The organism is Arenicella sp. 4NH20-0111 (genome assembly GCF_040366405.1).
GTDB lineage: Bacteria > Pseudomonadota > Gammaproteobacteria > Arenicellales > Arenicellaceae > Arenicella.
The window spans coordinates 1-115,343 of sequence record NZ_BAABWF010000003.1; the positions used below are offsets into that span (position 1 = coordinate 1).

Consider the following 115,343-nt stretch of genomic DNA (forward strand, 5'->3'; position numbering starts at 1 on the left):
CTTAAATATCTGGATCGTTCGGTTGTTCCAAGTGAATTAGAAATTTTTGCTAATGATCATGGAAGCCTTTTGAAAGGAGATTTGATCTCTATTTATCTTCCTGCAGGTGACCTTTCCCCCAATATTAACACCATGACAAGGATGAGATTTCCAATTAATCTAGTATTTAGGAGATTTCAATATGAAGAAAAAACGATATACCGAAGAGCAAATCATCGGCGCAATTAAGCAACACGAGTCGGGCGTTAAGGTTGATGATATCTGTCGGCAGTTAAATATTTCAAATGGCACGTTCTATAATTGGCGAAGTAAATTCGCTGGCATGGAAGTCTCTGAAGCGAAGCGTCTCAGAGAACTTGAAAGTGAGAATAACAAGCTGAAGAAGCTGCTGGCTGAGAAGTTACTCGAAAACGAAGCGATGAAGGATGTGCTCTCAAAAAAGTGGTGACGCCTGCGAGCCGTAAACAAATCGTCGTACACTTGAAAGAGCAATATCGATTGAGTGAACGACGAGCTTGTGAGTTAGCAGGCGCAAGTCGAACTGGGTTTAGATACATGGCGAAGCCAAGTAACGATGACGTTTTGCGTCATCGCTTAAAAGAGCTAGCCACGAAACATGCTAGTTATGGTTATTTATTTTTACACAGTCTTCTTCGAACAGAAGGCTTGGTTAAGAATAAGAAGCGAACATATCGAGTGTATACAGCTGAAGGCCTACAGGTACGAACCAAGAAGAGGAAAAAGCTCAAACGAGCTCGGACTCCTATGGTTGTGCCGAGTAAACCCAATATGCGTTGGTCGATGGATTTCGTGAGCGATCAATTGGCAAACGGAAGGCGATTCAGAACATTGAATGTTATTGATGATTGTTCACGTGAAATGGTTGGTCAGTTAACAGCGATATCGATTAGCGGGAAACAAGTCTCTCGATTCTTAGATCAACTGATTGAATTACGAGCTAAACCGATTCAAATTGTTTGTGACAACGGCACTGAATTTACCAGCAAGGCGATGTTTTTCTGGCAACAGACAAGCGGAGTCAGACTTGGATTTATTCAACCTGGGAAGCCAACACAGAATGCGTTCGTTGAAAGCCTTAATGGTAAATTTAGGAACGAATGCTTGAATCAGCATTGGTTCAAAACCATTGAGCATGCGGAACAGGAAATAACGAAATGGCGAGTGCACTACAACAATGTTCGACCACATAGTTCATTGCAATATATGACTCCAGTAGCGTTCGCTAAAAAAGCAGCATAGAATGAATCATCTCATCCAAGAAATGGTACTAAGTTTGGGGAAAGGTCAGTCGTACTCTCTGTATGGGCATATTTAAGTTGATATTATTGGTACAGATCGAGTTTTTCCGTCACTGACTTTAAAAATTCCAGCGCCTCGTCGAGGTTCATATTATCTTGCGAGTAAATGGCCGCTAGCTCATTTAATTTTAAATTGGTTGAGTCCATTTGTAGCAAGGCCAATTGGTTTTGTTCGTATTTTTGACGAAGTAAGCTTTGTTGTTCATCGATAAAACGAGTGCTTTCATCGCGCACATGTGAACTCATACCAAGGGCATCAGGCGCATTGTTCAGCCTGTTCATTTCTATTTGAGACTCTAAAACTTGAATGATCGTAATAGACCTAGAAACATTGATCAGAAACTTTTCGACAAGCGACTTGAAGGCATTGGCGTAGCGAGAATAGGTTAATTCAGTTCGATTAAAACATTGGCTAATCAAGTCTTCAAATTGTTGATACTTTTTAATTAGTAAAATTAGTTGGTACGATAGTCCCTGTTCCTCCAATTCGGATAATTTTTGATACAGGCCTGATACCGATAGGTAAAAATTATCTATGTAGTATTGCTCGTATTGCGCAATTACCATTGAGTCATCTTGGCTCCCCGTCATCTGGGCACTAAAGCCCAACTGATTCGATATTGCTTGGCACACGTCTGAACGTCGTTCGACCCATTCAGTATGAGGAAGCAGAAACGACTTTAAACCTGCTCTTCTCAGTCGTTGGAATTGATTTAAGGATAGCGCACCGTGTAAGTCACCTTCAAAACCAACCAAGTCGATAGCCATGAATTCGTGGTCATGACACGCAACAATATCTATTGCTATACCCGCTAAAAGGTAGTTTTTGTATACCTTCACATTTTGCGTTTCTAACCAAAGGCAAACCTGGTCTTGAAATTGATCTCGGATGGGCAGTTGCTTGCTTTTAATTTCATCGCCCTGGCTTACATGTCGAAGATAATGATGCAGCTTACTGCTTGCTTTTACTTCTTCTATGGCGCATGACAAAAAGAGGGTTTGGGTGCTTTTAGCGCGTGTAACGGCGACGTTGAACACATCATCTCGGTTCAGATAAGTGTAAACAGACGCCTTTGAAGCACCATCAACCGCGCATGAAATCAACATATGCTCGCGCTCTTCACCTTGAAATGAAAATGGTGTGCCACAGCGAATATTGTGTTTTCGTAGTTCGTGCAGCGTGAATTCTTCGAACACTTTCTGTTCGAGATAGTCTGCTTGCGCCGTGAAAAAAGACAGTACACCCAAATCATGCGCGAGGGTTTCACAGAGTTCATTTTGTTCGTCGACGATAGCACGCAGCGTTTTGATTATTTCTTCAGCTTCTCGTTTATTGATTTTGTTTGCGCTTCTTTCTCCTTCGCAGTGGACTATTTTTACTATCTGGCGTGACCTCACAGGCCGCTGGGTCATGACCTTTAGATTGCCATCATAGAAATGCTGATTACTGAAATCGATGATTTCGGGCTCACTTCTGTAGTGTTCATCTAGCGTGTTTAATTGGTGCGCGCTGCCGATTGCATCAAGCGCGTAGTGAATTAAACTTTTAGTTCGATAGTCGTGGCTGAGCGCACTTGATTCGAGTTTGTAGTGTTCAAATAGTTTGCGTTGTTCCTCGAAAGAAACGAAAGACATGTGACCAATTTGTTTGGTGTCTCCAACGACGACTGCCCTTTTTGCTCGTTGCAACGCTGGTAAACAGCTTGCCATATTGCATTGAGTTGCCTCATCAAAAATAACCAGATCAAACAATTCGTGCTGAAGCGGCAACAAGCGATGCAAATTTCTGAGCGAACCAAACCAAAGTGGCAATGCGTCTAAGACCAGCGAGTAGTCTACTTTTTTACTGTAGTTCTTTTGCGTGTACTCTGTTTTGGCGGAGAGCATGGCAATCAAGTTGGTCAAGGTGCTTCGCAAACTGGTCGATTCGAGAACCGCATTTGCGATACTCTCGTAGCCGGTTTTCACCAATTCCTTAGTAATGGCGTGAGAAAGCTCTGTTTTGGCCTCCACTTTTTGATAGATCTCGTTAAACAAAGGCTCTTGTTCGCCTTCATCTAATTTGGGCCTGAAGCGTTGATTAATTGTCCAAAACAGTTTGAGTAAAACAGAATAAAAACTCCGGGTCCGTTCTTGTTCTATGCCTAGGTGTTTATTACATTCCTCTTGAAACCACAGTCGTGTTTTGTGCTGATCATTCAGAACTTTTGATAGTCGATTGTGTAATGCCTTTATTTGAGCGTCATCATAGCTTGAGCTTGATTGCAGCAAGTCTTTCAGCTGGTCGATCAATTCTCTCGAATTGCCTTTGTCGCTGCCCAGCACCGTGAGTCGTTGATCAACACCAAAGTCAGCTAATAATTTCTGCCGAACCACATCGGCTGCGTGTTGGTTTTGAGAGACCACTAACACTGATTCGCCGCGCAAAAAAGCATCAAGAGCAATGCTTGCGATTGTGTAGCTTTTACCAGTTCCAGGAGGGCCCATCAATACGCTTAGTCGATTTTGATTGCTCGATTGTATGGCCTTCTTTTGCCTGTCATTTAAGACCACTGGCAGCGGTAGGTCGGAGTAAATGAAACGGTTGCCCGTATCTGAGCGTTTTACTGAGGGCTTTCTGCTGTCACTGGGTTCTTGTTCAATGTCATCAAAAGGTTCGTGAACAATGGCGCGAAGCGGTGAGGAGTGTTGTGATGATTGACTTAAGAGTTGCAGCTCATGTTGGGCACCTTGGGCGCTTTCTTGCTTATTAACGACGCACAACCAAGATTCTCTAGCAAAAAATATTTCATTTTCTGTGATTTCTGCCAGCGCGTTCTTCGCTGACGTCTTATTCAGTGAGCCGTTTTTGCCAGAGCCAGTTTTATCTCTGTTTTCTTTCCGATAAAACGACTTGTTGTGGTTCTTTATCAGTACGTCGAACAGCTCTTGTGTTCCGTTTACGTAGTTTTCGGGGATTTCAACAACACTGCTCGCCCATTGGTCTAGCTTCTCCATGGTCTTAGGGCTGTACAATTCCAGCAATTCCTTCGCAGAGGGATTAATCTGTGCCGACTCGATGTCGAGAACCGCTTTACCTTCGATCACACTGCAGCGGTAGTAAATTAGTGGGCAGCAGGTTTTGCGTAATCGTTTTTTACCGCGGACGGATCGAGTTTCGTGATAGGTGATGATGAAATCAGAACAGAGCAGCAACTCTTTCTCGCGACTGTATCGGTCTAGTGTTTTTTCAAGTTTTGCAAGATACAGTGGTTCAAGATCAATGGGGCTTAAGGGCGGTCGATGACTGCTGTCGACAAAAGCTTGGAATTGCACTTGCGATGAAAAAATATTCCACAGCGATTTCGCTTGCGTGTCAGCAGCTAGGCACTCTCGGAAAAAATGTATTTTGTTACTGATTTGATCGGACACCGCGTGAAAACACCTTTGGAGAAGCAGAAATGAATAAAGTACTAGGTCGCAGACGAGGGTCTAGTACAGCCACAAAAAAGCTTCATTATGAGAGGCCTTTTCATAATGAAGCTTTCAACTAGAATGGTTAACGCTAATTGAGATAGACTTCCAAACATCAATATATATAAATATCAGCCATTTAAAGAGTAGAAAAACCGTACATCACTCAGTAAAATTAATAGCGTTATTTTTTATTCTTCGAAAGTTAGTATATAGACAACGTTCGGAATTCTCTAACTTATCTAATCGACCTTTGAAATCAATGGCTTTTGGCGAAGTTGGCCCGATTTGGGTTTTGGGAAATGAAGATTTTCATGATAGCGTTACACGTAACAGTTTAAGGAGAAAGTTATGAATAAGAACAGTCTGAAGAACGTTGGCTTGGCGATGCTGACGTCGGTATTAGGCGTTTATTGCTATCTGCTATTTGTCGCGAATTCCTCGTTGGGTGTAGCGAAATCTGCGTTTCTTTTGATTCTTGGTGTGCTCGCTACCTTGTTAATCATTAAGGGATTCATTTTTGAAACAGCTAACACTGAGACCGATTCGGAGTAACGTGTTTAGTGGCGTCAATCACGAGGACGCTGCACAGCTTATGCGTATTTTTTTCAGTCAAACAATTTCAATAGTGTCGCTTGGAGGTAGAGGCTTATGAAGTTAACAAATCCGTCTCCACCCAAGGATCAAGAATTTGACGCCTTGAAAAATGGTTTGAATGGTTTTAACGAGTCGTTTACCGGCAACGTTTACTCGGAAACTGTATCGTCTTTCGTGAAAAGCGATTCCGGGTTGATTGTTGGAGGCATTCTCGGGGAAATTAATTGGAATTGGATGCACGTCCGTGGGCTTTGGGTGGACGACAGTATTCGTAAAAACGGTTGGGGCGCAAAACTGTTAGAGTGCCTGGAAAAGTACGCTGTATCAAAAGGGGTTCCGAATATACGTTTGGAAACAACCACCTTTCAAGCCTTGGATTTCTACCTTAAGTCGGGCTATTCGGTGTTTGGAGAGCTGCCTAACATGCCGCAAGGCCATACCAGTTATTTTTTAAAAAAACAGATTGGCGTTTAATATCAACTACCTTGTTTGCTTTTTGAGCGTGGTTAAACCAGCTGTTCGCCGTCAGCCCTTTTCTGGTATGGAAGGATTAATGTAGCATGTCTGTATTCTTTTCTGGTTTCTCGTTGAGCCTTTCTTTGATTTTAGCCATCGGGTCGCAAAATGCGTTCGTTTTGAAGCAAGGAATTAGAAAACAACACGTTTTTGCAGTTTGCGCGGTGTGTGCAATCTCGGACGCGCTATTAATCGCATTGGGCGTTGCTGGCTTCGGTGCGATGGTAACTCAGTTCCAGGAATTAGAGCGGTTTGCTCGATACGGCGGGGCGATATTTTTGAGTATATATTCTCTATTGAGCTTTAAATCGGCGTTTACCGTTAGCCACGCATTAGACTCAACGGTTAAGTCCAATAGGTCAGTGTGTAACGCAATTGCCATGTGTTTGGCGTTCACATGGTTGAACCCTCATGTCTATCTCGACACAGTAATATTGTTGGGTTCAATTTCCACTCAATATCAGCCCAATGAGTTGATGTTTGCTGTTGGAGCCATGACGGCGTCGTTCGTATTTTTCTTTTCGCTAGGTTACGGTTCACGGTTTCTGGCCCCGTTTTTTGAGAGCCCCAAAGCATGGAAGGTGTTGGAGTTTTTTGTGGGCATCGTCATGGCGTCAATTGCAATATCGTTGGTTTTTTGATGCTGTACGGCGAGAGTGCATTGTGTCAGGGGCCATGTAAATCGATATGACTCAAGCACTGACAATAGTGATGATGAGGCACGGTAAGCCACTGTTGGACCTTGAAGCGGGCGATGGAGTGCGTATGACGGCTGCTCAGGTTGGGCAGGTAGTGTCTGAATATGAAAAGACGGAATTGGACGCTTTGAGTGTGCCCCCTAAAGCTTCAATGGACGCTGCAAATGGTTGCTCCTGGTCGATATGCAGTGATTTGCCAAGAGCGGTAAGCTCCATTGAGGCTCTTGGCTTGAGGAACATAAGCACGATCGATCCGCTTTACCGAGAGTCCGCTATGCCGTTCATCAAGAGTCGTTTTCCAAGGATGACCTTCTTCAGTTGGGCCGTTCTTTTTAGGATCGCTTGGCTGGTTGGTTTTTCTAGACATGGTGAGTCAATTCGTGAGGCTAAAATTCGAGCTAAAAGAGCCGCTGATAAGCTCGAAAGCCTATCAGAGGCGCACGGTTCTGTGCTAAATCTTGGTCACGGAATAATGAATAGACTTATTATTAAAGAGCTCAAATTGCGCGGTTGGCAGGTTCGAGTGCGTACTGGTGAAAAATACTGGTCATATACGGTGTTAGAAAACTGAATTAAAACGGACAACAGGCCAGCGTGATTCCGAGGAATTATTTAATTACGCGTACCATTGCCAATTGGTGCGAGGCACACTGTAACGAGAGTGGTGAAACTGGGATGTCTTGCTGACGCTCAATTCAACATGATCTAAATTAACAACATAACCGCTCTTTTGCGATTAGGAAAATAGAGAAATGGTTTTATGACGTCACCTGAACTAATAATTATCGGAATTAACCTTGCTTTCATAATTCCAGCGTATTTTTACTTTTACCCAAAATACGCTGGCTCGAATGGAAATAAGATTGCTGGGTATGATTTGCTTATTAATATTGTCGTTCTATGCATTGCCTTCTTTATTTTCGGCGGGCAAGGGATAATGTTTAGTATTATTTTCACAAGCATAAATTGGTTTTGGTTTACATTAATCGCCTATGCGGCGCTTGAAATCCCGTTGATGCTTTGGTATTTCAAGAAAAACGACGTTTGGGCTTCCTTTGCAGAATAAGGATGCTTGAGTTTGTGCCCCCATATGCCAGCTTAGATCTGGCTTTGCTAAAACGAGAAAGTTGATGGAAGGGAAATTGGACGTGTCGGTAAGTCACAAAGTGGATCTCTATTCGGCGAAGGCGAAGGCCAAGTTTTTTGAGCTGCGATCGTTGGTGTATGCGGTTGCGAGGGATAATGATCTAGGTACGATTGTCGAAACGGTAAAGTGGGGACAACCGTCCTACCTGAGTAAACACGGAAGTACTGTTCGCATAGACTGGCTGAGTGAAGACCCAGAAAACCTCGGTGTATTTTTTAATTGCAATACTAGTTTAGTTGAAACGTTCAAAGAGGTTTTTGGAAACCAGTTAGTTTATAGCGGTAACAGAGTCGTGGTCGTTGCAATAGACAAGCCCGTTCCGCCGGAGTTGTCAGCGTGTTTTTTCATGGCACTGAATTACCACAAATTAAAACGACAACCCTTGTTGGGCGCATGACTCAATCATGAAAGAGCATGACCGGTGACTGTTTTTCGCGATATCATTTTCTGGCAACTTGATGCACGATCGATGGTGCCTTTATGATGAGGGCGTCGTCTATTTTTATCGTGTTCATGCTGGGAGTTGTGCTGGTGATTTACGGTGCGATTGTTGATCCCTTTAGTATACCGTTTCAAGATTATGAGCAATTGCCAGAGCAGGTACGACTAGAGTATGAATTGCGTTCGAGCGAGGCAAAAATATTTCAAGCTTTTGGAGCGATTGTCTGTGCGCTGTCACTGACGGTGTTGCTGTTCAAAAAGTTCAAAAGCGAGGACTGAGCAGACTTGTTCTTGGCTGCTATTCAGAAAAGTGGAATTGGTATTATGAAAGTATGTGGCTCATGTAATTGCGGCAATGTGGCGTTCGAAGTTTTTACTGACTTGTCTGATGTCTATGTTTGTCACTGTTCGCTTTGTCGTAAATCCACCGGCGGTTCAGGTATTGCGGTGTCGGTGATCAGTAGTGATCATTTTAAATGGCTTAAAGGGGAACGGTTTGTCAGTCACTGGAGAAAGCCGAATCACGATTGGGAGACGAGTTTTTGCTCCGTTTGCGGCTCTCCATTGCCCGGAAAAAATGACGATGAGCATGTATATTTACCGGTCAGCTTACTGGATTCTGGCGATACTGAATTAACCGTTAAGCATCATCTTTTTGTTGCCTCAAAGGCACCTTGGGAAGAAATTGGGGATGACGGAGTGCAACATGACGCAGGGTATGGCACGTCGAACGTTTAAACACTCACTGCAAGTTGTCAGGGCCTTGTGAGTCAAACATCAGGGAAAGAATATGTTTAAGTCAATCAATCACGTGGCGATTATTTGTTCTGATTATGATCGCTCTAAGCATTTTTATACCACTGTATTGGGGCTGGAGATCATCGCGGAAAACTATCGTAAAGAGAGAAAGTCTTATAAGCTCGATTTAAAGTTGCCTGAGGGCGGGCAGATTGAGTTGTTTTCCTTTTCTGATGCTCCGCCTCGCCCTAGTTACCCAGAAGCGTTAGGGTTACGGCATTTGGCGTTTAATGTTGAGCGGGTTGAGCACGTCATAGAGTATCTAAATTCTAATGGTATTCAGACTGAGCCAATTCGAGTGGACGAATACACTGGCAGAAAGTTTACGTTTTTCTCTGACCCTGACGGATTGCCGTTAGAGTTGTACGAAATCTAGTGATTTTCAATTAATCTAGAGCGCTTAGACGAGGGCGGTAAAGAATGAAAGGTATTACGTTAGGCGGAGTTATTTTTTTAGTATTGCTTGGACCCGTGTTTGGTGTCGTGCATGCTAGTGAATTGTCGCAAAATGCATTTAGCACTTCTGGCTTTGAATTTAAAGTGGATGGCCAGCGGCTCGACGGAATACTCGATACGCCCGCAGATCAAAAAGCAACGGCGACAATCATCCTTGTTCACGGTTATGGCAAAACTAACGTGGTCGAGCAAAACTGGTTTTACGATTTACGGTCTCAGTTTGCCAGCATTGGCATAAACACCGTGGTATGGGATAAGCCTGGCTGTGGGCGCAGCGAGGGAGTGTTTGATGCAAATCAGCCCGTACAGAGCAGTGCGAAGGAAGTTGTATTGGCCGTTGAAGCATTGCAAGCGAGTGGGCTAGCGGGCACAGAGAAAATTGGCCTTTGGGGAATCAGCCGCGCAGGTTGGATAGCTCCGTTGGCCATGGCAGCAGACCCTTCGATTGCATTTTGGATATCAGTGAGCGGAACGGATGATAAGGAAAATTTTCGCTACTTGCTTGAATCCAATTTACCACTAGAGGGGCGAAGCAAAGAGCAAACTCTCCGTTTGGTTAATGAGTGGCAAGCTAGATTTAATATCGCTTGGCAGGGCGGAACATTCGAAGAGAGTAAAAAGGCGGGTACTAATTTAGACGAGGACCCATTCATGAAGTATTTGCTTGGCGATTCCGGTCGGCCTGATGATGAGGTCGCTAAACGAACATTTGAAGACTACCAACAAAAATTCAGATCCAAAGAGTTGCTTGTTGATGAAGAAGCTGAGCTTATGGTTTACGTTCCTGAGTTCAAAAAACTGCTTAGTAATATTGATCGACCGGTGTTGGCTATTTTTGGAGAGAAAGATACGATTGTGGACTGGCGAAAGACTCAAACCTTGTATCAAGAAACAATTGGAGTGAACCCTAAGGCTTCATTAGCTGTAAAGACGTTTGTCGATGCCAATCATAATCTTCAACAAAGTAAGACAGGGGCTTTACGAGAATTTGAAAATGTGACAGATGGTGTACCCATTGTTCAAGGGTATTATGAGGCTATGCGCGGCTGGCTTATTGAGTTAGGTTTCGGTAAAGAGCTGTAACACTCATTTGAAAAGTCATCGTTTCAACAACTAGAAGATATAACGAGTAGATCATGAAGCTAGAATCAATTGCATTACATCAAGGGTACACATCGGAGGAAACCACTAAAGCTGCTGCGGTCCCAATTTATCAGACAACCTCATTTACCTTCGATGACACTCAACATGGAGCGGATCTGTTTGATCTGAAAGTGCCGGGGAACATTTACACTCGTATTATGAATCCGACCAACGATGTCTTAGAGCAGCGTATTGCCGCGATGGAAGGCGGTATTGGTGCGCTCTGTGTGGCTTCAGGCATGGCTGCGATTACCTATGCTATTCAATGTATTTGTGGTGTGGGTGATAATATCGTTAGTACGAGCCAGCTATACGGTGGTACGTATAACTTCTTTGCTCACTCGCTGCCGCGGCAAGGGGTAGAAGCAAGGATGTTGTCACATGATGACTTTGAAGGGTTTAGAAATGCAATCGATGAAAACACCAAGGCGGTGTTTTGTGAGTCGATAGGCAACCCGGCGGGTAATGTTGTAGACATTGCAAAGCTTGCAGAAATAGCTCACGGCAAAGGTGTGCCGCTCATTGTCGACAATACCGTTGCAACGCCTTATTTGTGTCGTCCTTTTGAATTGGGTGCTGATATCGTGATTCACTCGTTGACTAAATACATAGGCGGACATGGCACCTCGATTGGAGGCGTTATCGTCGACTCAGGAAAATTTGATTGGGTGGCAAACAAAGCCCGATTTCCTGTTTTAAATGAACCAGACCCGTCGTATCACGATGTCATCTATACCGAGGCACTGGGTGATGCTGCCTATATTGGACGTTGTAGAGTAGTACCACTTCGAAACACGGGTGCAGCGTTGTCGCCGATGAACGCGTTTCAGATTCTTCAAGGTCTGGAAACGCTGGGTTTGCGTATGGAACGCCATTGTGAAAATGCCGAGAAGCTAGCCGTCTATTTGCAGCAGCATGACAAAGTGGCATGGGTGAATTACGCGGCGCTGCCTGACAGCCCGCATTACCAAAACTGTAAAGCCATTACTAACGGTAAGGCTTCTGGAATATTGAGCTTTGGAATTAAGGGGGGAATTGAACCCTGCTCACGGTTTATAGATTCCCTTGAAATGATATTGCGGTTGGTCAATATTGGCGATGCGAAATCATTAGCTTGTCATCCTGCATCCACTACCCACCGTCAGTTAAACAATCAAGAATTGGAGGCGGCGGGCGTGAGTGCAGACCTAATACGAATTTCCGTTGGAATTGAGCACATAGATGACATCATTGCGGATGTCTCGCAGGCGTTAGAACAGGCGTAAAACTGATCCGATATAACAGCGTATATCCGCGCCTGGATTAACCTAAAGATAAACCAGTAGGAACCGAAAATGATATTTTACGATTGCTTGACTGCACCCAGTCCGCGCCGAGCGCGAATACTGTTGCATGAGAAACAAGTGCCCCATGATGTGGTCAACATAGACCTGAGAAAGGGTGAACAACTTTCTGATGAGTACAAAGCGATAAGTCCTTCGTGTACGGTACCAGCCTTGAAGCTTGATGACGGGACGGTGTTAACTGAAAACGCCGGAATTGCCGCCTATTTAGAAAGTGCATTCCCAACCCCTCCGATGTTAGGAGTGACAGACAGTGAAAAAGGGCTTATTGCTAATTGGAATGCTCGAATCGAGTTTGAGGGCTTGTATGCCATTGCCGAAGCATTACGAAACTCATCGCCCATGATGAAAGGGCGAGCAATGACAGGGGCTAATAATTATGATCAGATCCCAGAGCTTGCTAAGCGCGGATTGCAACGGGTGAACGTATTTTTTGATGCTCTTAATGAGCGGCTCGAAGGTAGGGACTTTGTTGCAATTGATCAGTTTTCTAACGCGGATGTCACCGCAGTTGTGGCGGTCGACTTCGCTCATATTATTAAGATCGACCCTCAGCCACACCATGAAAACGTCATTCGTTGGCGCAAGAATTTAGCCAGTAGACCCAGTCTGTCGGTTTAATAAGAGAGGATACTATGATCGATTTATATACGGCGCCCACTCCAAATGGGCATAAGGTGTCTTGTACTTTAGAAGCGTTAGAAATGGACTATGAAGTTCATTTTGTGAACATCAGCGAAGGCGAGCAACATCGTCCTGAATTCCTAGAAAAGAGCCCGAATGGCAGAATTCCTGCCATTGTTGATCGCGATTTTCTTGATTCCAATGGTGAACCTCTGGCGATTTTCGAATCCGGCGCAATTATGATTCACTTGGCCGAAAAAGCGGGGCAACTCCTGCCTAGTGATGTCACTGGGCGAGCGAAGGTAATCCAGTGGTTGATGTTCCAAATGGGGGGTATTGGACCAATGATGGGGCAGGCGAATGTGTTTTTTCGCTATTTTCCAGAAAAGATACCGGCTGTCATAGACCGTTATCAAAATGAAACGCGGCGTTTGTTTACGGTGTTAGACACACACTTAGAAAAACACGAGTGGTTAGCTGACGATTATTCTATTGCCGATATTGCCAATTGGTGCTGGGTAAGAACCTATAAATGGTCGGGGGCCTCTGTTGATGGCTTAGAGCACTTAGATCGATGGATGATGGCGATGCGTGATCAACCTGGAATGCAAAAAGGAATCGTGGTTCCATTTGATCTTGCTAAGCAACTTAAAGACAAAGAAGAACAGAAAAAATTTACAGACAGAGCTGGTACATTATTGCAAAAGTGAACGCTCGTTTCGAATCGCTTGTCGTAGAGCTGTGAGTGAGATTGTGGTAGATATGAAGAGTGCCTTAAGCACCATAATGTTGGCCGTTGTGAGTATTTTATGTGTCTCAGGCTGTGCGCCGACGAAGAAGCATTTTCCGAATTTTCCGGAGACGGTGGTTAACAACCCGCGTGTGAATGTTATCTTGGATGCGATTGTCTTTTCAGATATTCAAGGATCGGACTTGGGATTTAATGAAGCTAAAAACGATGAAATTGTTTCAGACGTTAAAAGTGAACTTCAGAGAATTCTGAGGATTAGGGGCTTCGAGCCGGTGTTTTTAACGACCATGAATGGTTTGTTCTTTGAGCCCGACCCTAAAGTTAACTATGTGATGTCCGATGATTGGGAGTCCCTAAATAAGCCGTTCATTAACGCGCTGGATAGGAAACATGATTCACCATGGTATACAAAAGATATTAAGTTGTTTTTCGATGATGTGATATCCAGAAACCTCATTACTAAGAGGCAGCCTATTGACGCCGTTAGCCGGGATTTGCCATCAATACCTCTAGTATTAAAGGGCTTTGATAAGGCTCTTGTCCTTTATGTGCGAGTTAAAGAAATATCACAAACTCTCGGTAAAAAAGTTGGAGTGGGGCTACTGAGTGGAGGAATAAGTTCTGCCCTGACAGGGGGGGCTTTAGCGTATATAGCTTCTGGGCCAGCTACGGAAGTACATGTAGTAGCAATGGAATTGAAAAAGCGACGTGTCGTTTGGTTTAACCATTTAAGGCAGGCAGAGTATCGGACGGTAAAACAGGTCACTGCGGCTGCATTTATGGCATACCCTGATGTGGATGGCTTGTATTGGAGCCGAAGTGAGCGTCGAAAAAAAATTGAACGCGAAAATAAAAGGCAGTCAAGTTAGGTATTTATTGCTGGGCACAAACAATAAAGTAACGACTCAAAGCGTTTAAAACGTCGAGTGAATAACAAACGTTACCACACCGAAGATTTCGAACTCATCGTTGTCGCTGATTTCGATGTTGTCATAGTCCTGATTTCTGGGTTCCAAAATGAGTTCGGGAGATGTTTTAAGTACCTTTACCGTGAAGTCACCATTTAACGCGGCTACCACAATGTTGCCGTCGATGGCGCGTAATGATCTATCCACCACTAAAATGTCCTGATTATGAATGCCGGCCTCTTTCATCGAGTCGCCGGAAGCTCTGACATAGTAAGTTGCCGTTGGGTGTTGTACGCAAAGTTCGTTTAAATCCAATGTCTCTTCCTTAAAATCTAATGCTGGTGATGGAAACCCAGCAGGTACGTAACTGCCAAATAAAGGAGCACTAAACGCCTGCAACTCATCCGCCTTGATCGGTTGAACCCGGTCAAAGGTGGAGAAATTCATTTGACGTTGAGGTGACTGCATGTTGGTTGTAATAGTTTAGCAACTTGAATTATGTACAAATATACCACAAAGCCGAATTAAATTAATAGACTTGTAAATTAGGAAGTATGAGCGGGCACAGAGTTGTCGATCTCAGAAGGCTTGACGCGTAATATTTTGATGTTCAAAAACGCGAATAGTAGCGCGACGACTGGGTTGATGAGGTTAAAAAAGCAATAGGGAAGATAAGCAATTGTTGAGACGGCTAGCGTGCCAGCCATAAATACACCACAGGCATTCCATGGAATCAGGGGGGATAGTAGGGTGCCGGCATCTTCGAGTGTTCTGGATAAATTGAGCGTGTCTAGATTGCGGCGCTCAAATTCATGTTTCCACATTTGGCCAGGTAATACGATGGACATATATTGATCACCAGTGAGCACATTAACCCCAAAACACGTTGCCATTGTTGTGGCTATTAGCGAACCGGTGGATTTTACAAACCCCAGCATTTTGCTCAGTAAGATTTCAATAAAGCCAACCCTCTCTAAAACACCAGCCATCATCATCGATGCAATTACCAACCAAACCATTGGCATCATGCCGCTCATTCCTCCGCGAGAAAGTAAGTTGTTGACGCTGTCGTTGCTTGTATCCACTTGGTAGCCGCCGTAAAGGAGTTGCCAAAAGGCCTTGGCAATTTGCGATGCGTGTGAAGAGCTGTCGTGGATGGCAAACGTACGCAGAGCTTCGTTTTGGAATATGAGGGTAAAGACGCAGGCAATAATAGTTACGCCCATAATGGCTAAAAAGGCAGGAACTTTTTTAACCGCCAAAAATAAGAGCAAAGCAACGGGTAGTAAATTGGTCCAGCTGATGGAAAAGTGCCCATCGATAGCGAGCAAAAATGCGGTGATTCCTTCCTCGCTGTTTATCTTGTTTGTGGCGTTTAGGCCAATGATAAAAAAAAGAGCCAGGGTTAGAACAAAACTCGGGAAGGAGACCCAGGCCATATGTCGGATATGAGAAAACAGCTCGCTACCAGCAATCGAAGGGGCTAAGTTTGTGGTTTCCGAAAGTGGTGACATCTTATCTCCGAAGTAAGCACCCGACACGACGGCACCTGCCGTTACTTCTGGGGACAAGGAAAACCCAATTGATACCCCTAAAAGAGCGACACCAACGGTTGCTGCCGTTGTCCACGAGCTGCCGATACATATCGCGACCAATGCACATATGACACAAGCCAGCGCATAAAAATAGCGCGGAGACAAAATATGTAATCCGTAATACAGAAGCGTTGGAACCGCACCAGAAAGCATCAGGCTGCCGATTAACGCGCCAACGGCTAGAAATATTAGTATTGGACCGGCGGTTTTGGATAATGCATTAATAATGCTTTGTTCAATCTGACGCCATGAAATTCCATTTTTCATGCCAATTAAGGCCGACAAGAACCCTATCATCATCATGGCGACTTGCGTTGCACCTGATAGTGAGTCGCTGCCAAACAGAAAAATGACGCCACCCATAAGTAGTAGCAATATGAATCCGATAAGTAAGGCGTCAAACCGGCCTAAGGGCTGAAGAGTGCTTTGTTTTGTCGATGCGGTGAGCATAGCTCAAGACTACCCTATTCGTATCTTAGAGGGTACCGCAATCAATAATTGGCGCCGAAGGTTTCGACAGTGTGACCTTAGTCGAGGCTTTATTGTACGCACCTTATCTGACTGGTTGGTGGCGGCGACTCGAGCCGTAAATTGAATAACACGTCGAAGACCTGCATTAGCTGTCTCGTATGATTTCGTTAGCACAATTGTGGCCTGGTGCGCCAGTAACACCGCCACCCGGGTGTGTCCCTGCACCACACATGTAAAGGCCTTTGATCGGAGAGCGATAGTTGCCGTGACCCAACATAGGGCGCGTGCTGAACATTTGATCTAGGCTCATATTGCCGTGCATTATGTCGCCTTTGGTTAAGCCAAATTTGCGCTCAAGGTCGAGTGGACTGAGTACTTGTTGGCCTAGAATGGACGCTTTAAATCCAGGCGCGTATTTTTCAACTTGTTCTATGATGGTGCTTGCCGCTTTTTCACGATGTTGGTCCCAATCGAGGTCGGGATCAAACTGTTGGCAGAATAGACTGGCCACGTGCTGACCTGGAGGGGCTAAGGTGTCGTCTAGGGTCGAGGGAATCAGCATTTCGACTATGGGTTCGTTAGACCATCCGTGCCGTAATGAATCATAATAGGCTTGATCGATGTACCTTTCTGTCGCGCCGATTATGATGCCCCCCGTCAGGTGGTCTGACGACGCTCTTTCCTGTTGAGCTAAGCAAGTAAATTGAGGTAGCTCACTTAGCGCGAGATTCATGCGGAAAGTTCCTGAACCGTTTTTGTAATGTTTGATGCGGCGTGCAAAGTCGATAGGCAGTTTGTCAGCGGCTATGAGTTGATTAAACAAAAGGCTGGGATTTAGATTGGATGCCACAACATTCGCGAGAATGTTTTCGCCGCTCTCAAGCTTTACTCCATAGGCGCTGCCGTTTTTGATCAGCACCTCGCTGACTGAGCATTCAGTTTGAATAGTAACGCCCTTTTTAGCAGCCGATTTGGCCATTGCTTGAGTGATCGATCCCATGCCACCCATCGCGTGCCCCCACACCCCTTTTTCGCCGTTCACCTCTCCAAAAGCATGGTGCATTAGAACATAGGCCGACCCCGGCGTTTTGGTGTTGGCGTAATTCCCAACAATTCCATCAAACGCAAAAGCGCCTTTCACGAATTCATTTTCAAAATACAGATCCAGAAAATCACTGACACTTTTGGTAAAGATATCCAGGACTATGCGTTCATCTTCTATGGATAGTTTTCTAAGACGGTTGCCAAACTTCGCTGTCTTTATAAGGTCTTTGAGTCCGCCCCCTGCGTTGGGTGGGGTTTCCAGCAGATGGTCGCGTATCAGGTTTGCAACCATGTCAATATCACGAAAGTACCGGTCTAGCGACGCCGAGTCGGAAACTGAAAATTCGGCTATTTCAGTCTTCAGGGCTTCGGTGCCAACGACGAATGCCAGAAAGTTATCGTTGTCGTGTGGCCAAAAATTATTTACTTTCCTGTGCACTATTTTCAGGCCATTAGCGTGCAGCTCTAAGTCTTTTATGATTTTTGGGTTAAGTAAGCTGACGGTGTACGATGCCACTGAATTTTTAAAGCCTGGGTGAAACTCTTCGGTGACCGCGGCTCCTCCAACAACTTTTCGCCGCTCTAAGACCGTTACCTTTTTACCGGCCATGGCCAAGTAGTTCGCGCAGACAAGGCCGTTGTGGCCTCCTCCAATAATGATTACGTCGGTCATGATGCTTTTAATTACCCTATTAAGCTTTGACTGTAGAGTATTAGACTGTGTGGCTACCCTGTCAATATGAATGGTGTGAAGCGATTTTGAACGTTGAGATTAGTGGTGTTTGGATAGCGTGTGCTTACTCAGGCCGTTCGTTAGTTCAGAGGCCAGTCTTAATGTTTGCGACGTGGGTTCATCTTAGGGAGAACGAGGCGCCGCCAAACTGCTTGGTAAATACGATTGGCAAGGGCGTTGCTTGTGGGTGTTGGCGGTTCAATCAACGGGTATTTATACGGTAGTTCGCTTACGTCCTTTACAGTTTCAGGTTTGAAGTAAAATCTATTGGATGCGCTCTCACTTGGACGCCAAGCTTTAGGTTTGCCAATGTAAAAATGAGTAACCTGAGAGTATCTAGTCAAACTTTTGTCTTTTACCTGAGAGCCGCCGTGCAGTAGATTGGCTGACCAAATAAGCGATTGGCCCTTTTTGATTGTGCCGTACTCCGGTTGAAAATCGTGTTCAACGATGAGTTTCTCTAGCTGGTTCAAGTAATGCTTGTACGAACATGAGCTGGCGGGCAAACCGAAATCCGGGTAGTTCATTTCAGGTAGTTTATGACTGCCAGGATAGTAAATTAATGGTCCTTGATCCTCGCCGATATCTTCCAATGCAGTCCACACTCCACACATTGAGCCGAAAGGTTCACTGTTAAAGTGAATGGTGTCAGAGTGCACAGGTTGTTTAGTGCCCCGTTCAAAATTCAGTGTTTGAAAAGCAACAGCTGGTTTTTTATAAAGCGCTAAAAGTGTTTGGCTGATGGTCTCGGACAGCGCTATGTTGAGAACGTTTTGGCTGATATGCCAAGCATCCTGGATGCGGCCATAATCAGAAAAAGGAACGTGTTCGGGTATTTTTCGGTCTTTGCCAAAAAAGCCGTCAAGGTCTTTAATTGCCGCGTCAAGCAGCGAATCGTCTAACCCTGAGTCGACGACGACGAAGCCGTTTTTCCGATAGTGATCCCTAAGCTTTGAAACGTCCATTGTCTACTCATTGATTCAAATTCAAGTCAATAAGATACTCCAGTTTGTAAAAACATCATAAACGTTTTTAGACAGGCGGCTTATTTGAGAGTATGAAGTCATTTCACCTTTTTCTGAGCAGACTTGATTTCTTTGATGAGAGCCTTACTATTGGTGTTCTGACGTGCTTTGTTGTAGGCCTCGTTTGCCAACTCGTTTTCACCCAAGCTCGCGTAGCTCAAGCCCAAAAAGTAGATCGCCCAATTTTTGGTCACTAAGCGGTAAGTGTCGGGTGCATTAGCAAGATAGCGCTTGAATGACTCAGCCCCTTGAATCGCATGGGCGTCGTCACGCAGTCCAATAAATCCAGATTGAAGCATGGCCTTGTAAGGAATTAGTTTTGTGTCTTCAGTTACGAACTGCGCCGGATCAGTATTCGCAAGTTCCGTCAATATGATTAGTGCGTCATCCACTTGGTCAGTTTGAGCTAAATAATTTGCTTTGGCGAGTTTGATTTCCGGGTGATTGCTTTGTTCCTTAGGAAGTTCTGAGTACAAGCGTTTAAGTGCATCAGCGTCTTCTTTGCTTAGATAGAGGAGGGTTTTTGCGATGGTTCCTTGAATTGAGTCCAGCGTTTCAATTGCTTTTACTTGGTCGGCGCCTAGTTTTTTGTCGCCACCGACAATGCCTGGAGCCATAAGGTAGTATTGCATTAGGCTCTTTCTGTAGCGGGTATTGTCGGGAGCGAGTTTGACGGCCTGCTTATAAGATTTCAACGACTTTTTCGCTAACCCAGGTGCCGAAAAAATGCTGGCGCTCTGCGCGCGTGAGGCGTAGATATCCCCGGCAAGTTTGTATAGGTCTGCTTGGGTTGGTGACTCTTCAATGGCCTGTTCGATTGCATCGCTGGCGTCGTCCAAATTCTCATTCAAGATGGCCGATTTCGCTTTTTCTGCTAGATTACTGTTTGCATTGGCTGTGTTTGTAAAAAGACAGCTTGCCATGGCTACGATCAATAGAGCAGTGACGATGTGGTTCATAAGAAGTCTTATTGAGGCTAATAATGGATTCTGTATGGTATCTCGAGTCAGTGAGCGAACCTTGACCTTAAACACATGTTAAGAAACGAGATCAGTATCTTAGCGATGAGGTTATCGTCGTAAGCATTCGCTAGTCCATGGCGTTGTTGAAAGCGGTAGGTCAAAGGGTTGACCTTCTAATGTATTTCCTCGAGCGACGCCGGTTGATTCTCTGATGCGGTAATTCCAACAGTAGCGTGGGGTACCTGGAGGGCCATAGGTAACGTGATTGTTGTTCACCGTCGCATTTTGGACGTTAGCAAGCGCTAAGAAATACCCGCGAAGTTGATTGCGCTGAATGTCGACGTCGCCGGCGTCGTACATATACATGCCGCATCCGTTGCACACGTTGTCGTGAACGTAGGTGACGCTCGGATTGTTGTCTCTATTGCCTGAATATTGAATGAAACCCAAAAGGCCGTTGACCGACCGGTCCAGCATGGTGATTGTATTGTGTGCTATTACGTTATCGGTTCGCTCCCAAGTGACTAGTGGACCATCAATGTAACGATTGTCAAAACCAGCCGTACCCTGGTGAAGCGTGTTTTCGAGAATAAACACATTTTTGCCACTGGTGTTAACAATGTCTCCACCTCGATTATGATGAAAACGATTTCTCTTAATTAATATGTCGCGGTCTAGACGTCCAGCCCCTTCTATGTCGACACCAAATTGAGGTGACGTCCCTCGTATGTGGTGAATCTCGTTGTTTGTTATGGCAATTCGTTGCCCACCAACAATGGAAACTCCCTGTCTACGATTATTGAAAATCTCATTTTCACGTATCGTCACATCAGTGATATCAGTGACCAGTAACAGTCCATCACCCGTAACACTGTGTATCCGTGTGCCTTCTACTAATACCTTATTGGTGCCACTCTGTAGACAGATGGCGTGACCTTCATCGTGGGCGGTAGCGCCATCACTAGCCCTAGGAGTAAACACATGGGTGTCTCGGTCACCTTTAATAGTGCCTCCGCGGATGATGACATTCGACTTTCCTGTCACCGAAATGATGCAGTAGTTCCATTTGTCGTTAGTCGCCATTTCCAGCAATGTATTTGAACTCAAAATCAGTTCAATATTGCTAGGCAAAGAGATGCCTGCTTGATAGATGGCATTGCCGTATTTTCCAATTAGGAAGTGCCCATTTGGGATTACGATTTTATTGGCGCCCTGCTCCGATGCCCAATTAATGGCAGCCTGTAGCTGATCAGTTGTTTTGATGGGTTGTGATCCATTACTTGGAATATCCCAGCGCGAAAGTTCAATTTCATAGGTGGTTCCGGTGGGGATGCTGGGGCGCGCAACAGAGAAGTCTAGTGGCCGAGGGAGCTTTTTGAAGCCAGACATTATGGCCGGCAAAAAATCCAATATTTCTTGCTCTTCGGTTTGAGACTGCGTGGGCGTGTTGAAAATCAGCGCACAGGCAATCAGAGTTGCCTGCCATCGACTTACGTTAGAACCAGCGTAAGAGGCTGGCGCGCCTGACACAATAATGGATTGAACTTTTGAAACAAAAGCTCGGCAAATCACCCAACCCCTTGGTAATGAAGTGCGCATGGTAAAAACACAGTTAGAACAATAATGAATAGAACTATATCAACCTCGACCAGTAAACCCAATTTTGTCATTACTGACAAAGATTGTTGGCGCCGCAATCTACCTTAAGTCGAACTCGATGAGGATACTTGAACTAATTTGAAGGCAATTGAGCTGCTAATAGATCATGCATATTTTGCCCCATTATTTTACGGATTTGGGTGTCGGAGAAGCCCTGCTTCAACATCTCGTGTGTTAGCGCTGATAATTCACTTGTGTCGAAGCCCGTGGTAACCGTGCCATCGAAATCCGAGCCTAATGAAATGTGGTCTTCGCCAACAAGCGATAAGCCGTACTTCATTGCTCCCACTACATCGGACGGGGTGTCGCCGCAAATCGCGCCATCCCAATACCCAACGGCGATTAATCCTCCTCGAGACGCTATCTGCTTCATCAAATCGTCGGATATGTTTCGTGCTGTATCGCAATGGCCTTTAAAGCCAGTGTGGCTTACAACCAGCGCGCGATTTGTTAAAGCGAGAACGTCGCGCACTGTGTTTTCCGAAGAATGAGAAACATCTAACACAATGTCTAACTCTTCCATTTTTTCGATGACTGAGCGCCCAAATTCACTGAGCCCTGCTTGGCTAGTGCCATGCAGTGAGCCGCCTAACTTATTGTCGAAAAAATGCTGGAGGCTCATCATGCGAAACCCAGCGTCGAACAGTTGTTGTACATTTTCGATCTTTCCGTCAAGGGCATGAGATCCTTCAGTACCGAGGAGTCCGCCTATCAGTTTAGGGTTGGATTTTCGATGTTCTGCCCAAGACGCTAGATCAGACTTAGTTTTGATAATGACTAACTTTTGAGGGCTGGCTTCGGCAAATTGGTGCAGTTTGTCAGCTTGATGCAGTGCCCGAGCAGTGAGGCTGTTCCAGGTGGCAATTGGCCAACGTTGAGCCAGGGCTAACTTGGTTATGTCATCGGGAGCATTGGTACTGTTTGAGTCGTAATTTAGCCCACTTGGAGACTTGGTAACTGTCGTAAACATCTGTAAGCCGACGTTACCTTTCTGCAAGCGAGGAATGTCTATGTGACTGTAGTCATGTTGTTTCGCAATGTCTCGATTCCACAGTAAGGTGTCGGCATGCCAGTCACCGACGATGAGGCTATTGTGGAGTTTCTGAGCTTCTGCGGAAACTGGGTAAGGTTGATGGGTGGTCACGGGGTTTAAGTTCCCATCGACTCGACTCGGTGCGACTGTGAGAAAGCCTACTAGCAAAAGCGCGAATAAGATGACGATAATGAGTATTATTTTTTTCATGTTTGTTCAGCCGTTTGCTTTGTGTCTAAATGCTTAGTCGATGCCGCGGTTTTTATCGTCTTGCTCGGTGTTACTTTCTGGGAGTAACTCAACTTCGAGGCGATTTGTTTCAAACTCGTGATGTTTGTGCTCTAGTTCTGGCATATCTTTGCTGGCTTTACTGGATAAGTCTGCAAAGCGTTTTATCTTCCCTTGCAAGCCTTGTTTGCCAGAGATTGCTGTGACCGTTTTGTTATAGTGATTACTCACCGTGCCGAGCGCTCTTCCAAGTGATTCTAGCCGTTCGCTCACGGTTGCCACCGAATTGAAAATGTCGTTGGCAGAATCACCCAATAAACGCGCCTCTTTATTGCTGCGATCTAACATCCACAGGTTTGCAACAGTGCGCAAAATTGGGATTAAGGTTGTATGAGAAACCAAGATCACGTTACGTTGATAACCGTATGCAAATAGCTGAGTATCGTGTTTCATTGCTTCGATGTACGCTGGTTCAATTGGCATGAACATTAAAACAAAGTCAGGACTGTGAATAGCGGACAGGTTTACGTAGTCTTTACTGGCTAAATCGTCGATGTGCTTTCTGACCGCGGCAACGTGCAGCCGCATCGCAGCGTGCTGTTGTTCAACTTCTCCAGAACAGGCTTTTTCATAGGCGTTTAGAGAGACTTTGCTGTCTATGATGATGCACTTTTCACCGGGCAACTTAACGAGGTAGTCAGTTTGTTTGCGTTTTCCTTCATCGTCAATGAACGCGCTTTGTTTCACATAGTGGTCGTTGGGTATTAGACCACTAAGTTCTAGTGTTCGCTCTAACTGAGCTTCTCCCCAAGCGCCTCTCTGTTGTGAGTCCCCTTTGAGAGCTGTGGTGAGATTGCTAGCCTCTTCCTGCATTTGCAGCCCCATGCGTCTTACATTCTCGATCTCGGACTTGAGGGTGCTGTTGTCCTTAATATTTTCGCTATGCACTTCGTTAACGCGTTTTTGAAAGCCCTGAATTTGATCTTGCAGGGGCTTAAGGAGTGCGCTGACGCCTTCTTTGTTTTGGTCAGCCAGAATCTTCTGGCGCTCTTTCATTATTTCTTCTGAAACCGACTTGAACTCAGTTTTCAATTCCGTTTTTTGACGATCAAACTCCGATTTCAGTTCAATGAGCTTATCGCGTTCGGCAGTTAGGTGTGCGGCTTGTTCGCGAATGTCACTCTCGAGTCGGCTTGTTTTGCGTTGGTAGTTTTCTTGAATTTCTCGTAAGCCGGCTCGTTCATTTTCCAGGCTTTGCACTTGAGAGAGTTTTTCATCTCGGCTGGCTTTTAGTTCAGCAGTTTGTGCTATGAGTTGTTGGATCTGTATCGAATTGCCTTTTACTTGTTCTTCAGACGACGAATAATCTCGCTCCAGTTGTGTTATTCGTTGTTCATTGCTGGCCCTTGCAATGGCAAGTTGTTCCCGCTCTTCATTTAGGTCACGCAGTTTTTTGCGTGCTCTAATGCCGTTGATAACTAGCGTGAGGATGAGTATGAAGGAGCAGCCTACCAGCCAGTATCTCGGCAAAGGTACGGTTAGCCATACAGTTAATTGATCTATTAAGGCTTGCATCAAGCTACCACGTTAAGTCGTCTGGAATTTGATAGTCTGCGTACGGATCATCTTCCGCCGGTGATTCAGTCTTTTGTTCGTTTTTTACCACCATAGTTTCATCGCGTTCGGCTATCTTTGAAGCAACGACTTTGGGAACAACTTCAAAAATCTCGTCGCCAACCGAAATGATGACCAGTTGATCTTTAGATAGCTGTTTGTGTTGATCCTCAGTAACGTAGATAGATTTAACCTTTTTACCAAACGTGAAGTTATAGATTTTTTCGCCATCTTTTCGATCCACTTTGCTGCCGTGAACCAATTGTTTTATTTGCGCTACCAGTGCTTTTCGTTCGGCTTCAGCGCGTCGTTTTTCATTGAGCTTTTTATCTTTTTTGGCCTTATCGAGCATGGCGCGTTGGGTGCGCAGTGTGTTTTCACTGGGCTTTTTGCGATTCTTTTTCGCGACGGTCGCTTTTTTCTTCTTAGGCTGTTTTTTTGCGTCTTGCTTTTTGACCAAGCCGGCTTTAAGTAATTGATCTTTCAGTGAGTTACTCATGATAATTGATGGTTTATTTAAAGGTCGCGTACTGGTTGAATTAAGAGATTCTGTAAAGAGAGTTGATGACTCTAGTTTAGTCGAATAATTTCTTTACTTTGCTAAATTCGTATTCATAGCGTTGAAAACAAAAATGACAGTCAATGGTCAGCATTTCTTCCCCTTGAGATCGCCGTTCTGCAATGAGTTCGTCAACGTCTTCTTTCCCCAATGCTTGAACAGCATCCAACGATTTCTCAGCTGAACACACACAACCAAATTCTACTGCGTGAGCGTCGAACAGGCGGCATGACTCTTCGTGGAAGAGGCGAGTCAGTATTTCAGGGGCATTGAGTTGCGTGGCTTCTTCAGCAGACAGTGTATTAAGAAGTACGTTAAGGCGCTGAAAATGATGTTTAGTTTGCTCTGGGTCTGTCACTTTTTCGTAAGGCAGAGCGTGCAGTGCAATTCCTACCGCATTTTTCCGTTCGCCAGTGCCGCCACTGTGAAAAGAGAATAAGCTGGGGAGTTGCTCTGAGCGTTGAAAATAGTCGGCTAAGCACTCTGAAAGAGTTGCGTTTTCAATTGGCACGATACTTTGGTAGCGTTCACCATCTTCGGGGCTAATAGTGATTGCGAGCATGGCGCCTTCACCTAAAGAATTGAGGAATATAGACTCGCTCGAGGGCAGTTCATCGTTCGCGTATTCGGCGATGGCTCTAACTCGTCGGTCAGCCATGCAGTCAGCCATGACTAAACTGATGGACCCTTGTGTTCGAAGTTGGATCGTCAGTCCCCCTTCGATCTTTATCGAATCTCTTAGTAATACGGCTGCAAGAGAAAATTCATTGAGCAGTCGGGCTAAGTTCTCAGGATAATGATGAGTCGACTGTATCGTTTGGCAAGTTTCCTCGAGCCTAACGATGCACCCTCTAACGTCGAGTTCGTCAAATACAAAGCGTTGTCTAAAATCGGTGGTCATTTTTCTGTGTTTTATGTCAGTAAGACAAAGATGGCGATACTAAGCAGTATGCGATATATAACAAAAGGCATCATGCCGACTCGGTCGACAAAACGCATAAATAAATTCATACATAGAAAAGCTACTAGAGCGGAGACCGAGGCCCCTGTTAGCAGAATGGGCCATTGGGTTTGAGTGGATGCCTCAATCAATTCTTTGCCTTTAAGTAATCCGGGTAGGGCAATCGCGGGAACCGCCATTAAAAAAGAAAATCGGGCCGCCGCCGTGCGCGTATACCCCAGCGCAAGCAATGCTGTCATTGTTATGCCAGAGCGTGAGGTTCCAGGAATCAAGGCCAGAGCTTGAGCGCAGCCTACTATCACGGTCTGTTTCCAATCTAGGCTGTCGATGGTTTTCCTGTTGCGTTTAGCATTCACATCGGCCCAGCCGAGTAAAAGTCCAAAAACCAAGGTTGAACCTGCGATAACCAAGCCAGAACGAAGGTTGAGTTCTATGTAGTCTTTGAAAGCCAGCCCCACCAGACCAACGGGAATGGTGGCTATGATGATTAGCCAACCAATTTGACCGTTTGCGTCCCATTTTTGATTTGTCCAGCCAGTAAGCCACGCTGGAACTATGAGTGAAATTTCTTTGCGTAAGAACGCGACAACGGCCACTAAGGTTCCCACGTGCACGGCCACATCAAAGGCCAGCCCTTGGTCGTCCCAACCGAGTAGTTCGGGCACCAAAATCAGATGGGCAGAGCTCGATATTGGCAGGAATTCAACGATGCCCTGAACGATGGCAAGCACAATTGCTTGGAAATAATCCATAAACTACGATTCGTAAAAAGGTAATGCGTTATAGTAAGTTTTTAGCTGATTGTTTGCACCTCAAAATGACTGCTTCTAATAAAACTATTTTAATTACTGGTGGCGCTAAACGTATTGGTCGCCAAATGGCTCTTACTCTGCATGCTAAGGGTCATAATATCGTGGTTCACTTCCGATCCTCCGCGAATGCGGCAAACCAGTTGGTTGACGAATTGGCGGAGCGAAGACCGAATTCTGCAATCGCGGTTCAGGGTGATCTGTTGGATATCGCCTGTATACCTAGATTGATTGATGCGTGTATTTCCGAGTTCGGTAGGCTCGATGGCCTGATTAATAATGCGTCAAGCTTTTACCCAACGCCTATCGAATTGTTGGAAAATGATTTTTGGAATGATCTTGTAGGCAGCAACCTCAAAGCACCCGCATTTTTGGCTAAGTACGCCACCAAGCACCTGCGTGAAACGGGAGGCACGATTGTAAATATTGTGGATATCCACGCACGAAACCCGATGGCCAATCATCCGATTTACTGTTCCGCTAAAGCCGGATTAGAGATGCTGACCAAGGCGTTAGCGAGAGATTTAGCGCCTCATGTGCGTGTAAATGCGGTTTCTCCGGGCGCAATATTGTGGCCCGAACAAAATTCCAGTGAGCTCGATAAGGAAGTCGTTCTGAAAAAGATCCCATTGCAGCGCATGGGAAGTCCAGAAGATATTGCCAGTTTAGTGGCGTTCTTAATCGATGAAGGAAACTATATTACAGGGCAAGTGATAGCCGTAGATGGTGGTCGATCGGTGATGATTTGAGGTGCTAGGTAGCCGCGGGTGTGCTAGGTCAGCAGCATTGAGACGATTGTGTCTTCGAATGTGAAAAAGATAACCCATTGATAAGTTTGAGCTTTAGAGATAGAGTGTTGCCGCGTCAGGTGAGTTTTACCTAAACTGGCGATAAAGAAGAGCAGAACACAATGCTTGCATACCCCCTGTGCGCGGCGTAAATGTTGTTTGCGGCAAACTTGAACAATCTCCCTACACGATTGGGTATAAAAATAGTTAGCAAGCTGAGTTCTGTTAATTAGAACTACAGAGGATATTGTTATGCCCCCATCCCACGAAAAAAACACCCCTTTTAAAAAGGGGTCTGTCGCGGCGTTTATTAGTGCCGCAATCGCATTACCGCTAGTCACTGTGATTAGCGCTCCCGTTTTGGCCCAAGCTGAGGCCACCCAGGCGTTAGAAGAGGTTGTTGTGACTGGTTCCCGCATTCGCAGAAACCCGTTAGCTGAGGCTTCGCCCGTCATTAATGTTGACTTAGAGCAGTTAGACCAATCCGGTTTGACGAATATTGGACAGGCTCTGCAGCAATTGCCAATCACTGGATCTGCGGTAAATTCACGCTTTAATGTACCCGGTAACTCCGGGTTTCCTCAAGATGGTTCCGGTATTGGAGCCGGAGCGACTCAGCTGGCGCTTCGTAACGTGAACGCTAAGCGCACGTTGGTGTTGGTTGACGGTCGACGGTGGGTCGCAGGAGCGTCTGCATCCGGTGTGCCTAGTACGGTCGACCTAAATACCATTCCAGCTAATATGGTTGAGAGAATCGAAATACTTCAAGGTGGTGCTTCAGCGGTATATGGGTCTGACGCCATCAGTGGTGTTGTCAACATCATCACCAACTCAAAATTTGAAGGACTTTCCTTTGACGCTCAGATTGGTCAATACTTGAGTGAAGGCGACGGCGAAGATAAAGAATTTTCGGTTCTTTGGGGTGGTGGAAATGACCGCACTCACGTTGTTGTCAGTGCCAGCTACAATGAAGAGGGTGGCGTTTTTACCGCTGATAGAGCGGTGTCTGCATTTCCTGTGGCTAATACCACCAGTTGCGATGTTTCTGGAACTCGATGTTCGTCATTTACGCCTCAAGGGCGATTTATTCTAGGTCCGAATTTTGGATTTCAGGACATGACGCTTAATACTGGGGCACTCAATGATGGAGCTGGTAATGTGCCGACGTTTGTTGCTGGCGATCCGAACGGAGGGGATTTTCACTCGTTCTCGGCTGCAGATCGGTTTAACTATAATGGCCAGGAGTTCAATTATTTGCGAACGCCAAACGAGCGCATTAACTTGTACACCCATATTGAGCATCAACTAAGCGATACTTTGGATGCCTTTGTTAAGGTTTCTTATACCAAACGAGAGTCTGATACGCGTGGTGCGCCTGAACCGTTGTGCTTAGGGAATGAGTGCGGTACTGATATTACCAACAATTTCTTTATATCTAGGTTAAACCCGTTTAATCCATTTGGTGTTGATCTGTCTGTGGCAAACGGTAATCTGGAATTTTTCGGTCGCAGACCGATTGAGTCTGGTCCGCGCCTATTTTCCCAAGAAGCCGAGACGTTGTTTTTGAGTGCCGGTCTTGAGGGAGAGTTCGAATTAAGCGATCGAACGCTATATTGGGATGCCACGTTGAGCTATGGAGATAATCAAGGCGAACAGTCGAAGCAAAATTCACATAATGCGGCAAATCTACAGATAGCATTGGGCGACCCTGCGGTTTGTGCCGCGACTCCGGGATGCGTTCCATTTAACTTTTTTGGCGGACAGGGGCCAGATGGTAGTGGTTCGTTTACGCAGGAAATGTTGGATTTTGTGACCTACACTCAGCGTGATTCGAGTGAGCAAACCTTGTTGGACTTCGCGTTTAATATAACGGGCGACTTAGCAACCTTACCAGCAGGAAGTTTGGGCTTTGCGGCTGGCTTAGAATACCGTGATCAAGAAGGTCGTTTTAACGCCGATCCAATTGCCGAACGGGCGGAAACAGCCGGTATTCCTGCTGGGTCCACAGTGGGCGAATTCGATGTTACCGAGGTTTATGGAGAACTTAATATTCCGTTGGTTGCGGAAGCGAGTTTTGCGAAGCTATTGGAGGCTAACATCGCGGTGAGATATTCCGACTACAGTACTTCGGGTGATGAAAGCACCTACAAAGCTGGCTTGCTTTGGCAAGTGTCTGACAGCGTTTCGGTACGAAGCACCTTATCTACGGGGTTTCGTGCTCCTGGTATAGGAGAGTTGTTTGGAGGCGCTGCTCGCGAAGATTTTACGTTCACCGACCCATGTTCGGATTATCTTGGTCAACTTGGGTCTTCTAACGGAGGGAGAGACTCAGCTCAAACACAAAGCGTTATTGATGCGTGTCGATCGCTTGGGGTGCCTGAAGGCCTCGCTCAAACCAACCCCCAGTTGTCGGCCAGATCGGCTGGAAACTCAAGCTTGAAAGCCGAAACGTCCGACAGTCTGACGTTTGGTGTTGTTTTTAGTCCCGATGTTGAGTGGGCAAGTAGTTTGACGTTTACGGCTGACTATTACGATCTTGAAATCGAGGACGCGGTGCAAGGTAGGAGTCCGGGTGATTTAATCACCGCTTGCGTAAATACTGGGTCGCCGGAATTTTGTAATGCGGTACAGAGAACCTCCTCTGGACGCATTAGTTTGGTTGACAACCAGCTACAAAATATCGGTGCCATTGAGTCATCTGGTTATGATTTGGGAATTAATTACGCGTCAAACGACACGTCTCTCGGTCTTTTCAATGCGCGTGTTAATGCAACATTGCTAGACGAATACGTCGAGCGTATTCCTAATCCAGATGGCAGCGAAACGGTGAATGACAGAACTGGGACGCACACGAGTGAAACATTTGAGCGAGCTTTTCCAGAGTTGCGATTAACCTCAACGCTTGGCTGGCGATCTACCAGTGATCGTTGGAACGGGTCTCTTACCTTTCGTTACGTCGATGAAATGGAAACCTCAAACAATGAGACACTTGATTCGGCTTTGTTTACGGACTTGCAAGTCAGTTATGTGCCTCCGATTGCCGATGATGCATTGACAGTGACATTGGGGTTTAACAACGTGTTCGATGAGGAGCCTCCTGTTTTGAACACCAGTTTAGTTGGTGTTAGTCTGGTTTCTCATGATATTCCTGGAACGGTTGGCTATTTACGGTTTCGATACCAGCCTAAGTAACGGTTAGTTGGCGTTGTAAGGTAGGGAGCTTTTCGCTTTGCAAAGCGAAAAGCTCCCAAGGCGACGTGTTGGAGTGAATCTCTAGGATCCGCATCCACCACCGCATCCCCCTCCACACCCTGAGTCATTAGAGGATGATGAGCCCGAAGCGCACCCTCCTCCACAGCCAGAATTACTGGCAGCAATGTGAGAGGCGCAGAAGTTTTGAGTGCCTGATTTTGTGCAATCCAATTGGTAGGAAAACCCACCTTCGATAGCGAGGGATGTATCCAAGGAAAATAGCAAAGGCAGACTGTGGGGAGAGCGAGGATTGATTCCGGCTCGTGAACAACTTATGCGCCAAGCTGTTTGAATTCCTTTTTGTGCTGCTTGAGGTTTACTCATTGCCTCCGCGGGCGTGTGATGGAGGAATTTCCCAAATGCCAGAGTGCAGAAACGACTGTATTCTCGAGTAAATAAGATCAGTTGATGCCACGCAGTGTCCACTGCTTGGGAAGGCATTGATACAAAACGGTGTCCTGCTTGATGACAGACATGAAAGTACTCTCTTAGACCATCTAATACTTCCTCGGCTTGCGCGTTGTTTAGCTGAGGGTACTGTTTGATGAGTTCAGTCTTTATCTTCCTTGGAAACCGGTAGGTGCTAATATAGTTGGCTCTACTGGCCGTTCTTTGCCTCCTTTTCCAGAATATTGCGCAACAGGTTATGAGCAGGGCGGCCATGCATAATGATAATAAATCCATAGGTAATAATTAGTCTTCTTGACTGTTGATTTAGTGACTTATCATCGCTGCCAGGTATGGTAAGTAGGTGGTTAAATCATGGTGTTTCTGGCCGAAAAGGCGTCGAATTTATGGTCATGGATCTTAGTGGCCCGGTATTGTCATGGAGGGTGTCTTGGACGCCGCGCTTTGATTTTTACTCCTGTTTACTGCGTTCGATAACAATGCCTACGTTCTTCACATCTTTGACGGCGGGGCCTTTGTCTAATTTGATTCGAACCCATGATGTGCCGAATTCCGAAAGTATCAATTGAGCAATTTTTTCGGCCAATGTCTCGATGAGTTCGAATCGGCTTCCATTGGCAAAATCTTGAACTTGAGACGCAACTGCCTGGTAGTCCAGAGCGTCTTTCAAGTCGTCATTTTGCGCTGCCCGCTTGACGTTTGCGGCAATGTCGATATCTAACGTTAGTGTTTGGGTTATGTGTTTTTCCCATTCCCAGACGCCAATCTTGGGAGTGCAGCGTAGGCCATGGAGGTAAACTATATCGGTCATTTTGTTCTATTTAGTGCAAACTTTGTTAACGTAGTCATAGTAAACTATCGCCTCCTAAGTGATAAATGGTTTTTTATAACTATCGCCATGTCTGAGTTTCTATCTCAAATCCCTGCGTTCTTGTGGCCTGTTATGGGCTATTTGTTTGGTTCAATTTCCAGTGCCGTGATCGTTTCTAAGTTGTTTAGATTGGATGATCCTAGAAACGTTGGTAGCGGCAACCCTGGTGCAACCAACGTGCTTCGATCTGGCAATAAATTCGCCGCGGCACTGACCTTGTTGGGTGATGTGCTGAAAGGGGTTTTGCCCATATTGCTGGCTAAATACGTCGGGGTCAGTAATGGTGTGCTGGCGTGCGTTGCTATTGGTGCCTTTATGGGGCACTTGTATCCGCTCTTTTTTGGTTTTAAAGGTGGTAAAGGAGTAGCAACGGCCATCGGCGTTTACATGGCCTTAAGTTGGAAGTTGTTTTTAGTTTTTGGTGTTGTTTGGGTATTGACGGCGGCAATAAGTCGCTATTCATCTCTGGCTTCGTTGATTGCCAGTGGTGTCACGGGTTTGGCTGCGTTTGCGGTGTTTAATCAGCAAGTTGAACTGCAGTTGATCGGGGGTGTATTTTGGATCGTGGCGTTTACATTTCAGCGCCACCGAGAAAACATCGATCGACTGCGTGCCGGGCAGGAGCCAAAGATTGGTAAAAAGTAGCAAGGGAAAGCTTGTTGTTAGCCTTCTTGGCCATCTAAATTGATGCTAAATCTTCCAGAGACCATCTTGCCTTGACTTGAAATGATAGGTCCGTAGTAGATTGATGGAGTCTTTGGGCCCCAGCGTACGCGATCATGGCACCATTATCTGTACAGAACTCTATTCTTGGATAGAACACATTTCGTTTGAGTTCGTGTGTCATTAGCCGCAACTGTTCTCTGAGACGCAGATTAGCACCTACCCCACCGGCCACGACTAAACTTTTGCAGCCTGTTTCGATCAGTGCGCGCTTACTTTTTATCAACAATGTGTCGACAGCTGCATCTTGAAACGCGTACGCGATATCTGAGATGGTTTGCTCATCAATAAGTTCTTTTTCAACCGTATTTAAGGCAAACGTTTTTAGTCCCGAAAAACTGAAGTCCATGCCTGGACGATCAATCATTGGGCGAGGAAATCGGAATCTATCTTGGTTGCCGTTTTCGGCGGCTTTCGATATTAATGGTCCTCCAGGATAGCCAAGGCCAAGTATTTTTGCGGTTTTGTCGAATGCCTCGCCAACTGCGTCATCAAGCGTTTGGCCAAGAATACTGTAGTCTCCTACTCCTTTTACATGAGCTAGGAGAGTGTGGCCCCCAGAAACGAGTAAAGCAACAAATGGAAACTCAGGCTTTTCGTCCTCAAGCATCGGAGCAAGCATATGGCCTTCCATGTGGTGCACGCCAATCGTTGGCACGTCCCAAGAGAAAGCAAGCCCTTTTGCCACTGCGCTTCCAGCCAGCAGCGCGCCAGCAAGCCCTGGACCAGAAGTGTAGGCTACTGCGTCGATTGTTTCAGAGCGGCACTGTGCCTTACTCAATACAGCGTCGACTAAGGGAATGACTTTCCTGATATGATCTCTGGCGGCCAACTCTGGTACGACGCCACCATAGGCTTGGTGCGTTTCTATTTGAGAATAGAGTGCATGAGCTAGTAGGCCTTTTTCAGTGTCGTATATTGCCACGCCGGTATCGTCGCATGATGTTTCAATGCCAAGTACGCGATTTGCCATTCTGTGATTAGTCCTACTTGTTAGTTGAGTGCCTGGTAAAACGTGCTCGTCTTCGTAAGCGCCTATTTACCCAGGGTTAGTTTTGCAGTTTTGATCGCGTAAAAATACGGGCCCTAACGCTTAAAACACTGGAATTAATGGTGCGCAAGTATATACAAACGTGTTTTAAACCGCTAGAATCGCGCACCCTGAATGGCACTTTTCCATTCCAAGAAAAAATTTTGTAATAATATTAGATAGTTATGCCACAAGTTAAAGTTAAAAACGACGAGCCATTTGACGTCATCTTACGCCGCTTTCGTCGCTCTTGCGAAAAGGCTGGTATTTTCACTGAAATGCGTCGCCGTGAATTCTATGAGAAGCCTACTTCAGTTCGTAAGCGTAAAACGGCTGCTGCGAAGAAGCGCGAAATGAAACGCGCATCACGCGGTCGTATTCGTACTACTCGATTGTACTAAAATCTTCGGCTATCAAAAGATGGCTAAAGGTTTAAAGAAGGAATTGTAAATGTCGCTTAAAGACAAAATTTTGGCGGACATGAAAACTGCGATGCGTGAAAAAGATGCATCGCGGCTTGAGTCTATACGTATGCTCCGGGCAGCTGTTCAACGAGTAGAAGTTGATGAGCAAGCTGAAATTGGAGATGATCAGGTTCTTGGTATTGTTGAAAAGCAAATCAAGCAATCAAAAGATGCGATCAGTCAATTTCTTAGTGGTGATAGGCAGGATCTAGCGGATAAAGAGCAGGTTCACGTTGACAATCTAATGGCTTACCTGCCAGAGCAGTTGAGCGACGACGATATTGCTGCTGCCGTCACTTCTGCTATTTCAGAAGTTGGAGCAGAGTCTATGAAAGACATGGGTAAGGTCATTGGTTTATTGAAGGGGCGTCTTCAAGGTCAAGCAGACATGGGAAAAGTCAGTGGTATTGTCAAATCTAAGCTTAGCTAAAGACGGTCGATAATTGGTATTGTGAAAGGCTCAACTTGGTTGGGCCTTTTTTGGTTGTTGAGTCGTGTATTTACTAAGGACAGTAAGGTTAGGGCGCTTTATGTATGGGCGTTGTTTATCTGAGTTTAACCTGCATTGCCCGTGTGGAAATGGGGGGCTATTTGTATTATGGTTAATTAGGTTGTATTGAGCTATCTTCAGTGTTGCTTGCGGCCGCTAACCGCATACATTACTGGAACCACGAACTCTAATAAGGTGACTCATATGCGTTTGGTTGCGCCCTGCAAGGGATTGAATTTTAAGACTAAGGATATTTTCGGAAACTCGTTTAAATTGAGTGATCTGGCCGGAAAGCGGATTATGTTGTCTTTCTTTCGTGATGCCGCTTGTCCATTTTGCAATTATCGAATTTACGAACTTACCCAAAAGTATAAGGAATGGAATGACGCGGGGATGGAGGTGGTTGTCGTGTTCAGTGACACTGACGACAAGGTGCGAGAGCTTGTGGCTAAGCGTCCAAGGCCATTTACCATGATTTGTGACCCTAAGTTGAAACTCTATGATCGTTATGGAGTTGAAAAGTCAAAAATGGCTTTGTTTAAAGCGTTCTTTTTGAATTTTGGTGAGCTATGGAGAGGGATGCGTAAAGGTGGTAAGCCAACAAATAATCCACACATGACCATCGTGCCTGCTGATTTTTTAATTGATGTAAATGGTGAAATTGTAGATCTTTGGTACGGTCAGAATACGGCAGACCATATACCGTTTGAGCGACTGATCAATTTTGCTTCCAAAGAAAGTATTCATTCGAGCCGTCAGCTCCAGCGAGAATTAAAAAAGCTAAGAAAGGAAAATGCGGCGCTCAAAGAAGAAGTGAAGTCAGCGCTTAACCGATCAGAAGATCAATGACGTTTGAAACAAATTAGTTAGTAAAAAATGTTTTGTGTGCGGGTACAATACCCGTATGGCCGGACGTATACCCCAACACTTTATAGATGAATTATTAAATCGGACAGACATTGTCGATTTGATAGATGGCTACGTGCCGCTGAAGAAGGCAGGAGCAAACTACAAAGCTTGTTGTCCGTTTCATGGTGAAAAAACACCGTCTTTTACGGTTTCGCCCACAAAGCAGTTTTATCATTGTTTTGGGTGTGGGGTGAATGGAACCGCCATCAGTTTTCTGATGGAGTATGATCATATGGAGTTTCGTGAAGCGGTAGAGTCTCTCGCGTCCAGTGCTGGTCTTGAAATTCCAAAGGAGTCACAAGGGTACTCCGCTAAGAACACGAAAAGTCAGGGCATCGATCTTTATGAGCTGATGGAGTCGGTGGAGTCCTTTTATCAAAATCAGCTTCGTCAGCACACGAATAAAGATGAGGCAGTGGCGTATCTAAAGAAGCGAGGGTTGAGCGGTGAAATTGCTCAACGTTTTGGTCTGGGTTTCGCGCCAGATGGTTGGTCCAATTTGATGGAAACGTTAGGAGATACTGCGCCATCTCAAAAAGCGCTGCTCGACACTGGCATGTTGACTGAAAATGAAAAGGGGAAAGTTTACGACCGTTTTCGACATCGAATAATGTTTCCTATTCATGATCATCGTGGGCGTGTTGTCGGTTTTGGTGGGCGAGTCTTAGAGCAGCCTGAGCCTAAGCCCGGTAACCCCAAATATTTGAACTCTCCTGAAACCCCGATATTTCATAAAGGTTCAGAGTTATATGGCCTGTTTGGAGCAAGAGCAGGCATTAAAGAATCTGATGGGGTCCTTGTTGTTGAAGGGTATATGGACGTTGTTGCATTGGCTCAAGAGGGGATTAACAATGCTGTGGCGACACTGGGAACGGCCACAACCCCGCAGCATCTGCAAAGACTGTTTAGACATACGCCAAACGTCACGTTTAGTTTTGATGGTGATAGAGCAGGGCGCGCCGCGGCTTGGAAAGCGCTGGAAACGTGCCTACCTGCCTTGCAAGATGGAAATCAAGTGAGTTTTTTATTTTTGCCCGATGGCGAAGATCCGGACACAATGGTTAAGCAAATCGGAAAGGAGGGGTTTGAAAAGTTGATCGATCAGGCAATGCCATTGCCAGAATTCTTGCTAGAAAGCCTGAAGCAACAAGCGGACCTTAATCGGCTTGACGGGCGAGCAAAACTCGGTAAATTAGCTAAACCGATGTTGGAAAAAATGCAGGGTGGTGTTTTAAAGACCCTGATTGTTGAGCGAGTGGCAGCGTTGACACAGGTGGCCACAACTGAATTGGTGCCAAAGGAAGCAAGCTCCGAACCTGAAGTATCCTCCTTCTCTGGCTCTAACGATGGTTGGAAAAAGTCGAAGTCCAAGAAGGAAAAATGGGTTCGTGATCGAAATGGAAAGTGGGGGAAAGCGCCCGCAGAGCAACCGCCGCGTCCTGTCAGTTTAACTCCGATTCGCCGAGCTGTTTCGCTTTTGCTTCAATACCCACAATTACATGAAGAATTCGCCATCCTAGCTCCGATTCTGGATACTCAAGTGAGGGGCGTCGGAATGGTTCATGAGTTGCGACAATGCGTTGAAGGCTTGAATGCAGCCACTACCGCCAATCTATTGGAGCGCTATCGGGGGCAATCATTTAGCGCTACGTTAATGCAGCTTGCTAACCATCAACATAATAATATCGAAGAACTTGGAGAAGATGACGCTCTGCAACTTATTCGGGCTAATAACGCCAAAATCATAGATGAATTTAATGCGGCGGAACTGGCTAGGGCCGAATTGGCGTTAGAGGATTTATCTAGAAAATCAAGACTGGGTGCATTGAGTGACGGAGACGAAGAACGTCAAAAAGCGTTAAAAGACTACATAAGAGGATGTTATACGAGTCAGTAACTTGAAAAACTTAGGTTAAACCCTATTTTTATTCACCTAAATGCGCTGCTTTTACATGAAAAAATGCGCATCGAGCTCAAATTTGTTATAAAATTGAGCGTTAACCTGTTGTAAAAACCCTTTTTCAAACACCGTTGTTACGTGTTAGCTTTTAACAGCTCACACGAGCGCTGATGTGAGGTTCCATTAATGGATTCGAGTAGCAAAAAATCCGAGTTAAAACGTTTAATCTTAAAAGGTAAAGAGCAAGGCTTTTTAACTTATCGAGAAATAAACGATCACTTGCCTGAAGACATGAACGACACTGACCAAATTGAGTCGGTCGTAAACATGATTAATGATATGGGCATCGAAGTTTTCGACAGCGTGCCTGATGCCGATTCTTTGCTACTGAAAGCGGAGGCGGATAAAGAAGCCGAAGACGACGATGATAATACCGACGCTGTTTTGGCGACGGCGGTTGAAAGTGAGTTTGGGCGTACTACCGATCCAGTACGCATGTACATGCGTGAGATGGGCACCGTTGATTTATTAACGCGCGCGGACGAAATTAACTTGGCGCAGCGAATTGAAGACGGCATCCGTCAATCTACGGTTGCGATGGCGGCGTGTCCTTCGGCGATACAAACAATACTGGATTACTTCGAAGAAATAAAAGCTGAACGCATGCGATTGACCGACCTGTTGGTTGCTTTCATTGATCCAAATGCAGAAATTGATCCAAATCCAGTTCAGTCAGGAACCGCGGCTCAAAACAACGATGACTCTGATGACGATGAGGAAGACGAAAAGCCCGTCGACACCGGTCCAGATATGGATGAGGCGATCGAACGTTTCAAATCCATGGCAAAATTGCATTCGCGTCATGCGAAGGCGCTTGAAAAGCATGGTTATGACAGCAAGCAGGCACGCGATATCCAGGCAGAGTTAATTGAAGGCTTAATGGAAATTAAGTTTGTTCCTAAGATTATTGAAGCGCTCTGGGAAACCGTGCGAACCCACGTTGAGATTGTACGTGGTCATGAAAAAGCGATTATGGACATTGCGGTTGCCGATGCAGGCATGTCTCGTAAAGATTTTATCGATACCTTTGTTGGCTCCGAGCTAGATGAGGGTCTATATAGCACTTTGCATAGCGCGGCTAAGAAAAAGGAAGAGATTGAGGACAACGAAGCCCTAATAGCTATGTCTCAGGCCAAGCTTGGTCGAATCGTGGATGTCTTAGGAATTCCAATTGAGGAAATTAAAGACATTAATCGGCGCATGTCAATTGGTGAGGCGAAAGCACGTCGAGCCAAGAAAGAAATGGTTGAAGCAAACCTTCGTCTGGTAATTTCGATTGCTAAGAAGTACACAAACCGCGGGCTGCAGTTTCTTGATCTAATACAAGAAGGAAATATAGGCCTGATGAAAGCGGTTGATAAGTTCGAATATCGCCGTGGGTATAAATTTTCTACGTACGCTACATGGTGGATTCGTCAAGCAATCACGCGGTCTATCGCGGATCAAGCTCGAACCATTCGTATTCCAGTGCACATGATAGAGACAATCAATAAGCTCAATCGTATTTCTCGTCAAATTTTACAGGAAAAAGGTCGAGAAGCCCTTCCTGAAGAGTTGGCTGAGAAAATGGAGATGCCTGAAGATAAGGTGCGTAAAGTACTTAAGATTGCTAAAGAACCGATTTCAATGGAAACACCGATCGGTGACGACGAAGATTCGAACTTGGGTGACTTCATTGAAGATAAAAATGTTGAGGCTCCGATGGAGGCTGCGACCACTTCAGGATTGTTGTTCGCAACGGGTGAAATTTTAGAAAGCCTCACTCCAAGGGAAGCCAAAGTATTGCGTATGCGTTTTGGCATTGGAATGAATACAGACCACACTTTGGAAGAGGTAGGTAAGCAATTTGATGTAACCAGAGAGCGGATTCGCCAGATTGAAGCCAAGGCATTGCGAAAACTTCGTCATCCAAGTCGATCTGAGCACTTAAAAAGCTTCCTAGAACAGAATTAATTTTGTATCATTGCGCTCCTCCTTTTAGAGGAGCGTTTCTGAAATCAGATTTGAGCGAGTAGTGCTGATTTTAGAATTCTACTTTGACACCGTTCGGTGCATAAAGTGGGCCTGTAGCTCAGTTGGTTAGAGCAGTGGACTCATAATCCATTGGTCGGAGGTTCGAGTCCTCCCGGGCCCACCATTTTAATTTTAAATATCAACGGCTTCTGGTTAAGCTACATTGCCAATACTTCTTGATTTGCCAGATGAGTACACCACTCAATAGCTACTCTTTAGGGCGACCATTAGCAAGACCAAATAGGGTAAGTGGCGAGCCTTAGTGCGAGCCAGCGGCAGGCCTTCTACTTCCAAAAACGTTTGCATCAAACGAGATGCGGAGACTCGTGCGCGTGTCAGAGAAGACTAAATGATCAAGGACGTATATGCGCCACGAGCGGATATCGAACAATTATCCGTCCCCGATGCCCTAGAAAGATATATCAACAACGTTAAGCCACTTTGATAGAACTTGGTTCGTGTGCCTATTGACTTAGAGTTAACTCTAAGATTTATATTGACCTCATGGAAAAAGTATTTAGCAAAGAAAAGACATCATCGAACAGTCATTTTAACTGGCGAGACACAGAAATTTGGCGGCAATCGGCCTGGAACACCGCTTGGTGTCTGCTTGGTTGCGTCATCGGCGACTTTGGCACCATTCTATGGTTTCAGCTCTATTCGCCTGAAACGTCGACTTTGATAGTCATGTCACTAGCCGTAATAAATGGAATACTAAGCAGCATTGCATTGGAAACAGCGATATTAAGTCGGCAGATGGGACTTTTGCTAGGCTTCAAAACTGCGGTGGGTATGAGCTTGGTCAGCATGGTATCCATGGAGATAGCAATGAACCTAACGGATTTTGTTCTGGTCGGAAGGGCTCAGCTTGTATGGTGGGCGATACCTCCAATGCTAATAGCGGGTTTTATTACGCCCTGGCCGTATAATTATTGGCGACTCAAGAAGCTAGGAAAAGCATGTCATTAACGAATCAATCAATCGGCCGTGTTGCTGAGCAATTCAATGTTTCCCCATACACGCTCAGATATTACGAAAAAATTGGGTTATTACCACCTGTGTCGAAAGATAGCGGTGGTCGCCGCGTTTACAGTCAGCGCGACATAGAGCGGTTGCACTTCATTAAACGGGCACAAAGAATGCATTTTTCGCTTAAAGAAATTGGGGAGCTTATAAGTCTTGACAAAGCTCAGCTAGTCGAAAAGCCGCAAGTGCAAGAGTTAGTAATAGAAAAACTCAATGATATTGAAGAGAGCTTAAAAGACCTAAAGCTACTGCAAAACGAATTAACAGCAATGTTGAGTGCATGTCTTTCTAGCAATGAAGATGACCAATGTCCGATAATTGAAGGTATAAAAGAAACCGACTGAATAATAAACCGATAAATTTATTACTACTGTTGACTTAGAGTGTACTCTAAGCGCTATTATTAGACTATGTCGAATACGATCAGTGAAATTATTGTTCTGGTGGCCATATTTTGCTACCTGTCGGCGTCGAGTATTGCATCGGCGCACGGCGGCTCATGGGTGAGTGGTAATGCGGATTCGACGGTCGTAAATTCTACGTTCGTTAAGCAGGATGACCTGAATGGCAAGAGTTCTGATAAAGAGCCGCTTGAAGACTCTATGTCACCGTCCTGCCACAACAAAGATAGCAACGCTGATCGGCAAGCTAATGTTGGCTGCGAACTTTTGTGCTCTGCTATTGGGCACGTGATGCTCGATTATGATGAGCTTTTTATCGATCAATCACTACCAACGATAGAAGCCGATAGGCTATACGCAGATCTAGTTACTCGACAGTTAATAGTAGAGAAACGTCCCCCGAAATAACCCCTCGACAAACTTCATCTTTTAACTTTTTGTCGGGAGGGTCGTATGACCATTCAAATCGCCTCGTGTGCGTTTTATCGTGCCTATTTAATAGTGCCCAAACTACTTAGCCGAGTGGCTAAATCAGCGTGCAAATTCGTTGCTTCGAAGTTTGCAATTTTACTCTGCGCGTCAATGCTAGTATTTTTCAATGGAGCGACTGCGCGTACTGCTCAGGCGCAAACGTTTAGTGAGCTCGAAGCGATACTAAAGACGCATCCACAGCTGCAAGCCCTGCGCCACCAAAGTGATGCCAGTATCGAGCGGTCTGAAGCGGCTTTAGGCTTGCCTGACCCTGCAATCTCCTTTGGAATAAACAATTTTCCATTTGCAAACCCTTCTTTCTCAGAATTTATACCAACCAATAAATCAATTGGTATTGCCCAGCGAATTCCCAATATTGGCGGACGTAAAGCGCGATCATCTGAGGCCAAAGCTCAAAGCTACGAGTTAAGCTTAAAGTATCAACAACAGCTGTCGTTAATGCGTGCACAGCTAGTAACGTTGTTGATGGAACGAGATCGAATCCAACAGCAAATACATTTGGCTAAAGAGCAGAATCAAAAATATACGGAGCTATCTGACGTTGTGAAACATGAAGTTGGTGCGGGTAAATCGGTGGTTTTTAGGCTTGCAGAGATAGAGCGTGAGCGTACAGAAGTATCGACACAACTGGTGAATTTGGCTAATGAAATGACCATGACTGAGTCCGGCTTACGCTACTTATTAGGGCAAGTGCCGGACACTAAAGTGCCAACGTTAAACGCGCCGCTGCCATGGTCAGGCAACCCAATGGAGTTTTACAGTGTTGCCTTAGCTCAGGCACAAATCCGGGTTTTGGATCATGGCGTAGATGAGGCCAAAGCCGCTTGGAAACCGGAATGGGGGGCGCAGTTACGTTACCAACAACGTGAAGCGGGCGCAAACTTCGGTGGCGACGATTTCGTATCGGCAATGGTGACTGTCACGGTGCCGTTTTGGTCGAAGCGAAATCAACGACCTCGATTACGCGCGGCCAATGCACTTCTTGAGGCCGCAAAGTCTCAACGTTTAGAAAGTTTAAGGCAAGCAGAACTTAGATATATCAACTTGAAAAGCAATTGCGATGCGGCTAAGGCTACCGTTCGTGTACTAAACGAAAAAGTTATTGCCGTTAATGAGGAAATTGAATCACAACGAATCAACTATGAATCAGGGCAAGGTTTCTATTCGCCTGTGATCGACGGCGAGATACTACTTCTTAAGTTTAAATCCGATGTGATAAAAGAGCGTACGCGCGGAAAAATCGCTGCCGCACAAATGACAGCACTGTTAATGTCAAACGCTAGCACCAATGGGGCAGAGGTTGAAAAATGAAAAATCTTAAAACGTTCTGCATAATCTCAATGGTTGTCTTTTTATTAAGCGCGTGTGGCGGACCCCAAAATATCGAGCATGACCATAACTCTAGTAGTATGGCTAATTCAGCAACGACTCGGGAGTCTGGTTCTGAACAGTTGGCGGCATACACTTGCCCGATGCATCCGCATTACATATCTACTGATCCTAGCGGTTCATGCCCAATTTGCGGCATGAGTCTAGTGCAGGTCGATAGTTCTGACGAGGATATTCCCAACACGGAGGTTACCACCGTAAGTCTGGCTGCTGGGATGATTCAAACTATTGGTGTGCGAATCCAAAAAGCCAAGGTCACTGAGCTGGGGTCGACGCTTCGAGCCTTCGGTACCATCGAGCGTAATGAGCGCCTAGAAAATGTCAGCGTAGCGCGAATGGAGGGTTGGATAGAAGAATTGTTAGTGCAAGCTGAAGGAGACCAAGTTACCAAAGGCCAGATACTTTATCGCGTTTATAGCCCTGATTTATTGTCAGCGCAGAAAGATTACTTAGCGGCGTTAAGAATTGGAAATCGCCAAAGAATTTCTGCCGTCGAGCAACGTTTAACGTCGTTAGGTTTGCAGCAACCTTTTCTCTCCGCGCTAAAAACGAGTAAAAAAGCGATTCCCGACGTGGCTGTTTACGCCGAAGCGGATGGAACGGTGGTCGACGTAAACGTCCGTAAAGGAGACTACATTAAGCCGGGCACGCCAATTTTAAGATTGCAGTCGTTCGAGAATGTTTGGGTAATTGCCAGCATTCCCGAAACCGACCTACCTCTTATCAAGCACGGACTCAGTGCTAATTTAAAATTTAAAAGCGCGCCAGATGCGCCATCACAAAGTCGAATCGATTATATTTACCCAACGGTCAATCCGAAAACTCGAACCGCGCGAGTTAGGCTAGTGGTGCCAAATAAGTCTGGACGGTTATTACCAGGTGCGTACGTCGATGTCGACTTTAATATCGACCGCGCACAACGGTTATCGGTGCCTACCGAGGCCGTTCTGCGAGACAGTCGTGGTCAGCATGTGATTCTCGCGATGGGTGGGGGGCGGTTTCAAGCTCGGACCGTGACAGTAGGCATTAGTGGTAACGGCTTGACTGAGATTATTTCCGGCTTAGATGAGGGTGACCCAGTCGTGGTTAGTGGGCAGTTCTTATTAGACAGCGAGGTTAACTTACGCGAAGGCTTGTCTAAACTTGCTCCTCAAGGAGAGGCTGTCCTGAGTGACCACTCATTAGCGCGTACTGCACCGTCTATATCAGCAATGCAACTTGACGCAGCCACACTCTCGCAAATTGATCACTTTGTCGATGCCGCGCTCTACATTCATAAAACAATTGTTGATGGCAGTGAAATAAATCCTCGCTTTGTTGAGCCGGCGATTGAGCTTGGCGATAGCCTAAGAGCGCGTTTTACGGGTACCGAACTTGATTCTATTTTAAATCAGAGTCAACAAGCCTTAAAGGCTGCGCAGCAGGCTCGCTCAGGCCAATTGTTGGTGCAACAACTCGATGGTCTACTTCGTTCCTTAAACCCATGGTTGCAGGATGGCGCGCCCCAGCATTATCGGGAACTTGATCTCTATTGGTATTTCGATGTTGATTCAGATCGCCGTTGGTTGCAACAAAAGGGCGAAACCAAGAATCCTTATGGAGAGGGTGATTGGCAATTGATCGAGTGGACTGAGGCTGGCGACGAAAAAATGCAAGCTATGCCAAGTGATTATTTACACAGTGGCAAACATTAGGAGCTGGTATGTCTGACTTACATTCAAATACTGACTCAGTGATTGCCGATGGTAATGATCCGTCAAAATCACTGATCGCTAACATCATCGCATGGTCGATTGCCAATCAACTGATCGTGTTAATTTTGTGCGCCGCTTTGGGTATTGCTGGCTGGATATCGCTAGAGCGCACGCCACTTGATGCGATACCTGACCTAACCGACACACAGGTGATTATTCGCACCGACTTTCCCGGGCAAAGTCCCCAGATTATTGAAGACTTGGTAACGTATCCGCTCTCTACCAGCCTGCTTGGCTTACCAAAGACAAAAGATGTGCGCGGTGCCTCTATGTTTGGCACCAGTTTCGTGTACGTTATTTTTGAAGACGATGTAGATCAGTATTGGGCCAGAAGCCGCGTATTAGAAGCATTGTCGACGTTGAGCTCACAATTACCCGAAGGCGCAGTACCGGCCATGGGGCCGGATGCAACAGGGGTCGGTTGGGTGTATCAATATGCCCTGGTAGATAAAACCGGGAATACTGACCTTGCCCAGCTTAGGTCTTTACAAGATTGGTTTTTAAAGCTCGAATTGTCTGGCGTCAAAGGTGTTTCAGAGGTCGCATCGGTAGGCGGTTTTGTACGCGAATATCAAGTGTTGATAGACCCGAATTTATTGCGGTCATTCGATGTGTCTTTAAGGCGCGTCTCTGAGGCTGTGACGGCGGCATCCAGTGAAGTCGGCGGGCGAGTGCTCGAGCAAGGTGAGACCGAATACGTTATTCGCTCTGCGGGTTATGTTGATGACCGGCTTGATCTGGAACAAATTGTGCTTTACGCCAGCGATGGTACCCCGGTTCAACTGTCGTCGGTGGCGAGAATCGTCGAAGGCCCGGCATTAAGGCGCGGCATTGTAGAGCTCAATGGCGAAGGCGAGACCGTCGCCGGTATTGTGGTGATGCGCGACGGTGAAAACGCGATTGAAGTTATTAATCGAGTAAAAGCGAAGCTTAAGGAACTGCAAACGGGCTTGCCTGATGGTGTTGAAATCGTCACTGTTTATGACCGTTCACCATTAATCGAAGGAGCGGTCAGTTATCTCAAAACCAAGCTGGTTGAAGAAAGTATTGCGGTTGCCCTAGTGATACTTATATTTCTGTTGCATGTTCGCTCATCAATGGTCGCTCTAATCACTTTACCGCTAGGCGTATTGGGCGCGTTTTTAGTCATGCATTTTCAAGGTATCACCGCCAATATTATGAGCCTCGCCGGCATTGCTATTGCCATTGGCGCGATGGTCGACGCCTCGATAATTTTGGTCGAGAATGCCAGCCGCCGTTTAGCCGAATTAGGGCCTGATGCTCGACCTGCTGATAGGCATTCCGAGATATTGACTGCGGCTCAAGAAGTTGGCCCTGGGATATTTTTCTCACTGCTGATTATTACCGTTTCCTTTCTTCCGGTGTTTGCACTAACCAGTGAAAGCTATCGTTTATTTAGTCCGCTCGCCTTCACTAAGACCTATGCGATGGCCTTCGCGGCAATTTTGTCAGTCACCTTAGTGCCAGTGCTAATGATTAAGCTGATGCGGGGGAAATTTCGCAAAGAAAGCCAAAACCCGGTCAATCGGTTTTTTATCAAGCTGTATCAACCGTTATTGCGTAAAGCCTTGCAGTTCAAATGGTTGACCCTCTCACTCGCGGCGTTAGCCATGATTAGCACGGCCATTCCAGCCCGCCACATTGGTACTGAATTTATGCCTGCGCTGTATGAAGGCGAGCTACTTTATATGCCGACCACATTGCCGGGTGTGTCTTCAACTAAAATGCGTGAAATACTTGGTCAAACCAACCGACTTGCCATGACGGTGCCTGAAGTGGAACGAGTGTTTGGCAAGGCCGGGCGGGCGGATACAGCAACCGACCCTGCACCGTTAACTATGATCGAAACATGGATTAAGCTTAAGCCTAGGTCAGAATGGGCGGCGGGCGTAACCGCCGATGATATTACTCGTAGGCTTAATCATATTTTGGATTTACCGGGCTTAGTGAATTCATGGGGCTATCCAATAAAGATACGCATGGATATGGTATCTACCGGCGTTAGAACGCCAATTGGGATAAAAGTTACCGGTGATGATCTATTCGAAATAGAACGAATCGCACGCGATGTTGAGGCCGTCGCGTCAGATATCCCAGGCACGCGTTCAGCGTTTGCAGACAGAGTCTTAGGCGGCAAGTACTTAGAGATTACCCCTACTCGGGCAGAATTGGCCAGGCGCAATATCGACATGGGCATATTTCAAACAGTGGTAAGGACCGCACTCGGGGGTATGACGCTTTCGCAATCGGTAGAAGGGCGAGAACGCTACAATATTATTCTACGCTACGACCGACCATTTCGAGAAACACCTGAAGACCTCAACCGAATTTTAGTGCCAACGCCAAGCGGTGCGCATATTCCGTTAGCTGAATTGGCAACCATTAACTACAGCGAAGGACCACCTCTTATTCGCTCTGAAAATGCTCGCTTAACGGGTTGGGTGTTTGTCGACGTGGATAATCGCGATATTGGTGGTTATGTGGCTGAAGCGCGTCGACTCATTACGGAATCAGTAAAACTGCCGCCTGGTTTCGCGATAGAGTTTTCAGGTCAATATGAACAAATACAACGTGCAAGCGAGCGTTTAAGTATCGCCGTTCCTGCAACTGTTTTATTGATTTTTCTAATGCTAATGCTGCACTTTGGAAAACTGGATCGTACTCTACTCATTATGTTGGCGTTGCCATTTGGTCTGGTTGGCGGTATCTGGACTGTTTGGTTGGCAGGCTACAATTTATCGGTTGCAGTAGTGGTTGGTTTTATCGCTTTAGGAGGCATTGCGGTGGAAACCGCTGTGATTATGATGCTCTATATTGATGCGCAAGTACGCCAAGCTCAACCAAACACTCGATGCGAGTTTCTAGAAGCCATTAACCAAGGTGCGGTAATGCGCTTAAGACCTAAGCTAATGACTGTATTAACTATCCTAATCGGCTTAACACCTATATTTATAACTGAAGGCCCTGGAGCGGATGTAATGCGTAGGATCGCTCTACCGATGCTTGGAGGCATGATATCTACCATGGTGCTGACACTGGTCGTGATACCAACGGCTTACTATGCATGGGCAGGGCGTCGATTGTCGGTTTGAATTACGTAGATTATTTGGGTAAGTGCGAACGAGTGATGGGAGTGGTTCCGTTAATCCAAATAGACGTGTGTGAAATCAAACCGTGCGTGACCTATCTCTTGAGAGACCGTCAACCTTGCGCATTAAACCTAATTCCTGCGCGGTACAAACTCAGCAGTATCTTCTCTCTTTAAACCAAACTCTTGCAGTAGGCGAACGCTGATGACTTTGCATGCCCTGTTAGAGTTTGATATCCGTTGCCGATTTGGAATGCCGAGTAAATGATCATTTAACGCGGACTCACCTACATGAGGGCTTCGCATACGACGGTGCATTCCATCGTGAGTGAGGTGACTAAATCATTCGCTTGCCAAAAAGATCGCTTTGAGATCGTAGTAGGTCTCTTTAATTTTCGGAGTTACAGTTTATCGAGAAGATTTTTCTATTTGGGAATAATTAGAGAACAGTGGTTACTGGGTGTGACGGTTAAATTGGTTGAGCAAAGCCTAGGCAAGGGTGGATCTCAGGCCAACCTTACCAGAGGGTATGCATTAAGGAAGATCAATATCACAAGCGCATTGTGTTGCGCCGCTTGAGTCCGTTGTCTCAGTCACCAGGCACAGTTGTGCGCTCTGGGAAGTGGCTTCTGCCTCGCAAGCCGCTTGACATGTTGTCGCCCCTGACGCATTGCCCACCAACGGGCCGCCGACCGTTGAGTCCGTAACGCACATGCTTGTTTGTGCATGTGCCGGTAGCAGCACTGAATCAACAATAGGCTTACTCCACTTTGACGGAACCGCGATTGATGCGACTGACCCAACCCCAATTACCGTTAATAGTTTTCTACGAGAAGTATCATGAGACTCTATCTTTTTCATATAGTTACCATTTGTTACCTAAATTCGCGGTAGTGCACGAATTGAATTGTTTGTATTGTAATCAACTGATCATCTTTCGGTAAAACTACGCCGTGGTATCCCCTAAAAGAAGCGGGAAGATGATGTTTGGAATGATTGGGCGACTTCTGCGAAGATCGGTTGAGTCTGGAATGCCATTATTGTCATCATCAGCATCAGCCACGTTTGGATCTGTGCCAAATTGAAACTCTTCTAAGTTTGTAAAGCCATCACCATCAGGGTCAGCCTGTTGGTCGAACGAATCAAGAGGATCTAGTCCATTGGCAATCTCAAAGTCATTTGGGATGCGGTCATTATCGCTGTCTTTGTCACACGCGTCGCCAAGAGCGTCGCCATCCAAGTTGGCCTGATTGGTGTTTGCGTCATTGGGGCAGTTGTCTGATGCATCTGGAATTGTATCACCGTCCGTATCCGTAACAACCGGAGGCGTATTGTCTTCCACAGTTAATGTTGCGGAGGCAGTCCCGCTGCTACCAAGTGACGAGCTGAGCGCCCCCGATGTATTGGCGTAGCTTCCAGCCGATGCCGACTGAACATTAATTGATATTGAGCATGTACCAAGTGCAGCCACTGAACCGCCAGAGTAAGATACGCCACCACTCCCCGCAGCAGCGGTGATTGTACCACCCGTGCAAGTAGACATGGCTATTGCCGAAGGGGAGACCACAAGTCCCGATGGAAAACTATCTGTGAAGCTCAATGAGTTGGCTGCGGTCAACGAATCGGTGTTGTCAATGTTAAATCGTAGGACGCTCACTTGATCAATTTCAACCAATGATGGCGTAAACGACTTGGAAAACGAGGGAGTCGGTGCGGCCGTTACGGTGAGTGAGTCGGTGGCAGCTGAAGCAATAACCAAATGACCAGAAGTTAGGGTGCTCGTGGTGTTCGTATAGCTCCCGGGGCTGGCATTGGAAGGAGTCGTAAGATTGATAGAAAAGGTACAACTTGCTCCGGCTGATAAGGTACCACCAGACAAATTCAGAACGTTTGACACGTTGCTTAAGGTTGAGCCGGTCCCACACACATTGTTCGCTGGTAGCGTTGTTGTTACGGTTAGGCCACTTAATCCCGTTGCTAAATTATCGGAAAATGATAGATTTTCGAGCGTGTCGCTAGTACTGCTGTTGGTAATTGTAAAACTTAAGGAAGTGTTGCCACCTGGTTGAGGGTCTGCACCGATAAAACTTTTAGTGAATGTGGCTCCTTTGGCTTGCAATGAATCGCTAGCGGTACCGCTGTTTCCAGAGGACGACGTTAGGTCGCCGGACACACTGGCAAACGTAGCGGCTGTGTTGGCGCTAGTCTCAATCGACAGTGTGCAAGTCGATGTGCCAGAAACGCTGCCCCCGGTGTAAGAAATCGTAGTTGAACCAGCCACAGCCGTGATAGTGCCTCCTGTACATGTCGTTGAGGCGTTTGGTGTGGCGGCTACGATGAGGCCTGCTGGGAGATTGTCAGTAAAATCAAGAGCGGTGGCTGCCACTGAGCTTACGCTATTGTTAATCGTGAATTGCAGTGTAGATGTTCCGCTGACGCTTATCACGTCGGGTGAGAAGACTTTGCTAAATGTAGGAGGCACGGGAGTGATGGTTATGCTATCGGTTGCGCCAGCCTCCACATTTAACGAGTTTTCAGCGAGTTCACTCGTCGTGCTGGTTAGTAATCCAGGAGCGGTTGATGCTGGCACAGCGATTTGGACGCTGAACATGCAGGTTTCTCCTGCACCTAGGTTGCCACTCAATAAAGATACCGTGGAGGTGCCGGTCAAGGACGAACCTGCTCCACAGACATCGTTTAATGGCAGGTTTGTAGCCACTAGGCCTGATGCTAACCCATCTAGGTCATCTGTGAAGGAAAGGCGTATTAACCCACTCGCATCATTATTTGTGATGGCGTAGTCAATCGTAGTGGTGCCACCGGCTACTAAACTCGATGTACCAAAAGCCTTAGTAAAATCAATGTCAAGATTAACTATGTCCAGATCGTCGCTGGCGGCCGACCCGGTGACAGCAAAGCCACCAAGAGAAGCCGTCATTGCACTGGTGCTGCTTGTGTATTGTCCCGTTGCGGCTGCAATAGGAACATCAACAGTGGCGATTATTGTGCATGATGCGCCAGGGGCCAACATCAAAGAAGAAACGGAAAAAGTAGACGTGTTAAATCCGCTGAGCACCGCGCCACCCGTTGTCACGCAGTCTGACGGGGAATCAAGCCCTGAGAGTTGAAGGCCTGTAATAAGGCCTCCTAAGTTATCCGTAAAACTGACCGCCGTGGCCGTTTTATCGGTATCAGGGTTGCTTATTTCGTAAGTGACTAACGCCGAGCCGCCAGCAATGACAGGTGTATTGCTAAACTCTTTGGTTAAAGAAACTCGGTCGTCGGTCTGTACAACTAGGGTGTCTATCGCGGGCCCGGTCGCACCAGGATTCATTCCGATTGTATATGCAAGTGACGTAATCACGTTTTGAAATGTGCCATTAGTGGCCGTTAACGGCACCGTAACTTCAACGTCTATCTGGCAGGATGCTCCGGCGGCTAACGTTCCACTGTTGTAACTGATTTGTGATCCAATTCCAGGATTAGTTGCAATTGTCGGGGTTCCGCCACAAGAATTAGCCAGAACTGGGTCAGTTGCTTCGAGTGAGGCTACCGAAAAAAGGCTGTTGATAAAAGAAAAAGTGGTGGCGGGATTAACGCTGATGTTTTCGACGTTATAACGCAAGGTTAGTGTTTCGCCGGGTAAAACCGGGTTAGTTAAAAATTCAGTAGAGAACAGCATTCCACCGATGTTTAACGTAGCAGACGCTTTGGGTGCTTTAACAGCGCGACTGGCAACGGTTGCCGTTACGTCGCTAGATTCAATGCTAAAGCTACCGCTGGCAGCGGCTGCTGGGATGTTTAGAGTTACCGAAAAGGTGCAGCTTGCTCCGGGTGTCAGTGTACCGCCGGCAAACGTTAACAGAGTATCGCCTGCAGACCCGGTCAACGATGATCCCACACCGCATTGAGGATCTGGGGAAGCTGGTAAGTTGGCAGTAATTCCAGCGAGTGCTGGTGAGAACATTGATAAATCATCAGAAAATGAAATGTTAGTCGCGTCGGTTGGTGAATTGCTCGAGTGATTGAGTGTGTACTCCAACGTTACCGTAGAGCCGGGTGCAACGGGGCTGTCGGTGAAGGTTTTTGTGAGCGCAGGCGCTGACACTAGGTCTAGCGTATCGCTGGCCACAGCGCCAATTCGAGTAGCACCATCTATGGTTGCGGTAGGAACCCCCGTGGTGTTTGTTTTTACTCCCCCTGATAAGTCTGCCGGAACCGTAACTTCAACATCAAATGAACACGAACTATTTGCCGCGATTGTACCGCCACTGAGGAGGATGCCCTGCCTGTCTGTGTCGATAAAGGAAAGCGAAATATTTCCGACTCCACATGCTGTTGTAGGAAGAGATGGTGAGGTTACCGCCACTGGAAACGTAAGAAATCCGGAGAGAGCTGGGCCTTGAGTAAGCTCATCGAGAAAGGTGACATTCGTCGCTGCTGAAGTGGTGCTTGGGTTGGCAATGGTGTACCTGAGGACAACGTTTTCACCCGAGTTTACGATTGGATTGGGTGTTAATGTGCCGGACTCTAGGTATTCGACCGTTAAAATGGGCACAGGTTCAGCATTTAGGCTGTCAGATGATGCATTTCCGATAACAGGCGAGCCGTTGATAGTTCCTGCCACCGTGCTTGTGGTGTTGACATAGATGCCAGGCGTTGTGGTGACCGGTAGACCAAGATTTACTTGTATTTTACACGACCCCTGTGGCGCAACTGTTCCTCCGCTAAAGGTGATTATACCGCTACCAACTCCAGTAACATTGCCGCCGCAATCGTTTGAGAGAAGGCTGTCAAAAGTGAGGCCTAGGATGGAGGGTGTTGTTGTGGTTAAATCATTTGTGAAGCCAACACCAGTGGCAGAAAAGTTACGATTAAAATTATCAATTGTGTACTCTACTGTTGCTAAGTTGCCGGGTGTGACAGGGTCGTTTACAAATGATTGTCGGATTGACAATTCGGTACGCGTCACGTTGAGAGAAGCGCTGGCTTTACCTGAGGAAACAAAATCGGAGAGAAGGTCTGATGTGACACTATCAAGTTGGCCTACGCCTGACGCCGTTACATCGACTGACATTGTGCACGTTCCACCGGCGGGAAGTACTTCAAAGCCTGCGAATATCGTATTGCCGTCAGCATTGAGTACTACGGCACTAGAACCGGGTACCGCGGTGATTGTTGTATCTGGAGCGGTCATGCTAACGCAATCGGTTGATGCGTTGGCTGGATCAGCGACAATCATGCCGGTAGGAAAAGTATCGGTAAAGTCTAAATTACCCACACGCGACGCGTTGAGTGAGTTGTCCATGGTATAGGTCAATGTGCTGCGAGCTCCGAACGGAATCGTGTTCGGGGAAAAACTCTTTGTAAACGCAGGTCGCGTTGTGGCAACGGTAAGGTTATTGACCAAACTCATGCTGTTGCCAGCACTGGAAGACACTGTCACCGCGGGAATAAAGTGTGTGCCAGGGGTCGACGCTGTCACATTAACTTTAATGGTGCAGCTTGATGCAGCGCCTAAGCGATAGTCGGTTACTGAAATTGTGGAACCGCCAGCGTTTGCGACCAAGGTACCACTGGGGCCCGCATCGCAGCTAGAGATGATATTCGCCGGTGAGGCGATTATCATCGGCCCAGGTAGTGTTGGGAGCGCACTAGTATACGAAATGCCCGTGATAGGATTGGAGGAGCTGTTGGAGATGGTAAATGTGAGCGTGCTTACATTGCCAGGCCCAACGTTATTAGGGGAGAATACTTTTGATAGTGTAGCTTGTGCATAGGCAGATTCGGCAGTGACAATGCATAATAAGAAAAACGAGGCCTTAATGAATTTTGACCAAACCCGAGATGATTTACTGGTGTAATAATGCGCCATTGTGTTGTTTTCCATCATTTAATATCGCTTTTGTTGTTATTGCTATTTGTCGTGTGTTTGACAAAGCTTTAGTGGGTTTGGCAACTCAGCCCAGCTAACATCGTGCATTATTTGATGAGCGCTAAACTGCCCCACTTGCATTGCGTTAGATTGCTCTCGACCCGTTAACTTAAAATGAGAAGCAAGAAACTGTGACCACAGCCAGCGACGAGTACCCAACATCGCTTAAAATGTTAACTTCTGTTAACTCTACTACATGTTTGCAGTTAAGGAAATTAGACGAATGAGTTATTCGTCTAATTTCTCTCTTAAAAGAGTCTTGGATGGCCTTGGGGAAGACGCAAAAGATTGTCTTGATGACGTTTACTTGTCCTGGGGGGCATGAATGTGAGTTGATGTACGTATCGGTATGGTTTCAGGAGCTAGGCAAATTTCATCAGTGCACGCCTGAATTTTCAATTGCGCGGACAGAACGCGGCAACCATTTTTATGTGGCTTTACTTGACTGGCGATTAACATGGTTTGGCCTTCATAAACTAATAGCTTCTCTTCCTGGAACCCCAATGAGACTAAGTTTCCATCGGGGTAAGAAATGTTGCTTAACGGAGAGCAGTTGGTTTGTGGCGTTGAAATCAACTTGGTTGGGATTAGGTAGTCGCCCAAGACCTGTGACGCATTGACATGCCACCCGTCACTTATCGCCATCTTTATTTCTAAACCACCTTCTGCATTGGCCTTAGATAAAATAGCGATGTTGCCTTTGGCGGCGTACTGTTTGTGATTAACTTCGCCGCTATTCAATTTGCTGGCTGCAAGTAACATACCGCTTAGGGCCTCTGGATTAGCGAAAAGCTGATTTGAAAAAGCGGCGATGGTTTGATTGGCGGTATTTTTATACAGCACTTTACCCGTCCGGTGATACAGCCTTACCAGTACTTGAGCTGCCATTGAATTTCCAGAAAAGGTGGCATCGTCTCTTGCTGTTACTAATCGTAAAATAGGGACTTTAGCCCCAATTGAGCTACTGATCTTAAACCCACCCGTCTCGCTATCATGGAAATATTCGATCATTTGTTTAGCAACCTCCTTTGATCGCTCAAGCCATACGGTGTCACCGAGTATGTCAAATGCATCGAGAAGTGCATTACTGAAATACGCGTAATCCTCTAGGCTAGCGAGCACACTCGAGCTGTCTTCCGACAAGGTACGTTTTAAGGTTCCAGTATCTTGATAAGATAGCTTCCAAATACGGTCAGCTGCTTTTTTGGCTGCCTGAAGATATTCTTCTTCGGCTGTGACTTGATAGCCAGCTAACAAGGCGCTGATAGCCATTGAATTCCAAGAGGTTATAATTTTAGTATCAGTGTGCGGCGGTTTTCTCGTTGCTCGAGCGGCAGTGAGTTTATCCAAAACTGCAACGGCCTGTTGTCGGTTTAAGACAGAGTTCGAGCCTTCATTGAAGTTGTCAGGATTGCGTTTTATCACGTTGCTACCGGTGAAGTTGCCTTGACGGCTTACGCCAAATACAGCTTCCGCTATTTCGAGTTCATTTTTTGATAAAATGTCCGTAAGTTCAGAGTGACTCCACAAGTAGTAGGCGCCTTCAGTTTTGTTACCGTCAGAATCTTCGCTCTCGGCATCCATTGCCGCGTAAAACCCACCGTGGGGAGATTGCATGGTCTCGAGTAAAAAGGAAAAGGTTTTGCTGGCCGTGTCTTTAAGAGCTTGATTGCCGGTTAGGGCGTAGGCCTCGATGTAAGCTTTGCCCATTTGTGCTTGGTTATAAAGCATTTTCTCAAAATGCGGAATGTTCCAGTTGGAATCAACCGTGTATCGATGAAATCCGCCGCCGACGTGATCATGCAGTCCGCTTGCCGCTAACGTCAACAGTCGGTTTGACACAGTTTGGATTGCCGACTTAGATTGAGTTTTTAGGCCATGATGGAGTAAAAAAAGCATTTCAGGTTCGCGCGGGAAGCCCGGTTTCGAAAGCTCAGACTCAGTTTGAGATAAGCTTGTGTCAATTCTCTTCGCGGCTTCCAATATAATTTGAGCATCGATTGATTCAGCCGCTTTTGACGCCTTATTTATTCCCTTTAGGGCTGTGTTTAGTCTTTCCGCTTGCGCTAGTACTGCATCTTGGCGTTCTCGCCATGTTTGATCAATTTTCGATAGCACGTTTATTAGTGCCTCGGGTTGAAAATACGTGCCACCAAAGAAGGCTTTCCCATCGGGCGTTAATACCGCGGTTAAGGGCCACCCCGCTTTGCCGCTTAGCATTTGAACCGATGTGAGGTACAGTTCATCGATGTCAGGGTATTCTTCTCGATCAACCTTTATTGGAATGAAATTGTCATTAATGAAGTTCGCCGTTTCGATATTATCAAAGCTTTCTCTTGCCATGACGTGGCACCAGTGGCAGGTGGAATAGCCAATAGAGAGAAAAATGGGTTTGTTTAACCTTGCAGCCTCTTTAAATGCGTCTTCCGCCCACGCCCACCAATTGACGGGGTTGTTAGCATGTTGAAGCAGATATAACGAGTTCTGCTTGATCAGGTGGTTTACGAACCTGGCATTTCCATTTTTGTCGACGTGTTTAGTGGAAAGTGTGTAGCTATCTTTTTTGTCATTATAGATTTGTCTCAAGTTTTCTTCAGCGACCGCGTGGGGTATTAAGAGATTGAAACCAAGAAGGCAAATTATGAGAGTTGAAGTTAGTTTCATATAATGATTTAAAATTCTAAATTATGATGACAGACGGTCGTAGACGTCGGCTGTCTTGGAAGCGGTCTGTCTCCAACTGAAGCTTTTGGCTCGCTCGAGACCTAAAGATACATGGTATGAATTTATTTTAGGGTCTTGCAATAGTCTGTTTAGATGGTGGCCGATATCGTCGTGCTCTAAGGCGTTCACCTCTATCGCAGAATTACTTGATATTTCAGCTAATGCACCCTCATTAGAAGTAATGCAAGCGCAGCCGCTTTTCATGGCTTCTAATAGAGGCAGTCCAAAGCCCTCATAAAGTGATGGATAAAGAAATGCCGAAGCACCAGAATACAGTGTGGGTAGATCTAGTTGAGAAACAAAACCGAGGTGGCGGATAACGCCAGCCTCATTTAACTTTGCCAGCTTCTTCTCTAAAGGGGCACTTTTCCAACCAAATGGACCCACCATTGCCAATGGGTACTCGTTTTGCAGGTGAGGGTCGAGCCCCTCGTAAGCGTTGATCACTGATAAAAGGTTTTTCCGAGGTTCCAGTGTGGCCACGCACAAAACGTATTTTTTATAGTAAAGGCTGTGAGCATCCAGCACTTCTGTGCATTCTATTTCTGATCTGGGGCGAAACTGCTTATCAGCCGCTAAGTGAGTTACCGATATTCTGTCGCTCTCGATTGAGTAGTGTTCGATAAGGTCAGATTTCACCGCATTTGATATTGTGATGATTTGTGCATCAGTCTTGCTTAGCTTTTCTAAGTAGGAGTTGAGGTAGTCTACTCTGTGCCTAGGGTGTGTCTGTGGGCACACGATGTTAGAGAGATCGTATACCGTACTGACTGAAGACTTTGTTGTGGAAGTTAGGGCTTGGTTCAATGAATAATTTAGATCGTGATATATCACTGAACGGTCTCTGAGAGAGGCTGTTGCTTTTTCAAACCTAAGATTGTCTAGCGCCCTGTAAAATTGGCGACTGAACGGAATGTTACCAACGATGCTTCGGAGCTTTCTGCTGTTTAGTTTGTCTGTGTTATGAGTAGGAAGACTGACGGACTCCAAATTAGCTAGTTCCTGAAGTAAATGTTGGCCTTCGAGCAGTTTCCCTTGTTTGAATGCAAGCAGTTTTCTTTCTTGCTTTGATGATGATCGTATCAACTCCAAAGAGTAGCGGCCAATGCCAGTGAGCGGGGCTCGGATACCACTTAGTTTGTATAAAACGGGTTTCACTATCTTAAGACGTTTCGTTAACAATTAATTTGGCCAACAAGGCGTTAAGAGCTGAGCCGAATTTCTCAGACGTATAATGTTTGTGATATCGACTCAATCCGTTTTTCCCTAGTTTCTTGGCAAGGCTACTGTCATTGGCAAGTTCATTCATGGCGGTGGCTAATTCGCTGACGTCTCGAGGTGCCACCGTTAGGCCTTCGCGCCTATGGCGTGCAACCGAGGGTACAGTCGAAGGAAGGGCCGTATTAACCACTGGTTTGGCTAGGCGCATTGCTTCAAGTTGCACTAGAGCAAAGGCTTCATTGTGCATGATCGAAGGTACTATCAGTCCAATGGATTCGCTTATAAGCTGCTCCAGCTGGTTATCAGTAGCACCTTTAATAAAGGTGATTCTATCGGAAATTTCGAGTTCTTCTGCTAACAGTTTGTGCTGTTCGTAGAGCGGCCCATCGCCTGCGAGAATCAGAGCTGAATCCGTACTCTTAGTCGCCCGCAATGCTACGTCGATGCCTTTGTAGGAAACGTGGCGTCCGATGAGCAAAAAGTAGCCCTTATTCTTGCTGTGTGTGGTTTGGGTTGCCGGAGGAAGTCCGTAAGGAATGATCTGAACTTTGTTTTGAAACCGCTTTAGAAGCGCGGAGTTATCAATCATATTTTGAGAGGTCACAACGATTACCGCTGCCCTTCTTAGAGTGAGAAATATAAATGGATAGGTAAGCCACTTTAGTTTCTTTTGAGCCACAATGTTTGAATGCCAGTAGACCACTAACGGTGGAAGTTTGATGATGGTGGCTAGCGCGCAGTCAGCTAACGGAAAAGGATAGTGAAGACAAACAGCGTCACTGTTTCTTACTTGATGCCTGATTACTTTAATCAGCGACGGCGCTATTGGCATCGATGCTATCTCCAAATAAGAGCGTGCTCGAGTTACTTGAACGCCATCCATATTTTGCTCAAAGATGGCGCCGTCTTCACCACAGGTAGCGACTTTATGGTGGTAGCTATCAGTGAGCTTTGCGATGGCATGAACTACCTTTTGAATGCCGCCTTTTACCGGAAGGTAGACTTTACAGATGTGTAAGATAGAAGGCTGAGTATTGAGGGGCATATTTATTGATTGTTCAGCCTGGCTGGATCATTTGCTGAAGTAACGTAGAAAAACTTTCGGATGTCGATGCCTAAAGGCTTCACTAAAAAGCCATTTTCTTATGCTTTGGAATTAATATTCACCACATTTTTTGGCGGTTTTTGTGTATTGAAGCCAAGAATATCGCAGGCTTTTTCAATGTTAGTACTGCGTGAAAGCTCTGCATACAACATTTCAGTCACTACGGCATTAAGGTCTCTAGTCGCGCTCCAATCCAATTTAGATTCGGTATGATTGGTGTCACATAGAGTTTGGTTGATATCTAGCGGTCGAGTCAGAAACTTTTTCGAAACCAGGTGGTCCTGATAGCGTAAGCCCACCCTTGAAAAAGTTATATCCAAAAAGTCTTTCAGTCTGTGTGAAGTCCCGGTGGCAATGATGTAGTCGTCTGGTTGATCTTGTTGGAGGGTGAGTCTGGCTGCATTCATGAAATCTTCGGCCGCTCCCCAATCACGTGTAATACCCACATTTCCTAGTTCAATCGTGTCTGCATTGCCAAGCGCTATTTCACACGCAGTATTTACGATCTTTGATGTGACATAATTTCGTGGACGCAGTTGAGACTCAAAATTAGAAAGAATGCCGGTACAAGCGAATAGGCCATATGCTTCACGATATATTCTTGTTTGTTGTTGAGCACAACTTTTACCAATGCCATACGGGCTTTGTGGGTTATGGGCAGTTTTCTCCGTAGCCTTCTTTTTACAGTTGCCAAACACTTCGGTTGAGCTGGCAATAAAGCATGGAATGTTTTTGTCGATTTTACGAATGGCTTCAAGCACGTTTACTGTTGTTAAAGCAATGCTGTAGATTGTGTCAGCTGGCTCAATAAACGATCGTGCTACTGACGATGGCGCAGCCAAATGATAGATTTCATCCGGCCTTAGCTGGTCGATTAAGTCAACTACTTGCTGGTCATTTTGGAGATCTATGGCGCGCAAGACTACTCGGTCAATGATTCCCAGTTCTACTAAGTTTTGCGCGCCACCCGCGTTAACTGTGCGAGCAGTACCAACGACATGATAGCCGTTTTCAAGTAATGATTTGGCGAGGTAAGAGCCGCCTTGACCAGATATTCCAGTAATTAATGCCGTTTTCAACTGTTATGAACTCGCTATATGCAATTTGTGCTTACTATGCCAATTTCGCACAAAGAATGCGAGATGCATTAATCGATTTTAGTTTGAATAGTTTATGTTAGCCTCTGGTTCTGGTGACTGGATTCGTTTAACGATTAATGCGTGTGGTGAGCAATAAATAGGGTGTCGTTCTGGTTTTGGAAAAGTACAATCCGGTTCTAAATACACATTCTTGATGCTGTGTATGGTGTGTATCGGCTGGATACACTGATGTCTTAACATCGAGCCGGCATTTTGCTGGCTATTTTGAAACCTACACGTGACATAAATTTTGAGAAAGACAGTGAATAATAGAAATCAGTTAGCGTTAGCAGTAGAAGATTTTAAGCGAGGTTTTAAGGATAAAGGGGTTTGGCTTGCACTTGGCTGGAACGACGTTCAAGGCCGTTATAACAGGTCGAAGTTAGGTGTGTTTTGGGCTAGTTTGAGTATTTTGATATTTGTCTGTTCTCTAGGGCCTATTTATTCGAGGCTATTCAATGTGAGTTCACCCGATTACGTCTTATACCTTATGCTCGGTCTAATCGTTTGGAACTACATGCATGGGATTATTCTTGAAAGTGGTCGTGAGTACGTCAATTCGGTAAACTACATCGTTTCGTTTCAGTTGAGTTACTTTACTCTATTATTAAGGGTGGTTTGGCGAAACTTGGTTGTCCTTGGGTACCAAATGTTGGTGTTCTTGGGATTGTCAATTCTACTGGGCAAGACATGGTATCTCTCTTGGATAATAATTCCAGTTTCACTACTGATCATTACGGTGAATGCTTTATGGATGGGAGTGCTTGTGAGTGTGATGGCCACTCGATTTAGGGACCTAGGTGAATTGCTTAACAATATATTTAGATTAGTGTTTTTTGTGACGCCGATAATGTGGATGCCCGAAATAAGATCGGATCTGGAAATCGTTGCTCAATTGAATCCTTTTTACCACTTGATTGAAATATATAGAGGAGCTCTTTTGAGTGGCTCCATTGAGATGACTAGTTGGATTATTTCTTTACTATTAGCCTTCGCTGGTTGGGTGGTCGCGTTCCCAGTGTTTGCTGTTTTTCGTTCACGCATAGCGTTTTGGATATAGGGGATTCAAATGTCGAAACTTGAGTTGAGGCACGTGTGTTTGGACTACCCGGTTTATGATTCTCAAAGTCGGTCTTTGAGAAGGTCAATCACACAACGGCTGCCTGTTGGAGGCCGAATTAGAAGAGAGAAAGGTCGCAGAACCTCAATTCTTGCATTGGACGATGTTAGCCTTTCATTTGATCAGGGCGATCGAGTTGCGTTGTTCGGGCATAACGGTGCGGGAAAAACATCGTTATTAAAGGTTTTGGCTGGGTTCTATGAGCCAACGGCTGGGAGCATGGTTCGCGAAGGCCGGGTGTCTGCGTTACTTAATTTGATGTCGGGTATGGATGTCAATCTAAATGGCTATGAGAATATCCTGCTGTGTGGAATGCTTTACGGGCTAAGTCGAAAGGAAGCGCTTGCAAGAACTGATGATATCGCTGAATTTAGCGAGTTAGGTGATTACTTAAGCATGCCCGTTCGATTGTTATCCTCTGGGATGATTTTGCGATTGGCTTTTTCTATCTGCACGAGCATAGATTGCGATATTCTGTTGCTCGATGAATGGGTAGGCGCAGGTGATCAAGCGTTTATAGAAAAAACTAAAATTCGCTTATCTGAGTTGGTTTTCAGGTCTTCGATTTTGATTTTTGCCACTCATAGTCCGTTGGTTGCAAAGCAGTTATGTAACAAAGCTATCTATCTAGAACATGGGTGTGTCTCTCTGGTTGGAGATATTGATGAAGTGATAGATCGGTATCAGACTCCGGTTGCTTGATAAAAGAAATAGTTAATATGAATGATGAAGAATTAGTGCGCTCGAATCGATCAATAATCCTCGTTGCGGGGATGCACCGAAGCGGTACTTCTGCAGTGACAAGATTCCTAAATCTTTACGGTGCATCTCTACCCAAGAACCTGTTAAAACCCGTGAAAAACGATAATGATTTGGGATTCTGGGAGTCCCAAGTATTGATGGAATTTCACGATGAGGTATTAAACTCCATTGGCTGCACTTGGGATAGTGTGTCGCCGATTCCTGACGATTGGTTTCGCTCAAGCGACGCCCAAACTTATCAAAATCGGCTTTGCGAATTGATTGAAAGTCAATTCGGTGATTTTAAGGTTGGCTTAGTTAAGGATCCGAGAATATGTAAATTGGTACCGCTATGGGAAGCAGCACTAAAAGAGATGGGCATCGATTCGCATTATATAATTAGTTTGCGAAACCCATCTGAAATTGCACAATCTCTATTTCGTAGAAATGGCATAGAGTTGAATTATGCATTAGCTCTGTGGTTCGTACACCTTCGAATGCTGGAAATGCATACCCGTGAATTACCAAGAGTTTTTGTTAGATTTGAGGATCTACTAAAAGACAGTCAGTCGCTCTCCTTACAGTTGAGTAAGACCCTAAATGTGCAATTAAATTGGGGGGATAATGATATTAAAATTGAAGTAGAGAAATTTCTTGATCAGAGCCTCCGGCGTCAAGAGGTCAGTCAGCGAGAGTTTTTAGAGAATACAAATATCCCTGATGTAGTAAAGTATTTTTATTCATGGCTAGAGCGGAGCGCAGAAGATCGACGAACCGCAGCCACTGAAACTGAAGAGCTAGGATTAGAGATAGAGCTCGATAAGTTTGCGACTACGGATTTCGTGAAATTTCTACGTGATTCTGAGGCTATAGCTAAAAAAATGGGCGAAGCGCGTTTAGATTTAGATCGTGCAGAAATGAGTGTAAAAGAAGAGTTGGCACTCAGAGTGGGTGCTGAACGAAAAATATTAAAGTTCAGTGAAGAAATAAGATCTAAAGACGTTGAATTCAGTCTTAAAGAGGCGCGTTTCAATGAAGCATTAGACGCTCAAGTTAAAGAGGTTCAAACACTAACGAGTGAGAATGACAGTAAAGGCCTAGTCATTGAAGAACAGTCCTGGTTGATCGCAGAGAAGGACAAAAGAGTCACCGAGTTATCGGATGAGTTAAGTCAGCGTTTAGAATTGGAAAGAAAGGTTATAGAGGAGACTAAAGCCGCATACGAACTTAAGATGAGCGAAGTTTGGCAGGAAGCCGATCAGCGCGTGCGAGACGTTTCTTTGGACAATGTTCGGCTTGCAAAAAGAGCGCATGACTTGAAATTTGCCTTAGATGGTGTATTTGGGTCTTCTGCTTGGAAAGTTGGCGCATTTTTATATAGGGTCGCAAAAAAAATTCGATTATCTTTTGTTGGGAAAGGTTTGTTGTTCTTAAAGGCAGTATTGACATTTAACCTTAGAAACTACATTCGGATGCGCAATCGTTTGAAAATTGTAAGAGAATCCGGACTTTTTGATGCGGAGTACTATCTTCGACTTTATCCATTGATAGAGCATTCTCTTCGGTCACCGCTGGAGCACTATGTTGGGCATGGCGAAAGAGAAGGGCGAATGCCGAATGCGTTTTTTAATCCATCTTTCTACGCTCAACAATTAGGAAGTGTTGAAAATGAATGGCATTCTCTGCTCGTGCATTACATAAAAGAAGGGTCTAGAAAAGGCCTCAATCCAAGCGCCGATTTTTCTACTGAAATGTACCGCAAGAAATTTCGGTTAGATGAAGATGAAAACCCATTAGGTCATTACCTTCGTTACGGTGATGCTTCTGATGTTGGCTCGTTAAACGATGGTTTTGAGTCTGAAGACTCAGCTTCAGTACGTGTTAGCACGCCTTTACAATTAGAAATAGAGTGTGTTTTTGACGAAATTTGTGAATTGACGTTATCTGAAAAATTACAGTCCTTGAATTTCAAGCAAGACACACTTGATCCTAAAATTAGTATTATCATTCCATTTTTCAATAAGCTTGAATTCACGGTGGATTGCCTCTATGCCTTGAATGCTCAAGAATTTAATGATTACGAAGTGTTATTAGTGGATGACGCTTCTACAGATAAAGAGGTCAATAGACTATCCGAAGTTCCTGGCATTAAGCTAATCCGAAATCCCAAAAATTTAGGCTATCTAAAATCATGTAATAAAGCGGCTAAGGAAGCTGAAGGTCAATTTTTACTGCAACTTAATAATGACACTTTACCGTTGGATGGTTGGCTTAAGAGCCTGCTTGAAACATTTGAGCAGCATGAAGATGCAGGGATTGCCGGCTCTCTAATGTTAGATCGGGATGGGAAAGTCCAAGAGGCTGGAGGGTTAATATTCAACGACGCGTCAGGTTACAATTATGGCCGGGGGCAATATCCTTCTAAGGCCTGTTTTAATTACGCTAGAGATACTGACTATTGTTCTGGAGCTTCAATTTTAATTCGAGCGGATTTATGGAAGAAGGTTCGAGGTTATGATGAACGATATGCCCCTGCGTATTATGAAGACGCTGATATTGCCATGTCTGCAAAGCAACTTGGCTATAGAGTAATTTACAATCCCTTTTCTAGAATAGTTCACCACGAAGGTGTTTCTTCTGGAAACAGTGTTAGCAGTGGTGTAAAGAAACATCAAGGCATCAATAAGGATAAGTTTTATCAAAAGTGGCAAAACCAGTTAGATTTGCGGCCTAGCATCCCTTCACACGAGAGTGTGGATCAATATGTACGAAGTCAAGTTAGCAAGGGCTGGATACTATGGGTTGATTCCAACACACCGACACCGGATAAAGATGCTGGTTCCATAGAAACAGTGCATTTCTTTGAGCAAGCACTGGCGGACGGCTGGGGCGTTTCATTTGTTCCATGGGATGCCTTTAGAGATGAAGGACGTTATACAAAATCGCTACAAAGTATGGGAGTGGAGTGTTTGTATGATGGGCTCGCTCCAGCTCGAACAGCTATGGAGTCATTGCAACACCTTCCGCATTCTTACGATATTGTCGTCTTGTCACGTGCAACAGTAGCATTGCAATCCTATCCTGTTGTTAAGGCATGTTTTCCTAAAGCCAAAGTTATTTTTAATACTGTTGATTTGCACTTTCTTCGTTATGAACGTGAGCTAGAGCTATTAAAAAGATATCCGGCTTATAAAATGCCAGCTAGAAGCCAAAAAATATCTAAGGACGAAGAATTGTCGCTGGTTCAAAGGTGTGACGCTACCATTGTTGTAAGCGAGGTAGAAGCGAAAATAATCGAGTCTGAAGTTCAAGACAGTAATGTCGCAGTGATTCCTTTATTTGGAGACGTCGTCGGTCGAATCAATGATTATAATAAGCGCCTTAACGTTGGTTTTATTGGTGGTTTTCAGCACCCGCCCAACGTCGATGCGGTTAAATATTTTGCGAAAGAGGTTTGGCCGTTAGTTTCTCAGAGGTTGAAGGGTTGTAAATTTATTATCGCTGGCTCAAATGTCAGTGAAGAGGTTGCTGACTTGGCGAGTGACAGCATTGAGATCAGAGGCTTTGTTCCCACGGTTCAGGAGCTTTTGGAGGAAGTCAAACTAATGGTAGCGCCTCTTCGCTACGGCGCAGGTATTAAGGGGAAAATTGTTTCGGGCTTATGTCATGGGGTACCGCAGGTGGTTTCTCTTGAAGCATCCGAGGGCATGGGGTTAATCGATAAGCAAGATCTATTGATAGCCAATAGTGCTGAAGAGTTCTCGGATAAAATAGTGGAACTCTATGAGACGGAAGCGGCCTGGAATAAGATGTCCGATGCTGGAGTGGCTGCCGCTGAAAGGCTTTATTCAAAGAAAGTACTTAGTGTGAAGATTTCGGAGCTCTTGAACAAGCTTAAGCCCAACCTTGATCATGATCTTTGAAAGACTATTGTTAACAGTTTTGATGGCGCTGGGTTAGATGATGGGGTCTGCGCCACCTACGATGAGCGGCTATCGAGCGGATATAGATGGATTGCGTGCCGTCGCCGTTTTATCTGTGCTTTTATATCATTTAGAGGTAGGTGCAATAAGTGGTGGATACGTAGGGGTTGATATCTTCTTCGTCATTAGTGGTTTTTTAATAAGTCGGCTGCTTCTACAAGAGCATGTCAAATGTGGGACAATAGATTTTGGACAATTCTATTTAAGGAGAATTAACCGCATTGTTCCAGCGTTACTTTTTACGCTTTCTATCAGTTCTATCGCTGCTATTAGTCTGTTTACGCCCAATCGACTTCTAGAGTTTGGGCAGTCACTGTTGCATGCGACTCTGTCTGTTTCAAACGTTTTGTTTTTTAGTCAGAGCGGCTATTTTGATAGTAGTGCCGAGCTAAAACCGTTGTTGCACACATGGTCCTTGGGCGTTGAGGAGCAGTTTTACTTAATTTGGCCTTTAGTCGTCAGTATATTACTTGTTCGAAAGGGGCTTTTCGCCATTGGAGTTTTTGCGATTACCGTATTGAGCTTCTGCTTAGCATCCATCTTCGTTGATACCCACGCGTCCGCCGTTTTCTACTTAATGCCTTTCAGGGTGTTCGAATTTGGTATTGGTGCGGCATTGTTGTTCCTAAGACCAGCCGAAGCAAGTAAACAAATATATCTGAACTGTCTTTTAGTGGCTGGGGTCTGCTTGATAGTTTTTTCAGTTACATGGTTTGATAATACGAGTCAATTTCCTGGTGTTAATGCATTGATACCGTGTTTGGGCGCCGCCTTATGCATTTACTCCTCTGAAAATGCGCTGTTCGGATCATTTTTGAGAAGTAGGGTATTAGTTGGAATCGGTGCAATTAGCTATTCGCTCTATTTAATCCATTGGCCGTTAATTGTTTTCTATAAATATTATTTAGAAAAACAGCAGTTATTAGGCATTGATGTGGTCGTGCTGGCTTTGGCAGCCTTGTTACTGGCTGTTGTCATGTATCGATATATCGAACAGCCTTTTCGCAATGGCCAATTAAAACCTTATCATAGGTACACCACTTTGATTTTGGCCTCCTTTGTATTGTGTTACATCGGAGCGTCAATTTGGGGGACGAGTGGTTGGTCATGGCGTGCTTGGAGCACTGGGGTGTATTCTGCACAGGAAGTTAAACAGGCTAAAGCCAAACGGTTTGCCGTTAGACAGAAAATATGCAGTGAAAAAGGGTGGACGGAGTGTGACAATCCTGTGGCTGGAAAAATCAGCGCGCTTGTTATTGGCGACAGTCAGTCGGTTGATGCACTGAATGCGATGCACCGAGTATTACCTCTGCATGATTTTTCAATGTCTGAGTTGGGGGGGTGCCCTCCTTATGCTGACGTGCGCTCCCTCTTTCCAAAGAACCACCTTAATTTAAATAAGTGTGTTTCGCTAAACAAGATAAGGCATGATGTGGCCTATCTAGAGAAATATGATTACTTGGTGATTAACGCACTTTATAGATCATATACTTTAGATCACTTGGCTAGCTACTTGTCGTTTTTACATCAATCAGGAATAGAACACGTGGTGGTTGTTGGCGGATACGCTACCCTCAAAGAAGAAATGAGCGAGCTATTGAACAGATATGGAAGAGCTGGTTTTGATCCAAATTCTTATCTAGAAGAGAATGCTTATGAAGATCAACAGTATCGGAAGCTAGTTGAGAGTTACGGATTCTTTTATTTGAGTGCAAAAAATGCGTTTTGCTCTGATGGCGATTGCAGATATTTTAGTGAAAACGGGACTCCTTTCACATTTGATAAACATCACTTGAGTTTTGAGTTTGGTTCTGAGCTAGCAGTAAACGATGCTCGAGGCTTGCAAGATTATCTAGCGCCCCTTAATTCATCGAGGCGAAAGAGTGCAAGTATCGATATTGTTGAGTGGGGGCCGAAAAGTACATACTTGAATACTAATCCTAATGCGCTGCCGGACGGGAGCATGGGAATATGGATTAAGGTTCACTCGGATCAGGCGCTCGATGATGTAATCGTGAATTTTGATGGCAAGGCAGCGCTTATAACTCATTCCGAACCAGGGTTAATCACGGCTGCAGTATCGATGGAGCAAGTATCCACCATTGGTGCGATCGCAGTTACGATAGTACGTCAGGATGATGGTAAACCGATAGGTGTTGGTGAGTTTACCGTTTTAAGCAAATGATGTGGAAATAGGTCTTTTAAGTGCTATTGGGTTTGTCGGTGAAGTAAGGCGGTTTTTAAAATGAACGTTCTTACATTTTCGCTTTCCGAATGACTAAATGGCGTATTCGAGCAACTTCAACAGTTGCACGTTCTATTCTCTCTCGTGTTTTCTCGTCTGACCATAAGTCGTCTAGCACCAGATACTTCGCATCATAGTCTGAAAGCAACTGGGAAACTTGCTGGCTGTTTTTAGCCGCATTCATTCTTGATTGAAAGACATGATTATACCAACTAGGGTAGAGCGCGTCCGCTTTCAGTCCTGCCGCTCCAGAGCTGTTGGTGAATAATGCTACTGGTTTATTCGCGCTATTTAGCCTATTTATCTCGGAAACCGCGGTGCGTAGAGGAGACCTTAATTCGACGAATGCTTTTCGTTGTTTTTCATCGATTAATAACTCAATGGGCATGTTTCGATAGGTCCATCCAGCTGAACAGAAAAACACGAGGTTAAGCCCGATAGTCAGACTCAAAAGAGTTACGATTAAAGGGGTGGGTGTAGATAGGTCCGGGTGTGCTTTTGAAGAGCATAAGCCAGCCGATATTACGGCTGCAAAAAGAGCGAATAGTGGGAATATGTATCTCAAATAGGATTGTGATACGAAAACCGCCATAATGGATAAGATACAAACACCTAAAACGGCCAATTGCTTATGGTTCCGCCGGAGCAATATTGCATAGAGTGCTATGGGGAATAACGTTATCCATTGATACCCTGATGCACCGGTTGTTCCTTCGATGTACTTGCTGGAATCAAACACTATTTTGTAGAACGTCTCCCATTGTACTCCTGAGTTGTATATGGGGTTATTGAAATTCCATTCCAGGAAAAAAGGAGATTTAAAAAGTTCATTGTAAAATGGGAAAACTGGATTGCCTGAAATAGCCCAAGCTGTCACGTAAGGCACGCAAGCTAATAAAAAGAATAGCAGAGCAGCTAAGCCAATGTGTTGTACTGAAAGTTGCAGTCGTCGGGTAATCATGAGTAGCAGAATCAAACAACCTGCTATGGGTAAGATGACTAAGGTGACGGCTTTGGTAGCACATGCGCAGCCCCAGAAAAATGCTGAATGAAGTAAATAGTTAGACGAACGTTCTTGCCCTTGGTCGGCATCGGCCATTTTAAATACAGACAGGAAGCCTGCTATTACAAAAGTACTCCATATTGAATCGATATACAGGGAGTTTGATTCAGCAAATGAGAGTGGCGTGGAGAGCAAAATTAATACTGAAATATCAGAAAAGACTTTGCTTGCACCTAACCATTGAGCCGTTTCTCGAGTTAGCCAAGCGAGTAAAAAGAGAAACAAAAGGTTAAGTAGTCTTGTCCCACTTTCACCGCCAACCACATAGGATATAGAATATAGCCAGTCCCCAAGCATTGGCATTAGTGCCCATACATACGTTGTAGGGTCGTAGCCCCATTGTTGGCTCCAGGCTACTTGAGTGGGTACGAAGAGGTGTACTGCTAACGCATCGAACCCTAGTTCAGGCAACAATGCGCCAGCAAGGTGCATTAGGGCAATCGCTGCAGTTAAGGCCGCAATAACGTTAGGTGATCGGTTATTCGCTCTAGTTAACAGGTATTTGTGCAGAGGTTTTTTAATTTCCTTAATGTCAATTCCGCAATATAAGAGCGCTGCGATTGGTGCCGCTAACAAGAACATGTAAAACCAAAAATAATTGATTGGAAAGTGAGCGAAAATTCCGATGATTGTGCCCAGAAACCCTATTCCAATCAAAATTAGATGAATGACGCTATTTGATTTTCTTAAACTTACAAGAGTGCCAATAGAAATAGCGGCCAAGAAAATTAGCGCCACGGTGAAAAGGGCACTTGTATTACTTGTAATTATTAAGGCAGATATCGAAAAAATAACGAAAGTTTGTAACTCAGTGAACTTAAGTGCAGCCCTCATAACTACAAATACTGCGGTTGCCCCCAACACATAGCTCGCAAAATCAACGAAATCTTTGCGCGTCACCCATGGGAGTGCTTCTGACCAATTTTGCTTTTCGAACCCTATGTAGATGAGATAAAGGCTAAGAGAGGCGAAAAGCCAATAAGGTGCTAATAGAGTGGGTGAGAGAATTTTCTTCATGTTGCTACCGTACAGGGGATGAAAAGACCCAATATCGACGAATTATGAACGAAGGAATGGAGGCGATAAACGCGGCTGAAATGAACCCCAATTGTGTTCCCCATGGAGCGCCCAATAGAACATCAATTAATAATCGGCAGATGGGAGATAGTGCCGTAACCAAAGCTAATATAGCAATGTCGGCGACAATAAATCGTTTTACTTGGCCAGCCTCATTAAAGATGAACTTGCTTTGAATCAAAAAATTCAAGCCAATTATTGGAATCAGTGTTAAAACGCTTGCTAGTGCGTAGTAGTGCCCCGAACCTTGAGGCATTACCCGGTATAAAAACTGTTGCAATAACCAGGCTATGATTGAGATAGCGATTCCATTCAAGAAAAATTTAGCGTATTGCTTTATCAATTTTTTCGTCGAATCACGGTTATTCGATGTAACGACCAAAATTTGGCAAACGGGCTTGCAAGGGATTCAATCCATTTGAGCGGGCGTTCAGACATTGAAGGAAGAAGTTGGCGAAAATTCAAGCCCCCAGAAAACAGATATCGAAATGAGTTAAGACAATAGGTTTGACTGACAATTTCCAAATGATCGCCAAACAGCTGCTCGAACCTTTCTCTGTCTCTACTGAATACAATATGCGCCTTAGCTTGATTCGCTCCTGCCATTGGGCCGTTAATCTCATCGGTATTCCAACCTAAAGCGTTAATGTCAAAATGCTCATCGCTGTGAAGGTGACGATGTAGGTGTTTTGATAAAAAGCCGTTATGAGGTTCTACGAGAATGCAGCCACCATTTGCATGCAGGACTCGTACAATCTCATGAAGAAACTCCTCAGGCGCGGGGAGATGATGAAAAACATTAATAGCAAATATGCAACCAACCGATTGATTTTCGAAGGGCATATTCTGCGCGTCTAATTCCAAGTCTAATATTGGGGATTTTCTGACGTCAGAGGTTAGTACGTTGGGGCGTTTATCTTTAAAGAAACCAGCACCGCTCCCAAGTTCAATTTCGGTGGCGTTTGTAGAGATATGTTGATCGGCTTGAGAAGACATATCTTCATAAAACGTATTGAATGCTGATCGGAGAAGCGTCTTACTTTTTAGAATCTCAATATGCTTTGTCAATAATTCATCGTCATTTACATCGACGTTTTCTAGCGTAGGTTCGAGTAGCCAATTTCGTAGCTTTTGTATAAACATACTGGGTTATTGAATTAATGTTGATTTATGTGGGATGGATTGATTGGCTAAAAATCCAGTCAAATTATCCTCGTTAACTGGCAGTGGTAGGCGTAAAAAACTCGCAATCTTGAAGCAATAAATTAGCACCCATGATGGTATACCAATGATTATTACTCTTTTATTAAGTCTATCCGCAATACTAGTTACCAGCGTTCTTAAAGGAACGTGTTCAGCTTCAAACAAGTTGGCTTCTGAGACACCGCGGGTATTTTGACAGAGTTTAAGGGACTCGTGACACAATTTTTCAATTTCTATAACAGGTGTAGTTGCTTTCCCGGCATCAGGCAATGGAATGAACGGTGACAGGCGAACAGCTCGTGCTATGTTTGCGTAAAGTCCTCCATTGCCAATAACCAACCCTGGCCGCACGACGGTGGTGTTAGGTATATTGGATATTGATTGTTCAATTAAAAACTTTGTTTTCCCATAAGTTGACTCGGCGTTATGGTGAGCTGAGAAAGATGAGAAGTACAATTGGCGACGTACGTTTGCTGTGAATGCCTGGTTTATGATTTCGGTAGTAGATTTTATTGTTGTTTCAGCACCCTGTTTTTTCGAAAAATCGTGTGCGAGGTGAATGACGCAATCTACATTCGTAAACAGATCATCAGGAAGGCGTTCACCCATGTGCCATTTTTGCGTAGAACCTTGAAAGCCCGTTACCCTGCCAGATCTACAGAGCGCGATTACATCGTGATTGTTTTGGCTTGCTATCTTCGCGAGGTGGCTGCCTATAAAACCTGATGCACCAAGGATTAGTATTCGCATTTTAGAGTGCTGTCGGCGATTCTGGCTGAGTTTGCCATTACTGTAAAAGAGTGATGCTTTGACGGTAATGAAGGTAAGACGCTGCCGTCTATAACTCTAACTCTCATGCTATTCCAAAGGCGGCCATCAATATGAGTTTGAAATTTTTCGGGCTCAATATTCATTGGAAGACAACCAGCATGATGAAATCCCCACCCTGGAGGCGACATGGATGATAGGCGTCGCAATGTATAGATGCCTAATGGTCTAAGAGACCGAATTAGTTTTCTAATGCCCTGATACTCGTGTCGCTCAGGATAATGTATTTGTATGCTGCCTTTAGCATCTAAGCATAAATAGTTTTTCGGATTAGGATGAGATGCTTCCCACATTTGCGCTACCAGCATACCGCCTAGTAGGGTTTTTAGCGCTTTTAATGACGTGTGCATGGGCAAGGGAATGTCAGAAAGTAAGTCGGACCACAATAGTGCCCCTGGATAGTGGAAACTTATAATATTTTTGAGTCCAGCATTGTCTAAGGTCCCGGCTAGTTGCGTAGGGAAGCTACTTCCAGGGAGCTGACTTCCGAACATGCGAGGTATAAACAATGGCAATATGGTTGGTGGGTGATCAATAAACGGAAGTCGATGCTTTGTTTCATTCAATGAAGTTAACACCATTTTGGCCGTTTGAATTGTTCCGCACCCGAGGAGTAGGTGTTTCACGTTGATTAGTCTTGTTTCGTTTGATTTTAGATCAAGAATTTCAAGCTCCACAAACTCCGAATGTTCGACAAACTTTATCAGTTTGGAATTGCTGAAATACTCGATTGAGCCTGAATCCTTAAGTTCAATCAGTGTTTCTTTAGCCGTATATAGACCAGTTTGCCCTGTTGTCAGAAACTCGGTTTCACCATATTGATAGGCTTCCCTATTGCCAAACGGTTCAGTCGCGATGGCTAATCGAGGGTGGCCGAGTTTGAAGTCATGTTTGATGCGCTTATTTCTCAACAGTTTGTATTTAGAGTAAATATACTTGGCAGATGGACATAGCTTTAAAGGTGGAAGGGATAATGCAGAGTTTCCTAGGAAGCTGTGCATGTCATCAATTTGGCCGGAGATCCCGATATGCTCCTCGAGGTCTTGATAGTGCGATGAAAGTTCATCGGCTGTAATTGGCCAACCCCCAGCGTCCTTCAAGTCTTCATTGGTGTATCGTAAGAGTTGGCCGCCCCATGCATTGGACATGCCGCCTAAAGCGTGGCTCCCAGCTCCGTAGAGTGTTGTTGGCGAATCTCTGTGTACGGAAAACTCTTCGCCATTCATAACATACCGAACTGCACGCGATCTCAGCTTTGGATGTACGGTGTTGGGGTTTACTAAATTGCTTAAAAGTTCCCAATTATCACCTAAAATTGTTTTTGGCTGTTTGGCGCTTAACGCATCTCTCAAAGAAGCTGGTTCAAAGATCGTATCTTGGCACTGTCCTACATCAATAACGCAGGCACCCTTATTCGAAAGCTGTCTGGCGGCAGCAACGCCGGCGGGTCCAGACCCTATGATGGCGTAGTTAAATGAGGTCATGGCGGTGCTTTAAGTAAAGCCCAAAAGGAAGTTGTAGTGAGGCTTTTATTCCGATTAATATGAGACTACTCCAGCCAAGAGTAGAGTCTCTTTTATATTCGTCGTGGTTCCCCCCAGTTTCGCAAATATAGTTAATCAGTAAAAGTTTAGAGCTGAGCAAATGTCTGGAGCCAGCTCTTCTTAGCCATGGTTCAATTGCCGTAGCGTTCAGTTTTTTGAATACAATGGTATTTATTGTGTTTTGCTCAAGCTGCCGTCTGGTGTCACTGCTCGTTAAGGCGTGAATCTTAGAGTGTGCTTCTAAATACAATTGAATCACATTGGTCGGTGCGCGGCGCGCAAACAGGGACTCGTGTAAGTGTTTAGCCTCTGCTGTGAGTGTGGCTGGGGATTCGATGTCGTTACTATTGCGGACTGACATTATGTTGCTCAGTTCATTAGGTCGCGCTCAAATCGCCTTCTATCTTGGTGGGCGATTGAGTCGAGAATCAGGCCTACAGCGCCTAAGAGTAGCGCTACAATTTCGAGTCCGCTGGAGAGTATAGTTAATGGTATGTGGTGAATGTACTTGTCTCGAAACCAGTCTTCCCAAACTGGAATGCTCGTGAGTAAACCCAGTACAGCAAAAACAATCGCGGCTCCTCCAAAAAATACGAGCGGGCGATAGTAGCGAAATATATTCCATATGGTGCGTAACACGCGCGCTCCATCTCTGAATGTGTTCAATTTCGAAACACTTCCTTCTGGTCGATCTTGAAAACTAATTGGAACTTCTCGTATACGAAAACGTTTATCCAGAGCATGCAGTGTCATGTCTGTCTCTATTTCAAACCCTTCAACTAAAATTGGGTAATTTTTTACAAATAGTCTGCTGAATGCTCTGTAACCACACATTGGGTCAACTAACTTGGCTTTGAATAAGCGGTTTATCAGTGTGCGAACTAATCGATTGCCAAAGCTGTGAAGCGCTCGTTTATTTTGCGAGGCGTAGTCACCCCCGGTATGGCGGTCACCAACAACCATGTCCGCCTCCCCTTTTACTATCGGGGTCATTAAAAAGTGAACTTCAGACGCAGGGCACGCTAAGTCGGCATCCGCTAAAATGAAGATGTCGGCTTCAATTTCAAGAAATGCTCTGCGTATGGCATTTCCTTTACCTTGCCTATATTCGTTTAGCACTCCACCTTTACAGCCGAGCCGTTCAATCTCCTTTTTGGCTAAACTTTCCGTTTGATCGAGAGAATGATTATTGACCACCCAAATCGACGCCTCAGGCAGTTCAGAATGAAAACTCTGCACAACTCTAACGATAGTTTGCTCTTCATTGTACGCGGGCAAAATAACAGCGACTCTGTTCATAGTTTAAATTTAGATTGTATTGCTTGTGATTTAATTCATTTCTATGGGTACATTCCAACTACAGGCGAAAGGTTAATGCCATTAATTTTCACGTGCTATTTCTTCGCAACAAAGACGATTTGTTCGTTGCCTAAATAGCCGAATATATCTGACCAGTAAACCGCAGCATAAACGTCTTTGAAGCCTGCTAAGCTAAATGTGTCAAGTATATCCCAGCCGAACGTATAGTAGCTAAGGCAGCCATCGCTTGATAGAGGGTCCCCATGATATTCGGGTTCAGTAATATGCGTAATTTGGCCGTTTTCTTCGACCTTCGCTCTAACTAAAGTTGAAGTGTCATTGGCTGAGAATGGAAATGAAAATAGAGCTCTCCCTCCGGGTTTAAGAGCTCGATAAGATTCTCTAATAGCCGCCTCATAATTCGGGATGTGCTCTAGGCAGTCAAAAGAAATGATTTTGTCTAAAGAATTATCTTTAAACGATAGATTGGTGAAATCTTCATGTCTTAGCCCTGCCGATGTTATGGCCCCAGGCGCTGAGTTCACGGAGATGAACTCACTGCCCGTTAGGCTAACAACCTTCTTTTTTAAAAAGTCAAAGAATGGCGAAGCCTGCTCGGTTATGTAAACTTTGTCTTGTTCATACGGATGGAGTTCAGACAAAAATAGGTGATAACCAGCTCGTTGACGATTGTTTAGGTTGGTGTCAGGGCAGATCAAGCGCTCGCGCCAATTGATGTGGCCGCCTGTCGAATGAGCCCAGTCTACTCGTAATCTAACCTTTCTATCGGCCGTGATTGAGAATGCTTCGTATTCAAATGACTTGTTTGCGTTCTCTTTTTCAAGTTGGGCTAAAAAAAGAAACCTTTCTTGAAGTTTCATTTGTTGATTAGAGACATGCTCCGTGTATTCGGTTTGATTCCTGAAGCGATATATATGCATGTCGGAGAAATTTAGATGTTAAAAAGCCTGTGGGTCGGAGTCTGACAGGTCTGTCGCAAAAAAACAAAACTCTATCTTCTGAGTTTGTTGGTCCACGTTCTAGGGTGAAAGTACTTAAGAAGACCTTTGGATTGCTCTGGATGGGAGAGGTTGATGGTGAATTTGCGCCATAGAATTACTTTCTCAATGCTTGTGCGTTTCGCGCTCGCTTTATTATTGCTTAGCCGGTTTAAACCCTCAAAGGGTTTGCTTTTAGAATAGAGATTTGGAGTGAAGTTTTCGAACAGATACGCGTCGGGAGTAATTTCTTGTTTCCACGCTAATGGGTGCTCTGGCCAGCATAAAGTCTTATAGGCTTGAGTCTCATGAAATTTGCGGGGGTTTACTTTAAGGGCGTAATTGAAATAGCTGCTCCACTCGCACAACGGAAGGGAGTCTGAGTAAGTTTTGAAGAAAGAACAGGCCTGATTAAACAGTTTTTTGTTAATTATCTGAGGCATATGGCTGGCGTAAGATAAATGACTAAAACCTTCAGCTTGTAAAACGGCGAATGAGGTTATTTGTCCTGAATCGAAGTCCGTTTGATTGTTATTCCACGACTTCAAATCATAGAAGAAGTATGAGTGATGGCGGCCAGTTGAACAAAAAACACTAAGGGGTATATCTATCATCGGGCGAGAATCATCATCGGACATGATGAATTCGTCTGCTATATAATCCTGTTGAATCAACTTGCTTCGCAGTAAATAGTTCCGTCTCTGGTGGTCAAGGGATTTAAGTTTGCGAACGTTTTTCTGATTTAATATCTCACTTTCGGCAACAATCTTCACGGCTAGGCTAGAGGAGAGATTGGTGAAGCTATCTCTCATCCGATCTGGAACACAAACGATCGCTTCATCGATGAAACCCATTAATAGTTCAATGTGCTTAATCGTATTCGCTAAGGTTGATGGGCGATTACTTATATAGACTATTTGCATATTATGGTGTTAGCGTTCACTGAAGCCGGTTTGAGTAGTATAGTAACCTGAATTCTTCAGATATCTAATCCGTTTGTGGCGTTGAGATCGGTGGGTCTTTGGTTTTTAATCTCTTTTAATACACAACAATCTAAAACGAGCTAATTTAAGTGAAAAATATAATAATTACTTTCGTTCTATTATTTTCAGCCGTCGTTAACGCACAGGTTGACGGCCCGAGCAAGCAAGAGCAGTTAGAAAATCAAGATCAAGCGATAAGCCTTGTTAATACTCGACGCAAGCTGGATCAATTGATTTGGGGGCCTGAGGTTTTGGCTCAACAGTACGAAACACGTATTGTTAAGCTATGGGATGACTTACTAAAAGCGCAAGAGAAATTTAAAGTTCTCGAGAGTTTGGATTTCAATTCAATTGTGTTAGCCAAGCATCAGAACAGTGAAGCTCTTCAACATCAGATTGCGCGGTATACTTTCTCTGGAGTTGGAGCTAAGTGGAATTCAAAAGAGTGGAAATCTTTTATTGGGCAAGCAATAGCCAATAATTACGTTCTTGAGCAATCTGAATGGCATCACAGTCGGTTTACGCCGCCTCAGGCAAATGAGGGCGCGAAATCAGAGGTGAGCTTTGAGTTGCACGTGGCAAGAAAGGAACCTGCACATAGAGTTGTGTTTAAGGGGATGCTTGACGTTACATGGCAGGTAACGTTGGGTGCTTCAACGGCGATTGAACCTCAGGACGTAGTCATTAAGGAAATGACGGTACTGGAGCGACAATTAGCACCGGCTTTCCAAGAAGTTTTTAAGGTGAGTGGCACTGAAAAAGCACCTTTAATAAACCCGGTGTTGGTCTATGATGTTGATAAAGATGGTCTGTCTGAAATTATTGTCGGCGGACAGAACTTGGTGCTACGAAATAAGGGCAAGGGGACGTTAGCTGCCGAGAAGCTGTTCGACAAGCCTCGAGCTCTTTACGACGGCGCGGTGGTCGCGGATTTTAATGGCGATGGGCAAGTTGATTTTGTTGGTGTAGATGACAATAATTATCCGTTGTTGTTTTTGGGGAAACATGACGGTTCATTCAATAGCGAACCCATTAAAATGTCTGGCAATCATCTCGCGCTCCCTAAGACATTTACCGCTGGTGATATCGATGGTGACGGTGACCTAGATATTCACATTGCCAACTATAAGTACGCGTATCGACAAGGGCAAATGCCAAGTCCGTACTACGACGCAAACGATGGGTATCCGGCTGTCCTACTGCGTAATGACGGTAAGGGAAAGTTCACTGATGTTACTGATTCAGCAGGGCTTGGCGTAAAAAGTAAACGACGTTCTTACAGCAGCTCTTTTGTGGACTTTGATGACGACCAAGACATGGATTTGATCGTGGTGAGCGATTACGCAGGCTTTGATGTTTATCTAAATAACGGCAAAGGGAAGTTTACTGACGTCACTGATGATTTTGGTCTTGATCGTCATTTCTTTGGCATGGGTCATACTTTTGATGACTTTGATGGTGACGGAAAGCTTGATTTTTATGTCATCGGCATGAGTTCAACCACAGCGAGGCGTTTGGCTGAACTGGGAGTTGGTCGCCAAGACTTGCAAAAACACACTGAAATGCGAGATGCCATGGGGTACGGCAATCGAATGTTTTTGAGACGAGATGATGGGTTTGTAAAAGCGCCGTTCAATGATCAGGTTGCAAGAACTGGATGGTCATGGGGCACAAGTACCTTTGATTTTGATAATGACGGTGATAAAGATATTTTCATCGCCAATGGCCATTACAGTGGGGAAAGTACGCAAGATTATTGCACTACTTTCTGGCGGCACGACATTTATGAAGAGGGTGGAGAAAACGTAGCCAGAGACATGTTGTTCCAAACGGAATCCACCGATTTGCGAGAAGCGAACATATCTTGGAACGGTTATGAGCACAAAGTTCTGTACTTAAAGCACAAAGGGGAATACATAAATATTGCGTACCTAATGGGGGTTGCGTTTGAGTACGATGCGCGCTCGGTGGTCACGGAAGACATTGACAAAGATGGCCGTCCTGATTTGTTAGTCGTAGAACACGTTGCCGAAGGACTTAACAAAACAAGTTATCGTTTGCATATCTACCGTAATGGCTTAGGAAATGCGGGGCATTGGGTGGGTGTTGAGTTAAGTGATAAAAAAGGTCGATCTACAATAGGGGCTAATGTTGAAGTGGTTACCAAAACAGGTAAACAGTTTAGCCGAATCGTCACCGGAGACTCTTTCTCGTCCCAGCATTCAGCCAACCTTCATTTTGGGCTAGGGCCGCAAACTGAGATCGAGGAAATTAGAGTCATTTGGGCCAATGGTGATGAGCAAGTGATCAGTAATCCGGAGGTTGATGAATACCATAAAGTGGCCAATAACTGAGGTTTAGTCTACTTAGACTATAGTTTGAATTGTGACAATATGTTAACTTAGCACGGTTAGAGCATGGTTAAACGCTCATGGATATAGAAAAAATATTTGGGTCGATTCATAAAAAAATGGGTAAACGTTCACTTAAATTAGCTTCAGCGATTGTTGGGATGAGCATTCTGTTCATGGTGTCTGCTTGTTCGGATGACACTGCGGACGACAAATCCAAGGCGTCTTCTGTTAAGGCTAAGGCTGGCACTCAAGTTGACAAAATTGAACTTTCTGGTTCGCCTTCCGAGGTAAATAATGCTGAGGCGGCCGATGCTCCCGTTGAGATTAACGAGTTTGGTTCTCGTGAAAGCGCAGAGTTGAGTGATGAGCTTAATGAGCAATTTGAAGCTGATGAGTATCCGGATAATGAAGACTCATACAATCAGTTAAGCGATAAAGTTGAGTTTGATGCTGAACAAAGTGAAGGGATAGTTAAGTGGCAAGCGCCACAAGATCGCAGTTACGCGAACGCAAAAATTACAGTTTCGAATGAGAATGGAGAAACGGCTGTTCGTAATTTTAAACCTGGCGAATCCATTGAGTTGTATGGCCAGCTGCCGGACGGGGTTTACAAGTGGAAGTCAGTTATTACACCGGAGATTGAAGACTCTGTTCGCGAACAAATGAGAGCTGTTAGAAATTCAGGTGATATTCATGCTGAACGAGAATTGGCGGCTAATTTGAGAGCTGAGGGAAGTATTCCAACTGAGCGTGAAGCTCAGGACAATGTTCAATTTGGTAGTTTTGTTGTTCTGAATGGGATAGTGAATCCGGCGGCGATTGATGAGCCTGAGAGCACAGAATAGTTTTGGTCGATAGCCGTTGATAGATGGTTGTTGAGTGGTTAGCCTGATTACTAAAATGGGCAGCTATGTATAGAAGTGGGGTCATGCATATCGCATGATATTAAAATGTGAGTTCTATAATTTAAAGTCAAACGGACTTTAGAATAGATTTAGTTCGAGGTTAATTAAATGAAAAATAACAAATCATTGTCAATGCTGGTGTTGAGTGTCTCGGCTATGGCAACCATTAATACCGCCAGTGCTGACATACAGCAATTGGATGATGTAATCATCTCCCAGAGCCTTTGTGTCGGCAACGACTGTGTAAACGGAGAAAGCTTTGGTTTTGATACGATTCGCTTAAAAGAAAATAATTTGCGCATACACTTCCAAGATACCAGTAACTCGGCAAGTTTTCCTACAAATGATTGGCGTTTGATAGCAAACGACAGCGGAAATGGTGGTGGAAACTACTTTGCAATAGAAGATTCAAATACGGCCAGACAACCCTTTAGAGTTGATGCGGGCGCTCCTGCGAACTCTCTCAGAGTAGACAGTGCCGGTGATGTAGGAATCGGTGAAGATAACCCCATTGTTGAATTGCATGTTGTGGATGGCGACTCGCCAACATTGCGTTTAGAGCAAGACGGTTCAAGCGGTTTCACACCACAGACCTTCGATATGGTTTCGAATGAAGCGAACTTTTTTATTCGCGATGTGACGAATGGCTCGCAATTACCGTTTCGAATTAAGCCTGGCGCGGATACTGATTCCTTGTTTATTGCTGCGAATAACAATATTGGTATAGGCACCGACTCACCAGATTCAAACCTCGATATTCAAGCGCCTACACCTGAGTTTAGGTTGACTGGGTTGACTTCGGGTTTTCAATGGGAGATGAGAATGAATGGGGCGGGTAATTTTAACTTCCAACCTACAAGTGGCAACACACCGCTATCAATAAGCCCGAATGCCACCAATAATTTGTTGGAAATTGGTAAGAACGCAAATGACGAGGTTACCATTACAGGTAATTTAGTGATTGTTACAGGCAACTGTATTGCTGCGGCAGGTGGCGATGGAAATTGTGGCGCTGACTATGTTTTTGAGCCAGATTACCACAGGCCATCTTTGGAAGAATTGAAGGAGTTTGTTACGACTAACAAACACCTTCCCAACATCCCTCCTGCTTCTGACATGGCTGAAAACGGTATTAAGTTGACAGAGCTTTCCGTGCAACTGCTTGCAAAGGTAGAAGAGTTAACGCTCTATGCTATTGATCAACAAGAAGTTATTACCAGCTTACAAGATCGTTTAGTGAAGCTAGAAGGTTCTGCAGAATAGTCCTCTGCCAATTATCTGTTAGGTTGTTTTTTTGAATAGCCTTTTAGTAGTACTTTGAAGTACTTAGGGCAATGAGCCATGTGTTCATTGCCCTTTTTTGTTCTTATTTCTTGTGGTGCCGGCTCTCTGTTTATCGAGCGTTATTTAAAACTTGTTTTGGTAACCTAGTTCATAAGCAAGCTGACTGCACAAATTGTTGATTTCTTCTATTCGAGGGTCAGAAATTTGAGGTCTTTTTATTCTTGCTGGATCAATTTTCAAGCACTCATAGTCCAACTCCTCCCAATCTAAGAACATTCGAATATTATTAGCTGCGGTTGCTGGAGTGTTACAAAGATCTTCAAAGCGAACTTCTAGATACTGCTCAGGTTGGAGGTGTTTTTTAGCGTACTCTCGCACCTGAGTTAACTGATACAGCCAGCTTACGGCGTTATGTTGATAACATTGATGTTCTATTGCTTTTGAAAAATCCCATCCAAACTCTTTGTAAGCGCGTCTAAGCACTTCATTTCCAACTGGATTGTTCAAGCGCGACGTCATATGGGTTCGTCGAAGGCTGGAAGATATTGGGTGGCGGATGAGGTGGATTATCTTAGCGTTGGTAAATGTATGGCAGACTTCTGGAAGTGCCAGCATTGTTTCCGGTAGTTTCCACCCCCATGGCTGATCTGCGGATAACTTACCTTCTGATAGTATATTGGCTGCTTTTTCCTGCAGTTTATCCGCCCATTTATCGCCAAATGTATCTGGTCGAAGTGGTAGGCTCGTAATGACTAAGTCATAGAGCAATTCCACCCACTCGACAGAGTCTTCTGTTACGTTGATATCGTTTCCGATGAAAAGACCGTTGTGCCTCATTAAGTGCGATAACAATCTTGTTCCACTGCCTCCCCGACCAATCAATATTATGGGGGAATTAAGTTGTTTTCTTTCTAATATACTCAGGTTCTTAAAATTCATAACCAAGCTCAGTCATTAAGGATTGCGCTTCTTCTAGAATTTCCAGCTGTTCTTGTTCACTAAGGTGGTCAGCCCAACTTGCCAAAGACTCTGTGTCTATAGGTCGCGATCGACGTGTAGATCCGGGACCTATACCGACATAAAAGTTTTCATGTTGAAGCATTCTGAAGCTGTCTGATAGATTCGCTTGGTGGCAAATAGTGCCACAATATTCATAGGGAGTAGACACTAAATCTTCGTATCGAAAGATGATAGGCTTGAGTTTCTTTATCTGATAATCATTAAAAATTCCTGTTTTAATTCTCCAAACTATAGCTCTCTTTATATGTTGGCTACGGTTGGGGTCTTGCAGCTTCTCAAGGTCGTTTTGGTGTCGTTCTGCCAAAACCAGGTTTCTTTTTAACCATTTTATCTGGTTGGTAACCATATCGATATGAGGGAGCTTGGCCATCGATGAAGCCACTGCACGAACATCTCGTACAGGAAATGCGATAGTGCTAGTGGTTTTCAAGCCTGCAATTTGATCGAAGTAATATGCAAGGTTTGGGGCTTTTAATACAAGGTGTGAAATATTCTTTAGTGCACCATTTTCTTGATCAAATTTTGCTTTCGTATCGCTGTACTTTAAGTTTGCTCTTTCTATGAGTTCGCCAAATTGATTGCTTGAAAATGATTCATGCTCGATGAAGCTATCAAACCATGGGTATAGGCCATCAGGCTCATCGATCAAAAAGGCATTGGGGTGAGCGCCAAGCATTTGTCCTAAAAGCGTAGTCCCGCTGCGCTGACATCCCGTTACGATGATTAAATGATATGTTGAAATCATAGTGACGCCAGTAGCTCTATTCTGGGAATGTTTCGGTATTGAGTCACTCTACCATTTAGGTTCATTTCAGAAAAGCACTGCTTGAAATTTGCATTTGAATGCAGAGAAAAAACTTGTTGGGAGTAATTAACGGATGCAGTGTGGATATGGTATTGTTATTTTGGGCTAAAATTAAACTCGTTTTATGTATGAGTAATAAAGAAAATTTGTTTTGCCGCTCACGTTATTCACGGTGGGCTTTGTTTTCAGGCCTAAAAAATTCACCTACATGTTATGAGGACGAATGAGAAAAGGTGATCTGATAACTCTATTGCTGTCCGTTTTAATTTGTTGCTTTGTCGGCGAGTTAACATTGAGAAAATACACTCACTATCCGCTCGGACTATTTAGTAATACAGTCTCTCATCCAAATCTGGGCCATGTGATGGATTCTGCTTTGCTAGAAATCGATCTCAGCGGATTTAGAAATAATCATGTAGGTAAACCCGATGTGGTAGCTCTTGGTGATTCACATACTTACGGATTTAATGTTCGTTCAGAGGAATCTTGGCCAAGCGTACTAGGGAAAAAACTCGGTAAACACGTCTATAACTATGGGGTTGGTGGTTATGGTGTCTTGCATTATGACTACCTTATGCAGGACGCTGTTCATTTAAGGCCTGAAATGATCTTGGTAGCCTTGTATCTGCCGAACGATCTAGCCGATGTTTGTACACTGGCGCTCGCCAGCCCCTATTGGTTTAATGAGAGGGATGATATAAAAATTGATCGTAAGCTTTGTATCGATCATCAGAATAAGAAGAAGCTCGCTAATGTTGCTCGATCGCGAAAGTCCAAGAGTTGGTTAAAGGAAAACGTTGCAATTTATTCTGTTTTGTTTGACTGGTATGCCAAGATTCGGCCTCTGAAAAGTGATGAACACGGATTAGTCGTTGGGGGAGGCGAAACTAAAATTAAATACTTAAAGATCCGCAAACATGCGGAAAATATGGACATGGAACAGCCTCATATAAAGATGTCTCTAAATGTATTGAAACTCTTTATTTCACGAGCTAAGGCTCTCGTCGATTCGAGTGATATTGATATCGCTGTCTTGCTCATACCCTCAAAGGAACGTGTTTATTATGATCAGCTGATGACGAAAAAAACTAAGCTTCCCTCTATTTATCATAAGCTCGTTCTAAATGAAGATATGTTGAAAGATGAGGTGTCCAGATTTATGGATTCCCTGAAGATGCCTCATGCTGATGTTCTGCCATCGATGCAAAAAGCATTAGACTCTTCACAATCACTTTATTCCGTTGTTGACGATAGTCACCCTATTGGAATGGGATATCAGATTTATGCTGAGAAAGCGCACGAGCTTTATCAAGAAGCTGTTGATAAATAGATCAATAACCGATTAAAAATCACTGTTGTTATTTAAAAATTCCTTTATAGACTGCTTAAAGAAGGCGTAATTTTTGGAGTCGTAAAGATCGTGCAAACAACAATAATTATCGGATTCAATATCAATCTCGAGCTTGTTTTGGCCTAAGCTTACTTCAGATAACAAACGAAAATTTCCCTGTTCGAAGCGTTCTCTTAAACGACGCCGTGATTCGCAGGATAATAGGCTTCGTTTCATTGTTAGGCCGGTTGCTTGGGCGGCTGCGTAGGCAGCATTTCTATGGAGTATGAAGTCTGCAAAAGAAATGTTACGGTCGAGTTGGAGTAGATAGGCAATTTGGAAAACGCCAATAGAAACCTGCTCTGGAGGAAGGTCGGGGTAATCGTCTAGCGTGCTAATCTTGTCGGAAGGCAATAGTCGCTCAAGCAAATTAGATTTTGCTTCTTCAAAGTTAACTACATCACAGTCTGCGAATGCTTCAGTCCAAGCGAGATAATGAGCGTGCCAATCAGGGATTGCAATTCTGCCTTCTGTTGACTGACAGAGACGAGCAACAAACCGTTCAATGCCTTCAGTAATGTCGTTTGTTTTGGTAAGTTGATTAAAGTAAGAGTCAGCCCAGTCATCTTGTCTTCGTATAAAAAGTTTAACTGTGTAGTTTGTGTTCCTCGGAAGCAGATCTCGCATCACTTGTGCGTGATTTGGTCTAAAATTCTCAGCTGAAAGTACTAGTATCTCACTTTCTTTACGCCAGTCCCTGATGAGAGCAGAAACTATGTTTTTAGCACTGAGATTGGAGGGGTTAATGCTTGGAAACGCACGTCTGAAACTCTTTGATGCGTTTTTATCTATCGCTATTGGAAGCAGCTTTGCATTCCCAGCCATCGCAGAAACCTCAGGTAAAATCGGGACATAAACTCCCTTATCTCTAAGTAGCTCCGGTGCGAGGCGTAACCTTTTTTGAATATAGGTTGATCCGGTTTTAGGCCCTCCAACGTGCAAGATAACTCTAGGTTTATTGCTCATTTACTGCTCCTAAATCGGGACTTTTAAGGCGCGAACAAACTTTCCATTTTCAACTCGATGGAGATAGCCTTTCTCTAGGTCGGTGGCATTTTCTGGAGGTTCACTGAACGAATGCCAAATGCGTAAACGCCCACTGATTAGCTCACCAAAGGCTCGATGATTAAAGCTTGGTGAAAGCGTATACGGATTAAAGCCGAGAATTTCCATGGCCAATGTTAAATAGGTCTGATCACCCCATGGAGCATCGGGGTATTTTTTTGCAAGAGTGAGCCCGAGATCAAATACGTCTTTGGTTCGATTGTGCTTCAATGAAAAGAAAATGACGCCCGAATTGTAGAGTAACTGCCCACGAGGAGGAATGCCTTCAAGGATCATGATTTGTTCGAAATTTCTAAAATCAGATAGTGAGTAATGTGGCGCCGGCGCCATTGCCATTCCATGTTTTTCTGCCATATCGAACCCAAGTGAGATATCGTCTAATACGATTGTATCCACATCAAGAAACAATACGGTTTCGAGGTCGTTTGGCAAGACTGAGACTAACGCTGATTTACGTACCTTCCCAGAAAAAAAGGCTAAATCTACTCTTTTTACTGTTACGTGACTGGGCAGTTCATGGACTGGAGTATCTAGGTCCGTTACCAGTATGATTGGGTAGTCGGGAAGAGTGCTTTTATTCAGGCATCGTATTACACAATTGATCGCATATTCGCCCCAAGCTAAAAAAGCAATTGTCCGTGAATCAGTTGTGACGTCTGATCTTTGATTGGCCAAATTTGGTTCCTCTGTTAAGTGTGGTGTGACAAATTTTAGGAAACTAGTGTTTCAGTCTTAGAGAGCTTTGTTTTGCTGTAAATTAATCGTTCGGTTGAGTTAATGCTACATTTTAAAAATGAGTTAGTGAATCTGCTCCGTTGGCTTGTTTGAAGTCAGGCCTCAGCAGTCAAAGTGATTAACATTAGAGGTTTAATCTGAATTAGTTACCAACCTTCTTCTATTAGTGCTTGATAGATTACCTTGGCAGCCAGCTCATGCCCTTCTGAGGTCCAGTGCGTATCATTCATGTAAAGACATTGTTTTTGCTCTCTAAAAATGGGTAGAAGGTCGATTACCGGAATGCCTATTTCTCTAAAATCAATTAAAAGTTCTGATTGGGGCATCTCGAAATCAAAACTATTTTGTTTTTGGTCGCTGATGAGTGTTCGTTGGAGTCCCGAATTTATTTGGTTTTCATCAGGAATGAGGATTATTTTTATTGGAGTGGATCTCTCGTCAGCCAGCTTTTTGATTCTAGTGATTTGAGACATAGTGTTCTTCATAAACGCCTTTGTTGAATCAGATAGTTTCATGTGGTTCTGAAGTCTTTGTTTCTGTATAGCAAGGTATTGGCTAGAAAAATCTAGGCAATTCTTACGGGTAAAGTTTCGTTTCCGAGGTCCTTTATTTAACAGTAGTCGAGCAATATGAAATTGACTGTATAAGAAAACTTTCAACTTGATCGTACTGCTTTGTTTAGCTTCCCTTGAAACTCTTCGGCCGAGAACGGCGGTGTTTGTCTGGTTAACATCATTTACTGCTGTGTAGGTGTCATTTCCTATAAAGAAACCGATTAGAATTAAATCAGGAGAAAATTTGTAACCATAATTTTGATAGTATTGAGCATATTGAAAAGGGTCCCAACCTCCTACTCCAGCGTTTATCACTTGGAAATTAGGTATACCATTTTTCTTAAAAAGCGACTCTAGAACTTGAGGATAGGCATTCATTTGAGAGACGTTCGCGCCAACTGTGAAGGAGTCGCCTAGTAACAAAATCCGATGAATCCCTTTTGGCTTTGCTATGGTGACTTCGTTATCACGGTGGCCATGCGAGTTCGTGTCTGCGGCGATCTGGTTTTGATAATACCCCTTTGAATTGGGTTTTAATCGATACCCGGTAAATTCGTCTTCAACAAAATACATATTGCTTTCGATTGAAACTGGGATGGGATAAAACTTAGCGAGAGCAAACTCGATTAGAAGCAAAGTGGCTATGCTAGAGGCCAATGGAACAAGGACATAAAACCATCGGGAGTGAGGTGGGGGTGCTGTTTCTTGCTGCTTCATCTAGGACTGGTTATTCTGGCTATTTTTTAAATGATCATAATCGACAAATTTAGCTGTTTTATCATTCTAATTTTTATGGTGGTAAACCGGTATCTTAATAAATTTTGATGATCGAGCTAAAAGATAAACCTGTGAGAGGGCGATAATACGTCAGAAGGTATTATATTCATATCAAACAAGTTTGGCTCCTCTAGAGATTCAGGAAAGTGTGTTAACCAAAGAGGAGAGTGTTATTTAAGATCTATAAACCGGTTGATGCTTTCAGGCTTTGTGCCCATGTATGTTATTTTCTTTCCATCTGGCTGATCGAGCAGTTCGAAATCTCGTTTTCGTATGCGTTTGTATTCTAAGGCGAACGTGCTCCAAGGGTGATTTTCTGGATGACTATTTGTTGCTATACCGCCATGAAATTGATGGAATGAGCCCTCGCCGAGTAACATGACCAAATTAAGTGAATCATTCTCAATAATTCTTTGTAAAAAATCATGATTAACCAGGCCGCCACCTGGAGATTGAAATTCTTCACAGAACCCGCCCAGCTCCTGAAACATCGACTTATTGATTGCAAAATAACTGAGTTCCTCCGGAAGGCCTCCAAAGAAACCAACTTTCGAAGAAGATGCTTGGGTGGAAACATCAAATAGTCGATACCCATTTTCTCGCCAATCTGTATCTGCGAGCAATTGGTCTTCTGTGTTTTGGTTGTAGCCTTCGAGCATTGATTGGTTTTGTTCTTTTGGGCCTAAATGCCATGCCAAGGACATCACAAACGGGTTGTTGAATGCTTTGCAGGCCAAGAGAGTTTGATGAACAATGTTGGGCGATAACATGCGCGCGCCATCAACTATGCAGGCAACCGTGGGTGCTTCAGTTATCGATACACCAAAATTAATTGCTTCAGACGGGGACTTCGATGTAGTGTCGTAGTAGTGGTACCTAAAATTGTCTCCATATTGTTTTACAAACTTTTCGCTAAGCGGCTTTGAAGAAGCATTATCTATGGCGATAACTTCATAGTCGCATGATGTAATGTTTTTCTGATAGTGGCAGCTCAACGTATATAGCGTTCGTTCAGCTTCTCGTTCCATATTAAAGAAAATGACTACTACGCTTAGGCGGGGGCGTGGGTTCATTGAATCGATGCTCATTTATCGTTAAGAAATTTAATTTCGTGCAAATCAAAGTACCTATTTAAATAGCTTCGCTTTCTATACTGTTCAAACACTGTAGTTTTTGAAGTTTCGCATTCACAGCCATTGATCGAACATTATAGTAACTACAATGCTCTCTGTCGTCTGTTAATGGTAAGCATGATGTTTGGCTCCCAAATCTAGTCTTTATGTGATGCGGATTTTTCATTGTTCTGGCGTTACAATATAGATTCTTCTTTGTTTTTGGATTTAACAAAATCGCTTGTAACTTATGATTAGGGGGTACGATGATTCCTGAAAAACGCGTTGAGTTTCAGGTGTTGTTGGGGGCGGTCTCGATTGTTACTAATAAATCTCCCTCTAAAGTACACAATGAGCGTTGGATTGTTCAATTGGCCCGGTGTGATTTTCCGCGGCTGCTTGATTTAGCGGTAGCTCATGGTTTGGTGGCGTGGTTAGATGAGGCGCTTCGTTTGTCGATGATTTGCCACAATAATAATTATTTGGTCGAGTTGTCCGGGTTTATGCGGGATACGTTGCGAGTTACTCAGTTCCAAAGTATTCAGCAATCTAAGATCGCAATCAAAATTTCTAATTTATTTACTAGCGCTGGAATCGATCACGTTGTCTTTAAAGGGCTGGGCGCATTAAATCAGTTTTATTCGGGGTTTGTGCAATCACGAGTGTCAGATGATTTGGATTTGCTAGTGAGACCTGAGTCGCTACCAGGGGCTGTGAGTGAACTATTGAAGCACGGTTACAAATTGAGTGATGGAGAAAATGCTCTTACGATTGCTAACTTTGTTCGATGGTATTCATCTTTGTATCGGTGGCGTGACTTAGGGTTTATTAATACCAATTCGTTGAATCATAAAGTTGATTTGCATTGGCGCATCTCTGACCGTTTTACTTACCCGGTTGATGTGAATCATTTGATTGAGAGTCGAACCGTTGAAGAAACGGCCTATGGCTCCTTGCCTTGCGTGAATTTTAGTGAGCATTTTGTTTATGTGTGTGTCCATGGCTATTCCGACTTTTTTTTTCGCTTGAGGCATCTAGTCGATGTTTACGCCGCTACTAAGCAACCACTTTTTGATATAGAAAAGGTCATGTTGATCTCTAAGCAGAATGGTGTGGAGAAAGTTGTGCAAGACTCGATTCAATTGGCGGGTGCCTTCTTTGATGGGCAACCATTAGAGGAAATTGGCTGCACGTCAGAGTATGTCTCAAGAGTAAGTGAGCACTTTGCTCTCTCAAATGGGTGGCCAAAGCGAACCCATCCCAACACCGGTGTTTGGAGGGGTAGGGATAGATATCAACACCTGCAAAAGCAGATCAAGCATAGGAGCCGTAATTGCTTCTGGTTCTCTCCTCTCATATCTAGAGCGTTAATGGGTCCGCAGGACATAGCGTGTTGGAGCGGAACCGGTTGGGGGGTTTTCTCGGTGTTCCTGAAGAGTTATTTTAGGCGATTAACAATGGGGTTGGGTTTCAAAAAAAAGACACGCTAAGGTCGACGATGTATCCCTAGGTTTCTGCTGGTGCTAGGGTATTGATGATTTGCTTTAGTATATTCAGAGCGGGTTGATGACATTGATCAAACTGTGCCTTGATGATTGCTCCATCGACGGCCATGGCAATTTGTTGAGCGATATTTGTTGCCGCTCTATCTGCGTTTAGTAGGTTCTTGATGGAGTTTAGCATCGCCTCTTTATGTTGCGTTGTTATTGGGTTGATGATTGTCGTATTGTCGTTGAGCTCGCCCATTCCATTGATAAAAGCACAGCCTCGGTAGTTGGTGCTTTGGAACCAGTCGCTGAGCGTAGGATACAAAGCACTTAGTTGACTTCCATGTTTCGATAAACTTTCGTTAAACCACGCTATCCACTTCTCATGCCTATATTCTAGGTAGGTGTCAATGAGGAGGTCTTTACTTGAGAAATGCCGATAAAAAGTCGTTTTAGTAACTCTGGACTCTGAAATTATTTTATCGATTCCCGTGCTTTTGATTCCATTTTGATAAAACAGGTCATGAGCGGTGTACAGGATACGTTCACGTGCACTGCTTGCGTCGGTAATTTGTTCTCTTGCTGTGAATGTGGGCTTCATAAATCAATTGTAGACAAGTCTGTCTACAATTGATAGAGTCGCTCTTGTAGACAGCTCTGTCTACCTTGTCTGAGAGAAAAATTATGAATACTAAGCCGCCTGTGCCCCCGTTTACGAAACAAACCGCCATTGAAAAAGTAAGACTTGCTGAGGACGCATGGAATACTCGGGACCCTGACAAAATAGTTTTAGTCTACACGGAGGATACTCAGTGGCGTAATCGGAATGAATTTGCGTGCGGCCGACAAGAGGTCCACCAATTGTTATCAAGAAAATGGCGACGAGAGCTTGATTATCGTCTGATCAAGGAATTGTGGGCGTTTGAAAGTAATCGCATAGCGGTCAGGTTTGCGTATGAGTGGAATGATGACTCAAATAATTTTTTTCGTTCATATGGAAATGAAAACTGGGAGTTTAATGAGCAAGGATTAATGACGCATCGTCACGCCAGTATTAATGACCTCCAAATTAAAAAGTCCGAGCGGAAATTCAATTGGCCATCAGGCAGAAGACCGGATACCTTTCCTGGACTAAGTGAGCTGGGGCTGTAGTTATATGTAATCGGATGAGAGGGATAGTCGATTGCATTTCGGGCTTTATCAGTGTGATTTAACCAACAAATAAGATAAATATGACAACGTTGACAAAAAAAGAAGGTTTTTGATTGGGCTCTTGTTGACAACGTTGTCTTTTGTTTGTACTTTGCAGACTCATATTTAGTTTACTGACGCTGCTAATCCAAGAGCATGAGTGGCGAGTACGGGTCAATAATAATACTGAGGAGACCGAGAATGATTTACGACAAGAAAAAAACACCGTTTTCAAGCAAGGTGAGGAAAGTGTGCAATCCTGCGTTTTATGGCGCAGTCACTTTTGCAACGATTATGAGCGGCGCTACCCAGGTTTACGCGCAAAACAATACGGATCTGGAAGTAGAAGAATTAGTTGTGTTTGGCACACGAGCAGCTTTATCTAGAGCGCTCGACAATAAAAGAACCGCGAACTCTTCAATTGAAGCGATTTCAGCCGAAGATGTTGGCAAGTTTCCAGATAAAAACTTAGCTGAATCACTGCAGCGTGTTCCTGGCGTGACTATCAACAGAGGATTCGTCGGGGAAGGCAACGAGGTGTCAATCAGAGGTGTAAATCCGGAGTTGACTCAGACGGTGTTGAATGGACAGTTCGTGGCATCGACTGAATGGTTTTCCTTGGGTTCGAACAACCGAAGCTTCAATATGGATCTGTTGCCATCGGAGCTCGTTTCTAGTATCGAGGTTCATAAGTCGCCAACGGCTTCTCAGGATGAAGGTGGCGTGGGTGGTACCGTCGTCGTGAACACTAGAAAACCGTTGGATGCGAAAGAAGCTTTAACATTCTTTGCGTCCGCGGAATATAATTCAAATTCTCTGGCTGATACAGATGATGGCGGTTCGGGTGTCACTTCTTACATTGGGTGGAAAAACGATGAAAATACCTTCGGTGTTTCGGGCATGTACCACACCAATGAAATTGTAGGTAGAGCCGATAAAGCGGAAAACTATTGGGAAGAAAGTTGGTCCGCGATCGGACTCGCTGAATTTCGCCAAAATCGCGAACGCGAAACATTCGATATTACATTGCAGTACCAACCTTCTGACGCTCACAGTATGAGTTTGCAGTACTTAAAAACTGAGGTTGATGCAGAGAACATAAATCAAAACTTCTTGCTAATTAACGCCAGCGAAGTGTCAGGAGATACATCACGGATCGCGGTAACACCTGCGTGTTGTGGCCGAGCAGAAGTTTTACCGTTGGCCGGCCGAGCAACCGCGGCGGCAAATCTTGCGCAAGACGCCAATGCGAGAATGCCTCAACTTGAAAGCGATGTTCTGCATTTTAAAGGCGAATACGCTGGATCGAGTTGGGTGTTAAATTATGAAGCAGGGAAGACGTCTGCAGAAGGCGGCAATGGCGGTAACGCAAATGGACTAATCGGCTTAGGCGCGTTCGATTCGAGCAGCGGAGTAGCGATTGATTTTGATGCTGATTTAAGCGACCGTCTTGTTGCGAGTGCGAGTGGAATTTCTGCACTCGACGCTTCATCGAGAACTATTTTAGGTGCGTCACTTGCTGAGACCGTGCTCGAGGATGAAGAAACGTACTATCAAGCGGATTTGAGTTTCGACGTAGAGTGGGGTGCGTTTAATTCTATAGAAACTGGGATTAAATTCAGGAACCATGAGCAAGTTCAAAACCTGATTAATTCGACCGTGAATTTGCCGGCAGGAGCGACATTACAAAGTTTAGGTGCATTATCCGGTATTGCTTCTGTCAGTAGTGAAGTCTGTGGAGGTAATCTGTGTGATTATGCACGTGTCGATAGTTCAGCATGGCATGCCGTAGTCACGCAATTTGCAACTAATGCGACGGTTCAGCCGACAGCATTTGGCAAGATCGAAGAAGACATTACCGCTCTTTATGTGCAAGCGAACTTTGCGGGAGAATCACTGCGAGGTAATGTTGGCCTCCGATATGTGGATACAGATGTGATTGGAACATCGGCGTTCAATGTGGTTCGTTCGAATTATTCTGAAGCATTACCGAGCCTGAATTTGATTTACGAGGTCAACGATCAATTTTTGGTGCGAGGATCTGCGTCAAGAGTCATGTCTAGAGCCGGATACAGTAGCCTTAATCCAGCGTTCTCGGGAATTGCTAACATTCAACAAACCGCCACTCAAGGTAACTCGGCGATAGACCCATTCATTGCCGATCAAGCCGATATAGCGCTTGAATGGTATTTTGCAGAAGGTTCATTATTGTCAGGCGCGATCTTTCATAAAGACATAAAATCGTTTATTACGACTGAGTCTGAAATACGAATTTTAGATGTTCCCGGTCAGCCTTCGTTACCTTACCGAACAACCATTCCTGTCCAAGGTGAAGGTGGTAGTTTGACTGGTCTAGAGCTGCAATATCAACAACAGTTTGAAAGCGGTTTTGGCGTGTTGGCGAACTTCACGTATGTCGATGGCGAAGGAAAACTCGCTAATGGGCAAACAACTGATTTGCCCGGTACGTCCGAGACGTCTTATAACCTAACTGGCTATTATGAGAACGATAAAGTGTCGGTTCGATTAGCGTACACGTTCAGAGATTCCTTTTTAGCAGAAGGAACCGCGCTGGGTACCTCGTTAGATAGTTTTGATGAGCAATCTTTCCTCGATGCATCGGCAACATGGCATATCAATGACCAATTCGATATCTCTGTTGAGGGTGTGAATTTGACTGATGAAAAATCAATTCAAAACTTCGGCTCAGGCTTGAATAGTTTGCGAGTCGCTGCAACGAACGGTTCTCGATATTTTGTGAAACTGTCTTATCGCTACTAAACTGGCTCTGTAAAAAGAGTTAGGTGTCGATCTATCAATTGCCCATAACGACACCAGTAGCATCCCTGACTGAAAGAGTGCTTTACCTTCTCTCCTTCACACCGGCCTCTTTCAGTCAGTTTTTTAACGTGCGCGCGCAATGACTCCTCCTTCAGCGTTCACGTTGAGAAGTAAGCGGAGCAACGTGGTTGCTCCTGCTTATTTTTGAGGAATCTCGAGGTACTTTTTTGAGTTGAGTATCTTTGCATTTATTGAGGTACCATTTAACGCATGAGTACAAACAGGTTTAATTCGATCGTCATCGTTGGTGGAGGAACCGCCGGCTGGGTGAGCGCTTGTATTTTGGCAAAGCACCTAGAGTCTAAGAACCCAAAGTCTGTACAGGTGACTGTTATAGAGTCTCCGGATATTCCTACTGTGGGTGTGGGAGAGGGTACGTGGCCGACAATGCGGCGAACTCTTGAATCAATCGGAGTCGATGAAACGGCGTTTATCAAGCAGTGCCAAGCGACGTTCAAGCAAGGAACGCGCTTTATTGGGTGGAACAATTCCCAAGAGCGGCAAACCTATTATAACCTTTTCAGTTCTATTTATGATCCAGGCGAATTCAATCTGGCCCCCTATTGGTCGTTAGGTTTAGCGGGCGAGGCTAGATCGTATGCTGAGTCGGTTAGTGCGCAAGGTATCGCGTGCGATCAATTTTTAGCACCCAAAAAAATAACGTCTAAGTCTTACGAAGCATTACAGAGTTACGCTTATCATTTGGACGCAGGCTTATTTGCTGACTTTTTGAAGAACCACGCTACAACACACTTGGGAGTCACGCATTTACCTGCGAATGTTCAAGACGTTTTATTGGATGAACAGGGGAGCATAGAGGCTGTCAGTACTGACGAATACGGAGAAGTCTCTGGAGATCTATTTATTGACTGTACTGGCTTTCGTAGCCTTCTTTTGGGTGACGCATTGGGCGTGGGCTTCAAAGAGTTAAATGATACTCTTTTTAACGATCGAGCGATCGCCATGCAAGTACCTTACCCTGATGCGGATAGTGAGATTGAATGTGTGACGCTTTCTACTGCTCAACCCGCGGGTTGGATTTGGGATATAGGCCTACAGAATCGTCGGGGTGTGGGGCACGTCTACTCGTCACGATATATGGATGATGATACCGCTGAAGGGCTGCTCCGTGATTACGTTGGTGATGGTTCAAAAGAACTCAGTACGCGAAACATAAAAATGAAGGTGGGGTGCAGAAAGCAATTCTGGCGCAAGAATTGTGTCGCTATAGGGTTGTCTGCAGCTTTTATGGAACCTCTTGAAGCTTCCGCAATATTTTTAGTAGAAGCCGCTGCCAATATGGTAGCGGACCTGTTTCCACGTAATAATGACGCAATGCACCATGCACAAGAAAAGTTCAATAAATCGTTTGAATTTCGTTGGGACAGAACGGTAGACTTTATCAAGCTGCATTACGTTTTGTCTCCTAGGTCTGACAGTGAGTTTTGGCGCGATAATAAACATTCGGCTTCCATTCCCGCGTCTCTTCAAAAGAGCCTTAAGGCATGGGCGAATCATCCCGTCAGTAAATACGATTTTTCAGATATCAACGAACCCTTTCCGCATGAAAGCTATCAGTATATTTTGCATGGAATGGGGTTCGCGCAAAACCTCGGGAACATCGACTCGTACCCAAATGTGATGCAAGCAAAAAAATGTTTTGAAAATGTGCAAAAAGCAACTCAGTTTCTTTGCGATGAGTTACCAACTCATCGAGATCTCATAAATAGAGTCCATCAATACGGATTCCAAAACTTGTAAAATAATCCAATGACTTCATTCGTTCCTCTTGATTCGGTTAAACACGCAAATCAGCGTTTTGTTGCATCTCACCCTTGTCCTGCTGCGGATAAACAACACCTGATACCATTGGGCGTTGGAGAGTGCGTTATTGCCTCGGCCGATTTTCCAATTGTCTTTGTCAAAGATCACAATACAGGGCAAATGCGCTTAACAGCGTTAGTTGGCTTGAAGCCTGGTGAAAGCGTGTTCTACAGTGATGAGGGTTGGTCTGCGACTTACGTCCCTTTAAGTATTCGTCCGTCTGTTATTGCACTTTCGCCATCACCTAGTGATGAGGAAAAATTTGTGGTTGCCTTAGATATAGAATCGCCATTTTTAGGCACCACTGATGGTCATGCCTTGTTCTCGCCAGAAGGGGAAAAAACAGAGTATTTGCAATACCAAATTGATTTGGCGCAAGACAGGCATGCACAATCTTCGATTACCGAAACGTTCATTGCTGATTTAATTGAGTCAGATCTTTTACGGGCTAATACGCTTACAATCCAGCCTAAAGATGGGTCTACACATGAGCTGTCTGGTTTCTATGTGATTGATGAAAAAGTGATGGACGATTTGCCCAATGAGGTATTCCAATCGTTCCGGGCTAAAGGATATCTCGCAAATATTTATGCAATCAGAGCGTCAATGTATCGTCTGGATAACCTACTGAGAAAGCAACAAGGTGATTAGGGTAGGCATAAAATATTATGAATAGTTTGCCGAATAGTGACAATCCGATAATAAAGCGTGTGCTGATCGTGGGGGGTGGAACAGCAGGTTGGTTAACCGCTGGATTGTTGGCCAAACGATTAAACTGTGCGACAAACGATGCTGTTGAAGTGTCATTGGTTGAATCTGATCGTATTCCAATTTTGGGTGTCGGTGAGGGAACCTGGCCCACAATTCGAAGTACTTTGCACACATTAGATATAGACGAAACTGAGTTTATTCGTGAATGTGACGCTACCTTTAAACAAGGGTCCGAGTTTGTTAATTGGGTGAACACCCCCAAAGATGGAGAGAGGTCTAGCTATCATCATCCATTGAGCTCTGTATTTCATTCGGCGTATGACTTCAACTTAGCCGCGTATTGGCTATTGAAAAAGAAATCATCGGGTATCAAATACGATCAAGCCGTCGCCAGTCAGGCGCACATGTGTGATGCAAATCGCGCCCCAAAAAAAATAACGACCCCCGCTTACTCGGCGATTCAGAACTACTCTTATCATCTCGATGCAGGTAAGTTTGCGAGGTTCATGCAAAAGCACTGTGTGGAAAATCTTGGAGTAAGGCATATTGTGGCTGATGTTCTGTCTGCAGAAATTGATGACACGGGGGATATCTCATGCGTGCAGACAGAGCAAAAAGGACAGCTTGATGCGGATTTTTTTATCGATTGTACCGGCAGCAAAGCGCTGCTTATTGGTGAAGTCTTAGGCGTGGAGTACACCAGCCTGAAGGGTACTATTTTTAATGATACGGCGCTTGCGGCGCATGTGCCTTATGCTCATGAGCAAGAGAATATTGCGACTCATACCATTGCGACGGCTCACGAATCAGGATGGACGTGGGATATAGGTCTTTCTGAGAGGCGAGGCGTCGGTTTTGTCTACAGTTCTGCGTACACTAATGACTCCGAAGCAGAGAAGCAGTTACGAAGCTACATCGGAAAGAGATCGGAAGAAATTTCGATTAGAAAGATCAAGTTCGAAAGCGGTTACCGAGAAAAATTTTGGCATAAAAACTGTTTAGCCATAGGCATGTCGGCTGCTTTTATAGAGCCACTTGAGGCGTCTGCGATATTTTTAGTAGAGGCGGCGGTTAACATGTTGACCGACCAGTTTCCGACTACACGCTCAGACATGGACTATGTGGCCCGACAATACAATTCAATTTATCGTCTTCGATGGGACAAGACGGTGGATTTCGTAAAGCTGCATTATTGTATTTCTAAGCGCAGAGATCATGTTTACTGGATCGACAATTGTGCAAAATCGACTATTCCTGATAGCTTGCAGGCTAAATTGGAACATTGGCGCACTCATCTTCCGAGTAAATACGACTTTGATTACGCCTTTGAACCTTTTGTATTGGACAGTTACCTTTTTGTTTTGTACGGAATGGAATACGAAACGGATATAACGTCTGGCGCTCACCGGTACACGGATTGGCAGCGAGCCGATGCTATGTTTGCTGACATCAGTGGCACAGTAGAGAAACTCAAACAGGAGCTTCCTCAACAACGGACACTTATTGATCAAGTAAAGCAGCATGGTTTTTCAAGGATCTAGCGATAGCGGTTGAAACGATCCAATAAAACCTAATTCATTTTCTATCGCATTGGCATGTCGCCGCGAAGAGAAATATAATTAGCTGTTTATTTATCGGTTAAATATCAATTAAGGATATGTTGCACGTATGAAGGTCACGATCAAAGAAGTCGCGGAGTTAGCGGGAGTATCCTTTAAAACTGTTTCTCGAGTTGTTAATGAGGAAGATGGTGTTAAGACGGAACTGCGAGAACGAGTGCAGCAAGCGATAAAGAAGTTGAATTATCAGCCAAATATTACAGCACGGCGTTTACGCGGTAAATCGGCCACCATTGGGTTTATTTATAATAATCCGAACAGCAATTACGTTATCACGATGTTGCATGGTATTTTGGCAACCTGTCGCGAAAACCGATATGAGTTAGTGGTGCACCCATGTGATAGTAAGTCGAGTGCCGATGAGACTTACGATGAAATAGTGGCATTGACACAACGAAGTTCAGTAGCCGGTTTGGTGTTAACGCCTCCTATTTCAGAGAACTTTGAAATAATCAGTAAATTGGAAAAAGCAGGGATTAAGTTCACCCGAATCGTGTCTAGTTCGGAGCCGCCCAAAGATGTTGAACGTACTATCTATATTGACGATCGGCGAGCGGCGTACCAGATTACTGAGCATTTGATCAATCAGAAGCATCGCGCAATTAGTTTCTTTAATGGTGACCCAGAGCATCACTCTAGCGAAGAAAGGTTAGATGGGTATAAGGCTGCGATGCGTGATAACAATATCCCCATAGAAAGCAATTTAATCGTTTCAGGTGAATATACCTTTGAGTCTGGAATGCAGCGCGGGAAAACCACACTTGACTCAGACAGTCGGCCTACAGCAATTTTTGCTTGTAATGATGAGATTGCTGCTGGCACACTCTTTGCAGCTCGAATGTTGGGTATTAATGTCCCTGAGCAGTTGTCGATCGTCGGTTTTGAAGATAGCCCGTTTTCGCGGCAGTCTTGGCCGTCACTTACCACAGCAAAGCAGCCAAATGATGAAATTGCAGGGCATGCTACGCAATTGTTAATCGACTTGCTCTCCAGTTCATCCAAACCAGGTGATGCTGAAAAAGCACATAATCACGGTTATCTTCCTGAAATGATAGTGCGTGAATCAAGCCTTCCTCCGCGCTGATCACTCTGCTACCTAACAAATTCAAGTATCCGGGACGTAATTGTTGATTTTTATCTCTTTACTCTCACTGATTAAAACCGGATAATGACAACGTTGTCATTATCCGGTTTTAATCAGTATGAAAAAAGCGATCAGCGCGGCTAAAATTTTTGATGGAAATAGTTTTCTAGAGAACAGAACGCTCTTAATAGAAGACGGTACTATTTTAGACATTGTTTCAGAGCCTAATCTGGATTCCGAATGGGAAAAGTACTATTGCACTGAAGGTATTTTAGCGCCTGGGTTTATCGATTGGCAGGTCAATGGCGGTGGCGGTCTCCTGTTCAATAACGCTACCACGTCCGAAGCAATAGACATCATCACGTCAGCGCATCACCGCGGTGGTACGTCCAGCCTAATGCCAACGCTAATCACCGATACCGAGCAGCAACGTAGAACGGCGTTAGATTCGGTAAGAGCCAGCATAATTAATGGCAATAAGAGTGTATTGGGTTTGCATCTCGAAGGTCCTTTTTTTTCAATCGAAAAAAAAGGAGTACACAAGCAAGAGCATATTGTCACGATGAGTGACCAAGAGTGCGCTTGGTTGTGTTCAATCGCAGATACAGTGATGTTGTTAACATTGGCGCCTGAAAAAACTAAGGTCTCGCAGTTAAGGCAACTCATAGATGCTGGAGTGATTGTAAATATTGGTCATTCAAATGCGGAGTCTGAGGCAGTGAATCAAGCCTTATTGGCTGGTGTTAAAGGCTTTACACATCTGTTCAATGCAATGAGTCCGGCCACATCTAGGGAGCCTGGAGTGGTTGGTTCAGCGTTGCTCAATGATGCCACTTGGTGCGGCATCATTGTCGATGGACATCATGTGCATCCTGATATGGTTTCTCTTGCGCATCGAATTAAGCCCAGAGGGAAGTTGTGCTTAGTGACTGATGCAATGGCGACTGTCTTCGCAGACCAGAAGAGTTTTGAACTGTATGGCGAAACCATTACAGAAATAGACGGACGACTGGTTAATGGTGAGGGGCGTCTGGCAGGGGCGTGTATTTCTATGATAGACGCTGTCCGTATCGCGCATAAAAGCGCGGGCATAGAATTGGGTGAGTGCTTGCGCATGGCTTCACTCTATTCGGCTGAATATCTTGGCTTAAGTGGGACATTAGGAATGCTTTCTAGCGGTCACAGGGCTGACTTGGTCCACTTTACTGAGCACTTTGTAGTTAATCAAACGTGGGTCGATGGCGAAGAAATGCTATCGGCTAACGCTTAAAAAGGAGACCACGATGAGAGTAATAATTTTGGAAGATACAGATGATGTCGCTCACGTCGGCGCATCGTTTTTTTTGCAGCATTTGGAACTCAAGCCAGCATCTGTGTTTGGTTTAGCAACTGGGTCCAGTCCGGTTGCATTGTATAACTGTTTGATTAACGCGCACCGAAACGATGGCGTTTCGTTTTCTCGTGCGACAACATTTAATCTAGATGAATATTATGGTATCGCTGCCGATCATGTTCAGAGCTATCGCCATTTTATGCAAGTGAATTTGTTCAATCACATTGACGTAGTTCCCAGTTCAACTCATGTACCAGATGGGATGGCAGAGGATCCGATCACCGCGTGTCTGCGGTATGAGGAAAGTATTGCTGAGCAGGGCGGCATTGATGTTCAATTGCTGGGAATAGGGCGCAATGGACATATCGGATTTAACGAGCCGTCATCCTCGTTAGCGTCAAGAACGAGGATAAAAACGTTAACTAAAGAAACCATTGAAGATAATGCCCGTTTCTTCTCAAAGGATGAAGTTCAACCAACACTGTCCTTGACCATGGGTATTGGCACGATTATGGAAGCAAAAAAAGTAGTGTTAATTGCGACTGGGAGAGCAAAAGCAAAAGCCATCAAAGATTCAATCGAAGGGCCAGTCTCGGCATCGTGCCCAGCTTCCATGCTTCAATTACACAGAGACACAGTCATTGTGTTGGATAGTGAAGCTGCAAGTGATCTTGATAACCAGGCGTTTTATCAGTTTGTCGAAGAGCAACGACAAAAACTTGAAGCGGCTTAACTGAGTTGTGAGAAACCCAAAGTACGTGTACAGCAATGATTAAGCGCATTCTATTTTATTGAGTATACGGTCACAAGCCGCGTGGGTTAACCACGTTTGTTGATTTAGTAGGCTGTCGCACCCACCGTGCTCTACCACCATAAAAAAATGGTCGACCATCGCGTGAAATCCTCTTTTTTGTAGTGTTGATACCCATGGGTCTATCGGTTTACTGACACTCTCTTCATCGCTATGGTAGGTGCTATCGACTAGCTCGTTGATTTCCCAGTTAGCGTTCATAATGGAGTATTCAAGTTTCTCGCAAGTGCGTCCAGCTTGGCGGTTCATACTTAACGTGATGAGGCTTTCGTCATGTTGCCAATGAACCTCGAGTATTGCTAACTTGTTATGGTTCCAGTTCGCAGACACATGTACTGACGGCACTGTTTTACAGTCACTTGCCAGAATCGCAAAATCGACTATATGTATAAAGTCGTCGTAAACAAATTGTGTGCAATTGCCCAAAAGGTCATGGCGATTTTTTTGATAGTGTATTTGCAAAGGGCGGTGGGCAAGTGGGGCTTGATAAGCGGGTGCGTAACGCCGGTTAAACCCAAGCATTAATGGAACGTCTTTTTGCTCGGAAAGGTCCAATAGTTCTTCAGTCTGTCTTAGTTCATAACCAATAGGTTTGTCCACGAATACGGCAATACCAGCTTGCAGGCAAGACTTAGCAATCTTGTGATGAGATGCCGTATTGGTATGCACCATCACGGCATCAGGTTTGTTTTTGATGACGTCTTCTATCGTGCTAAGTAACCGTGAAGCGTGGTAGTGTTTTCCCAGTTTAGTAAGAATAGCCTTGTTTCTAGTGCACAAGCTCAACGCAATGTCGTCGAAGAGTGACAGTGTAGGTAAGTATGCCTTCTGTGCGATGTCACCAAGACCAATCGATGTGATTTTCATACGCTTATCACGCTTAGGTTTTAGTCAGGCGGGTAACTGTAAGTAATGCGCGCGGTGGAGTGGGTTGCCCAAAGAAGTTGTTGAAGGGTGCTCTCACTGAACACCCTTCGTAAACAGATAGGTAATTTTACTGATTAGCATCTAGATAAATTCGATGAGGTGTTGAGAACACACCGCTTTCAAATACATCCCAGTTTATTGACCAGGTCATTAGTCCCCGAAAACTCGTCCTTGGTGCAGCTGGAGTATAGGAGCCACATTGTTGAAGCTTAATTAGACAATTTAGCGAAGCGTGGACATTGGCCGTGGTTGTTTGACCAGATGAGGCTGCGCCCGCGGTTGCCGGTAAACCTATTGCAACTTGGTCTGCGCGCAGTCCGGGGAAAAAATTGTTGGGATTTTGACCCGCAGCGAAGCCAGTAATCATCATGTCCGATAATGCGACATGGAAGTCCGCAGACCCCGCTTGATAAATTCCATTGTCGGCAGCCAAAATAGATCCAGTATTGTAGTGCTGAACATGTAATACGGTTAGATCATTTCGTAGCGCGTGTATTAAGGGTAAATACGCACCCCAGATTCCGCCAAAGGTTTGATAGCCGCCCTGCACGTAAGCGGTTTCTGGTGCCATTGTTAAAATAAAGTCCGACCCAAATCTAGCCTTGATTTGTTTAGTTGCCTCTATCAGGTTTACGATTGCCGGTGTTTGGGGGCTTTCCACCGTATCGCCTGCTGTCATGTTTAATGAGCCACCTTCAAGGTCAATGTCCATTCCATCAAGATTAAACCTGGCAATAATGTCTCCCATGGTTCTGATGAAATTATCTCGCTCAGTAGTGTTGTTTAGTGTGATATGTGCGTTTGCACCACCTAATGAAATCAACACCTTTTGACCTCTGGATTGAAGAAGTTGTACGCCCGATAAAAACGCAGCTTCGGTTTCTTCGGCTGGCTCGAAAGCCACTTCCCCAGGAGCCCCACCTGGTTTGTTTTCAGCGAAAGATAAGTTAACGATGTCCCAATCAGAGCTTACATTCGAAATGGGGAGGTAACCGGCTTGATTAATGAAGTTATGCCAATAGCCTACCAGAATTCGTGAAGCCAAAGGCGATCCGGGATTGGTGTTGCCGTCACTGATCGTAGCCGTGGTAGAAGACGTTGCTGACGCTCCTTCGTTATCAGTGACAGTCAGTGTGACGGTGTATGTCCCGGTACTCAAGTACTGGTGTGATGGATTGGCCTGGGAGCTTGTGTTTCCGTCGCCAAAACTCCAGCTGTGAGCGGTAATGTTGCCATCAGAGTCAATGCTGCCTGCGCTCGAGAAAGTGGTTGGTGAATTGATGCTGCCATTATAGGGGCCATTCAGGTTTGCGCTTGGCGCTATATTTGATCCTGTGTTTGTATCGCAGCTTGAAATTTCGTTCCATGCTGATTGCCAATGAGCGCCATTTCCCGGTTCATAAGCCCAACCCGCAGCCGACGAGCACCAGCCTGCGATCTTGCAACTGTATTCTGTGTCCGATTGAGCTCCAATGACACGATTTACAACTCGTTCACCAACGTGATAACTGCTTCCCGCGATGTAAGAGGCTAAACCATCGCAGCTGGAGCCATTTGAGTCTCCCGCTATGGTGACGGCAGTCGACTCAGTGTCCGAAGCGCCTTCGTTATCGACAACCGTGAGGGTTGCGGTATAGGTTCCTGATATGGAATAGGCGTGCATTGGGTTTGCGTTTGTACTCGTTGATCCATCGCCAAAACTCCAAGAATAGCTATCAATTGTACCGTCTGAATCAGTTGAGCCAAGACTCGAAAAACTAATTGGTGCGTTTACGGTGGCTGAATAGGGGCCATTTATTTGGGCGGAAGGGGTTAGATTTTCATTACCGACACCTCCGTCACAAACGCCTAAATCTTGCCAATGTTGCCATGGTCCGGAAAACTGTATCGGGTTTTGGCCTTGAGACCAATAGTTCGATTGATAGCCTCGGTTGCTGTGTTGAATTACATCGCCTGTATTATAGATATTCTGGCTAGTCCAATTGGATAACGCGGAACAATCGACCGCGTGCGCAGTGCTGCTTGATAAAGCTAATAGCCATAGTGGCGCTATTAGGGTATTTAACGTTGTCTTTTTCATTGTCAATTCTCTCTGATTGCTGAGATGGGTTACCTAAGGCTGACTTCCTTGTTAGCCGAATTAATGGTTGGGCAGTGTTCATTTACTGCCCAACCCCGTCGCATGACGTTTACTGAAGGTTATCGCTGATTGCTTTGATTAGCTCACCGTTCGACGTGTCTCCGCTGAACTCCCAGAAAAATGCTCCGCCTAAGCCTTGTTGCTTTGCATAGTTCATTTTCCCTTGAATTGTGGAAGGTGTGTCGTAACTCCACCAGTTGTTACCGCAATGTGCGTAGGCGGTTCCAGCGATGGTTCCTGTCGCTGGGCAACTGGTCTTGAGAACTTTATAGTCTTCAATCCCTGTTTCATACGTTCCTGCTGCTGCCGCGGAAGCGCTACCGCCAGCCGTGCTTTGAGTTACTCCAGTCCAGCCACGACCGTAAAAACCGATTCCTAATAAGATTTTATTTGACGGCACACCAAAACTTTTGAGCAGGGTGACCGCATTGGAGGAATAAAAGTCTGCTCTGTCTGCTGGAATTCCGGCGTATGAATCAAGTGCTGAATGAGGCGCTGTTGGCCCGGTTGCATCCCATCCACCAAAAAAGTCATAGGTCATCAACATGTAAAAGTCTAGATATTGCGCTGCAGGTCCGTAATCGGCTGCATTCAACTTGGCTGAACCGGCACCGATTGCCGCAGTCACTAATTGATTTCCAAATCTGGCTCGAAGCGCTTGCATTAACGTGGTGTAGGCCGCGGGACCACTGGAGTCACAACTTAGGCCACAGGAATTAGGGTATTCCCAATCAATGTCAATGCCATCGAAGACATCAGCCCATCGAGGGTCATTCACAAGGTTGTAGCAAGATTCGGCAAAAGAAGTGGCGTTTTGCGAGGCTTGTCCGAAACCACCAGACCATGTCCAACCGCCAAATGACCATACAATTTTAATGTTTGGATATAAGGCCTTTAGTTTTCGAAGTTGATTGAAGCTTCCTCTTAGGGCGCCAGTGTCCCACGTGTCTGGGGTACCATCGACGCTGTCAGCCGCGCTGTAGAATTTGTCGGTTGAGGCAAATGAATCCCCCATTACACACTGACCATTTTGAACGTTACCGAAAGCGTAAACAATATGAGTCAGGCGTGGAGCTGAACCGCTGGTGACGAGATCTTTGACATGGTAATTTCGACCGTAAACGCCCCATTCTGCGAAATAGCCAATTACCTTTTTATCTCCGGTGACGGGTGGTGGCGTATTGTCATCGGTTATTGAGGCTGTGGTAGTTGAGCTACCAATTGCGCCATCATTGTCTGTTACGGTTAATGAAACGGTGTAGGTGCCAGCATTTGCGTAGGCATGGCTGGGGTTTTCCAGTGACGAAGTTGAGCCATCGCCAAAATTCCATGCGTAAGTGCTGATGGTTCCATCTGAATCATCGGATCCAGCACTTGAAAAGATAATCGAGGCGCCAGCCAATCCAGAGTAGGTGCCGTTTGCATTAGCCGTTGGTGATACATTGTTATCGCCGCCTCCGGTGTCGCCACCACCGGTTCCGCACGAGCCGACTTTGCTCCATGCGTCTTGCCAATGGGCACCAACGCCAGGTTCGTAAGCCCATGCTGCTGAAGATGAGCACCAACCCGCGACATTACATGTAAATTCCTCAGCATTATTAGAGACACTTTGGCCAGATGAGTAAGCTGTTCCTGCGCTGTATGCAACTCCAGAACAGTCGCCAGTATCACCGCCGCCAGTATCACCGCCGCCAGTATCACCGCCGCCAGTATCACCACCGCCAGTATCACCACCGCCAGTATCACCACCGCCAGTATCACCACCGCCAGTATCACCACCGCCAGTATCACCACCGCCAGTATCACCACCGCCAGTATCACCACCGCCAGTTGAGCAACTGCCGAGATCAGTCCAATGAGCCCATTGCCCAGAGTGATTGGCCGGTAAGTTACCTTGTGTCCAATAGTTAGCTTGATAAGCCTTTGAGTCGGACTGGATCGTGTCCCCGGTGTTATAGACAGTCTGTGCGGTCCAGTTATTCAGATTGGTACAGTCTGCGGCTTCAGTAGTCAGGGCAAAGCTGCCCATTCCAACTAAAACGACGCTCTTAAATAAGGTATGCATGTTATAGGGTCTCCTGATGGTTTGTTTTCTACTTTGCGTCGAGTAGGTTCGAAACGACCTTTCTTAAATGAACGCAAAATCACATGACGCACGTTAAGACAACGTTGTCATAAATAAACGTTACCCTATTAAGACAACGTTGTCTACGTTTAGAAGACAAATGTCTTAGATACTCGGGGTAAATGCTATAGATTGCTCATATTAAAGCGCTGGTTTGTTAGAGATACGAATATCCGTAAGATAGACTTCAGCTTTATTATGATCTTAGAGAGAGACCTTTGGTTTGTTTGAAGAGATTCTGTTCATGCCCTTTATCATTAAAAACATACTTATAACAAAGGTGATTAACAAGCTGCCGCCAAGAATGTAATCTAGTTTTAGTAGATATCCTAGGCCAAACATCCCAGAATAAAGCCCGACACAGCCCAGTAAAAAGTAAAAGCAGGAGTCTCTGAAGTTTCTTCTGGCAGGATGTTCGGCGTTTAGCGTTTTCCAAAAACCGATCGGTTTAACCTTTGCTACAAATCGTTTTAGAATATCGTCATCCACCGCTGGTGTGAGAAACGTCATGCTGATAGCGGACAGAGTACTTACTAATGAGATCCAACATATAACGTGTATGGGATGGTTAGCCATCCAGATTGGGAAGACGGAAATCTGACCATCGGGCAACATTTGATTGTAGCTGAGAACGTAGTTACAAATGGCCAACAACAAGCCCGTTAACATTCCTGAAATTTCAGTCCAAGCGTTTGCGCGCCACCAAAACCATCGTAAGAGATGGGGCAGACCCAAACCGGCCATCATGCCTAGGTAAAGTTCCCACATCGCTCCTACGTTTTCAATGAATGAGGCGACAACGATTGCGGTTAAGGTGATTGAAACGGTTGATAGCCTGCTAACCAAAACTAACTTTCTATCCGATGCCTCTGGATTTAGAAAGCGCAGATAGAAATCGTTGGCGATGTACGATGCGCCCCAATTAATATGTGTTGAAACAGTAGACATAAACGCGCCCATCAATGCCACTAGTGCTAGCCCAATTAGGCCCTTTGGAAGTACGTCTTTGATTAGAGCTGGATAGCTTCGCTCACGGTCTTCGCGATATTGAAGCTCCTGTTCCCCCTGATCATTCTCTACTGTGGTTTTAAAGAGAAGGCTATATTCTGGAATTTCGCACGTGTATCGGTTTTCCAAGCATCGTTTCATTTGAACGGTACAACTACTGTCGTTCTTTAAACAATCATTGAATTGAGCAGCGGCGATGTTCACATCGGCCCTAGGGTAGATGACGAGCGCAGCAACGCCGGCAATGACCCATGGCCAAGATCGAAACACAAAGTGAGCTAAGCCATACCACAGTGCTCCTTTTTCAGCTTCTTCGTTGTTCTTTGCGCTGTATAACCGTTGAGCAAAAAAGCCAGCGCCGTCTACATTGCCATTAGTCCACCACATGAATGTAAGTGTAAGAATAAAGGCGCTAAAGGGAATACCCAATGATCCACTGGCATCCCCTGAGAAAGAAGGTGCAAATGAACTTATTTGCTCATGATTTAAAAATGCCTTCCCATCCAGACCTACGCCTGGATTGTTTTTGGGGTAGGTAGCTTCTAATTGTTGCCACATAGCTTGCAAGCCGCCAACGCTATCCACCGCGTAGATGCTTAAGATAACGGCCATACTCATGGCCAGGACAAACCACACCATATCGGTGATTAAAATGGCCTTTAATCCACCCCATGACGAGTAAATCAATGTAATAAGGACCAATGTGAAAATGGTTAAACTGGAATTAAGGTCATTGAATATGAGGGCCTGTGGATAATAGTTAGTCACCGTTTGATATAAGTCACTTCCTAGGATGGTTTGCCAGTCCATGAACGGCTCAGTGATCTTAGACATGCCAGCAAAGACCCAGCCAAGGACTATGCAATTAACAACAACAGAGAAAACGAACGCTTTGCTTGTGCGCAAGATCATCGCCGGTGTTCCGCCATAACGTAGTTCGGCGATTTCAGCATCGGTAACAACACCTGTGGAGCGCCACACTCTGGCGAAAAATACGGTGATGGCGATTACTCCTGCGGCACCACCCCACCAAAACCAATTTCCCGCGATTCCAAAGTTCGCGATCCAACCCGAGATCACCAGTGGCGTGTCAGAGGCAAACGTAGTGGCAGCGATGGAGGTGCCAAGAAACCACCACTTTGCGCTCCGATTCGCCGTGAAAAAATCTTCGACTCCGCCTTTCGAGCTTTTATCCTTAATCAGCAGACTAATTGCAAAAGTTGCGGCCAAGATAATGCCGATAATCGACCAGTCTAGGGTGGAAAGCACCGTTTTATCTATCATGTTAAGCCTTCATTTATTTAATCACAATCTCATCAATATAGATTGGTGGGATGACCTGGGATTCGCTTTCATGGGAGAACACAGTTTGCGTATTATCGATGGCTATTTTTACATAGCGGGCGCCTGTCTCCTGTGTGGTCAAGTTGATTCTTTGATCAGATTTTCTGACATCGACGTTAGGGCTTGACCATGAATTGCCATTATGTGAAACCAATATTGTCATTGAGACCGGGAAATACAATGAACGACCTAGCGCACCATCAAAGCCAAGGCTCACCATCGTGAACTGGGTTTCTTTGAGAAGATCAATAGTCAGTTCAAAATTGCTAAGCCCTTCTATCAAAGCCCATTGGTTGTGCTGAAATCGTTGCCCCTGCTGTGGTTGGCCATTGGTTAGCAAGTCCAAATTCTCGACCAGATGCTTTGTGTCCTGATCATGCGAAAGAGTAACTTTTTTGCCTACTGCTAAGTGAGGTTCTACCTGTATTCGTACGGTGTCATAGAGTTGCTTGTTTTGAGGATCAAAATAACGAGCATGAATTATTTTTTGAGAACAAAAGCTGGTTTTTTGTTTGAACCGTTCTGAATCAATAGATGGAATCGACTCGTCTTCGGTAAACAGGATTTCAAGATGAGGGTCTGTGTCAACAAAAGACACCTCATAGCGATTGCTCTGTAGCCACTGTACGTTGAATTCCGGGGTGAGGTGGCTGTCTGAAACGTTAAATCCTTGAGATTTGAGTAACTGGGTGTTGTTGCTCAGTCTTTTCTTGAATAACGTCCAGTCTTGTTTATCTTTTGATGTCCATAGTATTTCCGCGAGACCCAACATGCGCGGTAACAGCGCGTATTCGAGGTGTTGCATGGACCTAATGTATTCGGTCCATACGTTGGCTTGAGCGCCTAGAATGTTGTTATCCAACTCTAATGGGTCAAAGTTGTAAACCTCTCGCAGTGGAGCGTGACCATGAATTGACATAGGTTCATTAATCGAGAGAGATTGATAAAAGTCGAAGTAGAGGTTGCCTTGCGTCATTACAACCTTATGCCCGCGTTCCAAAGCACTTTTTGCACTAACTTCGCCGAGCCAAGACATGATTAAAACGTCAGAATCCAGGTTCGTGGCATCGAGAGAATCATCCCAACAAATTGCTTTTTTACCAAGCTTGCTAAGCATACCTACCACTTTTTCAATAAAGTAGCCATGCAATTGAGCGTCGTCACTAAGGTGCTCCTGGGCCTTTATTGCTTGGCATTCTGGGCATACGCTCCAATGGTCTTTCTTGACTTCATCGCCACCAATGTGAATGTATGGACCAGGAAACAACTCAGCTATCTCCGTAAAAATATCGCTCAGAAAGTTAAAAACTGAGGGACGGTTACACAGAACATGTTTAAAAACGCCAAAGTGAGTCTTGACGTCAGTTTTGTTGTTAGGCACCTGGCAAGCAAGGTTGGGGTATGCCGCCAGCAGAGCGGAGCTGTGACCTGGAAGGTCGATTTCAGGAATTACCAATATATGTCGTTCGCTGGCATATTCGATAATATCTTTAATATCTTGCTTCGAATAAAACCCTGAATGTTCGGAATGATCTATTCGGGCGTTTCTGTCTAAAGAATGATCTATGACCGTTGCTGAGCGATGACTGCCTATTTCAGTGAGTAAGGGATATTTATCAATGTGTATTCGCCAGCCCTGATCATCAACGAGATGCCAATGGAAGCGATTCATCTTGAAGCGGGCCATTAGATCTAACATTTTCTTGATGTCAGTGATCGGACGGAAATGCCTGCTGACATCTAAGTGCATGCCTCTATATTCACATCGAGGGCTGTCTATGATGCGAAAATTTGGCGTTTCTGAGCCGTTTAATCGTGTAATCTGCAAGAGCGTTTGGACGGCGTAGAACACGCCTTGATCACCGCCAGCGTATATTAAAATTCGTTGATCGTCCGTGGTTAGTTCATAGCTGGCTTCGGGCATTGAGCCGCTTAATTCAATGTGGATGCCGTTGACCTTTGGTGAAATCTCAGTGGGCAGTATTGAAAGGGAACGCCAGCCAAATTCATCCCAAGCGCGAGCGAGATAGGATGCCGTTTGTGATGCTAATGGGGTGCCAACGTAGACTGCATCAAGACTGTTAAACTGAATTTGACCATTGAGTAGTTGAAGCTCACTCGGAAGGGGAATTAGATCAAGAGAGGGCATGTCGGAGAATGTTGCTTTTATACAGCGTTGGGTTGACTGATTTCAGATTGCGTTTTTGCATAATACAATGCGCCATCTTCGGGAGCATGCGCTGGTTCGCAAATACGATCTCTAACATCAGGACTGAACCACTCAATCATTTTACCTCGTAGACCACCTATCATCGCCAAGGGACTATCATGATCATCTAAAATCATCTCGGCCATGTCATTCAGGTAGCCAGCTCCCGCTTTAACAATGCTAACCGCCGTTGGATCATCGGCTTCAGCGACCTCGAAGACAAGAGGCGCCAACTTAGCGAACTCTTTGCTTGGTTTGTTTATCATTAAGTTTGTAACTTGGTCTGGTGTGGTTCCGAGGTAGTCACACACGACATCGCTCAACGCAGTGGCAGGCCCTAAGCCATCATTCGACAATAAAATAGCGGACAGAGCTTGTACGCCTAACCAGGCTCCACTGCCTTGATCACCAAGGGGAAGCCCGTGAGCGCCATAAATTCGAGTGAATGTATTGTTGATCGTGATGCCACAGGAACCGGTGCCGCAAATAATGACAGATCCATCTTTATAATCGTGCGCGCCGAGACAAGCAATGTGCAAGTCGGTTGTTAGATGCATTTTCTTGAATGGGTGATTCCAATTCGAAATTTGCTCGAAGGCCGATGGTAGGTTTACTCCTGCTAGACCGACTCCAGCGGTAACATCGCATAAGCGTCGTCTGGATAGACCAGCGTCTTCGAGCGCTTTTGACGCGGAGTCAATAATCGATTCTATCGCTCGATCAAATCCCTGCACTGGGTTTGCGCGGCCTGATACGCCAATGCCTTGTCTAGTATGATCGGCGGAGAGTAACTTGGCTTTACATTTACTTCCGCCGCCATCGATGCCGATGAACAGATTGTTGTCATGTGTGATGGGTGTTATGTATGTCATTTTACTAATCTCGGCAAATTACAAAAGCGTGGCCGGTTGTCATCTTCAAGGTATTTTATTATCATAGAGCAAATGACAACGTTGTCAAGAATTTGTTTGCTGCAATACCTTATGATTGAAAATAACCACCGTTACGTTGCTTTAGATGTATTTCGAGGATTGGCAATAGGGTTGATGATATTGGTTAATACTCCGGGGGATTGGGGTAGCGTTTACTCACCTTTGTTGCATTCAGAGTGGGAAGGATTAACCCCGACGGACTTAGTGTTTCCGTTCTTCCTCTATATTGTCGGGGCATCGATATTCTTTGCGTTTCGTGAACAAGGGTTCTTGATGTCGAAGCCAACGATGACGAAAGTGTTACGTAGATTTCTGATTTTGTTCGCTCTAGGATTGGCGTTAAATTGTTATAACGCGTACTTATTGAATCAACCAAATGTTCGTGTCATGGGCGTCTTACAGCGGATTTCAATTTGTTATCTTTTAGGGACCATACTGATTTTTCTATGTAAAACTAGGGCGTTATACGCAATATGCATATTGGCGTTGATTGGGTACAACCTGTTGTTTGTCTTGTTCGGAGGGGATGAGCCATATTCATTAGATAGAAATATTTTAGCATTGGTTGATTCGTTCTTCTTGGGTGAGGAACGTATGTGGAAGATCAACGGTACGTCTTTTGAGCCCGAAGGCTTGTTGAGCTCAATTCCTGCTACGGTAACCTTGATTTTTGGGTTTGAGTCGGCGAGAAGGTTGAGTTCTTACTCGGAGCCGTGTAAAGCCTTATATAGACTTATGGTATGGGGGGGCTGTGCTTATCCCTTGGGTATTATCTTGCTCAGTATATGCCGATAAACAAAAACTTGTGGAGTGTCCCGTTCGTGTTTATCAGTGGTGGCTTCGCATTGTGGGTTTTGGCGTTTTGTGTGGTGGTTGCTGATGTATTTCGATGGTCGCCTCTGGTTTATCCATTGAAGGTTTATGGCTCAAATTCATTGTTCATATACTGTTTATCTTGGCTTTTAGCAACGCTTCCTTACGCTATAACAATTGATTCCGCCGGAGGCAAATCGTTAGTGCAGCTAATATGGCTAGGGCTACAACCTGCGCTGTCTCCAAGGCAAGCATCATTAAGCTTTGCGCTGTTTCATGTTGTCGTCTTTTGGGTAGTGTCTTGGGCATTGTATAAAAAGAAAACCTTCATAAAAATTTAGTCTATTTGGTACTGTCCTATGAAACACAATAATACGGGCGACGGCCTCGAGTCTGTTGAACTGCTTCACTTATCCACGGAAGGAGGTGCTAGAGCGACAATGTCACTTTTTGGCGGGCACCTTTTATCTTGGCGGCCGCTGCCTAATCATTCCGAGCAGCTCTATTTAAGCGATAACGCGGTCATGAATGCAAGTGCCCCCATTCGCGGTGGTGTTCCTGTGCTATTTCCCAAATTTGGAGTTCAAGAGACTATGCCTAATCATGGGTTTGCTCGAATAATGAATTGGCGAGTTAAGGAGCAGCTGTCGCATGAGTGGGGAGAATCTGTTGAGCTTTGTCTCAGTGATACTCCAGTTACTCGGACGTATTGGCCACATGAGTTTCGAGTCAGTCTAATCATTGAACTCCGTGATGCTAGCGTAGCAATGCTGTATCGAATAGAGAATAGTGGGTTGGATGAGTTTTGTTTCCGCGGCGGGTTGCATACCTATCTGGCAACCGAGAATGTTGGGAATACACGCTTAGTTGGGTTGCTGGGATGTGATTTTCTGGAAAGTCGAGCAATGGGAACCGAAGACAGTCCGTATCTAACATTCGATAAAGCGATAGACCGCCTGTATTTTCATCCCGCCGCGGTTAATGAACTGCGTTTGATTTCGCCTGAACGTAGTCTCTCAATTAGGTCTACGGGCTTTGAAGAAACGATGGTTTGGAATCCATGGAGTCATGGAGAAAGCCAATTGAGCGACATGTCTGTTGGAGATTATGCGCGAATGCTGTGTGTTGAATCCGTCATTGCTAGCAAGGATGTACGTGTGCCAGCAGGCAGCGAATGGTTGGGGTCGCAACGGTTAACATTGCTGGATAGCTAAACTACATTATTCTTCTGACGCCCCTGATAATTCGTTAAATAGTGCGATCTGCGAGTGAAGGTCGCGTAATTCGGTGCTTGCGCCGAGCGCCCAAAGAAAATACCCTCCAAAGCCTTGTTCTTTAAGCCATTTTACGCGTGATACATTTTCGTGGTGAGGCATGACGAATCCACCATAAGGGCCCCATTGTCGGTTAATCGAGACGCCAAGCCTCAATTTGCTCGCCTGTTTGATTATCGAGTTGTAATTTGCCATTGCGGTTTTGTAGTCAAACTCACGCCCAGCGTCATAAGTCATAATGTTGTAGAAGTCGAAAACGCCGAGCGTTGATGCCAATAACGGTCGTACCTCGCCATGATGTTTTGATCGATCGTGTCGGATAAAGGAGCAATCAGCGGTGATTTTCGGGTTTGCACAATTCAACGGGTCGGCCCCTACGTGGTAGGTGGTTAAGGCTATGAGCTTTTCTTTGCCGACCTTCTTACGTATCAGTTTGACTAAATTGGTCAGCAATCCGTTCTGTTTCTCGGTTAGCCTGGTCGAGTGCTCAAAGTC

Annotated in this window: 94 protein-coding genes and 1 tRNA gene (1 of these 95 running past the window's edge); 51 read left to right on the forward strand and 44 right to left on the reverse strand. The window is 44.9% G+C overall.

Annotated features, from left to right (window positions below; all coding sequences use genetic code 11):
• Positions 1 to 228 (forward strand): hypothetical protein (locus tag ABWW54_RS07475; RefSeq protein WP_353411614.1); only part of this gene is annotated, 228 nt, incomplete at its 5' end.
• A protein-coding gene (locus tag ABWW54_RS07480; protein WP_353411615.1) for an IS3 family transposase occupies positions 182 to 1,260 on the forward strand; the annotation gives its coding sequence in 2 pieces (ribosomal slippage) (positions 182 to 434 and positions 434 to 1,260; 1,080 coding nt in all). The genes ABWW54_RS07475 and ABWW54_RS07480, both read left to right, overlap by 47 nt.
• Before the next feature lie 83 nt (positions 1,261 to 1,343).
• Here ABWW54_RS07480 and ABWW54_RS07485 read toward each other — a convergent pair.
• Positions 1,344 to 4,730, reverse strand: a complete 3,387-nt coding sequence (locus ABWW54_RS07485; protein WP_353411616.1) for a DEAD/DEAH box helicase — start codon at positions 4,728 to 4,730, stop codon at positions 1,344 to 1,346.
• A gap of 393 nt (positions 4,731 to 5,123) precedes the next feature.
• Between ABWW54_RS07485 and ABWW54_RS07490 the strand changes: the two genes are divergently transcribed.
• From ABWW54_RS07490 to ABWW54_RS07555, 14 genes are all read left to right on the forward strand, one after another.
• Entirely contained in the window at positions 5,124 to 5,327 is a 204-nt protein-coding gene (locus ABWW54_RS07490; RefSeq protein WP_353411617.1) for a hypothetical protein, read from the forward strand.
• A gap of 96 nt (positions 5,328 to 5,423) precedes the next feature.
• Positions 5,424 to 5,843, forward strand: coding sequence for a GNAT family N-acetyltransferase (locus ABWW54_RS07495; protein WP_353411618.1), 420 nt, complete (start codon positions 5,424 to 5,426; stop codon positions 5,841 to 5,843).
• 86 nt (positions 5,844 to 5,929) lie between these two features.
• Positions 5,930 to 6,526 (forward strand): LysE/ArgO family amino acid transporter, encoded by a 597-nt coding sequence (locus tag ABWW54_RS07500; RefSeq protein WP_353411619.1) that lies wholly within the window; start codon positions 5,930 to 5,932, stop codon positions 6,524 to 6,526.
• 46 nt (positions 6,527 to 6,572) lie between these two features.
• The gene (locus ABWW54_RS07505) at positions 6,573 to 7,154 is read left to right on the forward strand and encodes a histidine phosphatase family protein (RefSeq protein WP_353411620.1); all 582 of its coding nucleotides are present in this window, start codon (positions 6,573 to 6,575) and stop codon (positions 7,152 to 7,154) included.
• A gap of 189 nt (positions 7,155 to 7,343) precedes the next feature.
• Positions 7,344 to 7,649 carry a hypothetical protein gene (locus ABWW54_RS07510; RefSeq protein WP_353411621.1) on the forward strand — a complete coding sequence of 102 codons (306 nt, stop codon included), beginning with the start codon at positions 7,344 to 7,346 and terminating at the stop codon, positions 7,647 to 7,649.
• Between the two features lie 64 nt (positions 7,650 to 7,713).
• A complete protein-coding gene (locus tag ABWW54_RS07515) occupies positions 7,714 to 8,127 on the forward strand; it encodes a DUF1801 domain-containing protein (protein WP_353411622.1) in 414 nt (137 codons plus the stop codon).
• Between the two features lie 83 nt (positions 8,128 to 8,210).
• On the forward strand, positions 8,211 to 8,450 hold the full coding sequence (locus ABWW54_RS07520; RefSeq protein ID WP_353411623.1) for a hypothetical protein: 240 nt from the start codon (positions 8,211 to 8,213) through the stop codon (positions 8,448 to 8,450).
• A gap of 45 nt (positions 8,451 to 8,495) precedes the next feature.
• On the forward strand, positions 8,496 to 8,909 hold the full coding sequence (locus ABWW54_RS07525) for a GFA family protein (protein ID WP_353411624.1): 414 nt from the start codon (positions 8,496 to 8,498) through the stop codon (positions 8,907 to 8,909).
• Positions 8,910 to 8,961: 52 nt separating this feature from the next.
• Positions 8,962 to 9,345, forward strand: coding sequence for an SMU1112c/YaeR family gloxylase I-like metalloprotein (gene gloA2, locus ABWW54_RS07530; RefSeq protein WP_353411625.1), 384 nt, complete (start codon positions 8,962 to 8,964; stop codon positions 9,343 to 9,345).
• Positions 9,346 to 9,389: 44 nt separating this feature from the next.
• Complete coding sequence (locus ABWW54_RS07535) at positions 9,390 to 10,508, forward strand: alpha/beta hydrolase family protein (protein ID WP_353411626.1); 1,119 nt, start codon at positions 9,390 to 9,392, stop codon at positions 10,506 to 10,508.
• Positions 10,509 to 10,561: 53 nt separating this feature from the next.
• Positions 10,562 to 11,833 carry an O-acetylhomoserine aminocarboxypropyltransferase/cysteine synthase family protein gene (locus ABWW54_RS07540; RefSeq protein WP_353411627.1) on the forward strand — a complete coding sequence of 424 codons (1,272 nt, stop codon included), beginning with the start codon at positions 10,562 to 10,564 and terminating at the stop codon, positions 11,831 to 11,833.
• A 69-nt stretch (positions 11,834 to 11,902) separates the two neighbouring features.
• Positions 11,903 to 12,532, forward strand: a complete 630-nt coding sequence (locus ABWW54_RS07545; RefSeq protein ID WP_353411628.1) for a glutathione S-transferase family protein — start codon at positions 11,903 to 11,905, stop codon at positions 12,530 to 12,532.
• 14 nt (positions 12,533 to 12,546) lie between these two features.
• Positions 12,547 to 13,245: a glutathione S-transferase family protein gene (locus ABWW54_RS07550; RefSeq protein ID WP_353411629.1), complete on the forward strand. Its 699-nt coding sequence runs from the start codon at positions 12,547 to 12,549 to the stop codon at positions 13,243 to 13,245.
• Positions 13,246 to 13,297: 52 nt separating this feature from the next.
• Positions 13,298 to 14,155 carry a hypothetical protein gene (locus tag ABWW54_RS07555; RefSeq protein WP_353411631.1) on the forward strand — a complete coding sequence of 286 codons (858 nt, stop codon included), beginning with the start codon at positions 13,298 to 13,300 and terminating at the stop codon, positions 14,153 to 14,155.
• Between the two features lie 45 nt (positions 14,156 to 14,200).
• On the opposite strand, the gene umuD is transcribed toward ABWW54_RS07555, so the two are convergent.
• From umuD to ABWW54_RS07610, 11 genes are all read right to left on the reverse strand, one after another.
• Complete coding sequence (umuD, locus tag ABWW54_RS07560; RefSeq protein WP_353411632.1) at positions 14,201 to 14,641, reverse strand: translesion error-prone DNA polymerase V autoproteolytic subunit; 441 nt, start codon at positions 14,639 to 14,641, stop codon at positions 14,201 to 14,203.
• Positions 14,642 to 14,739: 98 nt separating this feature from the next.
• Positions 14,740 to 16,239, reverse strand: coding sequence for a Na+/H+ antiporter NhaC (gene nhaC / locus ABWW54_RS07565; protein ID WP_353411633.1), 1,500 nt, complete (start codon positions 16,237 to 16,239; stop codon positions 14,740 to 14,742).
• A 166-nt stretch (positions 16,240 to 16,405) separates the two neighbouring features.
• Positions 16,406 to 18,049 (reverse strand): phytoene desaturase family protein, encoded by a 1,644-nt coding sequence (locus ABWW54_RS07570; RefSeq protein WP_353412073.1) that lies wholly within the window; start codon positions 18,047 to 18,049, stop codon positions 16,406 to 16,408.
• 86 nt (positions 18,050 to 18,135) lie between these two features.
• Positions 18,136 to 19,002 carry a phytanoyl-CoA dioxygenase family protein gene (locus tag ABWW54_RS07575; protein ID WP_353411634.1) on the reverse strand — a complete coding sequence of 289 codons (867 nt, stop codon included), beginning with the start codon at positions 19,000 to 19,002 and terminating at the stop codon, positions 18,136 to 18,138.
• A gap of 98 nt (positions 19,003 to 19,100) precedes the next feature.
• Positions 19,101 to 20,021 carry a tetratricopeptide repeat protein gene (locus ABWW54_RS07580; protein WP_353411635.1) on the reverse strand — a complete coding sequence of 307 codons (921 nt, stop codon included), beginning with the start codon at positions 20,019 to 20,021 and terminating at the stop codon, positions 19,101 to 19,103.
• A 111-nt stretch (positions 20,022 to 20,132) separates the two neighbouring features.
• Entirely contained in the window at positions 20,133 to 21,623 is a 1,491-nt protein-coding gene (locus ABWW54_RS07585; RefSeq protein WP_353411636.1) for a right-handed parallel beta-helix repeat-containing protein, read from the reverse strand.
• Between the two features lie 133 nt (positions 21,624 to 21,756).
• Positions 21,757 to 22,926 carry a dipeptidase gene (locus ABWW54_RS07590; RefSeq protein ID WP_353411637.1) on the reverse strand — a complete coding sequence of 390 codons (1,170 nt, stop codon included), beginning with the start codon at positions 22,924 to 22,926 and terminating at the stop codon, positions 21,757 to 21,759.
• Positions 22,927 to 22,959: 33 nt separating this feature from the next.
• Entirely contained in the window at positions 22,960 to 24,519 is a 1,560-nt protein-coding gene (locus ABWW54_RS07595; RefSeq protein WP_353411638.1) for a DNA recombination protein RmuC, read from the reverse strand.
• Positions 24,520 to 24,523: 4 nt separating this feature from the next.
• The gene (locus ABWW54_RS07600; protein WP_353411639.1) at positions 24,524 to 25,057 is read right to left on the reverse strand and encodes a DUF2058 domain-containing protein; all 534 of its coding nucleotides are present in this window, start codon (positions 25,055 to 25,057) and stop codon (positions 24,524 to 24,526) included.
• Between the two features lie 76 nt (positions 25,058 to 25,133).
• The gene (gene hslO / locus ABWW54_RS07605) at positions 25,134 to 26,018 is read right to left on the reverse strand and encodes an Hsp33 family molecular chaperone HslO (protein WP_353411640.1); all 885 of its coding nucleotides are present in this window, start codon (positions 26,016 to 26,018) and stop codon (positions 25,134 to 25,136) included.
• Between the two features lie 11 nt (positions 26,019 to 26,029).
• A complete protein-coding gene (locus ABWW54_RS07610; protein ID WP_353411641.1) occupies positions 26,030 to 26,830 on the reverse strand; it encodes an undecaprenyl-diphosphate phosphatase in 801 nt (266 codons plus the stop codon).
• Positions 26,831 to 26,895: 65 nt separating this feature from the next.
• On the opposite strand from ABWW54_RS07610, the gene ABWW54_RS07615 reads away from it, so the two are divergent.
• Together ABWW54_RS07615 and ABWW54_RS07620 are read left to right on the forward strand one after the other, a co-directional pair.
• On the forward strand, positions 26,896 to 27,636 hold the full coding sequence (locus ABWW54_RS07615) for a pteridine reductase (protein WP_353411642.1): 741 nt from the start codon (positions 26,896 to 26,898) through the stop codon (positions 27,634 to 27,636).
• Positions 27,637 to 27,927: 291 nt separating this feature from the next.
• Positions 27,928 to 30,867: a TonB-dependent receptor domain-containing protein gene (locus tag ABWW54_RS07620; RefSeq protein ID WP_353411643.1), complete on the forward strand. Its 2,940-nt coding sequence runs from the start codon at positions 27,928 to 27,930 to the stop codon at positions 30,865 to 30,867.
• Positions 30,868 to 30,948: 81 nt separating this feature from the next.
• Here ABWW54_RS07620 and ABWW54_RS07625 read toward each other — a convergent pair whose 3' ends face one another.
• Positions 30,949 to 31,611: a glycine-rich domain-containing protein gene (locus ABWW54_RS07625; RefSeq protein WP_353411644.1), complete on the reverse strand. Its 663-nt coding sequence runs from the start codon at positions 31,609 to 31,611 to the stop codon at positions 30,949 to 30,951.
• Positions 31,612 to 31,786: 175 nt separating this feature from the next.
• Complete coding sequence (folB, locus tag ABWW54_RS07630; protein WP_353411645.1) at positions 31,787 to 32,146, reverse strand: dihydroneopterin aldolase; 360 nt, start codon at positions 32,144 to 32,146, stop codon at positions 31,787 to 31,789.
• An 87-nt stretch (positions 32,147 to 32,233) separates the two neighbouring features.
• Between folB and plsY the strand changes: the two genes are divergently transcribed.
• A complete protein-coding gene (gene plsY / locus ABWW54_RS07635; RefSeq protein ID WP_353411646.1) occupies positions 32,234 to 32,851 on the forward strand; it encodes a glycerol-3-phosphate 1-O-acyltransferase PlsY in 618 nt (205 codons plus the stop codon).
• Positions 32,852 to 32,885: 34 nt separating this feature from the next.
• Here plsY and tsaD read toward each other — a convergent pair whose 3' ends face one another.
• A complete protein-coding gene (gene tsaD, locus ABWW54_RS07640) occupies positions 32,886 to 33,902 on the reverse strand; it encodes a tRNA (adenosine(37)-N6)-threonylcarbamoyltransferase complex transferase subunit TsaD (RefSeq protein WP_353411647.1) in 1,017 nt (338 codons plus the stop codon).
• Positions 33,903 to 34,144: 242 nt separating this feature from the next.
• Between tsaD and rpsU the strand changes: the two genes are divergently transcribed.
• The 12 genes from rpsU (at position 34,145) to ABWW54_RS07700 (ending at position 47,970) form a co-directional block, all read left to right on the forward strand.
• Complete coding sequence (gene rpsU, locus ABWW54_RS07645; RefSeq protein ID WP_353411648.1) at positions 34,145 to 34,360, forward strand: 30S ribosomal protein S21; 216 nt, start codon at positions 34,145 to 34,147, stop codon at positions 34,358 to 34,360.
• A 49-nt stretch (positions 34,361 to 34,409) separates the two neighbouring features.
• Entirely contained in the window at positions 34,410 to 34,853 is a 444-nt protein-coding gene (locus tag ABWW54_RS07650) for a GatB/YqeY domain-containing protein (RefSeq protein ID WP_353411649.1), read from the forward strand.
• Between the two features lie 264 nt (positions 34,854 to 35,117).
• Positions 35,118 to 35,762 (forward strand): peroxiredoxin family protein, encoded by a 645-nt coding sequence (locus ABWW54_RS07655; protein ID WP_353411650.1) that lies wholly within the window; start codon positions 35,118 to 35,120, stop codon positions 35,760 to 35,762.
• A 55-nt stretch (positions 35,763 to 35,817) separates the two neighbouring features.
• Entirely contained in the window at positions 35,818 to 37,719 is a 1,902-nt protein-coding gene (gene dnaG, locus ABWW54_RS07660) for a DNA primase (RefSeq protein WP_353411651.1), read from the forward strand.
• Between the two features lie 189 nt (positions 37,720 to 37,908).
• Entirely contained in the window at positions 37,909 to 39,735 is a 1,827-nt protein-coding gene (gene rpoD, locus ABWW54_RS07665) for an RNA polymerase sigma factor RpoD (RefSeq protein ID WP_353411652.1), read from the forward strand.
• 107 nt (positions 39,736 to 39,842) lie between these two features.
• Positions 39,843 to 39,919: transfer RNA gene (locus ABWW54_RS07670), tRNA-Ile, on the forward strand.
• A gap of 380 nt (positions 39,920 to 40,299) precedes the next feature.
• A complete protein-coding gene (locus tag ABWW54_RS07675; protein WP_353411654.1) occupies positions 40,300 to 40,764 on the forward strand; it encodes a DUF4396 domain-containing protein in 465 nt (154 codons plus the stop codon).
• The gene (locus ABWW54_RS07680) at positions 40,755 to 41,165 is read left to right on the forward strand and encodes a MerR family transcriptional regulator (protein WP_353411655.1); all 411 of its coding nucleotides are present in this window, start codon (positions 40,755 to 40,757) and stop codon (positions 41,163 to 41,165) included. Before ABWW54_RS07675 ends, ABWW54_RS07680 begins: the two co-directional genes overlap by 10 nt.
• A 66-nt stretch (positions 41,166 to 41,231) precedes the next feature.
• Positions 41,232 to 41,630: a hypothetical protein gene (locus tag ABWW54_RS07685; protein WP_353411656.1), complete on the forward strand. Its 399-nt coding sequence runs from the start codon at positions 41,232 to 41,234 to the stop codon at positions 41,628 to 41,630.
• A gap of 45 nt (positions 41,631 to 41,675) precedes the next feature.
• On the forward strand, positions 41,676 to 43,025 hold the full coding sequence (locus tag ABWW54_RS07690) for a TolC family protein (protein WP_353411657.1): 1,350 nt from the start codon (positions 41,676 to 41,678) through the stop codon (positions 43,023 to 43,025).
• Positions 43,022 to 44,797 (forward strand): efflux RND transporter periplasmic adaptor subunit, encoded by a 1,776-nt coding sequence (locus tag ABWW54_RS07695; RefSeq protein ID WP_353411658.1) that lies wholly within the window; start codon positions 43,022 to 43,024, stop codon positions 44,795 to 44,797. The genes ABWW54_RS07690 and ABWW54_RS07695 overlap by 4 nt, the downstream gene beginning before the upstream one ends.
• A gap of 8 nt (positions 44,798 to 44,805) precedes the next feature.
• Positions 44,806 to 47,970 (forward strand): efflux RND transporter permease subunit, encoded by a 3,165-nt coding sequence (locus ABWW54_RS07700; RefSeq protein ID WP_353411659.1) that lies wholly within the window; start codon positions 44,806 to 44,808, stop codon positions 47,968 to 47,970.
• Between the two features lie 530 nt (positions 47,971 to 48,500).
• Here ABWW54_RS07700 and ABWW54_RS07705 read toward each other — a convergent pair.
• The 6 genes from ABWW54_RS07705 to ABWW54_RS07730 all read right to left on the reverse strand — a co-directional run bounded on the left by ABWW54_RS07705 (position 48,501) and on the right by ABWW54_RS07730 (position 60,030).
• Positions 48,501 to 48,827, reverse strand: coding sequence for a hypothetical protein (locus ABWW54_RS07705; RefSeq protein WP_353411660.1), 327 nt, complete (start codon positions 48,825 to 48,827; stop codon positions 48,501 to 48,503).
• An 85-nt stretch (positions 48,828 to 48,912) separates the two neighbouring features.
• Positions 48,913 to 53,859 carry a beta strand repeat-containing protein gene (locus ABWW54_RS07710; RefSeq protein ID WP_353411661.1) on the reverse strand — a complete coding sequence of 1,649 codons (4,947 nt, stop codon included), beginning with the start codon at positions 53,857 to 53,859 and terminating at the stop codon, positions 48,913 to 48,915.
• A 345-nt stretch (positions 53,860 to 54,204) separates the two neighbouring features.
• Positions 54,205 to 56,565, reverse strand: a complete 2,361-nt coding sequence (locus ABWW54_RS07715; RefSeq protein WP_353411662.1) for a thioredoxin domain-containing protein — start codon at positions 56,563 to 56,565, stop codon at positions 54,205 to 54,207.
• 21 nt (positions 56,566 to 56,586) lie between these two features.
• Complete coding sequence (locus ABWW54_RS07720) at positions 56,587 to 57,783, reverse strand: glycosyltransferase family 4 protein (RefSeq protein ID WP_353411663.1); 1,197 nt, start codon at positions 57,781 to 57,783, stop codon at positions 56,587 to 56,589.
• A 4-nt stretch (positions 57,784 to 57,787) separates the two neighbouring features.
• Positions 57,788 to 58,891: a glycosyltransferase gene (locus ABWW54_RS07725; RefSeq protein WP_353411664.1), complete on the reverse strand. Its 1,104-nt coding sequence runs from the start codon at positions 58,889 to 58,891 to the stop codon at positions 57,788 to 57,790.
• A gap of 98 nt (positions 58,892 to 58,989) precedes the next feature.
• Positions 58,990 to 60,030, reverse strand: coding sequence for a GDP-mannose 4,6-dehydratase (locus tag ABWW54_RS07730; protein ID WP_353411665.1), 1,041 nt, complete (start codon positions 60,028 to 60,030; stop codon positions 58,990 to 58,992).
• Positions 60,031 to 60,352: 322 nt separating this feature from the next.
• Between ABWW54_RS07730 and ABWW54_RS07735 the strand changes: the two genes are divergently transcribed.
• Genes ABWW54_RS07735 through ABWW54_RS07750 form a run of 4 tightly spaced genes read left to right on the forward strand, consistent with a single transcriptional unit; the run spans position 60,353 to position 68,119 of the window.
• Positions 60,353 to 61,150: an ABC transporter permease gene (locus tag ABWW54_RS07735; protein ID WP_353411666.1), complete on the forward strand. Its 798-nt coding sequence runs from the start codon at positions 60,353 to 60,355 to the stop codon at positions 61,148 to 61,150.
• 9 nt (positions 61,151 to 61,159) lie between these two features.
• Entirely contained in the window at positions 61,160 to 61,912 is a 753-nt protein-coding gene (locus ABWW54_RS07740; RefSeq protein WP_353411667.1) for an ABC transporter ATP-binding protein, read from the forward strand.
• A 17-nt stretch (positions 61,913 to 61,929) separates the two neighbouring features.
• A complete protein-coding gene (locus ABWW54_RS07745) occupies positions 61,930 to 65,874 on the forward strand; it encodes a glycosyltransferase (RefSeq protein WP_353411668.1) in 3,945 nt (1,314 codons plus the stop codon).
• Between the two features lie 37 nt (positions 65,875 to 65,911).
• Positions 65,912 to 68,119, forward strand: coding sequence for an acyltransferase family protein (locus ABWW54_RS07750; RefSeq protein WP_353411669.1), 2,208 nt, complete (start codon positions 65,912 to 65,914; stop codon positions 68,117 to 68,119).
• Between the two features lie 70 nt (positions 68,120 to 68,189).
• On the opposite strand, the gene ABWW54_RS07755 is transcribed toward ABWW54_RS07750, so the two are convergent.
• From ABWW54_RS07755 to ABWW54_RS07795, 9 genes are all read right to left on the reverse strand, one after another.
• Positions 68,190 to 70,259 (reverse strand): phospholipid carrier-dependent glycosyltransferase, encoded by a 2,070-nt coding sequence (locus ABWW54_RS07755; RefSeq protein WP_353411670.1) that lies wholly within the window; start codon positions 70,257 to 70,259, stop codon positions 68,190 to 68,192.
• A 4-nt stretch (positions 70,260 to 70,263) separates the two neighbouring features.
• Complete coding sequence (locus ABWW54_RS07760; RefSeq protein ID WP_353411671.1) at positions 70,264 to 70,662, reverse strand: hypothetical protein; 399 nt, start codon at positions 70,660 to 70,662, stop codon at positions 70,264 to 70,266.
• On the reverse strand, positions 70,659 to 71,462 hold the full coding sequence (locus ABWW54_RS07765) for a class I SAM-dependent methyltransferase (protein WP_353411672.1): 804 nt from the start codon (positions 71,460 to 71,462) through the stop codon (positions 70,659 to 70,661). The genes ABWW54_RS07760 and ABWW54_RS07765 overlap by 4 nt, the downstream gene beginning before the upstream one ends.
• A 6-nt stretch (positions 71,463 to 71,468) precedes the next feature.
• Positions 71,469 to 72,272 (reverse strand): NAD-dependent epimerase/dehydratase family protein, encoded by an 804-nt coding sequence (locus ABWW54_RS07770; RefSeq protein WP_353411673.1) that lies wholly within the window; start codon positions 72,270 to 72,272, stop codon positions 71,469 to 71,471.
• Positions 72,260 to 73,834 (reverse strand): GMC oxidoreductase, encoded by a 1,575-nt coding sequence (locus ABWW54_RS07775; protein ID WP_353411674.1) that lies wholly within the window; start codon positions 73,832 to 73,834, stop codon positions 72,260 to 72,262. The genes ABWW54_RS07770 and ABWW54_RS07775 overlap by 13 nt, the downstream gene beginning before the upstream one ends.
• Positions 73,821 to 74,255 carry a hypothetical protein gene (locus ABWW54_RS07780; protein ID WP_353411675.1) on the reverse strand — a complete coding sequence of 145 codons (435 nt, stop codon included), beginning with the start codon at positions 74,253 to 74,255 and terminating at the stop codon, positions 73,821 to 73,823. The genes ABWW54_RS07775 and ABWW54_RS07780 overlap by 14 nt, the downstream gene beginning before the upstream one ends.
• An 8-nt stretch (positions 74,256 to 74,263) precedes the next feature.
• Positions 74,264 to 75,193: a glycosyltransferase family 2 protein gene (locus tag ABWW54_RS07785; protein WP_353411676.1), complete on the reverse strand. Its 930-nt coding sequence runs from the start codon at positions 75,191 to 75,193 to the stop codon at positions 74,264 to 74,266.
• 95 nt (positions 75,194 to 75,288) lie between these two features.
• The gene (locus tag ABWW54_RS07790; RefSeq protein WP_353411677.1) at positions 75,289 to 76,074 is read right to left on the reverse strand and encodes a class I SAM-dependent methyltransferase; all 786 of its coding nucleotides are present in this window, start codon (positions 76,072 to 76,074) and stop codon (positions 75,289 to 75,291) included.
• A 131-nt stretch (positions 76,075 to 76,205) separates the two neighbouring features.
• Entirely contained in the window at positions 76,206 to 77,114 is a 909-nt protein-coding gene (locus ABWW54_RS07795; RefSeq protein WP_353411678.1) for a hypothetical protein, read from the reverse strand.
• A gap of 149 nt (positions 77,115 to 77,263) precedes the next feature.
• On the opposite strand from ABWW54_RS07795, the gene ABWW54_RS07800 reads away from it, so the two are divergent.
• From ABWW54_RS07800 to ABWW54_RS07810, 3 genes are all read left to right on the forward strand, one after another.
• Complete coding sequence (locus ABWW54_RS07800; protein ID WP_353411679.1) at positions 77,264 to 79,528, forward strand: CRTAC1 family protein; 2,265 nt, start codon at positions 77,264 to 77,266, stop codon at positions 79,526 to 79,528.
• 77 nt (positions 79,529 to 79,605) lie between these two features.
• A complete protein-coding gene (locus tag ABWW54_RS07805) occupies positions 79,606 to 80,373 on the forward strand; it encodes a hypothetical protein (protein WP_353411680.1) in 768 nt (255 codons plus the stop codon).
• A gap of 168 nt (positions 80,374 to 80,541) precedes the next feature.
• Positions 80,542 to 81,696 (forward strand): hypothetical protein, encoded by a 1,155-nt coding sequence (locus ABWW54_RS07810; RefSeq protein ID WP_353411681.1) that lies wholly within the window; start codon positions 80,542 to 80,544, stop codon positions 81,694 to 81,696.
• Positions 81,697 to 81,840: 144 nt separating this feature from the next.
• On the opposite strand, the gene ABWW54_RS07815 is transcribed toward ABWW54_RS07810, so the two are convergent.
• Positions 81,841 to 82,656 carry a sulfotransferase gene (locus tag ABWW54_RS07815; protein ID WP_353411682.1) on the reverse strand — a complete coding sequence of 272 codons (816 nt, stop codon included), beginning with the start codon at positions 82,654 to 82,656 and terminating at the stop codon, positions 81,841 to 81,843.
• Positions 82,646 to 83,482, reverse strand: a complete 837-nt coding sequence (locus ABWW54_RS07820) for a sulfotransferase (RefSeq protein WP_353411683.1) — start codon at positions 83,480 to 83,482, stop codon at positions 82,646 to 82,648. Before ABWW54_RS07820 ends, ABWW54_RS07815 begins: the two co-directional genes overlap by 11 nt.
• A 283-nt stretch (positions 83,483 to 83,765) precedes the next feature.
• On the opposite strand from ABWW54_RS07820, the gene ABWW54_RS07825 reads away from it, so the two are divergent.
• Positions 83,766 to 84,872 carry an SGNH/GDSL hydrolase family protein gene (locus ABWW54_RS07825; protein WP_353411684.1) on the forward strand — a complete coding sequence of 369 codons (1,107 nt, stop codon included), beginning with the start codon at positions 83,766 to 83,768 and terminating at the stop codon, positions 84,870 to 84,872.
• A 12-nt stretch (positions 84,873 to 84,884) separates the two neighbouring features.
• Here the strand turns inward: ABWW54_RS07825 and ABWW54_RS07830 are convergent, their stop codons facing one another.
• The 4 genes from ABWW54_RS07830 to ABWW54_RS07845 form a co-directional block, all read right to left on the reverse strand.
• Positions 84,885 to 85,898, reverse strand: a complete 1,014-nt coding sequence (locus ABWW54_RS07830) for a hypothetical protein (protein WP_353411685.1) — start codon at positions 85,896 to 85,898, stop codon at positions 84,885 to 84,887.
• Positions 85,899 to 85,907: 9 nt separating this feature from the next.
• Positions 85,908 to 86,672: a glycosyltransferase gene (locus tag ABWW54_RS07835; protein WP_353411686.1), complete on the reverse strand. Its 765-nt coding sequence runs from the start codon at positions 86,670 to 86,672 to the stop codon at positions 85,908 to 85,910.
• Positions 86,673 to 86,878: 206 nt separating this feature from the next.
• Positions 86,879 to 88,003 carry an SGNH/GDSL hydrolase family protein gene (locus ABWW54_RS07840; protein WP_353411687.1) on the reverse strand — a complete coding sequence of 375 codons (1,125 nt, stop codon included), beginning with the start codon at positions 88,001 to 88,003 and terminating at the stop codon, positions 86,879 to 86,881.
• A gap of 230 nt (positions 88,004 to 88,233) precedes the next feature.
• Positions 88,234 to 89,136 (reverse strand): glycosyltransferase, encoded by a 903-nt coding sequence (locus ABWW54_RS07845; RefSeq protein ID WP_353411688.1) that lies wholly within the window; start codon positions 89,134 to 89,136, stop codon positions 88,234 to 88,236.
• A 305-nt stretch (positions 89,137 to 89,441) separates the two neighbouring features.
• Between ABWW54_RS07845 and ABWW54_RS07850 the strand changes: the two genes are divergently transcribed.
• The gene (locus ABWW54_RS07850) at positions 89,442 to 90,665 is read left to right on the forward strand and encodes a nucleotidyltransferase family protein (RefSeq protein WP_353411689.1); all 1,224 of its coding nucleotides are present in this window, start codon (positions 89,442 to 89,444) and stop codon (positions 90,663 to 90,665) included.
• 16 nt (positions 90,666 to 90,681) lie between these two features.
• On the opposite strand, the gene ABWW54_RS07855 is transcribed toward ABWW54_RS07850, so the two are convergent.
• Positions 90,682 to 91,263: a TetR/AcrR family transcriptional regulator gene (locus ABWW54_RS07855; protein ID WP_353411690.1), complete on the reverse strand. Its 582-nt coding sequence runs from the start codon at positions 91,261 to 91,263 to the stop codon at positions 90,682 to 90,684.
• An 83-nt stretch (positions 91,264 to 91,346) separates the two neighbouring features.
• Between ABWW54_RS07855 and ABWW54_RS07860 the strand changes: the two genes are divergently transcribed.
• From ABWW54_RS07860 to nagB, 8 genes are all read left to right on the forward strand, one after another.
• The gene (locus ABWW54_RS07860) at positions 91,347 to 91,814 is read left to right on the forward strand and encodes a nuclear transport factor 2 family protein (protein ID WP_353411691.1); all 468 of its coding nucleotides are present in this window, start codon (positions 91,347 to 91,349) and stop codon (positions 91,812 to 91,814) included.
• A gap of 240 nt (positions 91,815 to 92,054) precedes the next feature.
• Positions 92,055 to 94,634: a TonB-dependent receptor gene (locus ABWW54_RS07865; RefSeq protein WP_353411692.1), complete on the forward strand. Its 2,580-nt coding sequence runs from the start codon at positions 92,055 to 92,057 to the stop codon at positions 94,632 to 94,634.
• 270 nt (positions 94,635 to 94,904) lie between these two features.
• A complete protein-coding gene (locus ABWW54_RS07870; protein ID WP_353411693.1) occupies positions 94,905 to 96,455 on the forward strand; it encodes a tryptophan halogenase family protein in 1,551 nt (516 codons plus the stop codon).
• A gap of 9 nt (positions 96,456 to 96,464) precedes the next feature.
• Positions 96,465 to 97,169 carry a SapC family protein gene (locus ABWW54_RS07875; RefSeq protein ID WP_353411694.1) on the forward strand — a complete coding sequence of 235 codons (705 nt, stop codon included), beginning with the start codon at positions 96,465 to 96,467 and terminating at the stop codon, positions 97,167 to 97,169.
• Between the two features lie 17 nt (positions 97,170 to 97,186).
• On the forward strand, positions 97,187 to 98,770 hold the full coding sequence (locus ABWW54_RS07880; RefSeq protein WP_353411695.1) for a tryptophan halogenase family protein: 1,584 nt from the start codon (positions 97,187 to 97,189) through the stop codon (positions 98,768 to 98,770).
• A 127-nt stretch (positions 98,771 to 98,897) separates the two neighbouring features.
• The gene (locus tag ABWW54_RS07885; protein ID WP_353411696.1) at positions 98,898 to 99,932 is read left to right on the forward strand and encodes a LacI family DNA-binding transcriptional regulator; all 1,035 of its coding nucleotides are present in this window, start codon (positions 98,898 to 98,900) and stop codon (positions 99,930 to 99,932) included.
• A gap of 118 nt (positions 99,933 to 100,050) precedes the next feature.
• Positions 100,051 to 101,202: an N-acetylglucosamine-6-phosphate deacetylase gene (gene nagA / locus ABWW54_RS07890; RefSeq protein WP_353411697.1), complete on the forward strand. Its 1,152-nt coding sequence runs from the start codon at positions 100,051 to 100,053 to the stop codon at positions 101,200 to 101,202.
• Between the two features lie 13 nt (positions 101,203 to 101,215).
• Positions 101,216 to 101,998, forward strand: a complete 783-nt coding sequence (nagB, locus tag ABWW54_RS07895; protein ID WP_353411699.1) for a glucosamine-6-phosphate deaminase — start codon at positions 101,216 to 101,218, stop codon at positions 101,996 to 101,998.
• A gap of 39 nt (positions 101,999 to 102,037) precedes the next feature.
• Here nagB and ABWW54_RS07900 read toward each other — a convergent pair whose 3' ends face one another.
• From ABWW54_RS07900 to nagK, 6 genes are all read right to left on the reverse strand, one after another.
• A complete protein-coding gene (locus tag ABWW54_RS07900) occupies positions 102,038 to 102,943 on the reverse strand; it encodes a Gfo/Idh/MocA family protein (protein ID WP_353411700.1) in 906 nt (301 codons plus the stop codon).
• 127 nt (positions 102,944 to 103,070) lie between these two features.
• Positions 103,071 to 105,083, reverse strand: coding sequence for a PKD domain-containing protein (locus ABWW54_RS07905; RefSeq protein WP_353411701.1), 2,013 nt, complete (start codon positions 105,081 to 105,083; stop codon positions 103,071 to 103,073).
• A gap of 109 nt (positions 105,084 to 105,192) precedes the next feature.
• A complete protein-coding gene (locus ABWW54_RS07910; protein ID WP_353411702.1) occupies positions 105,193 to 107,208 on the reverse strand; it encodes a glycosyl hydrolase family 18 protein in 2,016 nt (671 codons plus the stop codon).
• A gap of 264 nt (positions 107,209 to 107,472) precedes the next feature.
• Positions 107,473 to 109,560, reverse strand: a complete 2,088-nt coding sequence (locus ABWW54_RS07915) for a sodium:solute symporter family protein (RefSeq protein WP_353411703.1) — start codon at positions 109,558 to 109,560, stop codon at positions 107,473 to 107,475.
• Between the two features lie 13 nt (positions 109,561 to 109,573).
• The gene (locus ABWW54_RS07920; protein ID WP_353411704.1) at positions 109,574 to 111,769 is read right to left on the reverse strand and encodes a beta-N-acetylhexosaminidase; all 2,196 of its coding nucleotides are present in this window, start codon (positions 111,767 to 111,769) and stop codon (positions 109,574 to 109,576) included.
• 17 nt (positions 111,770 to 111,786) lie between these two features.
• Positions 111,787 to 112,701, reverse strand: a complete 915-nt coding sequence (gene nagK, locus ABWW54_RS07925; protein WP_353411705.1) for an N-acetylglucosamine kinase — start codon at positions 112,699 to 112,701, stop codon at positions 111,787 to 111,789.
• A gap of 111 nt (positions 112,702 to 112,812) precedes the next feature.
• Between nagK and ABWW54_RS07930 the strand changes: the two genes are divergently transcribed.
• The 3 genes from ABWW54_RS07930 to ABWW54_RS07940 are packed head-to-tail and all read left to right on the forward strand — an operon-like array spanning position 112,813 to position 114,788.
• Entirely contained in the window at positions 112,813 to 113,556 is a 744-nt protein-coding gene (locus tag ABWW54_RS07930; protein WP_353411706.1) for an acyltransferase family protein, read from the forward strand.
• Entirely contained in the window at positions 113,547 to 113,915 is a 369-nt protein-coding gene (locus ABWW54_RS07935) for a hypothetical protein (protein ID WP_353411707.1), read from the forward strand. Before ABWW54_RS07930 ends, ABWW54_RS07935 begins: the two co-directional genes overlap by 10 nt.
• Positions 113,916 to 113,933: 18 nt before the next feature.
• Positions 113,934 to 114,788, forward strand: a complete 855-nt coding sequence (locus ABWW54_RS07940) for a D-hexose-6-phosphate mutarotase (RefSeq protein WP_353411708.1) — start codon at positions 113,934 to 113,936, stop codon at positions 114,786 to 114,788.
• A 6-nt stretch (positions 114,789 to 114,794) separates the two neighbouring features.
• Here ABWW54_RS07940 and ABWW54_RS07945 read toward each other — a convergent pair whose 3' ends face one another.
• Positions 114,795 to 115,343, reverse strand: partial view of a glycosyl hydrolase family 18 protein gene (locus tag ABWW54_RS07945; protein WP_353411709.1) — the end only. The gene runs 621 nt beyond the window's last position; the window shows 549 of its 1,170 coding nt (coding positions 622-1,170); its start codon lies off the right edge, out of view — the gene reads right to left on this strand; it ends in the stop codon at positions 114,795 to 114,797.

Coding starts and splice junctions, on each gene's coding strand:
- ABWW54_RS07535 (WP_353411626.1), top strand. CDS start 9,390: ATGAAAGGTATTACGTTAGGCGGAGTTATTTTTTTAGTATTGCTTGGA.
- ABWW54_RS07855 (WP_353411690.1), bottom strand. CDS start 91,263: ATGAAGCCCACATTCACAGCAAGAGAACAAATTACCGACGCAAGCAGT.
- ABWW54_RS07705 (WP_353411660.1), bottom strand. CDS start 48,827: ATGAAAAAGATAGAGTCTCATGATACTTCTCGTAGAAAACTATTAACG.
- ABWW54_RS07710 (WP_353411661.1), bottom strand. CDS start 53,859: ATGATGGAAAACAACACAATGGCGCATTATTACACCAGTAAATCATCT.
- ABWW54_RS07655 (WP_353411650.1), top strand. CDS start 35,118: ATGCGTTTGGTTGCGCCCTGCAAGGGATTGAATTTTAAGACTAAGGAT.
- ABWW54_RS07600 (WP_353411639.1), bottom strand. CDS start 25,057: ATGAGTAACTCACTGAAAGATCAATTACTTAAAGCCGGCTTGGTCAAA.
- plsY (WP_353411646.1), top strand. CDS start 32,234: ATGTCTGAGTTTCTATCTCAAATCCCTGCGTTCTTGTGGCCTGTTATG.
- ABWW54_RS07880 (WP_353411695.1), top strand. CDS start 97,187: ATGAATAGTTTGCCGAATAGTGACAATCCGATAATAAAGCGTGTGCTG.
- ABWW54_RS07695 (WP_353411658.1), top strand. CDS start 43,022: ATGAAAAATCTTAAAACGTTCTGCATAATCTCAATGGTTGTCTTTTTA.
- hslO (WP_353411640.1), bottom strand. CDS start 26,018: ATGACCACCGATTTTAGACAACGCTTTGTATTTGACGAACTCGACGTT.
- ABWW54_RS07830 (WP_353411685.1), bottom strand. CDS start 85,898: ATGAGCAATAAACCTAGAGTTATCTTGCACGTTGGAGGGCCTAAAACC.
- nagA (WP_353411697.1), top strand. CDS start 100,051: ATGAAAAAAGCGATCAGCGCGGCTAAAATTTTTGATGGAAATAGTTTT.
- ABWW54_RS07550 (WP_353411629.1), top strand. CDS start 12,547: ATGATCGATTTATATACGGCGCCCACTCCAAATGGGCATAAGGTGTCT.
- ABWW54_RS07765 (WP_353411672.1), bottom strand. CDS start 71,462: ATGTTTATACAAAAGCTACGAAATTGGCTACTCGAACCTACGCTAGAA.
- ABWW54_RS07700 (WP_353411659.1), top strand. CDS start 44,806: ATGTCTGACTTACATTCAAATACTGACTCAGTGATTGCCGATGGTAAT.
- nhaC (WP_353411633.1), bottom strand. CDS start 16,239: ATGCTCACCGCATCGACAAAACAAAGCACTCTTCAGCCCTTAGGCCGG.
- ABWW54_RS07910 (WP_353411702.1), bottom strand. CDS start 107,208: ATGCATACCTTATTTAAGAGCGTCGTTTTAGTTGGAATGGGCAGCTTT.
- ABWW54_RS07595 (WP_353411638.1), bottom strand. CDS start 24,519: ATGCAAGCCTTAATAGATCAATTAACTGTATGGCTAACCGTACCTTTG.
- ABWW54_RS07615 (WP_353411642.1), top strand. CDS start 26,896: ATGACTGCTTCTAATAAAACTATTTTAATTACTGGTGGCGCTAAACGT.
- ABWW54_RS07715 (WP_353411662.1), bottom strand. CDS start 56,565: ATGAAACTAACTTCAACTCTCATAATTTGCCTTCTTGGTTTCAATCTC.
- nagK (WP_353411705.1), bottom strand. CDS start 112,701: ATGACATACATAACACCCATCACACATGACAACAATCTGTTCATCGGC.
- tsaD (WP_353411647.1), bottom strand. CDS start 33,902: ATGGCAAATCGCGTACTTGGCATTGAAACATCATGCGACGATACCGGC.
- ABWW54_RS07845 (WP_353411688.1), bottom strand. CDS start 89,136: ATGAACCCACGCCCCCGCCTAAGCGTAGTAGTCATTTTCTTTAATATG.
- ABWW54_RS07575 (WP_353411634.1), bottom strand. CDS start 19,002: ATGGACGTTTCAAAGCTTAGGGATCACTATCGGAAAAACGGCTTCGTC.
- folB (WP_353411645.1), bottom strand. CDS start 32,146: ATGACCGATATAGTTTACCTCCATGGCCTACGCTGCACTCCCAAGATT.
- ABWW54_RS07490 (WP_353411617.1), top strand. CDS start 5,124: ATGAATAAGAACAGTCTGAAGAACGTTGGCTTGGCGATGCTGACGTCG.
- ABWW54_RS07860 (WP_353411691.1), top strand. CDS start 91,347: ATGAATACTAAGCCGCCTGTGCCCCCGTTTACGAAACAAACCGCCATT.
- ABWW54_RS07870 (WP_353411693.1), top strand. CDS start 94,905: ATGAGTACAAACAGGTTTAATTCGATCGTCATCGTTGGTGGAGGAACC.
- ABWW54_RS07625 (WP_353411644.1), bottom strand. CDS start 31,611: ATGGATTTATTATCATTATGCATGGCCGCCCTGCTCATAACCTGTTGC.
- ABWW54_RS07685 (WP_353411656.1), top strand. CDS start 41,232: ATGTCGAATACGATCAGTGAAATTATTGTTCTGGTGGCCATATTTTGC.
- ABWW54_RS07885 (WP_353411696.1), top strand. CDS start 98,898: ATGAAGGTCACGATCAAAGAAGTCGCGGAGTTAGCGGGAGTATCCTTT.
- ABWW54_RS07725 (WP_353411664.1), bottom strand. CDS start 58,891: ATGCCCCTCAATACTCAGCCTTCTATCTTACACATCTGTAAAGTCTAC.
- ABWW54_RS07620 (WP_353411643.1), top strand. CDS start 27,928: ATGCCCCCATCCCACGAAAAAAACACCCCTTTTAAAAAGGGGTCTGTC.
- umuD (WP_353411632.1), bottom strand. CDS start 14,641: ATGAATTTCTCCACCTTTGACCGGGTTCAACCGATCAAGGCGGATGAG.
- ABWW54_RS07495 (WP_353411618.1), top strand. CDS start 5,424: ATGAAGTTAACAAATCCGTCTCCACCCAAGGATCAAGAATTTGACGCC.
- ABWW54_RS07675 (WP_353411654.1), top strand. CDS start 40,300: ATGGAAAAAGTATTTAGCAAAGAAAAGACATCATCGAACAGTCATTTT.
- ABWW54_RS07515 (WP_353411622.1), top strand. CDS start 7,714: ATGGAAGGGAAATTGGACGTGTCGGTAAGTCACAAAGTGGATCTCTAT.
- ABWW54_RS07900 (WP_353411700.1), bottom strand. CDS start 102,943: ATGAAAATCACATCGATTGGTCTTGGTGACATCGCACAGAAGGCATAC.
- ABWW54_RS07510 (WP_353411621.1), top strand. CDS start 7,344: ATGACGTCACCTGAACTAATAATTATCGGAATTAACCTTGCTTTCATA.
- ABWW54_RS07500 (WP_353411619.1), top strand. CDS start 5,930: ATGTCTGTATTCTTTTCTGGTTTCTCGTTGAGCCTTTCTTTGATTTTA.
- ABWW54_RS07795 (WP_353411678.1), bottom strand. CDS start 77,114: ATGCAAATAGTCTATATAAGTAATCGCCCATCAACCTTAGCGAATACG.
- ABWW54_RS07915 (WP_353411703.1), bottom strand. CDS start 109,560: ATGATAGATAAAACGGTGCTTTCCACCCTAGACTGGTCGATTATCGGC.
- ABWW54_RS07750 (WP_353411669.1), top strand. CDS start 65,912: ATGATGGGGTCTGCGCCACCTACGATGAGCGGCTATCGAGCGGATATA.
- ABWW54_RS07505 (WP_353411620.1), top strand. CDS start 6,573: ATGACTCAAGCACTGACAATAGTGATGATGAGGCACGGTAAGCCACTG.
- rpsU (WP_353411648.1), top strand. CDS start 34,145: ATGCCACAAGTTAAAGTTAAAAACGACGAGCCATTTGACGTCATCTTA.
- ABWW54_RS07740 (WP_353411667.1), top strand. CDS start 61,160: ATGTCGAAACTTGAGTTGAGGCACGTGTGTTTGGACTACCCGGTTTAT.
- ABWW54_RS07580 (WP_353411635.1), bottom strand. CDS start 20,021: ATGAACCACATCGTCACTGCTCTATTGATCGTAGCCATGGCAAGCTGT.
- ABWW54_RS07930 (WP_353411706.1), top strand. CDS start 112,813: ATGATTGAAAATAACCACCGTTACGTTGCTTTAGATGTATTTCGAGGA.
- ABWW54_RS07905 (WP_353411701.1), bottom strand. CDS start 105,083: ATGAAAAAGACAACGTTAAATACCCTAATAGCGCCACTATGGCTATTA.
- ABWW54_RS07555 (WP_353411631.1), top strand. CDS start 13,298: ATGAAGAGTGCCTTAAGCACCATAATGTTGGCCGTTGTGAGTATTTTA.
- ABWW54_RS07825 (WP_353411684.1), top strand. CDS start 83,766: ATGAGAAAAGGTGATCTGATAACTCTATTGCTGTCCGTTTTAATTTGT.
- ABWW54_RS07585 (WP_353411636.1), bottom strand. CDS start 21,623: ATGCGCACTTCATTACCAAGGGGTTGGGTGATTTGCCGAGCTTTTGTT.
- ABWW54_RS07540 (WP_353411627.1), top strand. CDS start 10,562: ATGAAGCTAGAATCAATTGCATTACATCAAGGGTACACATCGGAGGAA.
- dnaG (WP_353411651.1), top strand. CDS start 35,818: ATGGCCGGACGTATACCCCAACACTTTATAGATGAATTATTAAATCGG.
- ABWW54_RS07820 (WP_353411683.1), bottom strand. CDS start 83,482: ATGATTTCAACATATCATTTAATCATCGTAACGGGATGTCAGCGCAGC.
- ABWW54_RS07940 (WP_353411708.1), top strand. CDS start 113,934: ATGAAACACAATAATACGGGCGACGGCCTCGAGTCTGTTGAACTGCTT.
- ABWW54_RS07935 (WP_353411707.1), top strand. CDS start 113,547: ATGCCGATAAACAAAAACTTGTGGAGTGTCCCGTTCGTGTTTATCAGT.
- ABWW54_RS07520 (WP_353411623.1), top strand. CDS start 8,211: ATGATGAGGGCGTCGTCTATTTTTATCGTGTTCATGCTGGGAGTTGTG.
- ABWW54_RS07875 (WP_353411694.1), top strand. CDS start 96,465: ATGACTTCATTCGTTCCTCTTGATTCGGTTAAACACGCAAATCAGCGT.
- ABWW54_RS07770 (WP_353411673.1), bottom strand. CDS start 72,272: ATGCGAATACTAATCCTTGGTGCATCAGGTTTTATAGGCAGCCACCTC.
- ABWW54_RS07755 (WP_353411670.1), bottom strand. CDS start 70,259: ATGAAGAAAATTCTCTCACCCACTCTATTAGCACCTTATTGGCTTTTC.
- nagB (WP_353411699.1), top strand. CDS start 101,216: ATGAGAGTAATAATTTTGGAAGATACAGATGATGTCGCTCACGTCGGC.
- ABWW54_RS07780 (WP_353411675.1), bottom strand. CDS start 74,255: ATGTCAGTCCGCAATAGTAACGACATCGAATCCCCAGCCACACTCACA.
- ABWW54_RS07850 (WP_353411689.1), top strand. CDS start 89,442: ATGATTCCTGAAAAACGCGTTGAGTTTCAGGTGTTGTTGGGGGCGGTC.
- ABWW54_RS07545 (WP_353411628.1), top strand. CDS start 11,903: ATGATATTTTACGATTGCTTGACTGCACCCAGTCCGCGCCGAGCGCGA.
- ABWW54_RS07805 (WP_353411680.1), top strand. CDS start 79,606: ATGGATATAGAAAAAATATTTGGGTCGATTCATAAAAAAATGGGTAAA.
- gloA2 (WP_353411625.1), top strand. CDS start 8,962: ATGTTTAAGTCAATCAATCACGTGGCGATTATTTGTTCTGATTATGAT.
- ABWW54_RS07775 (WP_353411674.1), bottom strand. CDS start 73,834: ATGACCTCATTTAACTACGCCATCATAGGGTCTGGACCCGCCGGCGTT.
- ABWW54_RS07745 (WP_353411668.1), top strand. CDS start 61,930: ATGAATGATGAAGAATTAGTGCGCTCGAATCGATCAATAATCCTCGTT.
- ABWW54_RS07815 (WP_353411682.1), bottom strand. CDS start 82,656: ATGAATTTTAAGAACCTGAGTATATTAGAAAGAAAACAACTTAATTCC.
- ABWW54_RS07790 (WP_353411677.1), bottom strand. CDS start 76,074: ATGAAACTTCAAGAAAGGTTTCTTTTTTTAGCCCAACTTGAAAAAGAG.
- ABWW54_RS07680 (WP_353411655.1), top strand. CDS start 40,755: ATGTCATTAACGAATCAATCAATCGGCCGTGTTGCTGAGCAATTCAAT.
- ABWW54_RS07690 (WP_353411657.1), top strand. CDS start 41,676: ATGACCATTCAAATCGCCTCGTGTGCGTTTTATCGTGCCTATTTAATA.
- ABWW54_RS07590 (WP_353411637.1), bottom strand. CDS start 22,926: ATGAAAAAAATAATACTCATTATCGTCATCTTATTCGCGCTTTTGCTA.
- ABWW54_RS07525 (WP_353411624.1), top strand. CDS start 8,496: ATGAAAGTATGTGGCTCATGTAATTGCGGCAATGTGGCGTTCGAAGTT.
- ABWW54_RS07840 (WP_353411687.1), bottom strand. CDS start 88,003: ATGAAGCAGCAAGAAACAGCACCCCCACCTCACTCCCGATGGTTTTAT.
- ABWW54_RS07785 (WP_353411676.1), bottom strand. CDS start 75,193: ATGAACAGAGTCGCTGTTATTTTGCCCGCGTACAATGAAGAGCAAACT.
- ABWW54_RS07810 (WP_353411681.1), top strand. CDS start 80,542: ATGAAAAATAACAAATCATTGTCAATGCTGGTGTTGAGTGTCTCGGCT.
- ABWW54_RS07920 (WP_353411704.1), bottom strand. CDS start 111,769: ATGCCCTCTCTTGATCTAATTCCCCTTCCGAGTGAGCTTCAACTACTC.
- ABWW54_RS07610 (WP_353411641.1), bottom strand. CDS start 26,830: ATGGATTATTTCCAAGCAATTGTGCTTGCCATCGTTCAGGGCATCGTT.
- ABWW54_RS07650 (WP_353411649.1), top strand. CDS start 34,410: ATGTCGCTTAAAGACAAAATTTTGGCGGACATGAAAACTGCGATGCGT.
- rpoD (WP_353411652.1), top strand. CDS start 37,909: ATGGATTCGAGTAGCAAAAAATCCGAGTTAAAACGTTTAATCTTAAAA.
- ABWW54_RS07865 (WP_353411692.1), top strand. CDS start 92,055: ATGATTTACGACAAGAAAAAAACACCGTTTTCAAGCAAGGTGAGGAAA.